This is a genomic window from Tistrella arctica (genome assembly GCF_039630945.1).
Lineage (GTDB): Bacteria > Pseudomonadota > Alphaproteobacteria > Tistrellales > Tistrellaceae > Tistrella > Tistrella bauzanensis.
In genome coordinates this window covers 56,547-171,889 of record NZ_JBBKTV010000005.1, presented here as the reverse complement: position 1 = coordinate 171,889, position 115,343 = coordinate 56,547, and the positions used below count along the sequence as shown (strand labels likewise).

General features: G+C 69.5%; 61 protein-coding genes and 1 pseudogene (2 of these 62 cut by a window edge). 27 read left to right on the top strand and 35 right to left on the bottom strand.

Going from position 1 to position 115,343, the window contains the following annotated elements; genetic code table 11:
* The 3 genes from WG924_RS12460 to tyrS all read right to left on the bottom strand — a co-directional run.
* Positions 1-388, bottom strand: the 5' portion of a protein-coding gene (locus WG924_RS12460) for an efflux MFS transporter permease (RefSeq protein WP_345933366.1). It extends 1,256 nt beyond the left edge of the window; only the first 388 of its 1,644 coding nucleotides appear in the window; the start codon lies at positions 386-388; its stop codon lies beyond the left edge, outside the window.
* An 11-nt stretch (positions 389-399) separates the two neighbouring features.
* Complete coding sequence (locus WG924_RS12455) at positions 400-858, bottom strand: MarR family transcriptional regulator (protein WP_345933365.1); 459 nt, start codon at positions 856-858, stop codon at positions 400-402.
* A gap of 225 nt (positions 859-1,083) precedes the next feature.
* A complete protein-coding gene (gene tyrS / locus WG924_RS12450) occupies positions 1,084-2,340 on the bottom strand; it encodes a tyrosine--tRNA ligase (protein ID WP_345933364.1) in 1,257 nt (418 codons plus the stop codon).
* A gap of 176 nt (positions 2,341-2,516) precedes the next feature.
* On the opposite strand from tyrS, the pseudogene WG924_RS28245 reads away from it, so the two are divergent.
* Both WG924_RS28245 and WG924_RS28240 read left to right on the top strand, forming a co-directional pair.
* A pseudogene (locus WG924_RS28245) lies at positions 2,517-3,038 on the top strand (NAD-dependent epimerase/dehydratase family protein); the annotation flags it as partial.
* A gap of 501 nt (positions 3,039-3,539) precedes the next feature.
* On the top strand, positions 3,540-4,643 hold the full coding sequence (locus WG924_RS28240; RefSeq protein ID WP_372045155.1) for an anhydro-N-acetylmuramic acid kinase: 1,104 nt from the start codon (positions 3,540-3,542) through the stop codon (positions 4,641-4,643).
* Between the two features lie 50 nt (positions 4,644-4,693).
* Here the strand turns inward: WG924_RS28240 and WG924_RS12440 are convergent, their stop codons facing one another.
* Together WG924_RS12440 and WG924_RS12435 are read right to left on the bottom strand one after the other, a co-directional pair.
* Positions 4,694-5,314 (bottom strand): class I SAM-dependent methyltransferase, encoded by a 621-nt coding sequence (locus WG924_RS12440; protein ID WP_345933362.1) that lies wholly within the window; start codon positions 5,312-5,314, stop codon positions 4,694-4,696.
* Between the two features lie 270 nt (positions 5,315-5,584).
* Complete coding sequence (locus WG924_RS12435) at positions 5,585-6,079, bottom strand: MerR family transcriptional regulator (protein WP_345933361.1); 495 nt, start codon at positions 6,077-6,079, stop codon at positions 5,585-5,587.
* A 163-nt stretch (positions 6,080-6,242) separates the two neighbouring features.
* Here WG924_RS12435 and WG924_RS12430 point away from each other — a divergent pair, with 163 nt between their 5' ends.
* Positions 6,243-8,465: a heavy metal translocating P-type ATPase gene (locus WG924_RS12430; protein ID WP_372045154.1), complete on the top strand. Its 2,223-nt coding sequence runs from the start codon at positions 6,243-6,245 to the stop codon at positions 8,463-8,465.
* Between the two features lie 19 nt (positions 8,466-8,484).
* Here WG924_RS12430 and WG924_RS12425 read toward each other — a convergent pair whose 3' ends face one another.
* Positions 8,485-9,603, bottom strand: a complete 1,119-nt coding sequence (locus tag WG924_RS12425) for an MFS transporter (protein ID WP_345933358.1) — start codon at positions 9,601-9,603, stop codon at positions 8,485-8,487.
* Between the two features lie 306 nt (positions 9,604-9,909).
* Here WG924_RS12425 and WG924_RS12420 point away from each other — a divergent pair, with 306 nt between their 5' ends.
* The 5 genes from WG924_RS12420 to WG924_RS12400 all read left to right on the top strand — a co-directional run bounded on the left by WG924_RS12420 (position 9,910) and on the right by WG924_RS12400 (position 16,377).
* The gene (locus WG924_RS12420; protein WP_345933357.1) at positions 9,910-11,157 is read left to right on the top strand and encodes a M24 family metallopeptidase; all 1,248 of its coding nucleotides are present in this window, start codon (positions 9,910-9,912) and stop codon (positions 11,155-11,157) included.
* A gap of 40 nt (positions 11,158-11,197) precedes the next feature.
* The gene (locus tag WG924_RS12415; RefSeq protein ID WP_345933356.1) at positions 11,198-11,995 is read left to right on the top strand and encodes an IclR family transcriptional regulator; all 798 of its coding nucleotides are present in this window, start codon (positions 11,198-11,200) and stop codon (positions 11,993-11,995) included.
* Positions 11,996-12,056: 61 nt separating this feature from the next.
* Entirely contained in the window at positions 12,057-13,022 is a 966-nt protein-coding gene (locus WG924_RS12410; protein ID WP_345933355.1) for a TAXI family TRAP transporter solute-binding subunit, read from the top strand.
* 94 nt (positions 13,023-13,116) lie between these two features.
* Positions 13,117-15,060, top strand: coding sequence for a TRAP transporter permease (locus tag WG924_RS12405; RefSeq protein ID WP_345933354.1), 1,944 nt, complete (start codon positions 13,117-13,119; stop codon positions 15,058-15,060).
* Positions 15,061-15,093: 33 nt separating this feature from the next.
* Positions 15,094-16,377, top strand: coding sequence for a pyridoxal-phosphate dependent enzyme (locus tag WG924_RS12400; protein WP_345933353.1), 1,284 nt, complete (start codon positions 15,094-15,096; stop codon positions 16,375-16,377).
* A 31-nt stretch (positions 16,378-16,408) separates the two neighbouring features.
* Here WG924_RS12400 and WG924_RS12395 read toward each other — a convergent pair whose 3' ends face one another.
* Positions 16,409-17,008, bottom strand: coding sequence for a TetR/AcrR family transcriptional regulator (locus WG924_RS12395; protein ID WP_345933352.1), 600 nt, complete (start codon positions 17,006-17,008; stop codon positions 16,409-16,411).
* 8 nt (positions 17,009-17,016) lie between these two features.
* Complete coding sequence (locus WG924_RS12390; protein ID WP_188576660.1) at positions 17,017-17,655, bottom strand: alpha/beta hydrolase; 639 nt, start codon at positions 17,653-17,655, stop codon at positions 17,017-17,019.
* Positions 17,656-17,875: 220 nt separating this feature from the next.
* On the opposite strand from WG924_RS12390, the gene cysE reads away from it, so the two are divergent.
* The 4 genes from cysE (at position 17,876) to WG924_RS12370 (ending at position 21,639) form a co-directional block, all read left to right on the top strand.
* On the top strand, positions 17,876-18,616 hold the full coding sequence (gene cysE / locus WG924_RS12385) for a serine O-acetyltransferase (protein ID WP_345933351.1): 741 nt from the start codon (positions 17,876-17,878) through the stop codon (positions 18,614-18,616).
* A 23-nt stretch (positions 18,617-18,639) separates the two neighbouring features.
* On the top strand, positions 18,640-19,221 hold the full coding sequence (locus WG924_RS12380; protein ID WP_345933350.1) for an RrF2 family transcriptional regulator: 582 nt from the start codon (positions 18,640-18,642) through the stop codon (positions 19,219-19,221).
* On the top strand, positions 19,218-20,354 hold the full coding sequence (locus WG924_RS12375) for a cysteine desulfurase family protein (protein ID WP_345933349.1): 1,137 nt from the start codon (positions 19,218-19,220) through the stop codon (positions 20,352-20,354). Before WG924_RS12380 ends, WG924_RS12375 begins: the two co-directional genes overlap by 4 nt.
* A gap of 61 nt (positions 20,355-20,415) precedes the next feature.
* Positions 20,416-21,639, top strand: a complete 1,224-nt coding sequence (locus WG924_RS12370) for a cysteine desulfurase family protein (RefSeq protein ID WP_345933348.1) — start codon at positions 20,416-20,418, stop codon at positions 21,637-21,639.
* A gap of 176 nt (positions 21,640-21,815) precedes the next feature.
* Here the strand turns inward: WG924_RS12370 and maiA are convergent, their stop codons facing one another.
* From maiA to WG924_RS12340, 6 genes are read right to left on the bottom strand one after another with little or no spacing between them, the layout of a single operon-like run.
* Entirely contained in the window at positions 21,816-22,505 is a 690-nt protein-coding gene (gene maiA, locus WG924_RS12365) for a maleylacetoacetate isomerase (protein ID WP_345933347.1), read from the bottom strand.
* 43 nt (positions 22,506-22,548) lie between these two features.
* Entirely contained in the window at positions 22,549-23,856 is a 1,308-nt protein-coding gene (locus WG924_RS12360) for a TRAP transporter large permease (RefSeq protein WP_345933346.1), read from the bottom strand.
* A gap of 6 nt (positions 23,857-23,862) precedes the next feature.
* Entirely contained in the window at positions 23,863-24,453 is a 591-nt protein-coding gene (locus tag WG924_RS12355) for a TRAP transporter small permease (protein WP_345933345.1), read from the bottom strand.
* Positions 24,450-25,508: a TRAP transporter substrate-binding protein gene (locus tag WG924_RS12350; RefSeq protein WP_345933344.1), complete on the bottom strand. Its 1,059-nt coding sequence runs from the start codon at positions 25,506-25,508 to the stop codon at positions 24,450-24,452. The genes WG924_RS12355 and WG924_RS12350 overlap by 4 nt, the downstream gene beginning before the upstream one ends.
* A 41-nt stretch (positions 25,509-25,549) precedes the next feature.
* The gene (locus WG924_RS12345; protein WP_345933343.1) at positions 25,550-26,260 is read right to left on the bottom strand and encodes a fumarylacetoacetate hydrolase family protein; all 711 of its coding nucleotides are present in this window, start codon (positions 26,258-26,260) and stop codon (positions 25,550-25,552) included.
* Positions 26,257-27,348: a cupin domain-containing protein gene (locus WG924_RS12340; RefSeq protein WP_345933342.1), complete on the bottom strand. Its 1,092-nt coding sequence runs from the start codon at positions 27,346-27,348 to the stop codon at positions 26,257-26,259. Before WG924_RS12340 ends, WG924_RS12345 begins: the two co-directional genes overlap by 4 nt.
* Positions 27,349-27,746: 398 nt before the next feature.
* Between WG924_RS12340 and WG924_RS12335 the strand changes: the two genes are divergently transcribed.
* Both WG924_RS12335 and WG924_RS12330 read left to right on the top strand, forming a co-directional pair.
* Positions 27,747-28,556, top strand: coding sequence for an IclR family transcriptional regulator (locus tag WG924_RS12335; RefSeq protein ID WP_345933341.1), 810 nt, complete (start codon positions 27,747-27,749; stop codon positions 28,554-28,556).
* A 100-nt stretch (positions 28,557-28,656) separates the two neighbouring features.
* Complete coding sequence (locus WG924_RS12330; protein ID WP_345933340.1) at positions 28,657-29,451, top strand: SDR family NAD(P)-dependent oxidoreductase; 795 nt, start codon at positions 28,657-28,659, stop codon at positions 29,449-29,451.
* An 18-nt stretch (positions 29,452-29,469) separates the two neighbouring features.
* On the opposite strand, the gene WG924_RS12325 is transcribed toward WG924_RS12330, so the two are convergent.
* The 4 genes from WG924_RS12325 to WG924_RS12310 all read right to left on the bottom strand — a co-directional run bounded on the left by WG924_RS12325 (position 29,470) and on the right by WG924_RS12310 (position 34,149).
* Positions 29,470-30,753, bottom strand: a complete 1,284-nt coding sequence (locus tag WG924_RS12325; protein WP_188576685.1) for a TRAP transporter large permease — start codon at positions 30,751-30,753, stop codon at positions 29,470-29,472.
* Positions 30,750-31,256 carry a TRAP transporter small permease gene (locus tag WG924_RS12320; protein ID WP_345933339.1) on the bottom strand — a complete coding sequence of 169 codons (507 nt, stop codon included), beginning with the start codon at positions 31,254-31,256 and terminating at the stop codon, positions 30,750-30,752. Before WG924_RS12320 ends, WG924_RS12325 begins: the two co-directional genes overlap by 4 nt.
* 162 nt (positions 31,257-31,418) lie before the next feature.
* Entirely contained in the window at positions 31,419-32,450 is a 1,032-nt protein-coding gene (locus tag WG924_RS12315; protein WP_345933338.1) for a TRAP transporter substrate-binding protein, read from the bottom strand.
* A 52-nt stretch (positions 32,451-32,502) separates the two neighbouring features.
* Positions 32,503-34,149, bottom strand: a complete 1,647-nt coding sequence (locus WG924_RS12310; RefSeq protein WP_345933337.1) for an amidohydrolase family protein — start codon at positions 34,147-34,149, stop codon at positions 32,503-32,505.
* Between the two features lie 228 nt (positions 34,150-34,377).
* On the opposite strand from WG924_RS12310, the gene WG924_RS12305 reads away from it, so the two are divergent.
* Positions 34,378-35,808: an FAD-binding oxidoreductase gene (locus tag WG924_RS12305; protein WP_345933336.1), complete on the top strand. Its 1,431-nt coding sequence runs from the start codon at positions 34,378-34,380 to the stop codon at positions 35,806-35,808.
* Here WG924_RS12305 and WG924_RS12300 read toward each other — a convergent pair.
* Positions 35,774-36,835 carry an AraC family transcriptional regulator gene (locus tag WG924_RS12300; RefSeq protein WP_345933335.1) on the bottom strand — a complete coding sequence of 354 codons (1,062 nt, stop codon included), beginning with the start codon at positions 36,833-36,835 and terminating at the stop codon, positions 35,774-35,776. The two genes, WG924_RS12305 and WG924_RS12300, sit on opposite strands and share 35 nt — an antisense overlap.
* Before the next feature lie 171 nt (positions 36,836-37,006).
* Here WG924_RS12300 and WG924_RS12295 point away from each other — a divergent pair, with 171 nt between their 5' ends.
* Together WG924_RS12295 and WG924_RS12290 are read left to right on the top strand one after the other, a co-directional pair.
* Positions 37,007-37,798 (top strand): crotonase/enoyl-CoA hydratase family protein, encoded by a 792-nt coding sequence (locus WG924_RS12295; RefSeq protein WP_345933334.1) that lies wholly within the window; start codon positions 37,007-37,009, stop codon positions 37,796-37,798.
* Between the two features lie 124 nt (positions 37,799-37,922).
* On the top strand, positions 37,923-38,366 hold the full coding sequence (locus WG924_RS12290) for a hypothetical protein (RefSeq protein ID WP_345933333.1): 444 nt from the start codon (positions 37,923-37,925) through the stop codon (positions 38,364-38,366).
* Here the strand turns inward: WG924_RS12290 and WG924_RS12285 are convergent.
* From WG924_RS12285 to WG924_RS12255, 7 genes are all read right to left on the bottom strand, one after another.
* Positions 38,323-39,972: a N,N-dimethylformamidase beta subunit family domain-containing protein gene (locus WG924_RS12285; RefSeq protein WP_345933332.1), complete on the bottom strand. Its 1,650-nt coding sequence runs from the start codon at positions 39,970-39,972 to the stop codon at positions 38,323-38,325. The two genes, WG924_RS12290 and WG924_RS12285, sit on opposite strands and share 44 nt — an antisense overlap.
* A complete protein-coding gene (locus tag WG924_RS12280; protein ID WP_345933330.1) occupies positions 39,969-40,904 on the bottom strand; it encodes an aminotransferase class IV in 936 nt (311 codons plus the stop codon). The genes WG924_RS12285 and WG924_RS12280 overlap by 4 nt, the downstream gene beginning before the upstream one ends.
* Entirely contained in the window at positions 40,901-41,548 is a 648-nt protein-coding gene (locus WG924_RS12275; RefSeq protein ID WP_345933329.1) for a TetR/AcrR family transcriptional regulator, read from the bottom strand. Before WG924_RS12275 ends, WG924_RS12280 begins: the two co-directional genes overlap by 4 nt.
* Positions 41,549-41,685: 137 nt before the next feature.
* Entirely contained in the window at positions 41,686-42,438 is a 753-nt protein-coding gene (locus WG924_RS12270; RefSeq protein WP_345933328.1) for a pyridoxine 5'-phosphate synthase, read from the bottom strand.
* Between the two features lie 145 nt (positions 42,439-42,583).
* Positions 42,584-44,116, bottom strand: coding sequence for a glucosylglycerol-phosphate synthase (gene ggpS, locus WG924_RS12265; protein WP_345933326.1), 1,533 nt, complete (start codon positions 44,114-44,116; stop codon positions 42,584-42,586).
* 75 nt (positions 44,117-44,191) lie between these two features.
* Positions 44,192-44,914, bottom strand: coding sequence for an HAD family hydrolase (locus WG924_RS12260; protein WP_345933325.1), 723 nt, complete (start codon positions 44,912-44,914; stop codon positions 44,192-44,194).
* A complete protein-coding gene (locus WG924_RS12255) occupies positions 44,914-46,227 on the bottom strand; it encodes an NAD(P)H-dependent glycerol-3-phosphate dehydrogenase (protein WP_345933324.1) in 1,314 nt (437 codons plus the stop codon). Before WG924_RS12255 ends, WG924_RS12260 begins: the two co-directional genes overlap by 1 nt.
* Positions 46,228-46,635: 408 nt before the next feature.
* Between WG924_RS12255 and WG924_RS12250 the strand changes: the two genes are divergently transcribed.
* The 5 genes from WG924_RS12250 to WG924_RS12230 all read left to right on the top strand — a co-directional run bounded on the left by WG924_RS12250 (position 46,636) and on the right by WG924_RS12230 (position 51,937).
* A complete protein-coding gene (locus WG924_RS12250; RefSeq protein ID WP_345933323.1) occupies positions 46,636-48,279 on the top strand; it encodes an alpha-amylase family glycosyl hydrolase in 1,644 nt (547 codons plus the stop codon).
* Positions 48,280-48,317: 38 nt separating this feature from the next.
* Positions 48,318-48,770: a GFA family protein gene (locus WG924_RS12245; RefSeq protein WP_345933322.1), complete on the top strand. Its 453-nt coding sequence runs from the start codon at positions 48,318-48,320 to the stop codon at positions 48,768-48,770.
* Positions 48,771-48,887: 117 nt separating this feature from the next.
* The gene (locus tag WG924_RS12240; protein WP_345933321.1) at positions 48,888-49,658 is read left to right on the top strand and encodes a FadR/GntR family transcriptional regulator; all 771 of its coding nucleotides are present in this window, start codon (positions 48,888-48,890) and stop codon (positions 49,656-49,658) included.
* A gap of 80 nt (positions 49,659-49,738) precedes the next feature.
* Positions 49,739-50,887, top strand: coding sequence for a CynX/NimT family MFS transporter (locus WG924_RS12235; RefSeq protein ID WP_345933320.1), 1,149 nt, complete (start codon positions 49,739-49,741; stop codon positions 50,885-50,887).
* A gap of 123 nt (positions 50,888-51,010) precedes the next feature.
* The gene (locus WG924_RS12230; RefSeq protein WP_345933319.1) at positions 51,011-51,937 is read left to right on the top strand and encodes a CPBP family intramembrane glutamic endopeptidase; all 927 of its coding nucleotides are present in this window, start codon (positions 51,011-51,013) and stop codon (positions 51,935-51,937) included.
* 66 nt (positions 51,938-52,003) lie between these two features.
* Here the strand turns inward: WG924_RS12230 and WG924_RS12225 are convergent, their stop codons facing one another.
* The 9 genes from WG924_RS12225 to WG924_RS12185 form a co-directional block, all read right to left on the bottom strand.
* A complete protein-coding gene (locus WG924_RS12225) occupies positions 52,004-52,234 on the bottom strand; it encodes an MbtH family protein (RefSeq protein WP_345933318.1) in 231 nt (76 codons plus the stop codon).
* A 54-nt stretch (positions 52,235-52,288) separates the two neighbouring features.
* Positions 52,289-58,945 carry a non-ribosomal peptide synthetase gene (locus WG924_RS12220; protein ID WP_345933317.1) on the bottom strand — a complete coding sequence of 2,219 codons (6,657 nt, stop codon included), beginning with the start codon at positions 58,943-58,945 and terminating at the stop codon, positions 52,289-52,291.
* A complete protein-coding gene (locus tag WG924_RS12215; RefSeq protein WP_345933316.1) occupies positions 58,942-65,532 on the bottom strand; it encodes a non-ribosomal peptide synthetase in 6,591 nt (2,196 codons plus the stop codon). The genes WG924_RS12220 and WG924_RS12215 overlap by 4 nt, the downstream gene beginning before the upstream one ends.
* Complete coding sequence (locus tag WG924_RS12210) at positions 65,529-69,974, bottom strand: beta-ketoacyl synthase N-terminal-like domain-containing protein (protein ID WP_345933315.1); 4,446 nt, start codon at positions 69,972-69,974, stop codon at positions 65,529-65,531. The genes WG924_RS12215 and WG924_RS12210 overlap by 4 nt, the downstream gene beginning before the upstream one ends.
* 59 nt (positions 69,975-70,033) lie before the next feature.
* A complete protein-coding gene (locus WG924_RS12205) occupies positions 70,034-75,142 on the bottom strand; it encodes an SDR family NAD(P)-dependent oxidoreductase (RefSeq protein WP_345933314.1) in 5,109 nt (1,702 codons plus the stop codon).
* Between the two features lie 61 nt (positions 75,143-75,203).
* Entirely contained in the window at positions 75,204-80,417 is a 5,214-nt protein-coding gene (locus tag WG924_RS12200) for a condensation domain-containing protein (RefSeq protein WP_345933313.1), read from the bottom strand.
* Positions 80,418-80,496: 79 nt separating this feature from the next.
* A complete protein-coding gene (locus WG924_RS12195; protein ID WP_345933312.1) occupies positions 80,497-96,387 on the bottom strand; it encodes a non-ribosomal peptide synthetase in 15,891 nt (5,296 codons plus the stop codon).
* Positions 96,384-102,536 (bottom strand): SDR family NAD(P)-dependent oxidoreductase, encoded by a 6,153-nt coding sequence (locus tag WG924_RS12190; RefSeq protein WP_345933311.1) that lies wholly within the window; start codon positions 102,534-102,536, stop codon positions 96,384-96,386. Before WG924_RS12190 ends, WG924_RS12195 begins: the two co-directional genes overlap by 4 nt.
* Positions 102,533-108,976: a non-ribosomal peptide synthetase gene (locus WG924_RS12185; protein ID WP_345933310.1), complete on the bottom strand. Its 6,444-nt coding sequence runs from the start codon at positions 108,974-108,976 to the stop codon at positions 102,533-102,535. Before WG924_RS12185 ends, WG924_RS12190 begins: the two co-directional genes overlap by 4 nt.
* A gap of 583 nt (positions 108,977-109,559) precedes the next feature.
* On the opposite strand from WG924_RS12185, the gene WG924_RS12180 reads away from it, so the two are divergent.
* The 5 genes from WG924_RS12180 to WG924_RS12160 form a co-directional block, all read left to right on the top strand.
* Complete coding sequence (locus tag WG924_RS12180; protein ID WP_345933309.1) at positions 109,560-110,603, top strand: efflux RND transporter periplasmic adaptor subunit; 1,044 nt, start codon at positions 109,560-109,562, stop codon at positions 110,601-110,603.
* The gene (locus WG924_RS12175) at positions 110,603-113,695 is read left to right on the top strand and encodes an efflux RND transporter permease subunit (protein WP_345933308.1); all 3,093 of its coding nucleotides are present in this window, start codon (positions 110,603-110,605) and stop codon (positions 113,693-113,695) included. The genes WG924_RS12180 and WG924_RS12175 overlap by 1 nt, the downstream gene beginning before the upstream one ends.
* A 213-nt stretch (positions 113,696-113,908) precedes the next feature.
* Positions 113,909-114,535, top strand: a complete 627-nt coding sequence (locus WG924_RS12170) for a YcjF family protein (RefSeq protein WP_345933307.1) — start codon at positions 113,909-113,911, stop codon at positions 114,533-114,535.
* A gap of 130 nt (positions 114,536-114,665) precedes the next feature.
* The gene (locus WG924_RS12165) at positions 114,666-114,878 is read left to right on the top strand and encodes a hypothetical protein (protein WP_188576737.1); all 213 of its coding nucleotides are present in this window, start codon (positions 114,666-114,668) and stop codon (positions 114,876-114,878) included.
* A gap of 124 nt (positions 114,879-115,002) precedes the next feature.
* Positions 115,003-115,343: the beginning of a cyclic peptide export ABC transporter gene (locus WG924_RS12160; protein WP_345933654.1), read on the top strand. Its footprint extends 1,315 nt past the window's final position; 341 of the gene's 1,656 nt are visible here — the first part of the coding sequence; it begins with the start codon at positions 115,003-115,005; its stop codon lies beyond the right edge, outside the window.

The window sequence follows — 115,343 nt, the reverse complement described above, 5'->3', positions numbered from 1 at the left end:
GAAACCGCACCACCACGGCGGCATGCAGATCCTGAACGAACAGGTGCAGGCCCGCCACGGTGACGAAGACCCCGAGGCTGATCTCGGCAAACCGCCTGAGCCCGAACTGGGTTCGGATCTTGGTGAGGATGATGGTCAGGCTGACATTCGGCGCCATATAGGCCGCCACCAGCCACATCGCCTCGTTGGTGCTGGCGCCGAGCGCGCCCTGGATCTGCACTGTGTTGGCGGCGATCAGGTTCATGCCCAGTCCCTGGGTGACCCAGAGCAGCAGCGACGCGGCAATGCAGGCGATGGTCCGATGCCAGCGCGGTGCCTGAGCCGGTGCCGGTGCCTCAGCCGGCTCCGATGCCTGACCTCGAGCCTGATCCTGAGCGGGCGTCGTCATGGCCCGGCCTCTCAGAATGCCGTGTCGAGATTATGGATGACCCGGCTGAGCACCCGCATGGCGGCATCCAGTTCAGCATCCTCGATATCGTTCAGCATGGCGGCCCGGACTGTTTCGACGATGGCTTCGACCTCGGCGACCTGTGCCCTGGCGGCATCCGTCAGCTTGATCTGCTTCACGCGCCGGTCGTGGCCCGAGGTGCTGCGCGTGATCAGCCCTTGTTTTTCCAGCCCGTCGAGCAGGCGGACCACGGTCGGTCCCTCGATCTCCAGCAGGCCGGCGAGTTCGGTCTGGTTCATGGCCCGCTGGTTCTGCAGCAGCAGCAGCGCCCGCGCGCGCGACAAAGTCAGCCCGCGCTTGCGCACCAGCCCGTCGAACACCGTCCGCATCCGGCGGCCCGCGGTAGACAATTCCGTGGCGAAATCGGCCCGCAGCATTTCGGGCGGTCGTGCGGTCGAAGGGGTATCCATAGCGCTCACATAGATAGCATACTAATTAATGGTGGGCTATATGTGATCCTTTCCCCGTCGGAGCGCAAGACCGGATGGCGGGTGACAGGCGCATGGCAGCCATCCACAGATGGCGCAAGCCTGATGCGCGACAAACCGCCCGCGCATCCAGGCTGATCGTTGGGCCAGGACGCGCGGGCGGTTGTGATGGGATTGATTGTCGGGTGTCGGGGCGCGGCGCTGCCGTCAGATCGGCTTCACCAGCGCATGGCGCTTGCGTCCGGCCGACAGCTTGATCTGGCCGCCATCGAGGTCGGCCGAGGTGATCGGGCGCTGTTCGTCGTCGATCTTGACGCCGTTCAGCCGTGCGCCGCCGCCCTGGATGGCGCGGCGGGCCTCTTTGCGGCTGGGAGCGAGGCCGGCGCGGACCAGCAGTTCATAGGCGGCGATGCCGGCAGCGAGCTCGGCTGCGGGGACCGTGATCACCGGCAGGTCTTCACCGGCAGTGCCTTCCTCGAAGGTGCGGCGCGCGGTTTCGGCCGCCGACAATGCCGCATCCTCGCCATGGGCCATGCGGGTGGCCTCATGGGCCAGGATCTTCTTGGCCTCGTTGATTTCGGCGCCGCCCAGCGCCTCCAGCCGGGCGATCTCGTCCAGCGGCAGTTCGGTGAACAGCTTCAGGAAGCGGCCGACATCGGCATCGGCGGTGTTGCGCCAGAACTGCCAATAGTCATAGGGCGACAGCATGTCGGCATTCAGCCACATGGCGCCGCCGGCGGTCTTGCCCATCTTCTGGCCCGAGGCGAGCGTGATCAGCGGCGAGGTCAGGCCGAACAGCCCGCGTTCATCCACCCGCCGGCCCAGTTCCACACCATTGATGATGTTGCCCCACTGGTCGGATCCGCCCATCTGCAACAGGCAGTTCCGCCGCCGCGACAGTTCCAGAAAGTCATAGGCCTGGAGGATCATGTAGTTGAATTCCAGGAACGACATCGGCTGTTCGCGTTCCAGCCGCAGCTTGACCGAATCGAAGGTCAGCATCCGGTTGACCGAGAAATGCCGGCCGTAATCGCGCAGGAACGCGATATAACCCAGACCGTCCAGCCAGTCGGCATTGTTGACCAGCCCGGCATCGGTGGCACCGTCGCCGAAGGTGATAAATTTGTCGAACACCTGCCGGATACCGGCCATGTTGTCGGCGATCGCGGCATCGTCCAGCATCTTGCGGGCTTCGTCGCGACCGGTGGGGTCGCCGATCCGGGTGGTGCCGCCGCCCAGCAGCACGATCGGCTTGTGGCCGGTCTTCTGCAACCAGCGCAGCATCATGATCTGCACCAGACTGCCGACATGCAGGCTGCGGGCGGTGCAGTCGAAGCCGATATAGCCGGCGACCGTGCCCTGGCTCAAGCGCTGGTCCAGCCCCTCCAGGTCGGTCGCCTGGTGGAGATAGCCGCGCTCGACCATTACGCGCACGAAGTCGGACACGTAGCGGCGATCGGTCATCGGTGGGGTTCCTCTTGCGGGACGGCGGCCGGCCGTGGATCGTGTCGGGGCCGGCCGGACATGGTGTACTGGATGGGCTACCGCGCGGGATGTAGCACGAAAGCGGCCGATGCGCCAAGCCGGCGCCGGCCTGACGGACCGGCGGATACCAAAGCCAGATCGAGAAGGACAGGCGGATGCGGATCATCGTGACCGGGGCGACCGGCTTCATTGGCGCGGCGCTGGTGGCGCGGCTTCAGGCGGCGGGTACGATCATGATCGACGGCGCGGCAATGCCCGTTTCCCGGATCGACATCGCTGGCCGCAGCGGCACACCGCCTGTCGACATCACCGATGCCACGGCTGTGCGTGCGCTGGTGGGTGCCGGGGCGGACATCGTCTTTCATCTGGCGGCCGGCAATACGCCCGCGGGCGAGGCTGATCCGGCGGCAGCGGCGGCGATCAACCTGGACGCCACCCGTCATCTGATCGACGCGGTGGCGGCAAGCGGTCATCCGGCCCGCTTCGTCTTTGCCTCGACGGTCTCGGTCCATGGCGGCGCGGTCGCCCGGTCGCTGGCGACCGAGGCGGATGCACCGCGCCCGGCCACCACCTATGGCGCCACCAAGGCCGCGGCCGAACTGCTGGTGGCCGATGCCGGCCGGCGCGGGGTGATCGATGCCCGGATCGCGCGGCTGGTCAGCATCATCGACCGGCCGGCGCCCGCGGCTGGCCGGGATGCGCCGGTCAGCACCGTGGCACGGCTGGCCGAGGTGCTGACCGGGCCACCGGCAGGGCGGGCGGCGGTTCTGCCGGTGCGGGTGGATCTGCGTTTTGCCATTGCCGATCTGGCATCGACGGTTGATGCGCTGATCTATCTGGCGGGGTTGCCCGCGGCGGCACTCGGCGGCGATCCGGTGCTGGCACTGCCCTCGACCCCGATCCGGGCGGGCCAACTGGTCGATGCGCTGCGCCGGGCTGCGGGCGACGAGGCGGCTGGTCTGGTGCGGATCGCGCCCGATCCGGCGGTCGAGGCGGTGATCGGCGGCTGGCCGGCGGCGCAGGACTGGTCCCGGGCGGCGGCGCTGGGCTTTCCGGCTCCTGCCTCGCTCGATGATATCGCGGCACGGCTGGCGGGGCGCGATCTGCCGCCGGCCATGCGCCCCGATGCACCGTTGATCGCGGCCTCGGCCGAGCAGGGCATCGCCCGGCGCCGGCCGGTGTGGGCGGTCGGGCTGATGAGCGGCACGTCGCTGGACGGTATCGATGCCGCTCTGGTCGAAACCGATGGCGTCGACATCATCGGCTTTGGCCCGACGCTGTTTCAGCCTTATCCCGAGGCGCTGCGTGCCGATCTGGCGGCACTGCTGGGCGGCACTGCGCCGGTGATCGCCGCCGCGCGTGCCGAAGCGGCGTTGACCGAGGCGCAGGCGGCCACCGTTACGGCGCTGCTGGCGGCGGCGCCGGAGATTGCGCCCCATGTCCGGCTGATCGGCTTTCACGGCCAGACCGTGCTGCATCTGCCGGATGAAGGCATCACCGTGCAGCTTGGCGACGGCGCCCGTCTGGCCGCGCGCGCCGGCATCGACACGGTGTCGGATTTCCGGCGGGGCGACATGGCGCGCGGCGGCGAGGGCGCGCCGCTGGTGCCGGTGGTGCATCGGGCGATGATCGCCTGGGCGGGCATTCCGGCACCGGTGGCGGTGCTGAACATCGGCGGCGTCGCCAATCTCACCTTCATCGGCAGCGATGGCGGGCTGCTTGCCTTCGATTGCGGGCCGGGCGGCGCGCTGCTGGATGATCTGATGCGCCGGCGCACAGGTCTGGCCTTCGATGCCGATGGCGGCACGGCGGCGTCGGGGCGTGTCGATGATGGGGTTCTGGCGCGGCTGATGGCCGACCCGTTTTTCGATCGTCTGCCGCCCAAATCGCTGGACCGCGACCGCTTCGCCGGCGCGCTGGATCTGGTGGCGGGGCTGTCGCTGGCCGATGCGGCGGCGACGCTCGCCGCTTTCACCGCAGCGGGCGTCGCCCGTGGTCTCAGCCTGGCGATGGCCGTCGGTGCCGAGCGTCCGTCGCGGGTGCTGCTGGCCGGCGGCGGCCGGCGCAACCGCGCCATCGCTGCCGCCATCGCGGCACGCTCGAACCTGCCGGTGGCCCCCGTGGATGATGCGGGGCTCGATGGTGATGCTCTGGAAGCCCAGGCCTTCGCGGTTCTGGCGGTGCGGGCGGCAGACGGCCTGCCGCTCAGCTATCCCTCAACCACCGCCGCCGCCATGCCGGCGCCGGGTGGGGCGTTGCACAGAGCGGCGCTGGCCAGATGACCGAGCGGCGCTGGCCAGATGACCGGGTGGCGCTGGCAGACGGCCCGGCCTCAGGCTGGCAGGGGCATAAGCCGCGATGAAGGCCGGCGGGTGATGCGATAGACCGTGGCCGGCGGCATATTGCGCCGGGTGGACCCCAGCTTGACCGCCTTCAGGCCCAACCGGTCGAGGATCGCACGGCTGATCGGGCAGCGCAGGCCATAGGTGAATTGATAGAACGCCCCGCCCGGTCGCAGATAGCTGAAGGCGCCGGCCAGGATCGACATCACCTTGCGGGCCGGCATCGACAAGACGGGCAGGCCGCTGACCACCGCGCCGACGCGGGGCGTGTCATAAAGATGATGCTGCCGCAGCCGGGCGGCATCTGCCTGCACGACCCGGGCCTCGGGGAAGCGATTGCTCAACAGGCCGGCGAAGTCGGCGCCGAACTCGATCAGGGTCAGGTCGCGCTGATGCACGCCCCGGTCGATCAGCGCGCGGGTGAACACGCCGGTGCCGGGGCCCAGTTCCAGAACCGGGCCGGTCTGGGCCGAAACCTCGCTGGTGATCAGCGCGGCCAGGCCCGCTCCCGACGGCATCACCGATGCAACCCGCAACGGATCCGCGATCCAGGCCCGGAAGAAGGGCAGGAAATCTCCGCCGATCCGGCGCGCCCTCGCGACCGCCGCCATATCGTCGCCCAAACGCGTTGCAGACCGGCTGCCGCCGGAGCACGTGACCGATTTCATTGAAACGCCGCCATTCGGATCATCAACAGATGCGGACGCGGCTGTATCGCCTCCGCTGCACCGGGCCGCGAACCTGGGCCCACCAAAGCGCCTATTCGATACCACATCGGCGCGTGGCAGGCTTGGGCTTCGTTGCGGCCCGCCATGAATTTTGCACGGCGACGACGGCCATCGCAATCACCCGTCCCGGGTGCTGCCGGCACAGGCGCCGGATCAGTACGCGTCCTGGCCACGCGCGGTCCCGGCCAGCGGCTGTTCCGCGGCCTGCTCGTGATGGGTGACGCAATGGCCGTGGCTGTGGTCGGCCAGAACCTCGATCACCCGGCAATCGGCGATGGTGCCGGTGCGGGCGTGGTCGCAGAGCATACGTTCCAGCTCGGTGCGCAGGGCGTCCAGGCGGGTGATCCGGGCTTCCACGGCGGCGAGCTGGTCGCGGGCGATGCGGTCGGCGGTGGCGCAGGGGTGATCGGGATGATCCGCCACTTTCAACAATTCGCGGATCGCATCCAAGGGAAAGCCCAGTTCCCGGGCATGGCGGATGAAGGCCAGCCGGTCCAGATGGGCGCGGCCGTAGATGCGCTGATTGCCGGCACTGCGGGCGGCTTCGGGCAGAAGACCGATCTGCTCGTAATAACGGATCGTCTGCACCTTGGCACCGGTGGCGCGAGCGAGCGCGCCGATGCTGTGGCCAATGGTCTGCACTGTCATCCGGTTCCGCCTTCGCTGTCTCTGACCTTGCCGGCCATACCTGTCTCTGACGCCATATGGGTTGCGAGGCCGTCGCAAGAAAGGGCTTGAAGCTACAATCGCTGTAGGTCTTAGGCTGCAGGCCATGAACCGAAGCCGCCGGAGACCGACTATCATGCGCCAGATGGCCCCCCATGATCATCACATCGCAAGCCCGGGTGGCGCGCAGCCGCCGCTGCGCCTTGCCGTCGGCGGCATGGACTGCGCGTCCTGTGCGATGAAGATCGAGCGCGCCGTCGGCCGGGTGGCGCCAGGTGCCGAGGTCAGCGTCAACGTGCCGCAGGGCATCGTGCGGGTGGAGGCAGTTAACGCCACCCGGCCGCTGGATCGCGCGGCCGTGACCGCGGCGATCACGGCGCTGGGTTATAGCGTCGCGCCGGCCGGCGGCGGCGATGCCGTGGCGGGTGCATCCCGCCATGGCCATGACCATGATGCCGCCGCCCCGGCCGATGCTCATGATCATGGCGCGGCGGCCGATGCCGGGCCATGGTGGCAGACGGCCAAGGCGCGGATGGTCGGGCTGGCGGGTGGCGCGCTGGCCCTGGCCACGATATTGGATCTGCTGTGGCCGGCCGCCGGGTCCTGGCCGTTTGTGGCGGCGGCCCTGATCGGTCTGGTGCCGGTTGCGCGCGCGGCGATCAGGGCCGCCCGTGCCGGATCGGTGTTGACCATCGAGATGCTGATGACCATCGCGGCCGTGGGCGCGCTGGCGATCGATGCGGCCGGCGAGGCGGCGACGGTGGTGTTTCTGTTCGCGGTGGGCGAGATGCTGGAAGGGGTCGCGGCCAGCCGCGCCCGGCGCGGCATCCGCGCCTTGGCGGATCTGGTGCCGCGCACCGCGCGACGCATCGGCACCGATGGCCGGGTTGCCGAGGTTCCGGCCGCGGGGCTCGGCATCGGTGATCGGGTGCTGGTGCGGCCCGGCGACCGGATGCCCGCCGACGGCCGGATCGTCGAGGGTGCGGCCCTTATCGACGAAAGCCCGGTGAACGGCGAATCCGTGGCGCGTGAAAAGGGCGAGGGCGACGATGTCTTCGCCGGCACCGTGGTGCAGGATCGTGCGCTGACGGTTGAGGTGACCGCCGCTGCCGCCGACAACACCATCGCCCGGATCATCCGGCTGGTCGAGGAGGCGCAGGAGTCGAAGGCGCCGGTCGCCCGCTTCATCGACCGTTTCGCCCGCGTCTATATGCCGGTGGCGGTGGGGCTGGCGCTGGCGACGGCGGTTCTGCCGCCGCTGGTGGCGGGGGCCGACTGGACGACCTGGATCTATCGCGGGCTGACTCTGCTGCTGATTGCCTGCCCCTGCGCGCTGGTGATCTCCACCCCGGCCGCGATCGCCGCAGGGCTTGCCGCAGGGGCCCGGCGCGGGCTGTTGATCAAGGGGGGTGCGGTGCTGGAAGGTCTGGCCGGCATCCGCATGGTGGCCTTCGACAAGACCGGCACCCTGACCGAAGGCCGGCCACGGGTGGTGGCGGTGACCGGCTTCGGCATCGACGAGGGCGAGGTCGTGCGGCTGGCGGCGGCGCTTGAAACCGGCGCCTCCCATCCGATTGCCCGCGCCATTCTGGACCGGGCCGCTCTGGATGGGGCCGCTCTGGATGGGGGCCTGGATCTGCCGCAGGCGCGCGCTGTGACCGCCATTGCCGGCCGCGGCCTGTCGGGCGAGGTCGAGGGCCGGTCACTGCTGCTGGGTGCCGCCCATGGCCTGAATGATCCGGCGCTCGACGCCGCCGTGTCGGCGGCGGGGGAAAACGGCTGGAGCATCGCTGTGTTGAGCGAGGCCGGCCGGCCGCTGGGCCTGATCGCGATGGAGGATGCGCCGCGCGCCGATGCCCGGGCGGGGTTGGATGCACTGGCAGCACACGGGGTTCAGGTGGTCATGCTGACCGGCGACACGCCGGCGGCGGCGGCGGCGGCCGGCCGCGCGCTGGGGATCACCGCCCATGGCGGGCTGCTGCCCGAAGACAAGGCGCGGATCGTGCGCGAGATGCAGGCGGCGGGACAGGGGCCGGTCGCGAAGCTTGGTGACGGCATCAATGATGCGCCGGCGCTGGCGGCGGCAACGGTGGGCATCGCCATGGGCGGCGGCACCGATGTGGCACTGGAAACCGCCGATGCGGCCCTGCTGGAAAACCGTGTGGGCGGTGTGGCCGATCTGATCGGGCTGGCGCGCCGGGTGATGGCGGTGATCCGCCAGAACGTCGCCATCGCCATCGGCCTGAAGCTGGTGTTTCTGGCCACGACCATCATCGGGCTGACCGGCATGTGGCCGGCGATCCTGGCCGATACCGGCGCCACCGTGCTGGTCACCGCCAACGCGCTGCGCCTGTTGCGCCGCCGCTGAGCCTCACTCCCCCAGGCCCTCACGCCTGCTGACCCGGGTGCCGGCGACCCAGGCGGGCGATGCCGATCGCGCCCGCCACCGCGCCGCCGGTCATCGCGGCGACAAAGCCGTGATCCGGCCAGACCGACATCGCAGCGCCGGCCACCGCGGGCCCGATCATGGCGCCGGCCTGATACATGATCAGGAAGGCGGCATTGGCCACCGCCAGATCCTGCGGCCGGACCTGATCGCCGATCACGGTAAGCGACAGGGTATAGAAGCCGACCAGCAACCCGCCGGCCAGGAACACCACCGGTCCGAGCAGAGCCGGATGGGCCGTGGCGGCGGGCAGGGTGGCGATAACGGCCGCCACCACCAGGGCCAGCGCCACCAGCAGACGCCGCCGGTCCAGCCGGTCGGCCAGCCAGCCGATGGCGAATTGCAGCATGATCCCGCCCAGGATCAGGGTGGAGAGCAGGCGCAGCGCCTGGTTCTCGCCGATGCCGGCCTGGATGAGCTGGTTGGGCAGCAGGGAGAAATGGCTCATCTCCAGCAGCCCGCCCAGCATCGCCCCGGCCATGGCCGCGGGTGCGAGGCGGATGGCGCCGAAGACGCTGGTCTCAGGGTGTTGCGGCAGCGCCGGGGCAAGCCGCGCCGCGGCCAGGATCGGCACCACCGACAGCACCGCACCGCCGATGCCGAGCAGAAATGGCGTCCAGCCGGTGACGCCCACCGCTTCCAGCAGGATCGGCCCCGTGGCGAAGCCGCCGAACACCGCCATCGAATAGAGCGCGATCATCCGGCCGCGGCGCGCGTCGGTGGTGACGGTGTTGATCCAGGTCTCGCCCACCAGCCAGGGCAGGGCGATGCCGGCGCCCATCAGGAAGCGCAGCACCAGCCAGGGCACCACGCCCGGCAGCAATGCCATGGCGATGAAGCACAGGATCTCCACCGTGCAGCCGATCACGATCGCGCGCACGGCACCCAGCCTGCCGGCAAGGCGCGGGAACACCGGCAGCAGCAGGAAGATCGCCAGCGCCGGCACGCTGCCGGCGAGGCCGGTGAGCCAGGGGGCCGCCCCCCAGACCTCGAAATTCAGCGACACCAGCGGATAGCCGATGCCGTAGGACAGTCCGACCCCGAAGGAGGACAGGATCACGGCCGATATGCTGAGCATCGGACGCCGGACGGGGGACTGGCGGACGGGGGGCTGCCTGACGGGGGACTGGCGGACGGGGGACTGCCGGATAGGCCCGGCATCGCAGGGGAGCATTGAAGAGCACTTTCACAGACCAACGGTCTGTGTATGATCTTCGCAGACCATTGGTCTGTCAATGACGCCCAAGCATCGTCGACCTATCCACCCGCACATCCGTATGCCGAGGAGAGGCTCTTGACTCCCTCGGAGCAAGACGGCTAGGCTGACTCAATAATGAAACACAAGATCAAATATAGGAACATATGGATGCTGGATGGCGGCGAGGACATCGGGATGAAGGCGGCAACACCGGCGCATCGCTCGGAACGCGCGGCACAGGTCGCAGGCAGCATGGCGCTGGCCGGCCAGGTGCGGGAGAGATGCTTTGCCGAGGTCGGGGATGCCGTCGACGTGGTGGTCTCGTGCCATGCGGCGCATAAGGGCTATCTGAGCGGCTATTTCAGCATCGTCCACGACCTCAACCCGCGTTACCTCAGCGCGGTGATCGCCACCCGCGATACCGTGGCCCTGGTCGTGAGCGCGTCGGATGCCGGCCCGGCCCTGGAAGACTTCGGCAACCCCGACCGGATTTTCCGCTATGGCTTCTTCTGTTTCGAACAGGTCGAAGGGGCGGGCGCCGGGGGCTATGACCTGCCGGGCTTTCCGTCGTTCGACGCGGCGCTGCTCGCCGCACTGCGCGACATCGCGGGCGACGCCCGGACCATCGGGATCGACCGTTCCGGCGATGACAGAGCCTGGGCCGTGATCGCCGGAGGCATGACCGCGCATGTGCTGACCGACATCACCGCCGCGATTGCCCGGAGCCGGCGCCACAAGCTGCCGGGTGAGGTCGAGCGGATCCGCCAGGCGACCAGGCTGGTCGAGACCGGGCTTCTCAAGGTGGCCGATCAGTTCGCCCCGGGCATGACCGAACTGGACATGGCCGCCATCATCACCGCCGGGATGGTCGCCGGCGGCGCCGTTCCCCGCTTCGTCAGCGTGACCTCGGGTCCGCGCTCCGCCCTGGCGGACGCCTATGCGACCGCGCGTCGCGTGATTCCCGGAGACCTGATCCGGATCGATGCCGGGTGCATCTATCAGGGATACGCGTCCGACATGGCGCGCACCTTCGTCTTCGGCGCACCGGATGCCGGGCAGGCGCGCTGCTACGCCGCGATTCGTGCGGGCATCGAGTATGAGCTGGCGGTCATCCGCGACGGCCTGGATGTCGCGGATCTGTTCAACGAGACGGTGCGGGTCGTCCGCGAGAACGGCATCCCGTCCTATCGGCGGCAGCATGTCGGCCACGGCATCGGCCTTGGCGGCGGCTATGACATGCCGGTTCTGAGCCCGCACACGGTGGACAGTATCGAGGCCGGCATGTGCCTCTGCGTCGAGACGCCGTATTACCGGATCGGTTGGGGCGGAATGATGATCGAGGACACCATCCTGGTCACCCGCGAGGGTTACGAGCCCATCACCACCATCCCCCGCGACCTGATCTGTGTCGGCTGATCCGGCCGGCATACGGCGACATGAGCAAGGACACACGCCTTTGAGCAATGGCAATCAATCCCTGCAGCGCGGTCTGGCGATCCTGTCTGAACTGGAGCGCGCCGCCGAAAGCCTGGGCGTTCGTGAGATCGGTCGCCGTCTGGACCTGAACCCCGCGACGACGCAGCGACTGGTGAACACGCTTCTGGACGAAGGTTTCCTCGCCCGCGACACGGAACGGAACCGCTATTCGCTGGGCTACAAGGCCCTGTCGCTGGGCACATCGCTGCTGAACGACAACCGTCTGGTGTCGTCGTCGATGGAAGTTCTGCAGGGGCTGACCCAGGCGCTGGAGGTCAACACCTTCCTCGGCTCGCTGCTGGGCGATCAGGTCGTGTACCTGCTGTCCCTGCAGAGCCAGGGGCCGATTTCGATCAATTCCCGGACGGGGCAGCCGCTTGCCCTGCATTCCACGGCGCTGGCCAAGGTCATTCTTGCGGACCTGCCGGACAGCCGGGCGCTGGCGCTGATCCGCGCGCGGCCCCTCGCCCGGTTCACCGGGCGCACCATCACCGGTGAAGATGCGCTGCTCGAACACCTGCACGAGATCCGGCGTCAGGGCTATGCCACGGCGATCGGCGAGAACCTGACCGGCATCGACTCGGTCGGTGCCGTGGTCCGCGGCTCGAACGGTCAGGTGGCCGGCGCGATCAGTGCCGCTTATGCCCCGACGCTTCAGCCGGGGATCCGGTTCGACGAGCTGACATCGAGGATCGTCGAGGCGGCCCGGGAAATTTCCCTCCGGCTCGGCTGCCCGGCATCGGCCCTGCCGGGAGAGAGGCGCGCAGCGGCCGGCTGATGAACGGCATCGGCCGACCAAGTCAAAATCAGGCGATAAGCCAAAGGCCAGGGAGACTGACATGGACCGCAACCGACTTCTTGCGACGTGCCGCATCGCGGCACTCGCGGTCACGGCGTGCTTTGCGATGACGGCGGTGCTGCATGCCGAAGACAAGCCCCGCAGCCTCACGATCTTCACCTCGGTATCCGGCAGCAGTTGGTATGGCATCGGGGCCGGCATGGCCGAGATTTTCGCGAAGAACGGTGTTCCCGCCAATCCGGAGCTTGGGGCGGGCCTCTCCAATGTCGCCAATGTCGGTTATCACAAGGGCGAACTCGGCTTCACGGTCGCGCCGGCGTTGACCGTCGCCGCCCGCGGTCAGGCGCCGTTCCCTGAGCCGATCAGGAATGTGCAGGTCGTCGCCGGCCTCTCCAGTTCCCTGATGCATGTCTTCGTCAACCGGGATGCGGGCATCGCCTCGTTCGGCGATCTGGCCGGCCGGCCGTTCATGACCCAGCGTCCGGGCACGATCTCGGCGATCGTGTTCGCCGAAGCGCTGAAAGCGGCGGGCCTGGACGAGTCCGACCTGAAGCTCTCGGCCGGCGATCTCAACGAACAGACCGACGCGATGAAGGATCGCCGCGTCGAGGGCATGATCTCGGTCGCGTCCTATCCCTCAAGCTGGGGCAACGAGCTGGCGAACACGGTGCCGCTGACGCTTCTGCCGGTGACCGACGAGGCTTACGCGACGCTCAAGAGCGACATGCCGACGCTTGGCCGCGCGGTGATCAGGGCCGGCGTCTACGCGGGCCAGGATGTCGATGTCCCGACCGTCAGCGCGCAGATGGTGGTGGTCGCGGCAGCGGACATGGCCGAGGGCGAAGCCTATTGGATCGCCAGGACTCTGACCGAAAATCTCGACACCCTGAAGACGGTGCACGGCTCGTTTCATGATCTGACGGTGCAGGATCTGGCCAATGTCGCGGGCGGGCATCTGCATCCCGGGGCCGAGAAATACTACCGCGAGATCGGCGCCCTCAAATAGGTGCGGCAAACACGTGCGAGCCCGCTCAAGGCGGCCTGCTCAATACAGATCGAGCGGGCCGGCCGCTCCACGCCCCGCCGTCAGGTCAGATCACATGCAACGCAATGACACCACTTCGCACACCATCCCGCCGGCAACTGCCGTCCCGACCCTGAACGGGGGCTGGTGGCATGTCGCGGTGCAGATGCGGCGGCTGGCCGCCTGTCTGGCCCTGTCGCTGTCCGCCTATCATCTGGTCGTGGCGGTGGTGGGGCCGCCGATCACCGAGGCCCATCGTGCCACGCATGTCATGCTGGGGCTTGCGGTCCTGTTCTGCCTTGGCACGATCTCCACCACCGAAACCCGTCGGCCGCGCCAGATCGTGATCGATCTCGCCTTCCTCGGCGCGATCCTGATCCCCGCCGGCTATATCGTCGTCAACGCCTATGGCGTGGCCTCGCGGATGCTCTATGTCACGCCGGTCACGCCCGCGCAGGAAATCCTGGGCTGGGTGGTCGTGGTGGCGACCCTGGAGGCGACGCGGCGGCTGCTGGGCTGGCCGATGGTGATCCTCAGCCTGATCTTCCTGATCTACACCCAGGCAGGCCCCCATCTGCCATACCCATTCTGGCATCGCGGCTATCCGATCGACCAGGTGATCGAACAGATCTATCTCAGCGTCGACGGGTTGTGGGGCATCCCGATCGGGGCCTCGGCCAGCTATATCTTCCTGTTCGTCCTGTTCGGCGCGCTTCTGGTCTCGTCGGGGGCGGGAACCTTCTTCAGCCGCTTCGCCAATGCGCTGACCGGCAATGTCACCGGCGGGCCGGCCAAGACCGCGGTCCTGTCCAGCGCGATGATGAGCATGCTGTCCGGCAGTTCGACCGCCAATGTCGTCACCACCGGCTCCTTCACCATCCCGGCGATGAGAACCTATGGCTACAACCGCGAATTCGCGGCCGGCGTGGAGGCGGTCGCCTCGACCGGCGGGCTGATCACGCCGCCGGTCATGGGCGCTGCCGCCTTCATCATGGCGGATTTCCTGGGCCTGTCATATTCGGACATCATGAAAGCGGCCGTGATTCCGGCCTTCCTCTATTTCGTGGCGATCTTCATCGCCGTCGACGTCGAGGCCCGGCGCAACCGGCTGACGCCGCCCGAAGGGGCCGGGGTCGAGAGCATCCGGCAGATCCTGAAGGACGGGCTGTTCATGCTGCTGCCGTTGGGGGTGATGATCGCCACGCTGCTTCAGGGGCTGACACCGTCCCTGGCCGGCCTCTATGGCATCGCGGCCTTTCTGCTCTCTCTGGCCGTCCGCTATTGGCGGGAACCACGCCGGATCGTCTCGATCTTCCTGGATGCCGCGATCGAGGCGCCGAAGATGATGGCGCCGGTCATTGCCGCCTGTGCCGTCGGCGGCATCATCGCCGGCATCATCTCGCTGACCGGTCTGGGGGTGCGGTTCACCAGCATCATCGCCTATGTGGCGGGCGACAGCGCCATCCTGTTTCTGGCCCTGACCATGATCGTGGCGGTGGTTCTCGGCATGGGCATGCCGACCTCGGCGGTCTATATCATCCTGGCGTCGATCCTGGCGCCCGGCATGGTGGCACTCGGCTTCCAGCCGCTGGCGGCGCATATGTTCATCTTCTTCGGCGCGGTGATGTCGAACATCACGCCGCCCCTCGCCATCGCCTCGTTCGCCGCCGCCGCCGTCGCCGGGGGCGATCCGTGGCGGACCAGCGTATACGCGGTCAAGATGGGGGTCGGTGTCTTCCTGCTGCCCTTCATCTTCGTCTATGAACCGGCGCTGCTGGGGCAGGGAAGCCTGCTGGAGGTCGCTCACGCCATGCTGACCGCCATGGCTGGCATCGCCATCCTGTCGGTCGCCGCCACCGGGTGGTTTCTGCGGCCGCTGCACCCGGTGATGCGGCTGATCCTGGCGGCCGGTTCGATCGGCATGATCTTTCCCGGCATCTTGAGCGACGTGCTGGGCCTCGCCGCCGTCGCCTCGGTCACGCTCATGCTGTGGGTACAGCGCCGGCGCGCGGCGACCTGACCGCCCCCGCCGTCACAGAACAGGATATCGGCCATGCCGGAACGACACCCGAACGCCAAGGTGGCCGGGTATGAATGCCTGCGCTGCGGCGCAGGCTATCCCGCCGATCATCGGATCGATTCCACCGGCTGCGGCATCTGCCGGGCCGACGCCCCCTCGAACCTGGAGGTGGTCTATACCGCCGAGAGCCTCGCACGACGGACCATGCCGACGCTGTCGGTGGATGGCGGCCTTGCCGCCTTCGCCGATTACCTGCCGGTCGAGGCCTGCGAGATGGTGAGCCTCGGCGAAGGACACACGCCCCTGATCCGGGCGAATGGGCTTGGCGCGCGGCTGGGCATCGACGATCTGCAGATCAAGGATGAGAGCCGCAATCCGACATGGTCGCACAAGGACAGGTTCTCGGCCGTTGCCGTGTCCTTCGCGAAGCGGCAGGGCCACCGCTTCATCGCGACCGCCTCGTCCGGGAATGCCGGAGCCTCGCTCGCCGCCTATGCCGCCAGGGCCGGGCTCAACTGTCTGGTGGTCACCTTCGAAGGCGCGCCGGGGCCGGTGGTCGATCAGATCAGACGTTATGGCGCCGTGGTGGTGGAACTTGCCGACAAGACCAGGCGCTGGCCGATTCTGGCCGAGGGGGCCGCACGGTTCGGCTGGTTCGTGACCTCGCCCTTCCAGGCGCCGGTGGTCGGCAGTCATCCTTACGGGATCGAAGGCTATAAGACGATCGCCTATGAGATCGTCGCCCGCCAGCAGGGGCGGGTGCCCGACTGGGTCGTCGTGCCCGCCGCCTATGGCGACAATCTCCGCGGCATCTGGCGGGGCTTCTGCGATCTTCAGGCAGCCGGGCTGACCGATCGCCTGCCGAAGATGGCTGCGGCCGAGATCCATGGATCGGTCAGGGACAGCCTTGCCCGGCCGGGCGATGCGCTGGTAACGAGCCGGCCCCGGTCCCCGACCCAGGCCCTGTCGATCGGCACGGTGCAGGGAACCTTCCAGTCGCTGCTCTCGGTGCGCCGGTCAGGCGGGGTTGCCGAGGTGGTCGCCGATGCGGCACTCTGGCAGGCGCAGGCCGATCTTGCCCGCCACGAGGGCATCTTCGGGGAATTGTCGAGCATGGCATCGATCGCCGCCGCCGGTCAGTTGCGGCAGCGCGGGGTCATCGGCCCGGAGGAGAGCGTGGTCTGTATCATGACCGCGAGCGGCCTGAAGGATATCGATCAGCGGCCGCCGCGGCCGACGACCCGCCACACGCTGGCAGGCGGTCTCGACGAGGTTCTGCGCCGTCTGGCCGCCGAATTCGGCACCGGCTTCTCCTGATACCGGCGCCCATTCCGGGCTCACCCCCTTGTCAGGCGGGCGCGCAGTAAAGCTCGATCATCTCCCGCATCGCGGCACGGGCGGCGTCCAGCGCCTGGAGGCGCACGCCGTTCTCGCCCAGGATATCGTCGGCCAGATAATCCGAGGCCGCCATCAGCATGGTGCCGAGCAGATCGGGATGGCGGCTGCGCAGCCGGCCGGCCGCCGCCAGCGCGCGGATCGCGCTTTCCGAGGTCTCCAGACAATGGCTGCGGCTGACGGCGATCCAGTCGCTCCAGCCCAGCACCATCAGCCCGTCGCGATAGATCAGGCGGTGCAGGCCGGGTTCAGCGCAGATGATGTCGAAAAAGCCGTCGAAGGCGAGGATCAGTGCCAGGCGGGGGTCGGTTGCACCCGCGGCGCGGGCCGAAAGGCGGCATTCGATGTCAGCGCTCACCGCGACGAAGGCGGCGCGAAACACCGCCTTCTTGTCGGTGAAGTGATGATAGAACCCACCCTTGGTGACGCCGGCGGCGGCCAGGATGTCGGCCAGCGTCACCGCCTCGAAGCCGCGTTCGGTGAACAGGCGGCAGGCCTCGGACAGGATCCGCGCGCGGGTCCGCTCCTTCTGTGCCTGCCGTTGCCCGGTCACCGCGCCGCTCAGAGCCCGGCGCGGGTCAGGTAGTCGTCGGAAAGGGCTGCGACCGTGTCGAGATTCTGGCCGAAGAAATGGTCGGCTCCCGGCACCACGCGATGTTCGATGGTGATGCCCTTCTGCGCGTTCAGCTTGGTCGACAGCTTGTTGACCGACTCGGTCGAGACGATATCGTCGCGGTCGCCATGGATGATCAGGCCGGAAGACGGGCAGGGCGCCAGGAAGGTGAAGTCATACATGTTGGCCGGCGGTGCCACGGCGATGAAGCCGTCGATTTCCGGCCGGCGCATCAGCAGCTGCATGGCGATCCATGCCCCGAACGAGAAGCCGGCGATCCAGCAGCCGGTGGCGTTCGGATTATAGTTCTGCATCCAGTCGAGCGCCGAGGCGGCATCGCTGAGTTCGCCCTGGCCGTTGTCGAAGCTGCCCTGAGAGCGGCCGACGCCACGGAAGTTGAACCGCAGGACCGAAAAACCGCGCGATTTGAACGACTGGAACAAAGTGTATGCCACTTTGTTGTTCATCGTGCCCCCATGCTGCGGATGGGGGTGCAGGATCAGCGCGACCGGCGCATTCTTCGCTGTGCCGTGGTGATACCGGCCTTCAAGGCGTCCTTCGGGTCCGTTGATGATCACTTCGGGCATTGCTGCTCCTAGATAAACGCTATCGACCGGCGGCAATCACGACTGCAATCTTGACTGTTTCGGTCGGATTTCCGTAGAGTCCGACGAAACGACGTCGGGTCGCGCAGCTGCGGTCGGGGCGCCATAACAAATCCGTCGCCGACCGCACGAGGGGCGCCATCTGATATCAGGTGGCGCCGCCAAACGCGGGGTGGCGGATGATATCACACGGTGCGAGGCCATGTTCAAGAGCCTGAAACGCGAGATCGACGTCGTCTTCGATCGCGACCCGGCGGTGCGGAGCCGCCTGGAGGTGATTCTGTGCTATCCCGGCTTCCATGCGATCCTGATCTACAGGGCGGCAAACTGGCTCTGGCGCAGGGATGTGAAGCTTCTGGGACGCTGGGTATCGCATCTGGGCCGGTTCCTGACCGGCATCGAGATCCATCCGGGCGCGACAATCGGGCGCGGATTCTTTATTGACCACGGCATGGGCGTGGTGATCGGCGAGACCACCGAGATCGCCGACAACGTCACGCTGTATCAGGGCGTGACCCTTGGCGGGACCAGTTGGGAGAAGGGCAAGCGCCATCCCACGGTCGAGACCGGCACCATCGTCGGCGCCGGCGCCAAGGTGCTGGGGCCGATCACGGTGGGCCGCGACGCCCGGATCGGATCGAACGCCGTGGTGGTGAAGGATGTCCCTTCAGGCGCCACCGTGGTTGGTATTCCCGCCCGCATCGTCAAGGCGCGTGGTGGCAAGGACGAGGAACTGCCGCGTTTCGACGCCTATGCCATGGCGGCGTCGGACCTGCCCGATCCGATGACCCGGATCATGGAGGGGCTGTTGAGCGAGGTTCAACGCCTGTCCGGCCGGATCAACGATCTGGAGGCGAGCCTCGACCCGGAGCGTGCCGCGCGTGCCGCCGATGACGGGGACGCACGCATCCACCGCCTGCCCGCCGCCGGCGACCGGCGTTGACCGCTCAGGAGCCGACCCATACGATGCCAAACTCCGACACTGTGACTGCCGAGGCCTCTCTCGATCCTGACTGTCGCCGCGAGGTCACGCCGGCTCGCGTCACGGCGCCCGGACAGGCGACGTCGGTATCCTCCGGTGCCGCCGTCGGCGGTTCCGGGCTGGTGCGGGTGGGGGCGCGCGCGCATTACGCCGTGGTGGCGATGGTCGATCTGGCGCGGCGCTGCTGTGCGACGCCGACCTGCATTTCCGACATCGCCACCTGTGCCGGGATTCCACCCGCCTATCTTGAACAGTTGTTCCGCAAGCTTCGGCGGCGCGGGCTGGTGCGCAGCGCCCGCGGCGCCGCCGGCGGCTACTGCCTGGCCCGCCCGCCCGAGGCGATCAGCGTTGCCGATGTGGTGGTCGCGGTCGAAGGCGGCGATGGCCGCCTGCGCGGGGTGGAAGGCCGCTATGGCTGCGGCGTCGCCGCGCTATGGGGCATGATCGATGCCGGGGTCACGGCACAGTTGCAGGCGGTCAGCATCGCCGAACTGGCCGGGCTGGTGCCGGCCGCGGCCGCCCCTCTGGCCGATGCCGTGAAGCCCCTGGCCGGTGCGGCGGAATGACCCGTATCCGCCATTTCCTGGACCACAATGCCGGCGCGCCGCTGCTGGATGCGGCACGCGCGCGGATGATCGAGGCGATGGATCTGGCCGGCAATCCGTCCTCGGTGCATGCCGAGGGGCGGGCCGCGCGGGCGGTTGTGGAACAGGCCCGCGCCGAGGTGGCGGCTTTGTGTGGAACCGCCACCGACCGGGTGCTGTTCACCTCTGGCGGCACCGAGGCGAACGTCTGGATGCTGCATCAGGCGCGCCCGGGCCGGCTGCTGGTCTCGGGCGTGGAACATGACAGCATCGCCCGCGCGCGGCCCGATGCGGTGGTGTTGCCGGTGGATGGCGGCGGGGTGGTCGATCCCGATGCGGTCGCCCGCGCCCTCGACGCCCTGCCGGGTGGCGCCGCGGGTGTCATGGTGGTGGTGATGGCGGTGAACAATGAAACCGGCGTGATCCAGCCGATTGCCGAGATCGCCGGCGTCGCCCGTGCCCGTGGTGCCCGGATCGCCTGCGATGGCGTGCAGGCCGCCGGCCGGATCGATCTGGCGCCGCTGGCCGGTCTGGTCGATTTTCTGTCGCTGTCGGCCCATAAGATCGGTGGGCCGAAAGGTGTGGGCGCGCTGATCGCGGGGGCCGGCGTCGAACCCGGCGCGATGATTGCCGGCGGTCAGGAATTCCGCCGTCGGGGGGGCACCGAGAACCTGCCCGGTATCGCCGGCTTCGGCGCGGCGGCAGCGGTTGCGTCTGCGCGTGACCGCGCGGCTGACAACCGCCGGATCGGCGCATTGCGCGACCGGATTGAGGTGTCACTTGCGGCGGTCGCGGATGATGTGATCTTTGCGGGCAGCAATGCCTGGACCGGACGGGTCGCCAACACGACATCGGTGGTGCTGCCGGGCCTCGCGGGCGAGATGCAGGTGATGCGGATGGATCTGGCAGGCATCGCCGTCTCGGCGGGTTCGGCCTGTTCATCGGGCAAGGTGACGGCGAGCCCGGTGCTTCTGGCGATGGGGTTCGAGGATCTGGCGGGACAGGCGATCCGGGTCAGCCTTGGCGCCTCGACCACCGAAGACGATGTCGATGCTTTTGTGCGGGCCTGGACGGCGATGGCCGCCCGTCGCCTGCGGACCACAGTTTCGGCCTGATATCGATCGGGCCGCACAGAAAGAACCAGCGCCGATGACCGCGATGGAGAGATCCGCCCGCATGTCCGACCCCGCCCGCATGCCCGCTTCCGCCCCCATCGACAGCCCGGCGGGCGACCCCATCTATCTGGACAATCAGGCCACCACCCCCATGGACCCGCGGGTTCTTGAGGCGATGATGCCCTATCTGACCAACCAGTTCGGCAACCCCCATTCGGCCACCCATCGCTGGGGCTGGGATGCCGAGGCGGCGGTGGTCAAGGCACGCCGTCAGGTCGCGACGCTGATCGGCGCCGATGCCGACGAGATCGTCTTCACATCGGGCGCCACCGAGGCGAATAATCTGGCGATCAAGGGTGCCGCCCTGGCGGCGGTGGCGGCGGGCGATCCGCGCCGGCATCTGGTGGTGAGCGCCATCGAGCACCGCTGTGTGCTGGCGGCCGCCGAGCGGATGGTGGCGTCACATGGCTTCGCGCTGACCGTGGTACCACCGGGGCCGGATGGCATCGTGCCTGTCGATGCGGTGGTGGCGGCGTTGCGCGATGACACCCTTCTGGTGTCGGTGATGGCGGTGAACAACGAAATCGGCACGGTGCAGCCGGTGGCCGAGATCGCCGCCCGTGCCCATGAGCGTGGCGCCCTGGTCCATACCGATGCGGCCCAGGCGGCCGGCCGCATTCCGCTGGATCTGCGACGGGTGCCGGTCGACATGCTCAGCCTGTCGGGCCACAAGATCTATGGCCCCAAGGGTGTGGGCGCATTGTTCGTGCGCCGGGGGATCGAGGCCCGGATCGAACCCTTGTTCGATGGCGGGCGTCAGGAACGCGGTCTGCGCGCCGGCACCCTGCCGACACCGCTGGTGGTGGGCCTGGGCGAGGCGGCGCGGCTGGCGCGCCAGGAGGGGCCCGACGAAACCATCCGCATCGGCCACCTGCATCTCAGGCTGCTCGACCGTCTGCGCGCGGCGGGTCTGGCGCCCGAGATCAATGGCGCGCCGTTCACCGGCATGGAGGCGCCGGGACGTGCTGCACGGGTGCCGCACAATATCAACCTGTCGCTGCCGGGCACCGAGGCCGACCGCATCATCCGCAGCCTGCCCGATCTGGCGATGTCGGCAGGCTCGGCCTGTTCATCGGCGGCGGTGGAGCCGTCTTACGTGCTGCGGGCGCTGATGCTGTCGGAGGCCCGGGTCAATGCCGCCCTGCGCCTGGGGCTCGGCCGGTTCACCACCGAGGACGAGATCGACCGCGCGGCGGCGATGCTGGCGCGGGTGGTGGGGCGCTGATCCGGCAGGCAGCATGTGCTGCGCCATGAAACGCCCTGAAACGCCGTGAAGCGGCGGTTGCGCCGTCTGTAATCATCAGGCCATCGTATGAATGCCGTCGTCCCGCGACAGCGGCGGACGAGCCCTGGCACCGGATATTCCTCACATGAGCCCTGTATCTGCCGAGGCTGGCGGTATTACCCCTCGGCATCCGGCTGACGTTCCGGCAGGGCATCGGCGAAGGCCGGCAGCGCATTGCAGGCGGCCTCCACCGCCACCAGCCGTGGATAGGCGCCCATCGGGCAGTTGAAGCGGCGGGCATTGTAGATCTGCGGCACGAGGCACAGGTCGGCGAGGCCCGGACGGTCGCCATAGAGGAAGGTGCCACCAGTCCCCGCGTCCAGCGCCTGCTGTGCCAGAGCTTCGGCGGCCGTCAAACCCTCGTCGATCCAGTGGCGATACCATGTGTCGGCCGTGGTCTGATCATGGCCGAGCGGACCCTTCAGATAGGCCAGAATCCGCAGATTGTTCACCGGATGGATGTCGCAGGCGATGGTGAGCGCGAAGGCGCGGACCTGCGCGCGCATCCAGGGATCGGCCGGCAGCAGAGCCGGTTCCGGGCGGATCTCGTTCAGCCATTCGATGATCGCCAGCGACTGGGTCAGCACGGTGGCGCCGTCACCGCCCGACAGGTCGAGCGCCGGCACCAGCCCCGCCGGCGCGATCGCCTTGAAGGCCGGGCTCTGCTGTTCCGCCTTGCGCAGATGCACGAACCGTTGTTCCGGCGCCACGCCCTTCAGGTTGAAGGCGATGCGGCAGCGATAGGCGGCTGACGAGCGGAAATAGCCGTGAAACACGGCACGGTTCAGCTCAGCGGTCGACGTCATTGCGTGGTCTCCGGCCAGGTGTGGGATCAGACGGGGGGCGGGATCAGAAGCCCAGAAGATGGGGCAGAAACAACACGATCTGGGGCAGGGCGATCAGGGTCGCGACCCGGAGGCCATCGGCCGCGATGAAGGGCAGCACACCCCGGATCACCACCGCCAGATCGAGCTTGGGATCGATGCCCTTCAACACGAACAGGTTCATGCCGATCGGCGGCGTGATCAGGCCCAGTTCCACGACAGTGACCAGCAGGATGCCGAACCAGATCGGATCGATGCCATTGGCCTCGATCAGCGGAAACACCGCCGGCACGGTCAACAGCACCATCGACATGCTGTCCATGAAACAGCCGAGCACCAGATAGAACACCACCAGCAGGATGATGACCTCGATCTGCCCCAGCCCCGCACCGGCGATGGCGCCGACCAGGGCCGCCGGCAGGCCCGATGTCTCGACGAAATAGTTGAACAGCGCCGCGCCGATCAGGATCAGGAAGATCATCGCCGAGGTCAGCGCGGTTTCGGCCATGGCGGCGCGCAGGCTGCCGCCCTTCAACCCGCCGCGCAGCCAGGCCAGCAGCACGGCGCCGCCGGCACCGATCGCGGCCGCTTCGGTGGGCGAGAACAGCCCGGTATAGATGCCGCCGATCACCAGCCCGAACAGCACCGCGATATCCGCCACCGCCAGCAGCCGCGCCGCGCCGGAGCGGGGGGCGCCATCGGCTGCGGCGCGACGGGCACCGCGCGGCGGCAGATTGCGGGCCGACACGCGCGCGGCGATCATGTAATAAAGCGTTGCCAGCACACCCGGCACCAGGGCGGCCGCGAACAGCGCGCCGATGGACTGTTCGGTGATCAGCGCATACAGCACGATGATCACGCTGGGCGGGATCAGCACGCCCAGCGTGCCGCCGGCGGCCACAGCACCGGCGGCGAGCGCGTCGGGATAGCCATGACGGCGCATTTCCGGCAGCGCCACCTTGCCGATGGTGGCGCAGGTGGCGAGGCTGGACCCGCAGATGGCGCCGAAACCGGCACTGGCGCCGATGGTGGCCATGGCAAGCCCGCCCTTGAAGCGGCCGACCGCCAGATCGGCCACGTCATACAGCGCCCGCGACAGCCCGGCACGACCGGCGAACACGCCCATCATCACGAACAGCGGCACCACCGACAGCCCGTAAGGCGACACGGCATCGAAGGGCAGAGTGCCTGAGAGATAGAGAATGCTGTCGAGCCCGCCCAGCGCCAGCCCGCCGGCCATGCCGACCAGGGCCATGGCGACGGCGACCGGTACGCGCAGGACACCCAGCAGCAGCACGGCCGCGAAGCCTGCCACACCGATCATCAGATCCATCGGAAATCAGCCCTTGGTGGCGGAAACGGAAACGGTTGCCCCGGCGCCGGCCCTGTCGGGGCCATGCGCTGGCGTGCGTCCGGGCAGCAGGCCCAATGCCTCGCCCATATTCATCAGGCAGGCGAGGGCACCCAGGCTGCCGCCGGCCACGACCAGCGACCGGTGGATCCACAGCGGCAGCCCCAGATCCTGTGACAGCGAGCCGTAATCGAGCGCCAGAAACAATTCATCCAGCCCGCGCCAGGCGATGACGCCCATCACCACCAGGCCCAGCAGGCCGGCGAACAGATCCAATGCCCTCAACACCAGTGGCGAGGCGCGGTCGTCGAGGATCTCCACCGCGACATGGGCACCGCGCCGGAAGCCGAAGGGCAGGGACAGGAAGGCGCAGGTCACCACGGCCAACTGGGTGAGGTCGACCGTGCCGGTGACCTGGAAGCCCAGGCCCCGGCGGCCGATGACGTCGGCGGTGGTGGCGATGATGGCGAGGCCGAGGCAGGCGACGCCGGCCAGCGCCGCCCCCTCGATCACATGATCGAGCAGCCGGACCACCCGGCCGGACGTGGTCCGTGGTCGGGATGTCCGGCCGCTGGTCATTTCGCGGCCTCGTAGGACTTGGTCAATTCCGTCGCCTGCTCATAAAGCGCGCGGGCATCGGTGACGCCGGTCTTCTCAAGCCGGCTCAGGTAAGCATCGATCATCGGGGTCAACTCGGTCCGCCAGCGATCGCGCGTGGGCTCGTCGACGGTGATGATCTCATGGCCACGGGCAACCGCGTCGTCGCGGCCGGCCTTGTCCCACGTCGCCCACCAGTCGCCGAATTTGGCGACCAGCGTGTCGCCCGACATGTCGTCGATGATCGCCTGCACGTCGGGCGGCAGCTTGTCGAAGCTGCGCTGGTTCATGATCACATAGAAGCCGGCGGTATAGACCCGGCCATCGGTGTGGTATTTCACCACCTCGTTCAGCCGGGTGGCGCCGACCAGATCCCAGGTGGTGACCAGACCGTCGAGCGTGCCCTTCTGAAGATTTTCATAGATCTCGCTCGGCGGCAGACCGACGGCGCTGGCGCCCAGCGACTGCAACATCACCGACACCGCCTCGCTGGGGGTGCGCAGACGCAAGCCGTTCAGGTCCGACAACTCACGAACCGGCGTATTGGTGGTGTGGAACAGTCCGCCATTGTGCACGAACAGCGCCAGAACCTTGTAATCCTTGTAGTCGTCGGCCAAGGCGCCCGATTTGTACATCTCCCACATCGCCCGGGTGCCGGCGCCGGCATCGCTGACGACGAAGGGCAGCTCGAATACCGAACTGCGTTCGAACCGGCCGCGCGGAATGCCGCGCAGGCCAAGCGCGATGTCGATCACGCCGGCGCGCACCTGATCGGCCTGCCGGGCGGCATTGCCGAAGCTGCTGGTGCCGGGAAAGATCTCGGCCTTCACCCGGCCATTGGTGCGCTGTTCAAGCTCGGCCGCCCAGGGGCCCAGAAAGTCGGTCTGGAAACCATGGCCTGCTGGCAGGTAGTGGCTGATCTTGAGTGTGGTGGTTTCCTGCGCGGCGGCCGGGGCGACACCGCCCCCCAGCCCGGCCAACGTCAGCCCGGTCAGTGTTAATGCCGCGCCAAAGGCGGCAGCCAGAAATCTGCGCATGCGTGGTCTCCTCCCCAGGGTTCCGGCGGTATCGGTCGTGATCAGCCGATCGTCTCTGCCGCGCCGACTGTCACCCGCAAAGGCGGCAGCCCGTCAATTTCCGCATAGATTTCGGCACCGGGCGTCACCGGGCCGACACCGGCCGGTGTCCCGGTGAAGATCAGGTCGCCGGGCTGAAGTGTCCAGCTTTCCGACAGGATCGACACCACCTCGGGCACGCTCCAGATCAGATCGGCCAGATCGGCATCCTGGCGCATGGCGCCGTCGACCGTCAGGTGAATCCGACCCGACGAGGGATGGCCGATCGTCGATGCCGGCACCAGCGCCGCCATCGGGCAGCTCTGCTCGACATTCTTGCCCTCGTCCCACGGACGGCCCAGGTCGCGGGCGGCGAGCTGAAGATCGCGGCGGGTCATGTCCAGGCCGACGGCATAGCTGTGGACATGGCCCAGCGCGTCATCGATGGCGATACGGGCGCCGCCGGTGCCGATGGCCACCACCAGTTCCACCTCGTGATGGTAATTGGCGGTGCGCGGGGGATAGGCGATGGTGCCGTCACCCGCCACCACGGTCTCGGCCCATTTGGTGAAGAAGAACGGCGGCTCGCGGTCGGGATCGCGGCCCATTTCGCGGGCATGGGCGGCATAATTGCGCCCGACGCAGAACACCCGGCGCACGGCGAAGCCGCCGCCGCCCACCACGGGCACGACGACGCCGGGGGCGGTGCCGCCGGCGGTGACGTCAGAAGTCATGAACGGTCCTCACGATAAAGTCCGAGCGCTGCTTGCGCGGCCCGGTCGGACAGGCTGAACAGCACCAGATCGGTGCCGCCATCGGCATGGATCTGAAGCGGCGCCCAGGACGGGACCACCGCCACGTCGCGGGGGCCGATGGTGATGGTGACCGTCGCGCCTGCGGCGGTGCCGACCACCAGCCGGCCCTGTCCCTCGACGCCGACCACGATCGCACTTTCCGTGCGCCGGATCGACCGGGTCGTGGTGCCGGCCGCGATCAACTGCGCGAAGGCCGAGAGCGTTGGCAGTACCGGGCCGCCGCTGGCCGGATCGGTGAATTCCAGCCGCACGCCCTCATGTGGGTCGCTGCCGCCGGCACGGGCGGCATCCAGCGCCGGACGCCAGGTCGCGAAGGGATAGTGCATCAGGCCGAAGCCGGCGGCCGGAGTGCCGGTTGCCGGTTTCAGCCCGGCCGCATGCATCGCGGGCGAGATATCGGCGCGGCGCGCGGGGGCTTCGTTGTCGCCGATGCGTTCGGCGAAACCGCTCTGGAACAGGCTGATCATTGGAATGTCGAGGCCGTCGAGCCAGACGCCCGGCTGTTGGCCGTCATGGCCATGGGCATGCCAGCGCCAGCGCGGTGTCAGCACCAGATCGAACGGCGCCATGTCGATCCGCGCGCCTTCCACCGAGGTATAGGCGCCGTCGCTTTCGATCACGAAACGCAGCGCCGACTGCGTATGACGGTGTTCCGGCGCCCGCTCGCCCGGCAGGATCAGTTGCAACCCGGCATAGATCGACGCCGTGGCACGGTGCTCGCCGCGATGGCCGGGATTTTCCAGCACCAGCACCCGGCGCTCGGCCTTCTCGGCGGAAATCAACCGGCCCGATTCCAGCAGGGCCTCGCGCACCATCGCATAGGGCCAGACATGCGGCACGGCCTTAGGCGTCGGATGCTCGGGCACCAGATTGGACAGCACCGTCCACAGCGGCGCCATGTCCAGCCGGTCGATCTCGCGGGCATAGTCGGCGGGCAGGCCGTCGGTCGCGGGCGGGCCGTCGGTCGCGGGCGGGCGGGCCGGCGATACGGGGGTGGTCGTGCTCATCGGGTCGGTCCTCCTCAGGCTGCGCGCAACCAGACGGGGCAACCCCCCGCATGCCAATGAACGGCATGCGCAGACAGACCCGGCCCAGTGGCTCAGCGCGGCTTCCGGCGGCGGTCCATCAGGGCCGCCTGCGGTGACGCGTCTTGATTTGATCCCGCGTGGCGGGCTCTGTATTCTCTATTAGCAAAACGATTGCTCAGAAGCAAATGCCAATGCGGCAGCATGCCGCAGGCTGGCGCATCCCTCCGGATGGTGATCGACCGGGGACCAGGCGGGCAGATGGCTTGCGCCGGCGCCGATGGCGCTGCACTCTGCGGCCGCCGACAGGCCGGTGAACGGCCGGAGGACAGGGCATGCGCCGCCGGTCGGGCGGCGGTCAGGGAGGATGCTGGAACGCGATGACCATGGTTGAAACGGACGAAGGTGGCGGCGAGGCCGGTATCGCGGCGATCGCCGGCGGATCGCGTGGCATTCAGTCGGTGGAGATCGGCAACCGGGTTCTGACCGCGATGATGCGGGCCGGGCGCCCCTTGCCGTTGAAGGCGATCGCGCAGGCCGCCGGCATCTCGGCCAGCAATACCCACCGCTATCTGGCGAGCTATGTCCGCGACGGGCTGGTGATCCAGGACGGCGATGGCGGGCGCTATGATCTGGGGCCGGTTGCCCTGCAACTGGGGCTGGCGGCGATGGCGCGGCTGGACCCTGTCGCGCGGGCGGCGGCCGAACTGGCACCGCTGGCCGAGGCGACCGGCTTCACCGCCCATCTGGCGGTGTGGAGCCTGCATGGCGCGGTTGTGGTGCGCCTGCACCGCAGCCGGGTGCCGTTCGTTGGGGCGTTGAGCCTGGGATCGGTGATGCCGCTGCTGCGCTCGGCCACCGGCCGGACCTTCCTGGCCTGGCTGCCGGCCAGTGTGACGGCGCCGGTGCTGGCGACAGAAATCGAGGCGGCGGGGCAAAGTCCGTCGGAGAGTGAGATCGCGGTGCTGATCGACGGTATCCGCCGACGCCGGGTCGCCACCGTCGACGGATCGGTGGTGCCGGGGCTGGCCGCCGCATCCAGCCCGGTGCTGGACTGGCAGAACGAGGCGCAATGCGTGCTGACCCTGATCGGCACCGACCGGGCGTTGTCCGATCCCGACCATCCGGCGGCGCGGCGTCTGGCCGAACGCTGCCGCATGGTGTCGGAGGAACTGGGCGCCAGCGCCTGATCCGGTTGCGATGCATCCTTCGCCGGTGCTGCCGGTTGGGGTGGTGAGGCAGGCGGCTCAACCGGGCCGCCTTGCGCACACCACCCGATGGAGGACCATCATGAAGATCGACCTCAGCAACCGCACCGCCGTCGTCTCGGGCTCGACCAAGGGGATCGGCTATGCCATCGCACGTGGTCTGGCGGGCGCCGGTGCCGCGGTGGTGATCAGCGGACGCAAGCCGGACGAGGTGGAGGCCGCCATGGCCAAAATGACCGGCGAGGTCGGGGGCGCCGATGTCCGTGGCGTGGTCGCGGATCTCGGCACCGCCGACGGCTGTGCCAAACTGGTCGACGCCGAACCCGCGCCCGACATTCTGGTCAACAATGTCGGCTTCTTCGGACCGTCCGACGTGCTGGAGACCACAGATGACGAGTGGCGCACGATTCTGGACGTCAATTTCATGTCGGGCGTGCGGCTGTCGCGGGCACTGGTGCCGGGCATGGTCGACCGCGGCTGGGGCCGGGTCATCTTCCTGTCATCGGAATCCGCCCACAACATTCCGGGCGAGATGGTCAATTATGGCGTCACCAAGACCGCCTATCTGGCGCTGTCACGCGGGCTGGCCAAACGGGTCGCCGGCAGCGGCGTGACAATCAACGCCATTCTGCCGGGACCGACGCTGTCGGATGCGTTGCGCGACCAGTTGGCCGAAGACCCCGCCAATGCCGGCAAGTCGCCGGAACAGGCGGGGGTGGATTTCGTCAGGGCCAACCGCCCGACATCGATCATCCACCGCGCCGCTGCCGTGGAAGAGGTTGCCAATATGGCGGTCTATGTCGCGTCGCCCCAGGCATCGGCGACCACGGGCGCTGCCCTGCGTGTGGATGGCGGGGTGATCGAGGACATCATCTGAGCCCGCTGGTCGTGCGGCTTACCCCAGCAGCCGGGGCAGGGCCAGCACCACCCAGGGCACATAGGTGATCAGCGCCAGCACGGCGATCTTGACCAGCAGCATCGGCCACAGTGCTTTCGATACCTCTTCGACCGACAGCTTGCTGACCGCGGCGCCCACGAACAGCGAATAGCCGAAGGGGGGCGTGGCCATGCCGATCGCGAAATTGATGACCACGATGGCCCCCAGATGGATCGGATCCAGCCCCAGGCTCGCGCCGATGCTGGTCAGCACGCCACCCAGGATGATCATCGCCGCCACATTGTCCATGATCGCGCCGATGAACAGCAGCAGCACGTTCAGCATCATCAGGATGATGATCGGGTTCGACGACACCGACAGGATGGCTTCGGCGATGGTGGTCGGCAGTTGCTCGATGGCGACCAGCCAGCCGAAGGCCGAGGCGACCGCGATGATGCTGCACACGATGGTGGTGGTGCGCATCGATTGCAGCAGGATCGCCGGCAGATCGCGGAATTTCAGTTCGCGATAGACGAACAGGCCGATGACCAGGGCATAGGCCACACCCACGGCCGATGCCTCGGTGGGGGTGAAGATGCCGCCATAGATGCCGCCAAGGATGACCAGCGGTGCCGCCAGCGCCCATTTGCCGTCGGCCAGCGCCGTCCACAATTCGGCGCGGGTGGCGCGGCGGGTGGCGGCGCCGATGCCCTGGCGGCGGGCGGCGACATAGCATACGCCCATCAGCCCGGCGGCGATCAGCAGCCCGGGCACGATGCCCGACAGAAACAGCTTGGTGATCGACTGTTCGGCGACCACGCCCCAGATCACCATCGGAATCGATGGCGGGATCATCTGACCGATCGGGCCCGATGCGGTGGCAAGGGCGGCGGCGAAGCGGCGGCTCCAGCCGTGACGCTCCATTTCCGGCACCATGATGCCGCCGATCGCGGCGGTGGTGGCGGGGGCCGATCCTGAAATCGCGGCAAAGAACGTGGCCGACAGCACCGTCACCATGCCAAGCCCGCCGGTGACATGCTGAACCAGCACCTGACACATCCGGACCAGCCGGCGCGACAGGCCGCCATGCATCATCAGATCGCCCGCGATCACGAAACCGGGGATCGCCAGCAGGGTGAAGACCTGGGTGCCGGAAATGACCCGCTGCGCCAGAACGATCAGGTCGAAATCGGCGGCGAGCAGGCCGGCGATGGCCGCAAGCCCCAGAGAGAAGACGATCGGCACCCCGCCGAACAGGCAGACGGCGAAGGCGATCAGCAGAACGGCTGCGGCGGTGCTCATACCATGCCTCCGGTCTGCGGCTGGCCGTCGATGACCGATTGCGGCGCCAGAAGGCGTGCCAGGGCATGGATGGCACCGAGGATGCCGGTCACCGGTGCCGCCAGATGCAGCGCCTCGATCGGATACTGCACCGCCGCTGAAACCTGGCCCATGGTCTGGGTGACATAGTCGGCGCCGGATGATGCGAAGACCACGCAGAAGGCCAGCACCGCCAGGGTCAGTGCCCGCATCCACAACCGGCGCAGGGCCGCCGGCAGCAGGTCGACGACCAGTTGCAGCCGGACATGGCCGTCATCGCGGATGGCGGTGGTGGCGGCCAGCAGAACCACCCAGGTGAACAGGAACAGGGCCAGTTCCTCGGTCCAGGTGAAGCCCTGGCCGATCACATAGCGCGAGAAGACCTGGAGGATCAGGCTCGCCATCATGACCGTGGTCATGGCGATGATCACCCAGCCGGTCACACGGGCGAGGCCGCGGGACATGGTTTGAAGCAATGCCTGCATCGGGTGCGTCTGCCGTCTGGGGCGGCGCCGGACGTGGCGCGGGGGGGGGATTTTCCGGGGGCGCGACCGGCGGCCTGCCCATGGATGTGGCCAGACCCGGCGGGCGGCGGCATGCGCGCCCGCCGGGTCTGGTTCAGTGCACCGGTCTGATGCGCGACCCGATCAGTCGACCTGGGCCAGCGCCTTGTCGAACAGGGCGGCGCCGATCCGTGGCTTGAAGCGGTCATAGACGCCGGCAACCTTGGCGCGGAACGCGGCCGGGTTCTCGACCTCGTTGACCGTCATGCCGGCGGCCTTCAACTCGTCGATGATCTTGGTGGTGTTCTCAGCCACGGCGGCGCGCTGGGCGGCGATCGCCTTTGGGGCCGCGCGCAGCACCGCCTGCTGCTGGTCGGCGGTCATCTTGTCGAAGCTCTTCTTCGACAGCATCACGCCCAGCGCGGAATAAGTGTGGCGGGTCAGCGACAGATACTTGGTCACCTCGGCGAACTTGTTGGCCTGGATCACCGCCACCGGGATCTCCAGCCCGTCGATGGTGCCCTGCTGAACCGCTGTGTATGTCTCGCCCCAGGCCATCGGCACGGGGTTGCCACCCAGCGAGCCGAACATCTCCAGGAACACCGGGTTCTGCATCACCCGATACTTCACGCCGCCGACGTCATCCGGCGTGGCCACCGGGCGGGTGTTGTTGATCATGTGGCGGAAGCCGCCTTCCGCGAAGCCAAGGCCGATGATGCCCCGGCTCTTCAGCTTGCCCATCAGTTCCTGCCCGACCTCGCCGTCCAGAACCTTGTGGGCCTGTTCCTCGTTGCCGAACAGGAACGGCATGTCGAGCAACTGAAACGAGGGTTCGACATTGGCGATCACCGCATTGGTGATGATGCCGCCGTCGATGGTGCCGAAGGACATGCCCTCGATCATTTCCTTCTCGTCGCCAAGCTGGCGGTTCGGGAAGTACTTCACCTCGAAGACGCCGGGCATTTCAGCATCCAGCGCCGCCGCGAACTCACGCGCGGCGATGGCATAGGGGTCGGTGGCGCCGTCCGAGGTGGTCCAGCCGAGCTTCAGCGTGACATCGGCCGCCTGTGCCGGGGCGGCGATGGTGCCGGTGGCGATCAGGGCGCCGAGGCCTGCGACCGTGCCGAGCAGGGCACGGCGCGACAGGTGGGACAGGGTGTGCCGGGAAAAGGCCATGGGTGCGTTCCTCGAAGAAGCGGTGCGGGGACAGGCTTGTTGGGGGGCGCGATCAGTCGTCGAAGCCGTAGAGCTGCGCCGGATTGGTGGCGAGGATCCGATCGCGGGTCGCGGCATCGGGTGACCAGATGTCGAGCATGTCGAGCAGGTCGCCGTCATTGGGCATCGGGATGTTCACGTAAGGGTGCGGCCAGTCGCTGGCCCAGACCACCCGTTCGGGGTTGGCCTGAATGATCGCGCGGGCATAGGGGGCCACGTCGTCATAGGGCGTGCGCGTGCCGGAGGTGATGCGATAGGCGCCCGACAACTTGGCCCAGGCGCGGCCATCGGCCAGCATCGACAGCATTTCCTGGAAGCCCGGATGGTCGGTGCCGATCGAGGTGGGCATATGACCCAGATGGTCGAACACCACATCGACCGGCAGCCGGCCCAGGGTCGCCTTGATGTCGGCGAATTCCGACACGTCGATCAGCATCTGGAGATGCCAGCCGAAAGGCGCGATCCGCTCGGCCAGCCGGCGGACATCCGAGACCTCGATGCCGCTCTTGAACAGCAGATTGATGCGCACACCGCGCACGCCGGCCTCGTGCATCCGTTCCATCTCGGCCGCGTCGATGGTCTCGTCGACCACCACGACGCCGCGAAAATCCGGGCCGCCGGCGCGGATCGCATCCAGCGTCGCCCGGTTGTCGGTGCCATAGACGCTGGGCTGCACGATCACCGCGCGCTGGATGCCCAGTGTCGCCAGCATGTGCTTATAGGCCGGCAGCAGCGCATCCGGCGGGGTATAGGTGCGATGCCGGGTATAGGGATAGCGGGTCTCGGGGCCGAAGATATGCGCATGGCAGTCGCAGGCGCCGGGGGGCGGTGTGAAGCGCGGCGCCCGGGGGGCGGCATCGGCTGGCGCGCAGGCCGGTATCAGGTTCTCTCCGATCAAGGTCATCCTGCTTTCTTCCCAACCCTGCAGGCCGCGCAGGCCCAGGCGGTCGGCGGATCTGAGCAGATGGAACCACGAGGCGCGGCGCGCCTTGTCGGGATCGCCCAGGCGCACGGCCTCAAGGATTGCCTCGAATTCACGCAGCATCTTGCGGGCCGTGTCGCGCGCGCCGGTGGCGCGTTCGGTTTCGACCGACAGCGCCACCCGGATGCGAGAGGCCAGGAACTGCATGAAATCGCGGAAATGCGGGTTGTTGCTGGCAATGGCGATCGCGCGGTGAAAGGCATGCTGTTCGTCGACAGCCGCTTCGCCGCGTTCCAGCCGGGATTTGAGGGCCGTGAACGCCGCCTCGATCCGGCCAAGCTGCGCATGGGTCCGCCTGCGGGCCGCCATGGCGGCACCGCTGACCTCCAGCTCCATGCGAAGCTCCATCACGTGACGGAAATCCTCGATGGTGCGCAGCGTATCGGTATCGATGTGAAACGAGGCGGCACCCGGATCCTCGGACACGAAGGCGCCGACACCCTGACGGGTTTCGACCAGACCTTCCTGTCTGAGCTTCGCGATCGCCTCGCGGATCGCGCTGCGGCCCACCGCGAACTCTTCGGCAAGCTCGGCTTCGGTCGGCATGCGCTCCCCCGGCGCGAAGATGCCCGTCGCGATGCGCTCGGAAATCTGCCGGGCGATCTCGTCGGACAATCGCTTGGGGCGATTGAGGGCCTGGAACTGTCGTTCCGGGGCTTTTCCGCTGCGGTCGGTCACGTGGTCTCTTCCCCCTTGGTCGCGCCTTGTATCCGGCTCCGGCACTGTCGTGCCGGGGCGGTCTGGTCTTCAATGCCAGCAGCGCGTTCGGTTGTCACGACTAGCATGACGTCAGTTGTCTGACAACTGAAAACTGATGTATGAAGGGAGCCAGCCGGGCCGTTCGAAGCCCGGCATCTGCCCATGGCCATCAGCGATGGCCGGCCCCGTTACCCGGAGGAGTCCCGTATGCCCGCCGCCGCCGCTGCACTGTCACCCTCGGCCTTCATCGACCGGTTGGTCGCCATCACCGGCCCGCGCGGGGTGATCACCGCCGAAGGCGATATGGCGCCGTATCTGGAAGACTGGCGGAAGCTGTATCGCGGCCATGCGCTGGCCGTGGTGCGCCCCGCATCCACCGACGAGGTCGCGGCGATCGTGCGGCTCTGTGCCGGCGCCGGTGTGTCGGTGGTGCCGCAGGGGGGCAATACCGGGCTGGTCGGCGGCGCCGTGCCCGATGGTGACGGCCGGTCGATCCTGCTCCAACTGGGCCGGATGAACCGGGTGCGCGGCATCGACCCGATCGATTATTCGATGGTGGTCGAGGCAGGCTGCGTGCTGGAGGCGGTCCAGGGCGCGGCGCGTGATGCCGGCCGGAAATTCCCGCTCAGCCTGGGGGCCGAGGGCACCGCCCAGATCGGCGGGTTGATCGCGACCAATGCCGGCGGCATCCATGTGATGCGCTATGGCATGATGCGCGATCTGGTGCTGGGGCTGGAAGTGGTGCTGCCCGATGGCTCGGTGCTGTCGGAACTGACCACGCTGCGCAAGAACAATGTGGGCTACGACCTGAAGCAGTTGTTCATCGGCGCCGAGGGTACGCTCGGCATCGTGACCGCGGCGTCGTTGAAGCTGTTCCCACCCTTGCGCGCCACCCGCACCATCTTCTTTGCGCTGCCGTCACTGGCTGATGGGCCGCGCCTGTTGTCGCTGTGCCGGGAATTCACCGGTGACGCGGTGGAGAGCTTCGAACTGATCCCGCGTCAGGGCATCGATTTCGCCACCGCCCATGTTCCCGGCACGGTCGACCCGTTGGAGGGGCGGCCCGAATGGACGGTGCTGACCGAGATCTCCGGCCGGTCCGACGAACGGCTGCAGGAGGATCTGGATCATCTGGTCGAAGCAGCATTCCAGGCCGGTCTGGTCACCGATGGCACCATCGCCCAGTCGGAGGCCCAGTCCAAAGCCCTGTGGCTGCTGCGGGAGGCGATCGTCGAAGGTCAGCGCCTGGCGCCGGGCATCCAGATCAAGCATGATGTCAGCGTTCAGGTCAGCGACATGCCCGGCTTCGTGCACGCAGCCTCGGAAGCAGTGTGGCGCATCCATCCCGATGCCCTGATCAATCCGTTCGGCCATCTGGGCGACGGCAACATCCATTTCAACGTCACCTTGAAGGCGGGTAGCCCGCCCGATGCGGTCAAGGGCGTGTCGGAGATCGTCTATCGGATCATCGATGATTTCGGCGGCTCGATCAGCGCCGAGCATGGCATCGGCCGGCTGAAGGCGGCGGCCTATGCCGCGCGCTGCCCGAAACCGCGCGCCGATCTGGCGGCCCGGCTGCGCAAGGCCGTGGACCCGAAGGGGATCATGAACCCGTCGGTATTCCGCCCCGCGCGCTGACCGGTACCGGCGGCATGCCCGGCCGGCGATAGGCGCCGGGCGTGCTGCCGGTCCAGGCCTTGAACGCGCGATGGAACACGGCGGCCGAATCGAAACCCAGATCGGCGGCGATGGCGGCGACCGGCCGGTCGGTGCGGGTGAGGTCGCGGATTGCGATGTCGCGGCGCAGCGCATCCTTCACCGCCCGGAAACTGGTGCCCTCGTCGGCAAGCCGGCGGGTGAGCGTGCGGGTGGACTGGCCGAGCGCCGCCGCGATCGCGGGCAGGTCATGGGCGGCGTCCAGCCGGCGGGCGATTTCGTCGCGCACCCGGTCGGCGATGCGCTGTTCGCGCAGCGTGGTGAACAGCCATTGCCGCGGGGCCGCATGCAGGAAGGGCAGCATGTCCTGCCGGCTGCGCCGGAACCGTTCGCGGCCGATCGCGGCCGGCATGCGCAGCGCCGTCATGGGCGCATCGAAGCTGACCGGGCAGGGGAAGAGCAGGGCGTGGTCGTCCAGATGCGGCGGCGGCGGAAAGGCGAAGTCGATGCCGGTCACCGGCGTTTCGCGCCCCGCCAGCCATGAGGTGACGCCATGATGCAGCTTCATCATCAGGACATGGCCGAAGGGGCGGACACGGGCATCCGGCGATGCCGGCTCCAGCGTCACCTCGATGATCTCGCCGTCGCGCCGGCAATCGAGCCGCCAGTCGTCGAGCAGCAGGTTCCACACCCGCGTGAACCGATAAAGCGCGGTCAGGATCGATGGCGCATCCAGAATGGCGGTGCACAGCAGCTTGAGCGAGCCGGTGCGGATGCGCCGCGACCATAATCCCATCATCTCGTCGCCGGTGCCGATGGCGACCCGCTGATACAGCGCCACCATCTGATCGCGTGTCACGCGGGCCGAGGGTGTGTCGAGCAGATCGGGCGCGATCCCCGCCGCCACCACGAAACCGCGCAGCCGGTCGGCCGGCGCGATGGTGGCCGCGGCATCCAGCAGCCCGTGCACGAAATCCGTCGACAGGGTGTCGCCGATCCTGTCCTGCATCCGCCGCTGCTTTCCCCATCGCTGGCCATCAGTTTGGCGGATTATGCATATCAGACGGCGCATCGCGGGATTTTTTATGCGGCGATTTCAGCGTATGGCTTGGCCCCATGGTCCGGGACGTCGCCATGGCGTCCGGCGTAATCTGCCAGTCCTTACCGGAGAGCCAGTCCCATGACAGCCACGCCCGCATCAGCCGACGACGTGCTGAACATCGACATCGACGGCAATGTCGCCATCGTCACCATCAATCGCCCGCAGATGCGCAACGCGCTTGATGAGGCGGCGGTGGCGAAGATCGACGCCTTCTTCTCGAACATCCCGCCCGAGGTGGGGGCTGTCGTGCTGCAGACCGAAGGTCCGCATTTCTGCGCCGGCCTGGACCTGAAGGAACATCACGCCAAGCGGCGCTCGCCCACCGAATTCATGCGGGTCTGCCAGGGCTGGCACCGTGCCTTCGACAAGATGCAGCATGGCGGCATTCCGGTGATCGCGGCGATGCAGGGTGCCGTGGTCGGCGGCGGGCTGGAACTCGCGGCGGCGGCGCATGTCCGGGTCGCCGACCGCACCGCCTATTTCGCCCTGCCCGAAGGCCAGCGCGGCATCTTCACCGGTGGCGGTGCCACGGTGCGCGTTGCCCGCATCATCACGCCGGGCCGGATGATCGAACTGATGCTGACCGGCCGGGTGATCGATGTCGAGGAAGGCCAGCGCCTGGGCCTTGCCCATTACATCGCCGACGACGCCCGCGCCACCGCGCTGGAGCTGGCGCGCAAGATCGCCGGCAATGCCCGGCTGTCGAATTACGCCATCGTCACCGCGATCAACAAGATCTCGGACATGTCGGCCACCGACGGGCTTTATACCGAGGGGCTGATCATGTGCATGGTCCAGACCGCGATCGACGACGTTCAGGGCCGGCTCGGTGATTTCGTGGAAAAGCGGACGGAGAAGGTCCAGCTCTGATCGCCGCTGGGGCCTGTCCCGCGCGCCGGCCTGTCGTGAAATCGAGACGCAGGCGCGTAGGAAACACCGCCGCGCGGCGTGGGATGCACGAGCCGTCTTGCAACCCTCGCCACCAGAGGTCCAGGTGCCTGTCCGCCATATCCGCGCCGCCATCGTCGGCTTCGCCCTTGCCGTCGCCGTGACCGGCCCCGCGAGCGCGGTTGACCGGTTCGATATCGTCACGCAGCCTCCGGGCGATGCCCGGGCGTCACTGTATACGACCGTCACCCGGCAGGCCGGGGGCGCGATCGATGCATCGGCGGGCGGCGTACTCCGGATGCCTTATAACCTGTCTGTCGTTGGTCGGGTGATCGAGCATCTGGGTGTGGATGGTGCGCGCGACTGGATGCGGACCGTGGCGGCCAGCCATGCCGTCGGCGTGCCTGCTGCCGCGACCGGCCGGACGATATGCGCCGGGGCCGACGCCATCGTGGCCGGGGCGGGTGTGTCGGAACGGGCGCCGTCGCCGGTGCCCGCCGGCCTGATCAAATGCGGGGCGCGCAGAACCGGGCAAGCACGTTGCGGGTGACCGCCACGGTATACGGGTCGCCGGTGATCAGCCCGTTGACCCATTCGCAGGTGCCGGCGGTGAACACCTCGCCGGCGCCCTTTGTGAAGCTGACGACCATGCCGCTGCCGCGACTGTGCTTGCGGACACTGTCTTCCGAGTCGTCATCGGTCAGCAGAGATGTCCGGAAGCGGGCATCGGCATCGCCCAGCATCAGGGAATAGGCGTCCTCGGGCCGGCCGCCTTCGCCCAGGGTCGCCCAGCCCATCGCCAGGATCTGCAGCCCTTGCGGCGCGCCATCGGTGCCGGTGGGCTCGGGCAGGCCGTCGGTGAAGGTATAGTCCAGCCCGTCCATCTCGAAGCCGAAGATATTCGCTTCGTCGCCGAACATGTCGGCATAGCAGAGCCCGGTGCCGGCGAAGGCCCAGTGTTCGGGCCTGAACACCGTGAACCCGCGCGGCGCCCGCCGCGCCATGCCGCCGAAGGCCGCATAGATGCCGCGCAGCGCATTGACCCCGAAGGTGGCAGCCCCGGGCCAGCCGACCATCGGGTCTTCCCAGGCGCTGGTCAGCCGGCTGGTGTCGCCGCTGGCCATGACGGGATCGCGGGCGCGGGCATCGTATTTATAGGCGACCTGCCGGCGCATGTCGTCTTCCAGGCGGATCTGCCACAGGAAATTGCCGGCGAAGCGCGCCACCCGGCCGCCCTGTTCGACATAGCGGTCGACCACCGCGCGCATCTCACGCGACCAGTATTCGTCATGGCCGACGAACACCACGCAGTCATAGCCATCAAGCGCCGCCGGATCGGCGTGAAGCTCGTCCTGGGTCAGAATCTCGACGCCATGGCCCTCGCGTTCGGCCCAATGCAGAAACGGCCGTTCATAGGACGCCCAGCCGGCGAGCGCGTAATATTTGGTGAAGCCGTTGAGGAAGGCCCATTCCACGCAGTCATAGCGCGCCGGGCCGGGCGCCCGTGGCCGCAGCGCATTGACCGAGCGGGGGGCATCGGATGGCAGCCAGACCTGGCCCCGCGCCCAGGGCCGCATGGCCGAGAGCAGCGGCGATCGCCCGCGCGGCGTGCCGGGGTTGAGGCCGAAATAATGGTTGGCACCACCCCAGTCATTATAGGCCGCCCAGGTCGAGGTGGCCGCAACCAGGGCGATCGATCCTGCCCGCGCGGCACCGTGCACGATGATCAGATGATGGCCCAGCGGCCGGCCGGCCGGTGCCGATGCATCCAGGATCTCGATCAGATAGCCGCCCGAGGGCAGATCCGCCGGAATGGTCCAGCTTTGAAACAGCGGCCAGTCGCAGCCGGTTTCATAGGCACGCTCCGGCACCGGGTGGAAAGCGGCGGCGCGAGGCTCGGTTTCGGCCACGACCATCGGGGTGGCACTGTCGTGCAGGATGCGCAGCCGGACCGAGGCGACGGTGGCCGACAGGAACAGCTCGACCCGGTCGCCTGCATGATAGCTGCGCCGGTCGGAATAACACCAGGCCGCTGGCGTGCCGGCCGGATCGGGTCGCTCCACCCATAATTCGCGCGCGGCATGCCGTGCGCCCGAGATGGTGGCCGGGCGCAGATCGCCACCCGGCCGGTCGCCACGTGCCGAGCCCGAACTCATGGCTGCACCGCAAGCGGGCGCACCGGGGTGCGGTAGCGGTCGTCGTCATGGGCCTGCCAGTAGGCATCATGCAATTGCATGGTGATCGGCCCCGGCCGGTCATTGCCCAGAATGCGGTTGCCGACCCGGGCCGCCGGCATCACGCCGCCGGCGGTGGTGGTGGTGAACACCTCGTCGGCATCGTCGAGCAGGGCGCGCGGGATCGGGGCTATCGCGGCCTCGATGCCCCGGTCGGCGCAGATATCGAGCACGGTGCGCCGGGTGATCCCCTCAAGGCTGCCGCGATCCGGCGTCAGCACCCGGCCATCCTTGACGATGAACACGTTGAAGCCCGGGCCTTCGGTGACGAAGCCGTCATGGTCGCACAGGATGGCAGTGTCATAGCCATGGTCATGGGCTTCCAGCAGGCCGGATGTCAGGTCGCTCCACTGATAATTCTTCACGGTCGGGTCGACCGAGGCATCGGGCACCCGCGGCGTGCCGGCAACCCACAGATGCGCGCCGCGCGCCTGAACATCCTTGGGGATGACGTCGATCCACGGGATCGCATAGGCGATCAGGTGGTTCTCGCAATCTTCAGGGCGGCGCGATCCGGCGACGCGCGGGCGCCCGCGCAGGCAGGCCATGGCGACATAGGCGTCGGTCAGCTCCGACAAGGCCACACAGCGATGCAGCACATCCTCGATCGCCGCCCGGTCCTCGGCCGGTGCCAGCCGGCGCCGCGCCATGGCGCGCTCAAAGCGGTCGAGATGATCGGCCAGCCGGAAGAATGCGCCCCGATGGACATGCACCACATCGTAGACGACATCCGAGCGGGTGAAGCCCCAGTCGGTGACCGGGATCACGGCGTCGTCCATCGGCACGAAGCGGCCGCGGATATAGGCGGCACCGCCGGCGAAGGGGGTGGTTTCAGGCTCGGTGCGATCGGTCATGGCAGCATCCCCAATGGATGGTCGCGCCGGGGCGCGTGTTCGGCGATGTGGAGGCGAAGATAAGCCACGCGGGCGTTGAGCGATTCCGCGGCCATCTCGTCGGTGACGTCGCCGTCGCGGGCGAAAGACAATGCCCAGATCGCGTCGCCGATGGTCATCGACACCGGCAGCGCCCGTTCCAGCGGCGCGCTGCCCGCCACCACGAAATGGCGCAGCAGCCGCTGATACTGGATGCGGCCGATCTGCCGGTTGGCATCCAGATCCGCCGAGCGGATCTGCCATCCGCCCTCGGCCCCCAGCAGCAGCCGCATGGCGACCGGATGGGCACGATAGAAGCCGAGCGCGCGGCTGCAATGGATGCGGAACAGATCCGGCCAGGCGGTCAACTGGCCATGATCGACCTCTTCGGCAGCCAGCGCCTGGAATCGGGCCATATAGCGCCGGGCCAGCTCGAACAGCAGCACCTGAGCGTTCGGGACATAATGATAGAGCGAGGCGGGGGGAAGCCCGGCCGCGGCCGCGACATCGGGCAGGCTGATCGCGATCGTGCCGCGCGCCGCGATCAGCGCCTCGGCGGCATCCAGGCTCTGTTCGAAACGCTCGCGGCTGCGGCGTTGCTTCGGCGGATCGACAAGTGCCGTCATCGGCGGATGCCCCCGGTCTGTCACAGGCCGATGCACAGCCTGAAAGCCGAAATTATTCGACTTACGACCGAGGGTATCGCGAAATTACGGCATCATCAATCGTCAAAAACCGATTCAATTCGGCTTTGTCGTGGCGATTAAGCTGCGTTGAGGATGTCCAGATACCGGCGCACGGTCTCGTCCCAGCCGAGGTCGAGGGCTTCGGCGGTGATGGCATGACCGATCGAGACTTCCAGGCAATTGGGCGCGCGGTGGAGGAAATCGCCCAGATTGACCAGATTGAGGTCGTGGCCGGCATTCATGCCGATGCCGGCGGCTTCGGCCGCAGCGGCGGTGGCGGCCAGATGGGGGGCCGCCGTGGTGTCGAAAGCGGGCGTGCCCCAGGCCATGGCATAGAGGCCGGTATAGACCTCCACCCGGTCCAGCCCCAGGCGCCGGGCCTTGGACGGGGCGGCGGGGTCAGGATTGATGAAGGCGGCGATGCGGGCGCCGGATGGGCGGACCAGCGCCAGACCATGAGCCAGTTCCTCGCCACGGCTGTCGAAATCCCAGCCTTCTTCCGAGGTGCGGGCGCCGGGCGCATCGGGAACCAGGGTCACCTGATGCGGGCGGACGCGGTTGACCAGGGCCGCGAAATCCTCGCTGGGATAGCCTTCGATGTTGAATTCGGCACCGATGATTTCGGGCAGGTCGCTGGCAAACAGGGCGGCCAGCTCGTCGACGTCGCCAAGCCGGATATGGCGCTGATCGGGGCGGGGATGAACGGTGATGCCATGGGCGCCGGCGCGCAGCACCCGCCGCGCGGTCGTGACCACGCAAGGATAGCCATTGTCCCGCTGGTTGCGCAGCAGCGCCACCTTGTTGAGATTGACGCTGAGCTTGGTGGTCATGGTGGCGGTCCCCTGAAGATCAACCGCCCCGCCGGTTCCACTGACCGGCGGGGCGGAGCACAGCATATATCTTCAGGCGGCCTGCGGGCGACGGAATGTTGCGGCAATCGCGTGCGCCGCCGCCCGGGCCCTGAGGGCGGACCGATCAGCCGACCTTCAGCGTCGCCGGATCGGTGGTCTGGTCGAACTGGCCGATTTCGGCGAAGCGCTCGAAGGTGTGTTCGGCCCAGCGCGCGACGTCATAGCGGCGCACGGTCTCGTACATCGCCGCCATCCGGGCGCGCGCCTCATCCGGTGCCATGTCCAGCGCCTGATCCATTGCCGCATCCATCGCCCGTTCCGAATACGGATTGGCCAGGATCGCCTGCGGGAATTCGATGGCGCAGCCGGTGAATTCCGACAGCACCAGCGCGCCTTCCTGGCCGCGCTTGGCTGCGACATATTCCTTGGCGACCAGGTTCAGGCCGTCACGCAAGGGCGTGATGACGCAGACATCGGCGCGGCGGTAATAGGCGATCAGCTTCTCGAACGGGATGGCGTTCGAGAACAGCAGGATCGGCGTCCAGTTCAGTTTCGAGAACCGGCCATTGATCCGCCCGACCAGGGCCTCCACCTCGCGCTGGGTGTCGCGATAGATCCGCATGCCGGTGGCGGCCTGCACCGACACCACCATCAGCTTCACCTTGGCATGCAGTTCGGGGCGCCGTTCCAGCAGCCGTTCATAGCTCTGCAGGGTTTCGCGGATGCCCTTGGTGTAATCGGTACGCCCCACAGCCACGATCAGCCGGCGGCCGGCCAATTCTTCGGTGATCTCGTCCTGAAGCGTCTGGTTGGCTTCGGTGTCGAGCACCTTGGCCACGAATTGCGGGTTGGTGCCAACGGGGAAGGCATCGATCCCCACCCGGCGGCCGTTATGGCGCACAGCGGTCGGCACCTCGGGTTCCGACAGGGCAAGGCCGGCTGGCGACATGCCATCTTCCACCCGCACGCTCTTGTCGACATGCACGTCGCGCAGCGCGCGCGCGACATCGGCGAAGTTCTTGGCATAGCGCGGGATATGGAATCCGACCAGATCGCAGGCCAGCAGGCTGTCGACGATCTCTTCGCGCCAGGGCAGGATGTTGAAGATATCCGGCGCCGGGAACGGCGTGTGGTGGAAGAAGGCGACCCGCAGATTGGGCTTGATCTTGCGCAGATAACCCGGCACCAGCCACAGATTGTAGTCGTGCACCCAGACCAGGGCGTCGTCTTCGGCCTGCGCCGCGGCCGCTTCGGCAAACAGCCAGTTCACCTCGCGGAAGGTGTTCCAGTCGGTGGTGTCATAGCGGAACAGCCAGGGGAAGGAATGCAGGATCGGCCACAGCGCCTCCTTCGAGGTGACGTGGTAGAACATCTTGACCTGATCGGCCGTCAGCGGCAGGCGTGAGACCGCATATTTTCCATAGCTGTCTTCGATCTGGATGACGCGTTCGAACTTGTCCTGACGTTTGGGGCTGACCTGTTTCCAGGCCACCCAGGCGCCTTTCCCTTCAGGAACACGGCCGAAAAAGCTCTTCAGGGTCGGAACGATTCCATTGGGGCTCTTGTTTTCCCGATAGACAATCTTGTCGCCGACCAGTTCCTCTTCGTAAGGCTGGCGGTGATAGACGATCACGAGTGACGATTTCTTGGCGGTCATCCCTGTCCCTTTCGATCTCGATGCGGTCTCGACCCGGCAGCGGTGCGCCCTGACGGTGCAGGGTGCCACCGCATTTCAGGTGAGGCCGAAATGACGGATCGCCTCGGCGATACCGGCGGCACCGTGGCCGGTGCTGCGGTAGACCCAGGGCTTGTCGGTGAGCCGTTCGACCAGTGGTGGTTCGGAATTGCCGACGGCAACCCCTTTCAGCCCGGTCTCGAACAGCGAAAGGTCGTTGAGCGTGTCGCCGGCGACCAGCACCCGGTCGGCCGGCAGATCCAGTGTGTCGATCAGCTTCAGCAGGGTCGGCCCCTTGGCCACGCCCTTGGGCAGAACGTCCAGAAAGGTACTGGCCGACAGCAGCCAGTCGAAGCCGGCATCCTCGATCTTGGCGAGGGTGCGCGGATCGAGCGTGTCGGGGTCGTACCAATAGCTGACCCGGCGCTCGAACGGCGTCGGCTGAAGCCGGATGCCGGGTTCGGCGGCCAGCATGTCCTTCACGCGCGGGCCGGCATTGTCCCATAGCGCGCCGATCGGCCCCTGGACCTCGTGCACGACCTGAAAGTCGCGCCCGGCCACCACCGTGGTGCCGACATCGCCGATCACGTAATCCGGGTGCGGCATGCCGGGCTCGGCGACCAGTTCGCGAATGAAGCCGATATCGCGGCCGCTGACGAAGATCAGCAGCGCGTCGTCGCGCGCCGACAGCGTCTGATACAGATCGCGCCGCTCCTGATCCGAACCGCCAAGGAAGGTGCCGTCGAGATCGGTTGCGAGTATGAGATTGTAACGGGTCATCATGCTTCCGTAATCGCGGTCAGAAGGTCGCCGGTATCGCTGTCACCGGTTCGGGCACCGGTTCGATCATCGGCACGGTTGCCGGCATGGGCGGGATTGCTGAGCGCGACCACCGGCTCCAGGGCGCGGCTCTCGGCGCGGATCGGCCGGGTGAGCAGGGCGGTCATCGCGGCGTCGATGTCGAGCCGGCCCTTGATGATGGCGTGCACCGCCTCGCAGATCGGCATCTCGACCCCCAGCCGCCGGGCAAGCGCCGTGACCGTCTCGGCGTTGACGGCGCCTTCGACCACCGCCGATTTGCCGGCCAGCGCTTCATCGGGCGTGGCACCGCGGCCCAGCGCCAGACCGAAGGTGAAGTTACGCGACTGCTCGCTGGAGCAGGTGAGGGTCAGGTCGCCGATACCGGCCAGGCCGGTGACGGTTTCGCGCCGGCCGCCCAGCGCCTGGGCCAGACGTTTCAGTTCGGCCAGGCCGCGGGTGATGATGGCGGCGCGCGGGTTGGAGCCAAGCCCCCGCCCGGCGGCGATGCCGCAGGCGATCGCCAGCACGTTCTTGACGGCGCCCCCGACCTCGACCCCGGTCAGGTCGTCGGAGAGATACGGCCGAAAGTCGCGCGTGCTGAGGGTGACGGCGATCCGTGCCGCCAGCGATGATGCCAGCGCGGCCCCTGCCTCGTCGGCATCGATCAACTCGTCGTCGTCGGCATCGTCGGTGCGCTGGACGTCGGCCGAGGCGATGGTGACCGCGGTCGGCTGACCTTGCGCCACTTCGGCCGCGAAGCTCGGTCCCGACAGCACGGCCTGCGGCCGGTCGGGCATCGCCTCGGCGATCACCTGGGTCATCATCAGCCCGGTGTCGCGTTCGATCCCTTTGCTGCAGATCACGACCGGCACGCCGGGCGCCAGATGGCGCTCCACATCCGATGCCACCGCGCGCAGAAACTGCGACGGCACCACCAGCAGCACCAGATCGGTGCCGTTCAGCGTTTCGGCCAGGTCATTGCCAACCCGGATCGCGGCCGGCATGTCGTGGTCTGGAAGAAAGGGATTGCGACCCCCGCCATTGATCGCGGCCACGGCATCCGCTTCGCGGATCCACAACCGGGTGGCACAGCCGGCACGGTCGGCGACCATGGCCAACGCGCTGCCCCAGGCACCGCCGCCAACCACCGTGACCGTGCGGAAAGGCTTCAGCCGTGCGGTCGGGGTCTGCTGATCGGCGGGGAGGGGTGACGGGGATGGTGCGGGATCTGCGCCGGGGCGCGGAGCGGTGGTGCTGCTGTTGGAACTGGCGGCCATGCCGTCGGTCGTCACGTGTGCGGTGCTCCCTTGCCGGTGAAGCCACGGGCTGCCGGAAGCCGGCCCGAGGCGGGACGCCGGATCACGACTGATCCGAGGCGGGACGCCGGATCACGACTGATCCGAGGCGGGACGCCGGATCTTGACTGATCCGTGGCGGAACGCCGGATCATGACAGGCTGTCAGATCACGACGAAATGCCAGGACGTGCCTGGACATCATATGTGTTGCAATGCAGCGAAAACCAAGACCGACAGGTCGTCAAAAGCCCGGTTCCGCCATTGCCGCGCAGGTCGTGCGCAGAGCGGCTGGCCATGGGAAGGAATGATCCACGGCGTTCATGAATGTTCGACGACACCCGATCCGCGCTATATGAACATAGCACAGGGCGCGATTTTGCGCGACAGCGAAGGGGCAGGCAGAATGCAGTGGTGGCGCGGCGCGATTATCTATCAGATTTATCCGCGCAGCTTTCAGGATACGAATGGCGACGGCATCGGCGATCTGCCCGGGGTGACCCGACGGCTGAGCCATCTGGCCTCGCTGGGCGTGGACGCGCTGTGGATCTCGCCGTTCTTCAAGTCGCCCATGGTCGATTTCGGATATGACATCGAGGATTACCGCGAGGTCGACCCGCTGTTCGGCACCATCGAGGATTTCGACGCCCTGCTGGCCGAAGCCCACCGTCTGGGGCTGAAGGTGGTGATCGATATGGTGCTGAGCCATACCTCTCAGCGGCACCGCTGGTTCCAGGAAAGCCGGCGCAGCCGCGAGAATGCCCGGGCGGACTGGTATGTCTGGGCGGACCCGCGCCCCGACGGTACGCCGCCCAACAACTGGCTGTCGATGTTCGGCGGAAGCGCCTGGACCTGGGAGCCGCGGCGCCGACAGTACTATCTGCATAATTTTCTGCCCGAACAGCCCGATCTGAACCTGCATCTGACGGCGGTGCAGGATGCCCTGCTCGATGAATGCCGATTCTGGCTGAACCGGGGTGTCGACGGTTTCCGGCTGGATGCCTGCAACTGTCTGACCCATGACCTGGATCTGCGCGACAATCCGGTCAGGCCCACGGGCATGGCGCCGACCGAGGCGGTCAGGCCGTCCAACCCGTATAATTATCAGATGCATGTCTATAACAAATCGCGCCCCGAGACGCTGGACTTCCTGAGCCGCCTGCGTGCGTTGACCGACGAGTATGGCGACATCCTGCTGATCGCCGAAATCGCCGCCGATGACAGCCTGTCGGTGATGCGCGACTATGCCGGCCCGGCGGCACCGCTGCACACCGCCTATTCCTTCGCGCTGCTGGGCCCCGAATTCGATCCGCGCACGGTGACCGGCGCGGTCGCCGCCTTTCATGCCGAAGGTGTCGGCAACCGGCCGGGCCGGGACGGCTGGCCAAGCTGGGCGTTCAGCAATCATGACGTCGAGCGGGTGGTGTCGCGCTGGGGCGGGCGTGACGCGCCGGCGGATTTCGCCAAGGCCCTGATCGCGCTGCTGTGTTCCCTGCGCGGCACGGTGTTTCTGTATCAGGGCGAGGAATTGGGGCTGCCCGAGGCGGATGTTCCCTATGAGCAGTTGAAAGATCCTTACGGGCTGAATTTCTTTCCGGATTTCGCCGGCCGCGATGGCTGCCGCACGCCGATGCCCTGGGATGACAGCGACCGCCATGCCGGATTCTCCACCGTCGACGGTTGGCTGCCGATCCCCAACGACCATCTGCGTCGCGCCGTGGGCGCACAGGCCGCCGATCCGGCATCGGTGCTGTCGTTTACCCGCCATTTCCTGCGCTGGCGCGCGGCGCGCCCGGCGCTGGTCAGTGGCGATATCGACATTGTGGCGGCCACCGAGGACGTGATCTGCGTGATCCGGACCCTCGACCGTCGCCGCCTGCTGGTCGCCATCGAGCTTGCCGGGCGCGGCGGATCGGTCGATCTTCCCGAGACCGTCGTTCAGGTCGAGGAAGATCACCATCTGGCGCTTGGCTGGGTGGAAGGCGACCGCATCATCCTGCCGCCCTATGGCGCCGTCTTCGCCTGGCTTGAAGACCAGCTTGTGGCCTGATCCTGATGACCATGGCCCAGACCGAAGGAGATCCCCCGATGAGTGACGCCACCGCCGCCAGCGTCAGCGGCACCTGCCGATGCGGTTCCGTGACGATCGCGGCTGCCGGCCCGCCGCTGATCACCATGGCCTGCCATTGCCGGGAATGCCAGCGTATGACCGGCAGCGCCTTTTCGCTGAGCAGCCTGTATCCCACCGACCACTTCCAGGTGACGGCAGGTGAGCCGGTGCCCTGCAAGGTGGGGGCACAGACCACCCATTATTTCTGCCCGCAATGCCATAGCTGGCTTTACAGCCAGCCGGTGGGCATGGAGCAACTGGTCAATATTCGCGCCACCCTTCTCGACGACGCGGCCGGCTTCCGTCCGTTCATGGAGGTGTACACCAGCGAGAAGCTGCCCTGGGTCAATCTGCCGGCCAGCCACAGCTTCGAGAAATTCCCACCGATGGACGCCTATCCGGCGCTGCTTGCCGCGTTTGCGGCAGCCTGATCGCACCGGCCCGGCCCTGCATGGATCGCAGGGCTGGGCTCCTCCCGGTAATCTGGTATCGTGAACCGAAACATCGGATGATTGGATCAATCGTCGATACCACCGGAGCACCCCCTGATGTCCATGCCCGCCGCCATCAACCGCCGCAGTCTTGTCGACGCCGCGATCGAGGGGTTGCGCGCGCAGATCACCGAAGGCACCTGGGCGGTTGGTGGCCGGATTCCGCCGGAACCCGAACTGGCCCAGGCACTGGGGGTGGGGCGCGGCACGGTTCGTGAAGCCGTGCGGGCACTGGCCTATCTGGGCATGCTGGAGGTCCGCCAGGGCGACGGCACTTATGTGCGGGCAATGGCCGAACCTGGCCAGACGCTGCGCCGGGTGGCCCATGCCGGCCATCGCGACCATCTTGAACTGCGCGCGGCGCTGGAGATCGAGGCCGCGCGGTTGGCGGCACTGCGCTGCACGCCCGCGGCGCTGGCGCGGATCGATGCGGCGCTGGCTCTGCGCGGCTCGATCGAGCCGGCGCCATCGGATCCCGTCGCCTTCGACATCTATATCGACCACGACATCGCCTTTCATGTGGCGGTGGCCGAGGCCGGCGGCAATGCGGCGCTGGCTGAACTCTATTGCTGGTTCACCGAACAGTTGCGGCGCTATCTGCGCCTGTCTCTGGCCGATCGCAGCCTGCCCGAGCCCAGCCTTGCGGCGCATGTGGCGGTGCGCGATGCCATTGCCGCCCGCGACCCCGATGCCGCCGCACAGGCGGCCCGCGATCTGCTGGCGCCGGTGGTGACCACGGTTGAACAGCGTCTGGCGGCAACGATGCCGCCTGCCCACACCTCTTCCCCCCCGTCCCGAACCCGTTCCGTCGAGGAGCCGCAGCCGTGAATGCGCCATCCCCCCATCGGCATGCAGGTCGTCCGGTTCAGGACGCGCCATCAGCCACCACACCGCGCCCGGCAGCGCCCATGACCGCCGTGCTTCTGGTCGTGGCCATTGTGCTGGTGGCCCTGAACCTGCGGCCGGCCCTGACCAGCATCGGGCCGCTGCTCGGCACGGTCTCGGCGGCGCTGGGCATCAGTTCCGTCACCGCCAGTCTGGTCATGACGTTGCCGGTGCTGTGTCTGGGCGCGTTCGGACCGGTGGCACCGCTTCTGGCGCGCCGGATGGGGCTGCCGGCGGCGGCTGTGGTCGGGTTGGTGATGATCGCGATAGGTGTGGTTCTGCGCGGCTTTCTGGGCGCCCCCGGCCTGTTTGCCGGATCGCTGATGGCGGGTGCCGGCATCGGCATCACCGGCGTGCTGCTACCCGGTGTGGTGAAGCAGGCCTTTCCCGAACGGGCCGGCCTGCTGACCGGCATCTACACCATGGCGCTGTGCGGAGGCGCTGCCGTCGCGGCAGGGCTGACCGCGCCGATCGCCGAAGCGTCGGGCAGTTGGACGCTGGCGCTGGGGGTCTGGGCGGTGCCGGCGATTGTGGCGGCACTGGTGTGGTGGCCATCGGCCCGCCATCTCGACACGCGCTCGGGCCATCGTCCCGCCGCCGGAACGCGGCTGCTGGCCTCGCCGCTGGCCTGGTCGATCACCTTGTATATGGGCCTGCAAAGCTCGCTCGCCTATTCGGTGTTCGGCTGGCTGCCCAGCATTCTTCAGGATCGCGGCGTCAGCGTCGTGACCTCGGGGCTGGTGGTGTCGATGTCGTTGCTGGTGCAGACGGCGAGCGCGCTGGTGGTGCCGATGATCGCCGCCCGGCGGCGCAACCAGCAGCTCTGGGTGCTCGTCATCATGAGCGCCACGCTGGCCGGTATCCTGGGCATGATGTGGGGGCCGATCGCCACCATGTGGCCCTGGGCGGTGGTGCTGGGCATCGGCCAGGGCGGCAGCTTTTCGCTGGCGCTGGTCATGATCGTGCTGCGCGCCGGCGATGCGATGACCGCGGCCCGGATGTCGGGCATGGCGCAGAGCGTCGGCTATACGCTGGCGGCGCTGGGGCCGCTCGCCATCGGCATGATGCACGAGATCACCGGCGGCTGGGACAGCGTCGGCTGGTTGCTGACAGCGATTGGTCTGGTGGCGCTGGTCGCGGGCCTTTATGCCGCACGCGACCGCACACTCTGAACTGTTGCGCGAAGGTAAACCGCCATTTATCACCGGGGATAGGTGTTGCCAACTTCATGACCCGTCGCGCAAGATTGGCGCGGCGACGGTATGGCCGGGCGCGGCACTCTGGCGGATGAGGCGATGATGCGCGAGGCGGACGGCACAGGCCGGGGTGGCGAGAACGCCTATCTTGCCCAGGGGTTGATCGGGCGCAGCGGCGCGCTGGTCTATATCGTCGGGATCCTGGCGATCCTGCTGGCGGTTCCACTGCTGGCCGCACAGGTCATCGGCCCGATCCAGATGAAGCTGATCAGCACCTTCGGGCCGCCGGACGCCACCGTCAACCTGTTCGCCACCAAGGCCAATATCGCCGGCTTCCTGATCTGGATGGCGATGTTCCCGATCTGGGTTCTGGGCGTGTTTCTGGTGGTGCGGCTGCTGAACGCCCGGCCCTTCCTGACCCTGATTTCACCTGAACGCCAATACAATCTGCGGCTGATCGCCGTGGCGTTCATCATCTATCTGCCGATCGTCCAGGCGTCATCGCTGGCCGGCATGTGGTTGCAGGGATCACCGATCGATCTGGAACTGGCATTCGAGCCTGCCGGCTGGGTGGCCGGGCTGGTGCTGGGCGGTTTCCTGTATCTGATTCAGGCGACATCGGATGAACTGGTGTTCCGTGCCTATCCGCTTCAGGGGCTCTATGCCAGCATCGGCCGCCCGATCGTGGCGGCCGTCGGCGCGTCGGTGATTTTCGCGGCCTATCACTACAGTCCGAACAACACGCCGATGGATTATGTCAGCCTGTTCGTGGCCGGTCTGTTCGCGGCGGCGCTGACCGTGAAGGCCCAGCGGCTGGAGCCGGCGATCGGCGTGCATCTGGCCAACAACATGGCGTTGTTCTCGATCATCCAGAACCCTGAAGTCACGCCGGCCGAGCCGATCTGGCGACTGATGACGCCGGCCGGGATGTCGTGGTGGATGGTCGCAACCGGGATCGCCGCGGCCCTGATCTTCTGGGTGGTGTTCTTCCGGCTGGCCGGCGGTGTGAAGGCTGCCAGAGCCTGAAGAGTATCAGAGCCTGAGAGCGCCGGCGCCGGTTGACCGGCGCCGGCCGTTCCGGCCAAGGGCCGGTCAGTCCGTCTGCCGGGCCTGTTCGGCCTCCATGGCCTTGCGCAGGCTCAGTGGCCGCATATCGGTCCACACCTCGTCGATATAGGCCAGACATTCGGCCTTTGGTCCCGACTTGCCGACCTTGTTCCAGCCAAGCGGCACGTCGCGATCGGCCGGCCAGATCGAATACTGCTCTTCGTGATTGACCACGACCTCATAGATCGTCGTGTCTTCGGTATCATCCCAGCTCATCGGATCATCTCCCGGATCTTGGGGGCGGTTGACAAGGTCATGCGGTTGACACGGTCATGCGGTCGGGGCCGCCGTGACAGGATGTGCCAGCAGGCGGTCGATCACCGCCGCCAGCCGGTCGACATGGGGCGGGAACACCATGGTGTCGTGCCGTCCTGGCACGGTCTCGACCGCCGGCATGCGGCCCAGCCGTGCAGCCCAACCACAGGATGGATCGGCACCGGCCAGAGATGCAAGCTCCGGTGTCAGCGCCTCGGCCGCGCGCAGGAAGGTGAGCGGGCCATCGTAATGGCCAAGCTCGGCCTCGCGCGCCAGCCGGCCCGAAATCCGGCACAGGGCCAGCAGCCGGTCGACCGTGCCTTCGGCGTCATGGGCGGGCAGGGCGCCGGCCGCGACCGCACGGGCGGCGACCAGGGCCACCCGCCGGGCATGATCCAGCGGTTCCAGCTCGGCCTCGGTCACGGCGAGGCCGGCCAGACCGGCCAGATAGGCGAGAAAGGCCTCGTCGCGGCGATAGCGGTCTTCCACCCGGGGCACGTGTTCGGGCGGGAAGGTATCGAGCAGCGCCAGCACCGCCACCACCTCGCCATCGGCCTGAAGCGTCGCCGCGATCTCATGGGCGACATGCCCGCCGAACGACCAGCCGATCAGATGATACGGCCCGTGCGGCTGCACCCGGCGGATGGCGGCGATATAGGCCCGCGCCATCTGGGCCAGCGTTTCATGCGGCGCCTCGCCCGGTTCGACACCGGCCGCCTGAAGCCCGTAAACCGGGCGGCCGGGCGCCAGGCGCTGCACCAGCGGCGCATAACAGAACACGGTCCCGCCGCCGGGTGGCAGGCAGAACACCGGCAGGCCCCGGCCGGCGCGGCGCAAGGGCACCAGCCCGGCGCCCGGCGCATCATGACCGCCGCCATCCGGCTGCCCATGGCGGCGAAGATGGTCGGCCATGTCGCGAACGGTGCCGGCGCGCATCAGCAGATCCAGCGGCACCGCGCGCCCGAAGCGCGCCTTGACCTCGGCCACCAGCCGCACCCCCAGCAGCGAATGGCCGCCCAGGGCAAAGAAATCCTCGTCGACACCGATCGGCGCGGTGCCGAGCATGGCTTCCCAGATCTCGACCAGCGTTGCTTCCAGACGGTCGGCCGGCAGGCTGCGGGGCCGATCCTGTCGAGCGGTGCCGGCGGCATCCGGCACGGGCAGGGCCTTTCGGTCGATCTTGCCCGAGGCGGTGAGCGGCATCCGCTCGATCACCATCACCGATGCCGGCACCATCGGCCCCGGCAGCACGGCGCGTGTCCTGGCGCGCAGCCGGTCGGCCAGGGCGGCATCGCGGCGCCGGGCCAGCGGGTCGTTGGTCAATGACGGCCGGCTGGCGCGATCGCGCGGGCGCGGCTGGCGGATCCAGGCGCGCAGATGCGGGCCCTGGGCGGCGCCCATGTGGTCGAACAGGGCATCCATCGCCGCCGGGTCGCCCGATGCGGCCGGCGCCAACCGCAGCGACCGGCCCAGCCGGTCGGCGACCTGCCACAGCGTCTCGGGGTCCATCGCCACCAGACCGGTGTTGCCGCGTGTGTCGATCAGGCCCAGCCCCTGAGCCAGCGCGCAATCATCGACCAGCCGGGCATTGGGAATGTCGGTGATCTCGATCGCGCCGGTGGTCTCGGCAAGCCGTCGCTCAAGCGCGCCGATAGCCGCCAGACTGTCCCAGCGATAGCGGCTGTCGATGGCAATGGCATCTGGTGTGCTGCCGAAAACCAGGGCGACGTCATAGCGGAAGCGCACCAGCTCGTTGTCGTCCGCCCCCCGCTTCACTGCGATCTCGACATGGGCGAGGCCGGGCAGCCGGCCGGTCAGGCCATGGAACCATGCCGGATCGAGCATCAGTTCCTCGTCGGCCAGAACCGCCTGCGTCACCGCCCGGGCACGGGCGGCATCGGCCGGGCCGGGCTGGCTGTGGGCCAGCACCGAGGCGTGGAAGGCCGCCGCCAGCCCATGATCGCGGATGTCGCCGACAAAGGCGGCACCCCGGCCTGCCAGCGCCTCGCCGATCCGCGTCAGCACCTGCAGCAGATGGTCGGGACCGGGGAAATACTGCGCCACCGAATTCATCACCACCAGATCGGCTGCAACGCCACCCAGCGGCAAGGGATCGGCCGCTTCCTGCCGCAGCAGACGGATCGGTGCGGCGGTTGTGCCGGATGCCGCGCGACCCGCTAGCCGCGCCTCCAGCCCGGCCAGGGTCGCGGCCGAAAAATCGGTGCCGAGACACGAGGCCACCTGCCCGGCCAGCGGTTCCAGCAGCAGCCCGGCGCCGCAGCCGATTTCCACCAGATGCGGCGGGTGTGCCGTCGGGAACAGCCGGCGGATGGCGGCAACCGTCTGGTCGCGCCAGCGGCGCATCTCGGCCGCCGGTATCGCGCGGCCGGTATAGCTGCTGTTCCAGCCGGCGAACAGGGCGTCGTCATCGGCCATGGCGTCGTGGTCGGGCAGGGTGTCGGCCGGGTCACCGATGCGGCTGTCGGCGCCGGCGGTATCCGCCGGCCCGGCGGTTTCATAAAGCGCCCGCCATTCGGCCACGCGGTCGCGGGCAAGGACGGCATCGCCTTGCGGATCGGCGCCCGGCCGCCGGGTCACCCAGGCGACCAGCCGCCGGTCGGCGATCCCGTCCATATCCCGGCCGGCAGGGCTGATCGCGGGGAAGAGCCGCCGATAGAACGGCGTCGCTTGGAAATCGGCGGCACCTTCGGGGGCCGGATGATTGGGACTGGTGACATCGAAGCGCTCCACTTCGCCATCCGGGGTCTCGATCCGGCCGGTGAGATGGAAATCGGGATTGATACCATTGGCATGCAGCCGCCGGTCGATGGTCAGATATACCCGGGTGCCGGCCGTGACCTTGCGGCCATCGCCGAACGCCGGCAGGAACACCGGCAGCCAGCAGCAGATCTCGCCCAGCGTGTCCATCACCATATCAGGCCGGGCATGCAGGTTCAGCCAGACCAGCAGGCCCGAGAGATGGCCATCGCGGGTGGCCGTCAGCACCAGATCGTGGCGGCTTTCGGTCGCGACCGGCCCGGCATGGTCCAGATCCTCGAACACGCCCGCATCGGTCAGCAGGTCGTCATGGCTCAGGCCCTTGATGCACAGCCTGAGGTCGAAGGCGCAGCCGCGATCCTGGAAGATCCGGCGGACATAGCCGGCGGTGAGGCTGGTGAAGCCCGGCTGGTCGCGGAACCCCTGCGGCAGTTCGACGCCCGCGACCATCGACCGGGTGCGGGCCGGAATCATGGTGGCCTCGGGCTTCAGCAGCCGCCAGGCATCGTTCAGGATCACGGCCGAGCCCTCGCAGCCGCCGATCGGGCCGATGATTTCCGACACGCACAGATCGGCGGGTTCGGGCAGGGTGACCTGCCGGGCATCGCCATGAATGACCGTGATCCGGTCGGCGAGACCCAGCCGGCGGATGGTTTCGGTGGCGGCCCTGGCCGATGATTCGAGAAGCTCGATCGCATAGACATGGGCGGCGCCGGCCTCGGCGCAGAACCGCGCCAGGATGGCATCGGCGCCGGTGCCGATCTCGACCACGATGCGGCCCGGCACGGCGGCGCGGATCGCCGCCCGGTAATGGGCGTTGCGGGCCTCGTCATGGGTCATCGCGTGATACAGCGTCTCGTCATAGACGAAATGCTCGGCGATCGACGGCCAGAGTTCCAGCCGGCGGCCATCGGCCAGTGCCGCGGCCGGGCGGATGGCGATCGGCGGCCCGTCACGGGCCGTGTCGGCATCAGGTACGGTGCCGGTATCGGGCGCCTTTGCCGATGCCAGCTCGACCACGTCCACCACAGCATCGGCCACAGCGGGATCCTGGCGCAGCACGGCTTCGATCTCGCCCGGCTCGATCCGGTTGCCGCCCAGCTTCACCTGGGCATCGATCCGGCCCAGATAGTCGAGCCTTCCATCGATGCGGCGGCGGACCAGATCGCCCGACCTGTACAGCCGCGCGCCCGGCCGGTCGGCCGAGGGATGGGGCACGAACCGGTCGGCGGTCAGGCCGGGGCGGCCGGCATAGCCACGCCCGACGCCCCGGCCGCCGATGCACAATTCGCCGGCGACGCCATCGGGCACGATCCGGCCATGGCGATCCAGGACCAGGATCTCGGCACCGTCGATGGCGGTGCCGATCGAGGGCGGCAGCCCGGCCGCATCATCGGCGTCGATGTCGACATCCATGGTGGCGCAGACCGATATCTCGGTCGGACCATAGGCATTGACCATCCGGCGGCCGGGGGCATGGCGCCGGACCAGGGCGGCGGGGCAGGCTTCGCCCGCGACCAGCAGCACCCGTATCTGTGGCAGATCGTGATCGATCGCCGCCAGCATCGAGGGGGTGAGGGTCGCGACCGTGATCGCCCGATCGGTCAGGAAACATGCCAGCGCCGCCGGGTCGCGCGCGACATCGGCCGGTACCGGCACCAGGGTGGCGCCGGCCAGCAGCGCCATCATCATTTCCGACAACGCCGCGTCGAAGCCGGGTGAGGCGATCTGTGCGACCCGGTCATCCGGGCCGATGCCGCATTGGCGGATCTGGGCGAGGGCCGTGTTCAGCAACCCGCCATGGCTGAGCATGGCACCCTTGGGCGTGCCGGTGGAGCCGGAGGTGAAGATGATATAGGCGAGGCGTGCCGCGTCGATCGCGGCGGTATCAGGCGGCGGCGCGTCATCCGCCATACCGATGGTGGCGATATCGGCCACGGCCGGTGCCTCGAACTCGTCAGATATGGCGGCAAGTGACGTCAGCCGGACGAGGCCGGCGTCATCGCTGAGCACAAGGCGCGGGCGGCCGGTTGCCAGCATCAGGGCCAGACGGGCATCGGGCTGGGCCGGATCGACCGGCAGATGGCAGGCGCCGGCCAGCCAGATGCCCAGGGTGGCGGCGATCTGGTCCGGGCCGCGATCGGCCAGCACCAGAACCACATCCTCGGCGCCGATGCCGCGCTGGCGGAGGCCGGCGGCGATGGCGGTCGCACGGGCGGCCAGTTGGCGATAGGTGCAGACGGCGCCATCGGCGCCGATCAGCGCCGGCCGGTCGCCGGCCTGTGCCGCGACCGCGAGCATGCTCCGCCCCAGATCGCCTGCGGGCGATGGCGGCGATGCAGCGCCCCGGCCACGGGCGATGGCGCGGGCAAGCCCGGCGTCATCCAGCAGCGGCAGCGCCGACAGGGTCATGTCGGGATGGTCGAGCCCGGCATCGAGCAGCACGATCCAGGCATCGATCATCGCGGCGACGCTGTCATGGTCGTAGAGCGCGGTCGCATAGGCGACGACCAGTTCGAACCCGGCCGGCGCGCCATCGGTGTCGGCGCGTTCGAAGACATGCCATTCCATGTCCATGCGGGTCTGGGTGATCGGCGCCTCGAACGGGCTGAGCCGCAGGCCGGGAAGGCTGATGCTGCCGGTGGCGGCGTTCTGGACCGCGAAGGCGATGCGGAACAGAGGCGGGCGGGCGGCGTCGCGTTCGGGCTGAAGCTCGGCCACCAGCCGTTCGAAAGGCAGATCCTGATGGTCATAGGCGGTCATCGCCGCCTGGCGGGTGCGCTGGATGATCTCCGCCATCGCCGGGTCGCCGGTCAACGGCACCCGCACCACCAGGGCGTTGACGAAAAAGCCGATCAACGCTTCGACATCCGGATGGGTGCGGTTGGCGACCGGAATGCCGACCGAGACATCGGTTTCACTGCTGAACCGGGCCATGAAGGCATTGAACGCCGCCAGCAGGATGATGAACGGCGTTGCCTTGGCGGCGCGGGCCGCGGCCGTCACCCGCCGCGCCAACGCGGCCGGCAGGCTGCGGGTGATGGTGGCGCCGTCGAACCGCTGAACCGGCGGGCGCGGCCGGTCCATCGGCAATTCGCCGGGCACGAAGCCATCGAGGGTTCGGCGCCAGTGATCGAGTTCCCGCGCCATCACCGGCCCTGACAGCCGGGCCCGCTGCCAGGCGGCGACATCGCCATACTGGCAGGCAAGCGGCGGCAGCGGATCGGGGCGGCCATCCAGGGCGGCCGCGTATTGGGCACCGATCTCGGCGGTCAGCACGCCGATCGACCAGCCATCGGACGCCACATGGTGCAGGGTCAGCAGCAGCAGATGCTCGTCCGTGGCCAGCCGGATCAGGCGGGTGCGCAGCTTCAGGGGCGAGGCGAGGTCGAAGGGGGCTGCCGCTTCGGCGGCGACCCGTGCCTGAATGTCTTCAGGGTCGGCACCACTCATATCCTCGACCGTCAGCGGCCAGTCGGATGGCGGCGGCGCGATCGCCTGTACCGGCCGGCCATCATGAGCGATCAGGCTGGTGCGCAGGGCTTCGTGGCGGGCCACGATGCGGGCAAAACAGGTGGCCAGCGCCGCCACATCCAGTTGCCCCGCCAGCCTGAGGGCGGCCGGCATGTTATAGGCCGCCGTGCCGGGCGCCAACTGGTCGATGAACCACAACCGCTCCTGCGCGAACGAGGCCGGCAGCGGCTGATCGCGCGGCACATGCGGGATCGGGGCGGCACCGGCCGTTCCGGTCTGGCGAGGGCCGCGGGGGGCATCCGCGTCGGCGGGGGCAGCGCGCTTCGCGGCCGCAAGCCTGCGCTCCAGGGCCGCGCGTTGCTCTGGCGTGAGCGCGCGCAGCCGGTCACGCAACTCGGCGGCAGAGGATCGGTCGCTCATCGCGGCAACTCCGTGGTGTCTTGATCCGTGCCGTCATCGTCGAACAGCGCGAGCAGATCGGCATCGGTCAGGTCGGCGAGTTCCGAGGCCAGGGCATCGGTGCGGGCATCGTCGATCACCGCCGCCAGATCGGCCAGAACCGGCGCCTCGAAGATGCGGGCGACGGCGAGGTCGACGGCGAGATCGCGGGCGATGCGGGCGACGAGCTGGGTGGCGCGCAGCGAATGGCCGCCGAGCGCGAAGAAATCATCGCCGGCATGGATACTGCCGCCATCGATCCCCAGCACCTCGGCCCAGAGGGCGGCGAGCGCGATTTCGGTGTCGGTGGCGGGCGGGGCCGATGCGGTGTCGCCGGCGAGCGTCAGGCCGTCGGTATCGGGCAAGGCGCGACGGTCGAGCTTGCCATTGGCCGATCTGGGCAGCGCCGGCGCGATCACCCAGCGCGCCGGGATCATCGGATCGGGCAGGCGGGCGCGGAGATGGCCGCGCAGGGCATCGGCGAGGGCGGCATCATCGCCGGGCATCACCCTGGGCTCGATATGGGCGACCAGGGTCGCGGCGCCGGCGATGGCGCGGACCACGACCAGCGCCTGGGCGACATCAGGATGGCTGCCCAGCGCGGCCTCGATCTCGCCCGGCTCGACCCGGACGCCGCGGATCTTCACCTGATCGTCGGCGCGGCCCAGATAGATCAGCCGGCCATCGGGCAGGCGGCGGACCCGGTCGCCGGTGCGATAGACCCGGCCGCCATCGGGGCCGGTGACGAAGCGCTCGGCGGTGCGGTCGGGGTCGCGATGATAGCCGATGGCCGGGGCCGTGCCGCCGACGCGCAGTTCCCCGGCCACGCCATCGGGCAATACCCGGCCCTGCGCATCGGTGACATAGAGCACGGCACCATCGACCGGCCGGCCGATCGCCGGGCGGTCCGGCCAAGGGTCGGAGACGTGGTCGACATCGCCCGGCTCCAGCAACTCGGCCGCGACGACATGGGTTTCGGTGGGGCCATACTGGTTATCGAGCCGGAAGGGGCTGCGGCGGCACCAGGCCCGGACGGCGGGGGTGATGCGCAATTGCTCGCCGGCGGTGATGACGGTGGTGACGCTGTCCGGGATGTGGTCGGGATGCTCGGCCAGATGATCGGCCAGCGCATGCAGCATCACCACCGGCAGGAACAGGCGGGTGATGGCGTGGTCGCCGATGAAGCGGGCGAGGGCGGCGGGATCGCGGCGGGTGGCATCGCAGGCCACGATCCAGCAGCCGCCCTCGGCCCAGGCGATGGCGGCTTCCTGAAGGCTGACATCGAAGCCGGTGGGGGCGAAGCCAAGGGTGCGAGCCGGTTCGGGATGGCGGGCGCGGTGCCAGCCGGCCAGTTGATCCAGCGTCCGCCATGCCACCGCCACCGCCTTGGGCGTGCCGGTGGAGCCCGAGGTGAACAGAAGATAGGCGAGGCTGTCGGGGCTGGTGGTGGCCGCAACGGCCTTGGGGTTGATGGTCGGGCGCGGATGGTGCGACCCATCCTCAACCACATGACCATCGGCATCGATCGCGATCACCGGGCAGGTCGGTGCCAGGCCGCGCAGGCGGGCTGCCAGATCCGGGCTGGCGATCAGCGCGGCCGGACCGGCGATATCGAGCATCGCTGCCAGCCGGGCATCCGGAAGGTCGCCATCCAGCGGCATCGCTCCGGCACCCGCCAGCCACAGGCCCAGCAGGCCGATGCCATGGGCGCGGCCACGCCCTGCCATGACCCCGACCGGCCGGCCGGAAACATTGCCGAGGCATGCCGCCAGCACGGCTGCGCGATCATGCAGGGTGGCGCGGCTGAGCATACCACCGGCATCGCCCAGCGCCGGGGCATCCGGCGCGTCGGTCAGACGGGCCAGGATCTCGTCGGGGATATGCGGGTGCCGGATGTCGGCGCCGCGCGATGCCCTGTCGATCCGCGCGGCTTCGGCCGCGTCCATCACCGGCAGCGCGTGCCATGCCGTGTCGGGCTGGTCGGCCATCGCGGTCAGCACCAGCGACAGCCGGCGGAGCAGGCCGTCCGCGCCATCATGGGTCATCCGGGCGGGATTGAAGGTGACGCTGAGCCCCCAATGTCCGGCTGATGCCGTGCCGTGGATTTCCACATCCAGCCGGGTGCCGATCAGCGGTGCCGGGCGGGGCGTGATGCCAAGCCCCGGCAGGGCGAGATCGGGGATGTCGTTGGTCTGCATCGCCACCAGCGTCCGGAACAGCGGGTTGTCGGTGCCGCTGCGCGGGATGGCAAGGGCGTCGACCAGCCGGTCGAAGGGCAGGGATTGATGGCTGAGTGCCGCCAATGTATCGGTGCGGATCGAGCCCAGAAGCTGGCGCAGGGTGGTGTGGTCATCAGCGGCGCCAAGGCTGCTGCGCAGCACCAGGGTGTTGACCATGAACCCGATCACCGCCTCGGCTTCGGTGCCGTTGCGGTTGGCGACCGGCGTGCCCAGCGCGAAATCCCGCTGGCCCGACAGCCGCGCCAGCATGATCTGCACAGCGGCCGATAACAGCATGAACGGCGTGGTGCCGGTGGCGCGCGCCAGATCATGCAGCCGGGCGGCGGTATCGGAAGGCAGGCTGAGGCTGGCGACCGGGTCGCGGTCGCGCGCGTCTTCCGTTGCCGTGGCCTCAGACGGCAACAGGTCTGTGGCGGCGGGCAGGCCATCGAGCCGCTGGCGCCACCAGGCAAGGTCACGTGGATGCAGCCGGGCCGCGTCGCGTGCCAGATCGGCATAGCGGGCCGGCAGGGGTGGCAAGCTGGCGCCGCCATAGAGGGCGGCCAATTCACGCACCAGCACCCCCAGCGACCAGCCATCGGCCGCCATATGATGCAGCACCACCACCAGATCATGGCGGGCGGGGCCGCGCCGGATCAGCACTGTGCGCAGGAACGGGCCACGGGCGAGGTCGAAGGCGGCTGCGGCGACATCGCGGGCGGCGATTGCCGCCGCCTGATCGGATGGCGCATCGATCACCGGCAGCGGCCAGGGCGCCGGCGCCGGCATCACCACCGCGCGTGGCGCGCCGTCATGTTCCACCACCACGGTGCGCAAGGGCGTGTGGCGGTCGACGATCCGCCGGAAGCTATCCGCCAGTCGATCGACATCGAGATCGCCGTCGAGGGTGAGGGCGGCGCTGATCACCGCGCCGCGCGGATCGGCGCCCAGCCGGTCGAGGAACCACCAGCGCGCCTGACCGGGGCTGAGCGGGCATTCGTCGGGCAGAACCGCGACGAAGGGGGGCAGGGGATCGGCGTCATCGCCATCATCATTCCCGGCGCCCGCCATCGCCAGCCGGTCGAGCTCCGCCGCCAGATCACCGAGCGTGGTGGCCTGGAACAACTGTGCCAGCGCCACGGGCCGGCCGGCTGCCGCCAACCGGGCCGCGACCCGGGCGGCAGCAAGGGAATGACCGCCCAGGGCGAAGAAATCATCGTCGGCCGCGATGCCGGTCCGGCCCAGAACCTCGCTCCAGACCCGTGCCACAAGCTGTTCGGTGGCGGTGCGGGGCATACGTTCGCCGGCCCGCGCTGCCGCCATCGGCGCCGGCAGCGCGCGGCGGTCGAGCTTGCCGCTGGTGGTCAGCGGCAGGGCATCCAGCACCATCCAGTCGACCGGCACCATATAGGCGGGCAGGCGCTGTTGCAGCAGCATGCGCAGGCGCGCGGTATCGACGGCGCTGCCTGTCGCCGCGACGACATAGGCCGCGAGCCGAGGGTCGGGGCCATCCTGGCGCAACAGCACCGCCGCATCTTCAACGCCGTCCAGGGCCTCGATCATGGCCGCGATCTCGACCGGCTCGATACGGTGACCGCGCAGCTTGACCTGATCATCGGCGCGGCCCAGGAAATCGAGCCGGCCATCATCGCGCAGCATCGCCAGATCGCCACTGGCATAGAGCCTGCCGCCATCATGGGCGGGTCGGAAGGCTTGTGCCGTGCGCGCGGGCGCGCCCAGATAGCCGCGGGCCAGGCCACGACCACCGATATGCAGCAGGCCGGGCATGCCGATGCCGACCGGATGACCGCCCCGGTTCAGGATATGAAGGCTGCCGCCGGTAATGGCGCCGCCGATATCGGGCAGCGGTGCCGCCGGATCCTCGCTGGGAAAGACGGTGCCTGACGTGGCTACAACCGCGGTTTCTGTGGGGCCGTAATTGTTGACCAGCCGGAAGGGCAGGGTGGCGGGCGGCCGCCGGGTCAGACGCTCGCCACCGGCCAGCATCACCCGCAGGGCGGCATCGGCCGGCCAGTCGGCATCCAGCAGACCATCGACCAGCGGTGTCGGCACGAAGGCATGGGTGATGCCAGAGGCGACCAGCCGGCGGCACAAGGCAGCACCAACGCCCAGGATCGCCGGCGGGATCGCCACCACCGTGCCGCCGGCCGCCAATGTCGGCCAGATCTCCCAGACCGCGGCATCGAAGGCCGGCCCGGCGATCAGGCTGGCGCGGCTCTCTGCGGTGACGCCGAAGGCTGTGACATGCCAATCGACCAGCCCGGCCAGCGCGGCATGAGACACGACAACGCCCTTGGGCGCGCCGGTCGAGCCGGAGGTATAGATGACATAGGCGGCATCGGTATCGGTCAGCAGCGCCGCGGCCATGGCCGTGGCACTGGTCGCGGTTGCCATGCCCGGCGCCACGCCGTCGGCCGTGACCGGCAGGGACGGCACGCCATCGGCGCGCAGCAGATCCATAAGCCCGGTATCGGCGGGTGGCGGGGCCATGATCACCGCCCGCGCGCCGCTGCCGCGCACCAGATCCACCAGCCGCGCCGGCGGGTGGCGCGGGTCCAGCGGCAGATAGGCGGCGCCGCGCGCCCAGGCGCCAAGGGCGGCAATGCCCGCAGCCCGGCCCGGCGGCAGGATCACCGCCACGATATCGCCGCGCCCGACGCCGCAACCGGCCAATGCCTCTGCCAGCGCACCGGCTGCGGCATCGAGACCCGCATGGCTGAGGCTGCCGCCGTCATCGACGATCGCCGGCGCATCCGGTGCGGCGGCGGCGGCAGCGGCCAGCCGCCGGGGCACCAGCGGTGCCGGCCCGGCTGCAGGGGGTGCCGCACGGGCGATGGCGTCGCGATCGTCGTCGAGCAGCGGCACCAGGGCCGAGACCCGACGGCCCGGATCGGCGGCAATCATTTCCAGCAGCACCACGAAGCGCCGGACAAGCCGTGTCATCCATACCGGATCGAACAGGGCGCTGTCCCACATCGCCATGCCGTCGAGCCGGCCATCGGCGCCGCGCGTGACATGCAGTTCCAGATCGAAGCGGGCAATCGCCTGATCGGTGTCGAGCCCGGTGACGGTCAGAGCGCCACCGCCGGCCGATGCCGTTCCGGCCAGCGTCTTTCCGGCCAGCGTCGTTCCGGCCAGGGCATTGCCCGAGGGCGTGTTCTGAAAGGCGAACACCGCCTGCACCACCGGATTGCGGCTGGGATCGCGCGGGGCCCCCAGCGCGTCGACCACCTGTTCGAACGGCAGATCCTGATGCGCCAGAATCTGGCGGGCCTCGTCGCGCAGCCGGGTCAGATGGGCGGTGAACGACAGGTCGCGGCTGAAATCGGCGCGGAAGGCCAGGGTGTTGACGAAAAAGCCGATCAGCGCCTCATGCTCGCGCCGCGTGCGGTTGGCGACCGGGGCTCCCAGGGCGAAATCGGTCTGGCCGGTGTGGTGATGGATCAGAAGCTGTACCGCGGCCATCAGGGTCTGGAACAGCGACGCGCCGTGGGCGCGGCCGATCGCTTCGACCGCTGTGGCGGTGGCGGCCGGGATCACGAACCGTCGCGACGCGCCGGCGAAGCGCTGAACCGGGGGGCGCGGGCGTGCCGCCGGCCAGTCGAGCGGCGGCACATCGGCCAGCCGCGCCCGCCACCAGGCGGCAAGCGCCGCATCCCGCCCGCCCGACAACCGCGCCCGCTGATCGGCGGCAACCGCCGCATAGCTGGTGGCAAGCGGTGCCAGATCCGGCGGTGTGCCATCCAGACGGCCGCGATAGATGGCCATCACCTCGTCGAACAGAATGGTCAGCGACCAGGCGTCGGCTGCGATGTGATGGACGGTCACCGACAGCACATGATCATCGGCCGCGAACCGGATCAGCACCGGCCGGATCACCGGTCCTGCGGCCAGATCGAAGGCGCCGCGGGCATCGGCCGTGGCCTCGGCACGCGCAGCCTCAAGATTGGCGGCCAACCGCCGGATCAGCACCCCGCCCGTCGGTGCCGCGCGGATGATCTGGCGTGGGCCGGCGGGGGTGTCGGCAAAAACCGTGCGCAGAACCGCATGCCGCTCGATCACCATCGCGAAGGCGCGGTCGAGCGCGTCGGTGTCGAGCGGCCCGGTCAGCCGCATGGCCGAGGCGACGTTATAGGCGGGGGTGCCGGGCTGAAGCCGGTCGAGAAACCACAGCCGCGCCTGGGCGAAGGACAGCGGCGCGCTATCATCATCATCGGTCGGCGACGGCGCGGGCGTGACGGCCTTTGTCTGCTGTGCGCGCATCCGTTCGAACAACGCACGCTGAGCCGGGCTCAGATTGTCGAGGCGCTTTGCCAGATCCCCGGTCATTCGGCCACCGTCTGTCCGTCGAGCCGGGCGAGCGCCTGGGCGATCTCGTCATCCGACATGGTTTCGATATCGGCGAGCAGGGCCGCCATCAGCGCGGCATCGTCGCTGCCGGCCGGTAGATCGGGTGCGGGCGTGAGGTCGGGAGCCGTGGCCCGGGCTTCGCGAATGACCGCCGCCATCTCGCCGGCGGTGACGGCCGCGAACAACCGGTCGGCGGGCAGATCGATGCCATGACGCTCCGCCATGAGGCTGAGGATGCGGGTGGCGATCAGGCTGTCGCCGCCGACGGCATAGAAATCGGCCTCGGGGCCGTCGGGAGTGACGCCCAGCAGGTCGTGCCAGAGCGACGCCACCATGGCCAGGGCGCCGTCGGCCTCTCCCCCTGACACGGCCTGTGTGTCCACGTCGGCCGGCGCCGGCGGTTGCGCGGCCAATGCCGATGCGGCGGTGGTGGCGAGGGCTCGCAAAGCCATGTCATCGGGCGGTGTGGCACCGCTCCAGGCAGCCGCATCGGCGCCGGTCGCGGCCTCGATGGCCCGGGCTTTGGCTGCGGCACAAGCCAGAGACAACGCGTCCGACTGCCCGGCCAGGGCGGGGTCGATCACGATATGGCGGCGCGCGGGCGGCAGGGCCGATGGATCGGAGGGCATGCCGGCCGCATGGACGATCAGGTCCAGCACTGCCGGCGGTGCCGCATGGCCGCGTTGTGCGATGAACAGCCGGGTGTCGGCATCGCCTGCATCGGGTAGCGGGGCAGTGGCCGTGAAACCGGCGGCGGCCAGCCGGTCCAGCCATGCGGGCATGTCGATGAGCGGCGAAGTCGTCCGGCCATCGGTCATCAGCCACCAGCCGGTGGCGAGGCCCCAGATGGCGTTGATCCAGCGGCGGCGCGCCACCAGTTCGGCCAGCAGCAGCAGCCCGCCGGGCCTGAGCAGATCGGCGGCATGGCTCAGCGCCGCGCCGATATCGGGGGTGGCATGAATGACGTCGAGCGCCAGCACGATATCGGCGCGTCCGGTCTCGATGCCCTGTGCCGCCGGGCTGCGGGCGATATCCAGCCGGGCGACGCTGACCTGATGCAGGCCGCGCGCCGCCAGTATGCCCCGGGCGCGGGCCAGGAATTCCTGGCTGATATCGGTGAACAGATACGAGACCGGCCGGTCGCCCAGCCGCGCCAGAACCGGTTCGGTGAAGCTGCCGGTGCCGCCGCCGATCTCGACGATCCGCGCGGTGCGGCCCTGGGAGGCCGCGTCATCCACGGCCCGCAGCACCGCATCCGCCGCCGCTGACAACACCCGGTCGCGGCTGGAATGGCGGGCGATCACCGGCCCTGCGGCATTGAACAGCCGCCCGGCATCGCGCCCGGCAATGACCGTGGCCGCAGGCCGGCGCCCGGCGAAGACATCGCCCGCAGCGGTCATGCAATGATCGATCAGCGCCACCAGCGGCCCATGTGCCGGGTCGATCGCCCGCACGGCCTCGGCGGCCATAGCGGGTGTCGGATGCTCAAGGATGCCGGCCTGCCAGATCAGGCGCGCGTCGCCCGGCGGTCCGTCGCCACAATCCTGCACCAGCCCGTCGGCTTCCAGATCGGCCAGGGCGGCATCGACCATCCGCCGGAAACCGGGGATGATGCTCAGCCGATCGGCCAGCGCCGCGCGGGCGATGCCGGCACCCGGCGTCAGGGGAATACCCGCCCGATGCAGCAGGGCCAGCGTATGGGCGGTGCACAGACGGTCCAGCGCCCGATCGAGCGCGGCCGCGCGGGGTGCTTCTGCAACCATGGCGTCGAGCCGGGCGCTGGCGGCGGCACGCACCGCCTGTGCCAGCCGATCGTCGTCGGCGCGCGGGTCCGGCTTGTGGGCGGCATCAATCGAGGCATCCGCAGCGGTATCGACCGCCACCGCGCCCAGCCGGTGCAGGGCCTGTACCATGGCGGTTCCGGCGGGCGTTCCGGCACCCAGAACCAGATGCCGGCCACCGGCGATGCCGTCTCCGTCACCACCATTGTCACCTGCATTGTCGTCGGGACGGTCGGCGTCATCGGGACGGTCGGTGGCGGCGGCAACCAGACGCCGCGCGCCATCCCATGCCACGGCGGGATCGCCGGCGGCGACCTCGGCCGCCAGCCGGGCCTGAAGTCGGGCTGCCAGGGCGGGGCTGATCTCGGATGCCCGTGGCAGATCGATCACGGTCAGATGAATGCCGGCCCGAGCCCGCAAGCCGGCCAGGGCGGCGAGGGCCGCAACCGGTGCCGGCTGCCGGCCCGGCAGACCAAGCCCGCCGGGCAGCAGCACGACCACCCGGCCCGCCAGATCATCCGACAGATCGCTCAGCTCGATGCGCCGCGACGGGGATGGCTCAGGGGCAAGCCCTGGCGCATCGTGGCCGCAGACCAGAATCCATGGGCTGGTGGTGTCGGGCTGGACGGTTGAAACCGGCAGCGCCGCTTCGATGAATTCCGGCCGCAAGAGACCGGTGGCGGCGGCAGCGACTGCCGGTGCCGCCGCCACCGGCGCCACATCCAGCCAGCAGCGCGTGGGGCGATAGGGCATCACCGGCAGCGGCACGCGGCGTGGCGTGGGCTCACCCGCGAACACGGCCTGCCAGTTCACCGCCACGCCCGACTGCCACAGCATCGCGAGCGCGGCGGCCTCGTCGCGCACATCGATGACCAGCGCGCCATCGACCGCCAGCGCGCCATCGACCGGCTGGGCGGCCTGATCGCCGAGCACCAGCCAGGCCGCGGGCAACCCGTCGATCTGGCCGCAGATCCCCCCCGGCGCCGGACGGGCTGCCGGATCGAGCGCCGGAAGCAGAGCCTGCCAACGGTGCATGTCGATACCGGATGTGGCCGCCATCGCCACCGGCCGGTCGCGCAGCAGTGGCAGGGAGGGCGTGGTCGGAGCTTGCGCCAGCAGACGCGCGGCCTGGGCCAGATCATCGGCGACCACCGCCCGGCGCGCGGCCAGGGCCGGCCGGCCGGTGGCGAGGCTGAAGGCCACGTCGCGGGCATCGGGTGCATGGGCTGCGGTGAAGGCCGTGGCCATCCGCCGGCTCAGGGCGTCCAGCATCGGCTGATCGGCGGCCGACAGCGCGAAGATCATAGGGTGCGCCGCTGTGGCCGCCGGGCGTGGTGCCGGTATCGGCGCCTGTTCGATGATACCATGCAGATTGGTGCCGCCCATGCCATAGCAGTTGATCCCGGCCCGGCGCGGGCCGCCATCGGTCGGCCAGCGGTCCAGCCGGCCGGCGATCCGGAACGGGGTCGCGTCCAGGCCGAGTTCCGGGCTGGGGCTGGTGACATTGGCGGTGGGGTAGATCTCGCCCTCGCGCACGCTGAGGATGGTCTTGATCAGCGACAGCATGCCGGCGGCGATGTCGAGATGGCCGATATTGCCCTTCACCGAGCCCAGCGCGCAGAAACCCCGGTCATCGGTGCCGGCATCGCGGAAGCCGCGGGCCAGGGCCGCCACCTCGATCGGGTCGCCGAGCGCCGTTGCCGTGCCATGGGCCTCGACATAGCCGATGCTGCGCGGATCAATCCCGGCCAGCCGGATCGCCCGGGCGATGGCTGCGGCCTGCCCGTCTTCGGCCGGGGCGGTGAACCCGATCTTGGCGCCGCCGTCATTGGTGATCGCGATCGCGCGGATCACCGCATGGATGTGGTCGCCATCGGCCAGCGCGTCATCCAGCCGGCGCAGGGCCACCACCGCGCCACCGCTGCCACCGACAGTGCCGTCGGCCGTGACGTCGAACGGCCGGCAACGGCCGGTGGGGCTTTCGATCGCGCCGGGCTGATGGATGTAGCCCGACGGATCGAGCCGGGTCAGGCAGGTGGCACCGGCCAGCGCCATGTCGCAATCACCGGCGGCAAGGCTGGCGACGGCGGCCTGGACCACGCTCAACCCGGTCGAGCAGCCGGTCTGGATGTTGACCGCCGGCCCGCGCAGATCCAGACGATGTGCCACCCGCAATGGCAGGAAATCGGATTTGGCGGCGAAACTGAGCGCGGTTGCCCCGAAGGTCGCCAGGGCCTCGCCGCCGGCCGCCAGCCGCTGCAACAGATACAGGCTGCTGCCACAGCCCCCGAAGACACCCACCCGGTTGCCGGCGGCCGGCGCCAGCCAGGCGGCATCTTCCAGCGCCTCGCGGCACAGTTCCAGAAACAGGCGGTGCTGGGGGTCGAGCAGTTCGGCTTCGCGCAGACCCAGACCGAACAGGGCATGATCGAAGCGGTCGATATCGGGCAGCATCGCGCCGGTGCCGACATAGCGCGGATGCCGGGCGACAGATGATGGCAGGCCGCGGGCCTCGGCCTCGGCTGCATCATGGCGGGGCAGCACGTCCCGGCCGTCGGCCAGAATCCGCCGGAAGGCCGCCGGGTCGGCGGCACCGATGGTGCGGCAGGACAGGCCGACGATGGCGATCGGACTTGTCACGGGTCGGGTATCGTCGGTCACGGGCCGGCTGGTCGCCTGATCTGTGCGCATCTGAACGGTCATGCCTCTGCCGGTTCGATTGCGACCAGCCGTGCCAGATCGCGGATGGTGGGGTGGCGGAACAATTCGACCATGCCGACCTCGCGGCCGGCGATGGGGGTCAGCCGGGCACGCATCCGGGCCAGTAGCAGCGAATGCCCGCCGATTTCGAAGAAATTCTCGTGCCGGCCGATCGCCGTCCGGTCGAGCAGGTCGCACCACAGCGCCGCGATCCGGGCTTCCACCGGCCCGCGTGGCGGGTCGGAAGATGCCGGGCCGGCATGGGCCGGGCCGCGGCCGCCCTGTCCGATGTTGTCGCCTGCGCCCTCGGTACCGGACATGCGCACCGCGACCGCGATGGCCCGGCCGAAACGGTCGTGACCGGTGATGGCGCTGGCAGGTGCTGCGGCGTCGATCGCCGGATACAGCCGCATCTGTGGTGCCTGTGGTCGCGGACAGCGCGTGACGGCATGTGCCGCGGGATCATGGGGGCCGGCTTCCACGCCGGCCACGACATGCGGCCGGCCAAGGGCGAGGGCGGCAAGCAGGGCGCGCAGGCCCTGGTTGCGTCCGATCAGCCGATAGCCCAGCGCGCGGGTGCGCAGCCGGGCGGGTTCGGGCGCGCCTTCGGCAAGGCCCAGCCCATCCCACATCGACCAGTCGATGCAGATGGCATGGCTGTGGCCGCGCAGCCGCGCGCCCGCGATCAGCGCCGCCATGCCGGCATTGGCGGCGGCATAGCCGGCCAGTGTCGGCGCGCCGAACAGGCCGTTGACCGAGCCGAAGCCCAGCACCAGCGCCTCGCGATTGCCGGCGACCAGATCGATCAGATTGCGGGTGCCTGTGAGTTTGGCGTCGAGCCAGGGTTTCAGCCCCGCCTGGACATCGCCATCGGCCAGCGCGCCCCGATCGGCCATGCCGTCCCATTGGGCATCCAGCGCGCCGTCGCTGGCCATCTGGATCACGCCGGCAAGCGTGAAGCCCTGCTCATGATCGCCGCCCCAGCGCTCACGCGCGGCGGCGACGGCCCGGCTCAGCGCGGCCTTGTCGGCCACATCCGCCATGGCGGTCATCACCTCGATCCCCGCCGCGCGCAGCCGTGCCAGCCGCGCGGCCTTCACCGGGCAGCCCGCGACATCGCGCCTGGAGACCAGCAGCAGCCGGGCACCGAAGCGCCGGCCCAGCAGCTCGGCGACCTCGACACCGACGCCACCCAGGCCACCGGCGATGAGATAGACACCGCCCGGCCGGATCGGCAGCGGTCGGGGGGTATCCGCGGTCAGATCCAGCGGGTCGAGCCGGCGGGCCAGCCGGCGGCTGCCGCGATGGGCGATGACGGCTTCGGGGTCGTCGGCGACGGCTTCGGCGGCAAGGGCCGCCTCGGTCGTGGCGGCGTCGGCTTGAGGATCCAGGTCGACGATCCGCAGATCGAGCCAGCCGGTTTCCTGTGTGGCCGACAGCGCCCAGGCCGCCAGGGCTGCGGTGTCGGCATCGGGCGCCGGATCACCCTGATCGATGGCGGCAAGTCCGCGCACGGCCAGAACCAGCCGCAGGCGGGTGCCGGCGCATGCCGCCAGCCGGTCGCGCAGACGGGCGATCATCATTGCCGCATCGCCATGGCCGGCGTGGTGGACAAGGGCTGCCGCCCCGTCGACCGGGCGCCGCGCCGCGCGCCGCAGCGCCACCGGCCGCCAGACCGGGCGGTGCAGCGGCAGCGTGACGGCGCCACGGGTGGGGTCGGTGTCGGCCATGGCAGGGCCGGCGACCAGATTGCCCAGCCGCCCGGCTTCGACCTCGGCGCGGATGCGGGCGCGCTGGATCTTGCCGATGGCGGTTTTGGGCACATCCTCGCGCCGCACCGCGATCACCGCCGCCGGCGCCACGCCCAGCCGGCGGGCGATGCGGGCGCGGATGGCGGGGGCCGGGTCGTCGCCGCCGGACGCCGCCGGCACATAGGTCACGATCAGATGATCGGTGTCGGCGCCGGGCGGGCGATGGGCGAAGGCCGCGGTCCATGACACCGCCACGCCCGGCACCTCTTCGGCCACTGCTTCCACCTCATGGGCATGCAGATTGCGGCCATTGACGATGATGCTGTCCTTCGACCGGCCGGTGATGCGCAGGCCGCCATTGCCGCTTGTGCCGTCATCGGCCACGAAGCCCAGATCGCCGGTGTCGAACCAGCCATCGGGGGTGAAGGCCTCGGCATTGGCATGCGGGTTGGCCAGATAGCCCGGCGTCACCGTCGGTCCCTTGATCTGCAGGCGCCCGATCATCAGGGGCGCCGATGCCGGGCCGGCGCCGGGCTGGGGCCGGGCCTCGAAGATCCGCATGGCGGTGCCGGGTACGGGGCCGCCCAGATCGGCCGCGACATCGTCGTCGCTGGTATCGTCCAGGCCGAAGCCGTCGGCGCAGATCACGGCTGAACAGGTTTCGGACATGCCCCATTCGGGCTTCATCACCTGTGGCCCCAGGCCGTGGGGTTCAAGCAGGCTGATGAAACGGCGTGCGGTGCGCGGCACGATCGCCTCGCCGGCATTGATCAACACGCGCAGGCGGTGCAGGTCGATATCGGCGGGCGGCGCATCGGCGCGGTCGAGCGCCGCGACCACCAGCCCGAAGGCGAAATTCGGCGCCCAACTGACCGTGACGCCAAGCCGGCTCATCCAGCGCGGCCAGCGCAGCGGATCGGCCAGAACCAGATCGATCGGGGCATGATACTGGCTGGCGCCGGCGGCCAGATCGCGCAGATGGAACATGACCACCGCGCCGACATGGTCGAGCGGCATCCAGTTGAGCGAGACATCGGCCGGGCCATAGCCGCGATGCAGGATGGTGGCGGTGGTCCGCGCGATCAATGTGCGATGGGTCTGGACAACCGCCTTGGGTGCACCGGTCGAGCCCGAGGTCAGCAACAGGATCGCCGGCGCATCCGGGCTGGCTGCATGGGCCTCCACGACCGGCCTGCCATTGGCGACCGCGCCGATGTCGATCACGGTCCCTGCGGGGTCGGCACCGTCGGGGTCGGCCTCGTGACCGCGCAGGAAACCGGCGATCGCCGGCGCCTGACCCTGGTCGACCAGCACCGCCGGCCGGCCCAGCAACTGCCGCACCTGCACCAGCTTCATGGCGTTGCCGTCATCCGCCGACCAGTCGGCGGCGACCGACACCGGCACCGGCACGGCGCCCAGGATCTGAGCCGCCCAGAAGCCGGTGAGATAATCGGCGATATCGGCGACCACCAGCAGCAGCCGGTCGCCGGCCGAAACCCCCGCCAGGGCGAGGCCGCCGGCCATGGCCTGTGCGCGCTGGCGGAACGCCGCCTGACTGACGGCATCGACCGTGCCGTCACCGTCGCGGATCACACCCACCATGCCAGCGGGTACCGTGCCGGCGGCGTGGTCCAGAATGTCGACCAGACGGGTGAAGATCGGCGCGGGCAGCGGCGCGCCGCTGCGGATGATCGTGACCGGCGCCAGATCGGCGGGGGGCGGTGCCGCCGGCGGTGGCGGCGGCAGCAGAGCCAGGGTTTCGATCGCCACGCCTTCGGGGGTGGCAATATCGTCCGGCACGGCATTAAGGCCGGCGGAGAGGACGGCAACCCCGGTCGCGGCCAGTCGTGCGGCCGCCATGTCGAGCAAGGCCGTGTCGACGGCGGGCAGGGCATCGAGGGCGATGATGTCGATCTCGCCGGATGCGGTGAGCGGCAGGTGGTCGACCAGTTGAACGATGTGAGGCCGCTGATGGCGCGGCAGATGGGTGATGATGGCGGCCCAGGCGCGATCCGGGGCGCCCGACGCGACCACTGCCGCCGCAAGCACCGGACCGGCCGGCGATGAACGCCACCGCAGATGCGCATCGGCGATGCCGGTCAACCGGGCGATGTGTGTCTCGACAGCCAGCGGCATGATCAGCCGGCCGGCATGGTAATGGCCGCCATCGGGGCGCTGTGTCACCTCAAGCAACCCGTCGCGGGTGCGGCGCCCGGCATCGCCGGTGGCGGCCCAGGGCAGGTCGTCGGCGGGCGCATCCGGTGCCGCATCGTCGCCGGCCGGGGCGCGATACTCGATCCGCCCGACGATGCCGGCGGGCACCGGCCGGCCGGCGCCATCGACCAGCCGCAGCCGGCCTTTGGCCAGCGGCCGGCCGGCCGCGGCCGTGCCGGCGGCAGCGGTGATCTGCGCCGGATCGATCGTCCAGGCCGCGAGGGGTGCGCCGGCCATGACGGCGTAATGGCAGAGCATCCGCACGCCCGGCAGCCGATCGGCCAGACGCCGGATCAGGGCTGCCGGCACCGGCGTTCCGCCGAAATCGATCACCGCCAGCCGGTCGAGAGGGCCGGATGCCCCGCCCGCGGCATCCAGCAGCCGTCCCACGGCCTGCGGGGCGGCCGCCAGAATTCGGGCGCCGGCGCAGGCGGCAAGCGCGGCTGCCGGTGCCTGTTCCGGATCGCCGGCATCGATCGTCGTCGTGCCGGTCGCGGCCGCCCAGAGCAGCGCCGACAGGCTGTCGGGGGCATCGCTGCCGGCATCGACCGCCAGGGCGGCATCATCCGTCAGCCCGACGGCGGTGACCGCCTGATCCAGCAGCGCGATCCGGCCTGTCACCGCCACGGTGACGAGGCGGCAGCCATCGGCGATCAGCAGCCGGCCGGGAATGACGGGCGCCGTTGGGGGCGCATCGGCCGTGCTGCTGAGCGGCCAGGGCAGATGTCCGGCGTCAGATGCCGTATCGGAACCGACCCGCCATTGCCCGCCGGCCATGTCGAGCGCGGCGGTGACATGGCCGGCCGGGTCGTCGGCCGCAAACACCAGTGCGTCGGCGCCCAGGCTGAGGATGGACGCGATCGCACCTGCCCGCATCTGCGGCGGTCCGCCGGCCACCCCGAGCACGTGCCCGGGCCCGACACCCCGCGCGGCCAGCGCGGAGCGGGCCGCCGCGGCATCGGGAAGGGCCGTCAGAATGGCGGCGACCAGACCAGCCATGTCGGTGGGCACCGGTCTGCCCCGCATGGCCTGAGGGGCGGGTGCACGCGCGGCGAGGCTGCGTTCCAGCAAGGCGCGGCGAGCCGGGTCGAGGGCCGCCAGACGGGCCGCCAACGCCGCGCGATCGGCCGTGTCTCCGCTCATCTCATTCCTCCCTCGAACCGTCTCGGTCTGTCGTGACGCGGCATGCCGCCGTCCTGCTCGTTCACCAGCCGTCATCGACGGCGGTATCGACATCGGCATCCAACGGAATGGACGACATCGGCGCATCAACTTCAACCGAAAGTCGCATGACGAGGTCGGCGAACCGCTCTCCCATCATCGCGATCGTGGCCGTGTCGAACAGGTCGGTGGCATATTCGAACAACGCCCGTTGTCCGGTCTGCGGATCGCAGCCGCTGTCGGCGGCCACGGCCGGGTCGGGCACGACCGACAGGGTCAGATCGAATTTCGCGGTGGCGGTGTCGGCCGCCAGCGGTGCCAAAGTGAGGCCGGGCAGCGCCGGGCCTGTCGGCCGTGCCGCCGCGCGCCCGGCGTTCTGCACCACGAACAACACCTGAAACAGCGCATTCCGTGCCGGGTCGCGGGGCACGCCCAGTTCCTCCACCAGCCGCTCGAACGGCAGATCCTGGCGGGCGAAGGCCTGATTGGCGTCGTCGCGCACGATCCTGACCGCGTCGCGCAGCGATGTGTCGGCGCCGATATCGCTGCGGATCGCCAGGGTGTTGGCGAAGAAGCCGATCATCGGCTCAAGCTCGGGGCGGGTGCGGTTGGCGATCGGCGTGCCGATGCAGAAATCGCTCTGGCCGGCATAGCGGCCCAGCAGATGGCGGAAGATCGCCAGCAGCACCATGAACAGGCTGGCGCGTTCGGCACGCCCGAGCGTGAGCAGGCGGTCGATGGCCGCCGGGTCGAGGGGCAGATCGATCAATCCGCCCTGGCCGCTTGGCGCCGGTGGCCGCGGCCGGTCGGTCGGCAGCATCAGGTCGGGCACGCCGGCCAGCCGGTCGCGCCACCAGCCGATCAGCGTGTCCAGCCGGTCGCCGTCGAACCGCCGGCGCTGCCAGACCGCGACATCGGGCATCTGAACCGGCAGCGGCAGCGGCGTCGGTGTCAGGCCCTGGGCAAAGGCTGTGTAGAACCGGCCCAACTCGTCCATCAGCACGCCCATCGACCAGCCGTCGGAGGCGATGTGGTGCTTGGTGATCAGCAGCAGATGGCTGTCGGGGGCGATACGGACCAGCCCGGCGCGGAACGGGATGTCGCGCGCGAGGTCGAAGGGTGTGCGGGCCTCGGCCTCGGCCATATGCCGCGCCTGCACCTGGGCCTCGGCCGTGTCGGGGCCCTGTGCCGCAAGATCGGTCACCGGCAGCAGGATGGCGGCGGATGGCGCCGGACGCACGATCTGGCGTGGTTCGCCGCCAACGGCCTGGAAGACGGTGCGCAAGGCTTCGTGGCGGCTGACGATCAGATGGATGGCGCGGGCGAGGGCATCGGTATCGAGCGGCCCTCGCAGCATCAGCGCCATCGGCATGTTGTAGCTGGCGCTGCCGGGATCCAGTTGATCCAGGAACCAGACCCGTGCCTGCGCGAAGGACAGCGGCAACCCGCTTTCAGGACGTCCCGCCCATGGGATGGGGCCGGCATCGTCGTCGCCGGCAGCCCCCTGTGCGGCGGCATCGGTGGCCATGCGCGCGGTTTCCGCGGCCTCGACCAGTGCCGCCAGGTGGGCGACGGTCGGATCGTCGAGGAAGCTGTCGAGCGGGACATCGACCTTCAGGCGCTCGGCGATCCGCGACACCACCTGGGTCGCCAGCAGCGAATGCCCGCCCAGATCGTAGAAATCATCCTGTGCGCCGATCCGGTCGATGCCGAGCAGGCGTTGCCAGATCTGCGCCACCGCCCGTTCGGCATCGGTGCGCGGCGCCACATAGGCGGTGCCCAGCGCCGGGCGGGCATGGGCTCGGTCGGTTTCGGCCAGGAAAGCCCGGGCGCGCAGCGGATCCTGCGCCACCAGCCGGGTCAGGTCATGCTGCGACACGGCGATGCGCGGCGCCGACTGGCCGGCGGCGCGGCGCATGGCCAGCCGGCCCTCGGCGTCGGTCAGCCCGTCCGAGATATAGTCGCTGGTGGCAATGCCGGTGCGGTCGGCCCAGCGCGCCAGCGCCGCCACCGACATGCCGCTGTCGCGCCAGTCGGACCAGTTGATCGCCACCGTGGCACCGGGACGGGCCGGATCGGCCGCGCGGGCCCGGGCGAAGATATCGATGAACTCATTCGCCGCCGCATAGCCCACCTGCCCGAATTTGACATGATAGAGCGATGTGCCCAGCGACGAGCAGATCAGGAACAGCGACAGCGGGTCAGTGGCGGTCAGGGCGTCGAGCACCAGCGTGCCGTGCAGCTTGGCGGCCATCACCGCATCGGTCCGTGCCCGTGCCCGGCCGTGAATGACACCCTCGTAATCGGCAAGCCCGGCCGCGTGCAGCACGGCGGTGACCGGCCCGAAGCGGTCGCGCGCCACGCGCAGCACCCGGTCCATCGCCGGCTGATCGGCCACATCGGCTGTGGCCACCATCACCGCCGTGCCCTGGGCGGTGATCGCCTTCAGCCGGATGATCGCCCGCGCCACCGCGCCGTCATCGCCGTTTTCCGCCAGCCAGTCATCCCAATCCGCCGGGTCGGGGAATACCGACCGTCCGATCAGGACCAGCGCGCCATCGGGCGCCTCGGCCGCGACCTCTTCGGCGAAGGCGAGCCCCATGCCGCCAAGCCCGCCGGTGATCACGGTCACGCCGCCGGTCGGGAAGCGCGGGCGACCATTGCCGGCCAGCCGCCGTGGTGCATGATCGGGCACGAACCGCCGGCCACCGCGCCAGGTGGTGACACGCGGTGCCTCGACGCTGTCGGTCGCGGCCAGTTCCTGCAACAACCGGTCGGCGATGCCGGCGGCGGCACCAGTGCCGGGATCGGTGACGCGCGCGACGATCCGGTCATATTCCTGCGACACGATCCTGGCGGCACCCAGCAACGGCGCATGATCGGGCCGGATCTCGCTGTCATCGGTCACCGCCAGCAGCCGGTCGGCCGCGACCAGCAGCCGCCGGTGCATGCCGCCACCGGGGCTGGCCAGGGCCTGCAACAGATGCAGCAGCGCGTGCAGGCCAAGGGTCTGCACGGTATCGATCTGCCCGGCATCCGCGGACCGGGCGCCGCGCCCTTCCAGCGCCCAGCCATGCAGGATGGTGGCGGGATCGCGGCCCCCGGCCGCCAGATCGGCGGCCAGCCGCCGGAACTGCGCCGGATCGGCCGGATCGAGGGTGATATGGTCGGGGGCCACCTCGCCATAATCCGCGCCCGGCGTGACCAGCGTCACCTGCCGTCCACCGGCCCGCAACCGTTCAGCGATCAGCGCGGACACGCCCAGCCCGTCGGCCAGGATCAGTACCGGGCCGGGGATGGCTGCGGCGGCATCCGTGGTGTCGATATCCGGGCCGGCGATCTCGCGCCAGCCGGGCAGCCAGAACCAGTCGGCCGGATCGGCAAGCCGGGGTGGCAGGGCCAGCGGATCATCGGCGCCGGCGGTCATGTCGCGTGGCTGCGGGCGCGGGATCTCGAAATGGGTATGCTCGAACGGATAACCGGGCAGGGGCACCCGACGCCGGCCGGCACCATACAGACGGGCCGGATCGACACCGGCACCCTGCGTCCAGGCGGTGGCGATCAACCGCAGAAGGGCCGTCTGATCGTCACCATCCGATGCCAGCCGCACCACCGGTCCGGCGGCGGATCGGGCGGGATCCGCCACCTCCAGGCCAAGGGCCGTCAGCCGCTGGCGCAGGGCTGCGTCGTCCGTCGTCAGCGCCACGGTCACCGGCGTGTCGGCGGCGATGCCGTCGATCGCCTGGAAAGCTCCCGCGCCATCGGGTAGCAGCACCCGGCGGTGGGCAAAGCTGGCGCGGCCGGCCAGCAGGGTGAAACCGGCATCGGCACAGGGCGCGACGCCGGCCATGGCCGCGGTCAGACGGTCGAGAGCGGCGGCGCTGCGGGCCGACAGGAACAGCGGCACCGGCATTGCCGCCGGCGGCTGCACGGGGCCGGGCGCCTGTTCGATCACCAGATGAGCATTGCTGCCGCCCATGCCGAAGGAACTGACACCCGCCCGGCGCGGGCCGGCAATGGCTGGCCAGGGCTGGGTTTCGGTGACCAGACGGAAGGGCGTGGCATCAAGGTCGAGCGCCGGGTTCGGCCGGTCGGCATGAAGCGTTGCCGGCACGATGCCGGTTTCCACCGCGCGCACCGCCTTGATCAGCCCGACCACACCGGCCGCGGCATTCAGATGGCCCAGATTGCCTTTGATCGAGCCCAGCAGGCAGCGGCCGCGCGGGGCGTCGCGTCCGAAGGCGCGGGTCAGGGCCTGAACCTCGATCGGGTCGCCGATCGGCGTGGCGGTGCCATGGGCTTCGATCATGCCGATATCGGCGGGGTCGATCCCGGCCAGGGCCAACGCCTCGGCGATCACCTCGGCCTGACCGTCGACGCCCGGGGCGGTGAAACCGATCCGCGCCGCGCCGTCATTGTTGGTGGCCGAACCACGGATCACCGCATGGACATGATCGCGATCGGTAAGCGCGTCTTCCAACCGCTTCAGCACCACCACGCCGCCGCCCGATCCGGGCACCGTGCCGGCGGCTTCGGCCGAAAACGGCCGGCAGCGGCCATCGGGGCTGAGGATCATGCCCGGCTGATACCAATAGCCGGTGGGGCTGGGCAGGTCGATCGACACGCCGCCGGCCAGCGCCATGCGGCATTCGCCGGCGATCAGCGCCTGCACGGCCATATGGACCGCGACCAGTGAGGTGGAACAGGCGGTCTGCACATCCACCGCCGGGCCGCGCAGATCCAGGTCATAGGCGACGCGCGCCACCAGGCTGTCGCCGGAATTGGCCAGAACCGCTTCGAAGGGTGTCGCCAGATCGGCGAGGGCCGGATTGTTGAGCAGATGGGTCAGCAGATAGGTGCTGATGCCGGCGCCGGCATAGATGCCGACACGGCCGACCGGAAGCGGCAGGCCGGCCATGTCCCGGCGGCGGGGGCCATGGCCGGCATGGTCGAGCGCCGCCCAGGCCAGTTCCAGCAGCAGCCGCGCCTGTGGGTCGATCAGCGCGGCTTCGCGCGGCGCATAGCCGAACAGGCCGGCATCGAAGCCGAACGGGTCGTCGAGCAGGCCCTTGCGGCGGACATAGCGCGGATCGGTGATGCCGTCATCGGCGCCAACCTCGCTGATGCCCTCGCGGGCCTCGACCAGCAGCCGGTCCAGCGCTGCCAGATCCCCGGCGCCGGGCACCCGGCAGGCCATGCCGATGACCGCGATATCGGTTTCGGCGGCAATCTCGGTGATATCGTTGGCGGGGATCATCAGCGGAGGCCTTTACGTCCAGGGCAGAGATTGTTCAGGGGTGGCAGTGTCATGCGACGGGGCCGGTTGGGGCCGTCGGTCAGGTGGTGAGCCGCCGTCGCCGGGCGGCCGCAGCCGCCTGACGGCCGCGACCTTCGATCCGGCCGTCGCCCGCGGCCGGGGCGGGAGGGGCTGGCCCGGGCTCCACACCCGTCGCCGTGCGGCCCAGGCGACGGGCGATCAGAGACGCCTGCGACTGGATCGTGGGGCAGGCGAAGAAATCGGTCATGGCCAGGGTGATTCCGAAGGCCATATCCAGCCGGGCACGCAGATCGACCAGCAGCAGCGAATGGCCGCCGACATCGAAGAAGTTGTCGTCCGTCGCGATCTCGCCATGCCCGAGCAGTTCCGTCCAGACCTGAAGCACCCGGGAAGCCGTGTCGTCGGCACTGACGGTGGCCATCGCCGGGGCCGCTGATGTCGACGGCACGGGCGCCGGCAGGCGGCTGCCGTCGATCTTGCCATTGGCGGTGAGTGGCAGGGCGTCGAGCACCATGGCGGCCGACGGCACCATCCAGCGCGGCAACTGCCGGCGCAGATCGGCCAGCACATCGGGCGCGGATACGGTGCCGGTCAGATACAGCACCAGCCGGGCGTCGGCGGTGTCGTCGTCGCGCAGCAGCCGGAGATGGGCCTGCCGGACCCCTGCCAGGGCCAGCGCCGCCGCCTCGATCTCGCCCGGCTCGATCCGATGGCCGCGCAGCTTCATCTGGCTGTCGCCGCGCCGCATGAAGTGCAGGGCGCCGTCGTGGTCGCGGCGCACGATGTCACCGGTGCGATAGAGCCGCCCGCCGGGCCGTGACGCAAACGGATCGGGGCTGAAGCCGTCGGCCGTCCGCCGCGGATCGGTGAGATAGCCGGCGGTGAGGCCGGCGCCGCCCAGATACAGCATCCCCGGCACCCCTGGCGGCACCGGGCGAAGCCCGCTGTCCAGAACATGAGCCGTGGTCCCGGCGATCGGCCGACCAATCGGCACCGCGCCGGCCGCGAGGTCGGCGGCGGTCAGATGGTGGACGGTGGCGAATATCGTGGTCTCGGTGGGGCCATAGATATTGCTGATCCGGGTCTCGGGACAGGACCGGGCCACGGCCCGCACCCAGCGGATCTGGGCGGCTTCGCCGCCGAACAGCAGATGGCGCAAGCCGCCGAAGGCTTCGGGCGCCTGTTCGGCGACCCGGTTGAACAGGGCGGTGGTGATGAACATCAGATCGACGCCGCCTTGCCTCAGCGCCGGCCCCAGCAGCGCCGGATCGGCCAGCACCGGCTGGTCGATGATATGCAGCCGCCCGCCATTCAGCAGCGCGCCCCAGATCTCGAAACTGGCGGCATCGAAGGATGGATTGGCCAGATGGGCGATGATGCTGCCGGCGGTGATGTCGGTATAGCCGCCACCACCGGCAACGCGCACCAGGACCGCCGACCACGGCACGCCGATCGCCTTCGGCCGGCCGGTCGAGCCGGAGGTGAACAGGATCTGGGCCAGAGCGCCGCCGGTGGCCGGGCGCGCCGCCGCCGTTTCCACCGGCCCGCTCGGGCGGCCATCGGCCCCGATGCGGATCATGGGCAGCGCCGAGGCGGCCCAGCCCGGCATGTCGGCGCCATCCGCCAGGATCAGGGCATCGAGCTGCGCATCCCCGGCGATGATCGCCTGCCGCCCGGCCGGATAGGCCGGGTCGATCGGCACCGAGGTGGCGCCGGCCAGCATCACCGCCACCGTCGCGACCACGCCCGCGATCGACCGTTCGGCATAGAGGCCGACCCGGGCGCCGGGCGCAATGCCGGACCCGGCCAGCGCCGCCGCCAGCGCCTCGCCGCGCCCGACCAGTTCGGCATAGTCGACTGTTTGTGTGCCATGGCTGATCGCGATCTGCCGTGGCGCCGCCATGGCATGACGGCGCAGGATCGCGGCGATGTCGCTGGCGCCATCACCGGCCATGGATGCCGGGCCGCTGACCCAGGCCGTCTCGTCGGGCAGCACCAGAGGCAGACCCGCGACCGGCCGCGCCGGATCGGCCAGCAGGGCGGCCAGCACCTGCGTATAGCGCGCGGCGGTTCGTGTGGCGGTGTCGGCATCGAACAGGTCGGTCGCATATTCGATCAGACCGTCGAGCCCGCCATCGGCGCTGTCGGCCAGCATCAGCGACAGATCGGTACGCGCGCCGGTGGTGCGCGCGGCATCGAGGCGGCCGGTCAGGCCCTGGCCCAGATCGAGCCGGTGATCGCCGGCGCGGTCATGCGAGAACATGGTCTGGAACAGCGGCGTGCGCCCGGCGTCGCGCGGCAGGGCCAGACGCTCGACCAGCATGTCGACCGGCAGCGGCCGGGCGGCCAGCACGGCGCGCATCTCGGTGGCCATGCGCCGGATCAGCCCGGTGCCGCTGATCCCCGCCAGATCGGCCCGCACCACCAGGGTCTCGACCAGCAGGGCGACGATATCGGCGGTTTCAGGTCGCAGCCGCTCGGCGGCGGGCAGGCCGATGGCGAAATCGGTGCCGCCGGACAACCCGCCGATCAGGGCGGCATGGGCCGACAGCAGCACCACGGCGGGCGTGGTGTCGAGCCGTGCTGCCAGATGCCGGGCGGCATTGGCCGTGGCCGCATCGATCCCGAACCGGGTGGTGGCGCCCTCGCCCGACCAGCGGGGCGGGCGCGGGCGATCGTGAACCAGATCGAGCGCCGGCACCGCGGCGAGGCTTGCGGCGCGGGCATCGAGCGCCGCCGTCATGCGTGTGGCCATTGCGGGCAGCGCCTCGGCGGTGCCCAGATCGGCGGCCGAGAGGTTGAGTGCGGGCAGATCGGCGGCTGCGCCGGTGCAGGCGGCGCGATACAGCGCCCCCAGATCGCGGGCCAGAACCCCCACCGACCAGCCGTCGCCGGCAACATGATGCAGGCTGGCGACCAGCAGATGATCGTCATCGGCCAGCCGCAGCAACTGGGTCCGGAACACCGGCCCCCGGCCCAGATCGAAGGGCTGGGACAGGGCCTCGTCGACGATCTGACGGCGCACATCATCGCGCTCGGATGGCGCGAGCGCTGCGAGATCGATCAGGGGCAGCGGCCGGAAACCCGGCGGGTCGATGGTCTGGACCGGTTGGCCGCCCGCCAGCGGGAAGCGGGTGCGCAGGGCCTCGTGGCGATGAACCAGCGCTTCCAGCGCCCGGCGCAGGGCGGCGGTGTCGAGCGTGCCGCAGAGGCGCAGCAACAGCGGAATGGTGTGCGCCGGGCCGGGCTCTGCATCGTTCAGGAACAGCATCCGGCGCTGGGCGCGGGTCAGCGGCAGCGGCCGTCCGTCGCGCGGCACGGCAACCGGCGCCGGCAAGGCCGGGACGCCATCGTCCGCCGCCGCATCGATCGTGCGGGCGAGGGCATCCAGCGTCGGCGCATTGAACAGCGCCGGCCAGTCGAGCGTGACACCGAGGCTTGCGGCGACGCGATGGGCAACGCGGGCGACCAGCAGCGAATGGCCGCCGAGCGCGAAGAAATCGTCGCCGCGACCGATGCCGCTGATGCCCAGCACATCGGACCAGATCCGGGCAAGCGCGATTTCGGTGGCGGTTTCCGGCGCGCCGCCACGGCCGGTGGCCTGGGCGAGGTCGGGATCGGGCAGGGCTTTCAGGTTCAGCTTGCCATTGGCGGTCAGCGGCAGCGACGGCACCGGCACGACGGCCTGCGGCAGCATCCAGTCGGGCAGCCGGCTCTTCAGATGAGCGCGCAAGGCGCTGTCATCCGGCACCGACCCGCTTTCGCCGTCGACGACGATCCAGGCGACGAGGACCGGGCTGCCGGTCCCGGCCGGGCTGCGGATCGCCACCGCCGCGTCGGTGATGGCGGGGTGGCTGATGAGGGCGGCCCGGATTTCGGCGGACTCGATCCGGAAACCGCGGATCTTCATCTGGGCATCGATGCGGCCCAGATGGTCCAGCCGGCCATCGCTGCGCCAGCGCCCCAGATCGCCGCTGCGATACAGCCGCATGCCATCGGTGGTGGTGACGAACCGTTCGGCCGTGAGGTCCGGCCGGCCCAGATAGCCCTGGGCGAGCCCGGCGCCGCCGACATGGATTTCACCAGCGGCCCCGACCGGCACCGGCCGGCCGGCGCTGTTTAGCAGATGCAGGCTGAGATCGGGGATCGGCACGCCGATCGGCGCGGTGCCGGTTTCGGCGGCGTGGCCCGCGCGGATGCGGGCGGCGGTGACGTGGACGGTGGTTTCGGTGATGCCATACATGTTGACCAGCACCGGCCGCGCGTCGCCATGGCGGACGAACCAGGGGCCGAGCGTGGCGGCATCCAGCGCCTCGCCGCCGAAGATCACCAGGCGCAGGGCGTCGAGCGCATCGTCGCCGGCCGTCATGGCCGCGGCATCGGCGGCATCGAGCATACCGAAGGCGCTGGGGGTCTGGTTCAGCACGGTCACGCGCTCGGCCGCCAGAAGGCGCCGGAAGCCCGCCGGATCGCGGGCCAGATCATGGTCGACGATCACCAGACGGCCGCCGGTCGCGAGCGGCCCCCAGATCTCCCAGACCGAGAAGTCGAAGGCGGGCGAATGGAACAGCGACCAGACATCGCCGGCACCGAAACCGAACCAGCCTTGCGTGGCATCGATCAGCCGGGCGAGATTGCCCTGGGTGACCACCACGCCCTTGGGCGTGCCGGTGGAGCCGGAGGTGTAGATGACATAGGCAGGCCAGTCGCGCCAGCCGGGTTCCGGCGATGCCGGTGGGTCGATCGCATCGCCCGATGCCGTGGCGGCGGCGGCGTTGATCCGCAGCAATGGCGCGGCGTCCATCGCATTCAGACGGTCGAGCGACGGCGCATCGCCGATCACCGCGCGTGGTGTCGCATGGGCCAGCACCATGTCGATCCGGGCATCGGGATAGACCGGATCGAGTGGCAGATAGGCGGCACCGGCATGATGGACACCCAGCATGGCGGCGACCAGTTCAGGACCGCGCGCCATCAGCAGGGCCACCCGGTCGCCGGCGCCGATACCGGCATCGGCCAGACGGCGCGCGATCCGCCGCGCGGCCAGATCCAGCGCCGCGCGATCGACCGTCCGTGCGCCGTGGCGGATGACGACATCGTCAGGCGCATGGGTGGCCATGCGCAGATGCAGCGGCAGATCGGGGCTGGCGCCCGCAGCGGCGGATGGTGTGTCGAGCCCGGCCGCATCCGCCGCTGCCCCCTGGCCCCGGCTCCAGGCTGCAATCAACTCATGTTCGGCGGCATCGATCACATCGACGGTCGCCAGCCGCGCCTGCGGATCGCGGACCAGCCCGCTCACCGCCCGCACCATCTGGCAGAGCAGCCGGTCGGCGCCGGCGGCATCGATCTGGCCCGGGTCATAGGCGATGTCGATCGCGAACCCGTCGGCGGGCAGGATGGTGACGGTCAGCGGATACTGGGTGCGGCCGTCATAGCGGCTGTCGGTGACGGTGAGGGCGGCTCCGCGATCGTCTGCAGCACCGCCCCGGCCGCGCAGGGCCTCGGCGATGGGATAATTCTCGAAGGCCATGATGCTGTCGAACAGCGGCTGGGTGGCGGCATCGCGGCCGGCCCAGCGCTGGATATGGGCCAGCGGCGCGGCTTCGAAGGGATGGGCGGCGATGCGTGCCGCCTGAAGCCCCGCCAGCCAGTCGCCGATGCGCGCGCGCGGGTCGATCGCCACCCGGATGGCGGTGGTGTTGATGAACAGGCCGACCATGCGCTCCACATCGGCGACCGCATCCGGGCGGCCCGACACGGTGGCGCCGAAGATCACGTCGTTGCGATCGCCATGGCGAGCCAGCACCAGCGCCCAGGCGGCCTGCGCGATGGTGGCCGGCGTTACCCGCAGCAATTGTGCCGTATCGCGCAGCTTTGCCGCATCGGCGGCAGCCAGCCGGGTGGTGACATGGGCGCGGTCGGCTGTTTCGCGGCCATCGGGGCGGGCTGCGGGCAGCGGCTGGGGCGGCGGCAGGCCGTCGAGCGCCGCCCGCCAGAAGGTTTCGTCGCCCAGCGGATCGCGCCCGGCCTGCCAGGCGGCAAACAGCCGCAGGGGTGGCGCCGGCGGCAGATCAGGCATCCGGCCGGCGACCTTGGCGTCATAGGTGGCCAGCACCTCTTCCAGCAGACGGAAGGTCGACCAGCCGTCGAGCAGGGCGTGATGGAAGGTCCAGACCAGGACCGCGTCGCCGCCGGGCAGTTGGTGCAGCGCCAGCCGCCAGGGCGGCATGCGATCCGCCGCGAAGCCGTGCCGACGGTCGGCGGCGCAGGCATCATCGACCGCCGCCTCGGCGGCATCCGGGGCAAGCGGGTGATGGTCGATGATGTCCAGCGCCGTGACACCGCGCTTCAGCACCACGATCAGCGGCCGGTCCAGGCCGCGATGGGCGATCAGGCTGCGCAGCGCTTCATGACGATCGGCGGCCATTGCCCAGGCATCGGCCAGGGCGGCGGCATCGACCGGCGGTTTGATGCGGAAGCGGAACTGTTCGATATACAGGCCGTCGCCGCCCAGGCCCCCGCCACTCAGGCGCTTCAGCAGCAGCCCGTGCTGAAGCGGCGTGGCGGGATAGACGGTGTCGATTGCCGCCGCAGCCACCGGCAGTGCCGCCAGCAGGCCGTCGATCGCCGCCTGATCCAGCCCGGCAAGCGGCAGGTCCGATGGCGTCAGTCCGCCGCTGGCATCGGCCATGCAGGCATCGATGATCGCCCGCAACTGTGCCAGAAGGTCGTCGGCGAAGGCCTCCATGCGTGCGGTCGCCATGCGGGCGCCGGGCCAGGTGACCTCGATGCGGAGCGCGCCATCCATCACCGCGGCACCGATGGTCAGCGCATGGGTGCGCCGGCTGGTCGGGGCCTGAAGGTCGCCGATGGCCTCGGGCGCCGCGCCGAACGCGCTGTCGGTGGCAAGCGCCGCATCGACCTGCCCCAGATAGTTGAAGGCGATCTCTGGCGTGGGCGGCAGGGCCGCCGCCGGCAGCCGGCCGGCACGCACCAGCGGCCCGAAGCCTGCCCCCCGGCGCGGTATGGCGCGCAGATCATCTTTCACCCGGCGCAGGGTCGCGATCGGCGGCTCGTCCGGGTCGGCCGTCAGTCGCACCGGGTGAATGGCGGTGAACCAGCCGATGATCCGCGACGGATCGAATCCCGGAACCAGATCCTCGCGGCCATGGCCTTCGCGGTCGATCAACACCCCCACCGGACCATCGCCGCCCACCGGACCATCGCCGGCCGTGCGGCCCATCAGCCGGGCCAGCGCGCGTGCCACCGCCGCCGCCAGCAGATCGGCGGTATCGGTGCGCCATGCCCGGTTGGCGGCCCGCAATGCCGATGCGGTGCGGGCTTCATCCAGCACCCGCAAGGTCGCGCGCGCGTCCATCACCCGATCGGGGGCGGTCGCATCATCGACCGGCAGTGCCGTGTGGTCGGCCCTGGCGGCCAAAGCGAGGGCGCGCCAATGACCCGCTTCGTCGTCGAAGCCTCCATCGGCCGCGCGGGCGGCAAGGGCGCCGGCCCAGCGGGTGAAGGCGGGGGCCGCATCGCCGTGGGCCGCGTCGCCGTCGCTGGCGTCCGGACGGTCGAGGTCATCGCGCATATCGTCGAGCAGCAGCCGCCACGACACGGCATCGATCACCAGATGATGGGCGACGATCAGCAGCCGGTCGGCCTGTAAGGGATGGGCGCCATCCGCCTGCCGGCCATGCGGCGCCATGACATAGCGTACCACCCGCAGCAGCGGCCCGGTCGCCAGATCCAGCCGCGCCTGGGTGGCGGCGGCATGGACGGTGAGGGCGGCATCGCGGCGGGCGGCGGTGTCGTGGCTGCCAAGATCGACGGTCTCGAAACCGATGGCGCCGTCGACGGTGCCGACCCGCATGGTCATGCAGCCGGTGGCATCCGTGGTGAAGCGCAGGCGCAGCGCGTCGTGACGGCCGGCCAGCCGCTCCAGCGCCCGGGCGATGCGCGCATCCGCCATCGCCGGTGGCAGGGTCAGCAGGATCGCCTGATTGAAATGATGCGGATCGCCGGTCGCGCGGTCGAAGAACCACGACTGAATCGCGGTCAGCGGCACCGGGCCATCAACCGGCTGGGAGGCGGCATGGCCGGTATCGGCGGGCAGGCGCGCGTCCAGCGCCGCGGCCAGCCGGGCGATGGTCTGGTGTTCGAACAGATCGCGGACCGCCAGCACCAGCCCGGCCTTGCGGGCCCGGGCGGCGACCTGGATCGACAGGATCGAATCGCCGCCGCTTTCAAAGAAATTGTCGTCGCGGCCGATCTGGTCCAGCGCCAGAACCTCGCACCAGATCCGCGCCAGCAGGTGTTCGGTGGCACCGTCGATCGTTTTGCTCGCGGGGCTGGCGGCTGCACCGGGCTGCCGTTTCAGCCGTGCGATCAGGGCTTTGCGGTCGACCTTGCCATTGGGGGTCAGCGGCAGGGCGGGCAGGGTGATGATCTCGGCCGGCACCATCGCATCGGGCAGGCGGCGGCGCAGCCGGTCGCGCAGTCGCGCGGCCAGCCGGCGGCCGGCGCCGGCGCGCAGCGGATCGGTGATCAGCGGCCGGTCGGCCATCAGGTCGGTGGGTATCGGGTCGGCGGGTTGCCAGATCGGCCCCGCATTGTCGGCATCACGGCCCGCATCGGGGCGGGTGATCAGCACATGCATATGGGCGGGGTCGGCTGCCCAGGTTGCATGCAGGGTCAGCCCGGCGGCTTCGGCCCCGGCCCATAGTGCTTCGGGATCGACGGCGTCGGCGGCATCGGCGGCGGCACCGGCGGCGATCGCGGCGGCGCTGGCCGCGGCACCGGCCGACAGCCGGGCGGCGGCGGCCATGTCGGCGGCCACACGGGCATTGGGCAGGTCGCGGATCTCGATCGCCCGGGCCTCACCGCCGGCTATGGCGGTGCAGGCGGCGGCGAAGCCCGCCATACCGGTGCGGCCCCAATCCAGTGTCCGGTCGGCGGTCAACGGCGCGGGCGCCGGGCCGGCTGCCTGCGCGTGAATGACCACGTCATAGCGGAAGCGGGTCATCTCGGTGCGGTCGCGGCCGCGCTTCAGCCGGATCTCGACCGCGGCGATGCCGGCCAGCCGGTCCGGCAGGCTGCGGAACCACAATGGATCGACCAGCAATTCCTTCTCGGCCGCCAGCGCATCGGCCACCCGCGCCGCCAGTGCGTCGGCGTCGGTGGCGGCCGGCGCCTGATGCAGCGCGATCGAGGTCTGGAACCCGGCCTCGACATGGGCGGCGCGGATGTCGCCGATGAACAGGTGCCCGCCGGGCTCCAGGGCGTCCAGCGCGCCGCGGATCACCCGCAGCAGATAGTCTTCGCCCGGAAAATACTGGATGACCGAGTTGATCACGATCGCCGGCCAGCGGCCATCGGCGCCGGGACCGGCCGGCCGGCCGGCCATGTCGTCGGCGGCGCGGCGTTCCACGCTGACATGATCCAGGCCACGGGCCGCGGTTTCCACCGCCAGCCGCTCCACCGCCTCACCTGAGAAATCGGTGGCGTGATAGCGGCGCATGCCGCCCGCGAGCTTCCACAGCAGCAGGCCGCTGCCGCAGCCGATCTCCCACAGCGCATCGGCGCCGAGTGCCGTGATCCGCGCGACGGTGGCATCGCGCCACGCCGCCATCCAGGCGGCCGGGATCGGCTGGCGGTCATAGCTGCTGGTCCAGCCGCCGATGCGGAACAGCGGGTCGTCGTCATCGGGGGCGCCATAGGTGTCGGCATAGAGGCTGCGCCATTCCTCGGCGCGTTCCGCCTCACGCGCGGCGCGGTCGGTTTCGGCCTGTGCGGCGGCATCGTCATCGGCGACCACGAACGCCACCAGCCGGTCCGCCGCCTGGCCGGTCTGGCCTGCCTGGGCCAGCATCACGACCGCGGCCTGCACGGCCGGGTCGTCGCGCAGCGCGGTTTCGACTTCGCCCGGTTCGATCCGGTGGCCGCGCAGCTTGACCTGGGCATCGGCGCGGCCGATGAAATCCAGCCGGCCATCCATGCGCCGCACCACCATGTCGCCGGTGCGATAGAGCCGGGCGCCGGGGGTGTCGGACAGGGGATCGGGCACGAAGGCCGCGGCCGTCAGATCGGGCCGGCCCAGATAACCACGGGCCAGCCCGGCGCCACCAAGACAGAGTTCGCCGGCCACGCCAAAGCCCACCGGCCGCATCTGACGGTCCAGGACATGGGCGATGAAGCCGTCGATCGGCTGGCCGATACCGGGCGCGCGGCCGGCCAGAATATCGGCCGGGTCGATATCGCCGGCGGTCGCGACCACGGCGGCTTCGGTGGGGCCGTAGTGATTGACCAGCCGCACGCCCGCCATCCGGGGGGCTGCCGCCAGCCGCTCGCCGCCGGTCAGCAGCAGGTCGAGCGTCAGCCCCGCCGGGCGCGGCGCGGCCAGCAGCGGCCCGGCCAGCGGCGTCGGCACGAAGGCCTGGGTGACGCCATGGCGGATGAACGCGGCCAGCAGCAGATCGGGGTCGCGGGTGGCGCCGGGCGCCGGCAGAACCAGGCTGGCACCGGCGGCCAGGGCCGGCCAGATCTCCCACACCGCCGCATCGAAGGCGAGCCCGGCGACCTGGGCCATGCGGGTGGCGGCATCGGGCGCATAGGCCCGTCGGTGCCAGGCGATCAGATTGGCGAGCCCGCCATGACTGACCGCAACCCCCTTGGGCGTGCCGGTCGAGCCCGAGGTATAGACGACATAGGCGAGGTGATCGGGATGGGGTGCTGCTGCCGGCAGCGCCTGGGCGGCGGTATCGCCGGGTGCGTCGTCGTCGTGGCCGGGATCGGTCACGGTCAGCACCCGGGCCGCGGCGGCGGCGCGGGCGGCCTGATCGGGTGCGGCCAGGATCAGCGCCATGCCGGCATCGGCGGCCTGCCAGATGATCCGGTCATCGGGATAGCGGGTGTCCATCGGCACATAGGCGCCGCCGGCCTTCATCACCGCGAGCGCCGCGACCACCATGGCGGGGGAGCGGTCGAACAGCAGGCCGACCCGGTCTTCGGGCACAAGGCCGGCAGCGCGCAACCGGGCGGCCAGACGGTCCGAAGCGGCGGCGAGTGCCGCACGGCTGATCGCCGGGCCGTCGCCATGCAGGATCGCCGCCGCATCCGGATCGGCCGCCGCGGCGGCGGCGATCAGGGTCACCACATCCAGGGCCGGCAGCGGGGCCGGCCCATGCGACAGGCGGGCGATGGCGGCGGCCTCGTCGTCCGTTGTGGCCGGCAGGGCGGACAGGCGCGTGTGGGGCGCGTTCAAGGCCGCGTCGAGCAGGGCTTCATAGCGGGCGAGCAGGCGGTCGATGCCGGCCTGATCGAACAGATCGGTGGCGTAATAGGCGACGAGGTCATAGCCATGGGGCGCCGGCCAGACGTGAAGTTCCAGATCGAAGCGGGTGCGGGTCACCTCGCGGTCGACGGTGCGGATCTCCAGGCCATCGAGGGCGAGCGGCGGCATATCGGCGTTCTGGACCGCGAAGGCGATCTGGAACAACGGGTTGCGATCCAGCGCGCGATCGGGTTCCAGGGCCTCGACCAGCACCTCGAAAGGCAGATCCTGATGGGCCTGGGCATCCAGAACCGTTGCCCGCACCCGGTCGGTCAGGGTGGCGAAATCCGGATCGTCGGCAAAGCGGCTGCGCAGCACCAATGCGTTGACGAAGAAGCCGATCAGCCCTTCGGTGTCGGGATGGGTGCGATTGGCGATCGGCGCGCCCACCGCCACGTCAGTGGTGCCGGCCATGCGGCCGATCAGCGCCTGAAACGCCGCCAGCAGCACCACGAAGGGGGTTGCGCGGTGGCGGCGTGCAGCGGTATCGACCGCGTCCGAGACCGTCTGCGGCAGCGGCCGGCGGGTCAGCGCGCCCTGATAGCTCTGCACGGCCGGGCGCGGCCGGTCGGTTGCGAGCGCCGGGCTGCTCAGGTCGTCAAGCTGGCGGCGCCAATAGTCCAGATGGCCGGCCAGCACCGCGCCGGTCAGCCGCTGGCGCTGCCAGACCGCGACATCGGCATAGGCGACGGGCAAGGGCGGCAGAGGATCGGGCCGGCCGGCGCTGAAGGCCGCATAGAGCGCTGCCAATTCGCGCACCAGCACGCCGATCGACCAGCCGTCGGAGGCGATGTGATGCAGGGTGGCGAGCAGGACATGGGCATCCGGCGCCAGCCGGATCAGCCGGGTGCGCAGCTTCAGCGGCTGCGAGAGGTCGAAGGGGGTTTCGGCATCCTCGACCGCGCGGCGCGACACCGCGTCATGCTGCGTGTCGGGCGCCAGATGCGACAGATCTTCCACCGGCAGCACCCAATCCGCGGCGGCCGGCATGATCTGCTGCACGGGATGGCCGTCATGATCGAGGATCGCGCTGCGCAGCACCGCATGGCGGCGGGTGATGGCGGCGAAGCTGCGGGCCAGCGCCGCCACATCCAGCCGCCCGGTCAGGCGGATGGCGGCCGGCATGTTATAGGCGCCGCGCGCCGGGCTGAGCTGATCGATGAACCACAGCCGTTCCTGCGCGAAGGACAGGGGCCATGTACCGCCGTCGGGATCGTCGCCCAGGCTGCGCGGGATGGGCTGCTGAACGGCGCGAGCCACACCGCCCGCCCGATCGATCACCGCCGCCAGATCGGCCAGCACCGGCGCCTCGAAGATCCGCGCGACGGCGAGGTCGACGGCGAGATCGCGGGCGATGCGGGCGACGAGCTGGGTGGCCCGCAGCGAATGGCCGCCGAGCGCGAAGAAATCGTCGCCGGCATGGATACTGCCGCCATCGATCCCCAGCACCTCGGCCCAGAGGGCGGCGAGCGCGATTTCGGTGTCGGTGGCGGGCGGGGCCGATGCGGTGTCGCCGGCGAGCGTCAGGCCGTCGGTATCGGGCAAGGCGCGACGGTCGAGCTTGCCATTGGCCGATCTGGGCAGCGCCGGCGCGATCACCCAGCGCGCCGGGATCATCGGATCGGGCAGGCGGGCGCGGAGATGGCCGCGCAGGGCATCGGCGAGGGCGGCATCATCGCCGGGCATCACCCTGGGCTCGATATGGGCGACCAGGGTCGCGGCGCCGGCGATGGCGCGGACCACGACCAGCGCCTGGGCGACATCAGGATGGCTGCCCAGCGCGGCTTCGATCTCGCCCGGCTCGACCCGGACGCCGCGGATCTTCACCTGATCGTCGGCGCGGCCCAGATAGATCAGCCGGCCATCGGGCAGGCGGCGGACCCGGTCGCCGGTGCGATAGACCCGGCCGCCATCGGGGCCGGTGACGAAGCGCTCGGCGGTGCGGTCGGGGTCGCGATGATAGCCGATGGCCGGGGCCGTGCCGCCGACGCGCAGTTCCCCGGCCACGCCATCGGGCAATACCCGGCCCTGCGCATCGGTGACATAGAGCACGGCACCATCGACCGGCCGGCCGATCGCCGGGCGGTCCGGCCAAGGGTCGGAGACGTGGTCGACATCGCCCGGCTCCAGCAACTCGGCCGCGACGACATGGGTTTCGGTGGGGCCATATTGATTGTCGAGGCGGAAGGGGCTGCGGCGGCACCAGGCCCGGACGGCGGGGGTGATGCGCAATTGCTCGCCGGCGGTGATGACGGTGGTGACGCTGTCCGGGATGTGGTCGGGATGCTCGGCCAGATGATCGGCCAGCGCATGCAGCATCACCACCGGCAGGAACAGGCGGGTGATGGCGTGGTCGCCGATGAAGCGGGCGAGGGCGGCGGGGTCGCGGCGGGTGGCATCGCAGGCCACGATCCAGCAGCCGCCCTCGGCCCAGGCGATGGCGGCTTCCTGAAGGCTGACATCGAAGCCGGTGGGGGCGAAGCCAAGGGTGCGGGCCGGTTCGGGGTGGCGGGCACGGTGCCAGCCGGCCAGTTGATCCAGCGTCCGCCATGCCACTGCCACCGCCTTGGGCGTGCCGGTGGAGCCCGAGGTGAACAGAAGATAGGCGAGGCTGTCGGGGGTGGTGGTAACGCCGCCGCCGGTATCGGCCGGCATGGCTGCCGCCTTGGCATCCGGCACCAGCACCGGCACCAGCACTGGCACCGGGCCGGCAATGGCCGTCAGGCGTGGTTGCAGCGCCGCGGTGGTGATCAGGGCCGCGGGTTCCGCGATGTCCAGCATGATCTGAAGCCGGCTATCCGGCAGATCATCATCCAGCGGCATCACGCCGGCGCCGGCAAGCCAGATCGCCAGCAGCCCGACGCCGTGGTCGATCCCGCGCCCCGCCATCAACCCGACCGGCCGGCCACGGGCATCGTCGCCAAGCTGTGCCGCCAGATGACGCGCCCGCGACAGCAGGTCGGCGCGGGACAGCGTGCCGGTCCGATCGGCGAGCGCCGGGGCGTCCGGCGCGTCGGTCAGACGGGCCAGGATCTCGTCGGGGACATGCGGGTGTCGGATCGGGGCGCCGCGCGATGTTGCATCGATCCGCGCGGCCTCGGCCGTGGTCAGCAGGGAGATTGCTGTCCAGGGTTGATCGGGATCGGCGGCGATCGCCTCCAGCACCAGCGCAAGCCGGTCGATCAGCATCCGCGCGGCATCTCGGCTGATGACCGCCGGGTTGTGGGTGAGCGTCAGCCCGAAGCGGCCGGGGCTGGCATCGCCATAGATTTCAAGATCGAGCCGGGTGGCCGAGAGCGGCGCGGGTCGCGGGATCACGGTCAACCCGTCCAGCACCAGATCTGGAATCGCCGTGTTCTGCACCGCGACCAGCACCCGGAACAGCGGGTTGTCGGTGCCGCTGCGCGGGATGGCGAGGGCATCGACCAGACGGTCGAAGGGCAGGGATTGATGGGCGAGTGCCGCCAGCGTGTCGCTGCGGACCGCGGCCAGAAGCTGGCGCAGCGCGGCCTGATCGCCGGCGGCCGTCAAGCTGCTGCGCAGCACCACCGTGTTGACCAGAAAGCCGACCAGCGGCTCCAGCGCCGGCCGGTCGCGGCCGGCAACCGGGGTGCCGATGGCGAAATCGACCTGCCCCGACAGCCGGGCCAGCAGGATCTGCGCCGCCGCCGACAGGATCATGAAGGCGGTGACGCCTTGCGCGCGGCCCAGGGCCTCCAGGCGGGCGATGGTGGCGGCCGGCAGGTCGTGGCGCACCACCGGATCGCCGTCGAGCCGGGGTTCGGCGTCAGGGCCGGCTGCAAAGGACAGGGGTTCGGGCGGTGGCAGCCCGTCGAGATGGTGGCGCCAATATGCCAGATCCCGGGCGCTGATCCGCGCCTGATCGCGCGCGGCATCGGCATAGCGGAGCGGCAGGGGAGGCAGGATTTCGCCGCCATACAGGGCCGCCAGTTCGCGCACCAGAACGCCCAGCGACCAGCCATCGGCGGCGGCATGATGCAGCACCACGACCAGACGATGCCGCCCCGGATCATTGGCGATGCGGATCAGCACCGTGCGCAGCAGCGGCCCGGTCGCAAGCGCGAAACGACGGCCGGCCTCGGCACGGGCGATGATGTCGGCGGCTGCGTCATCGGCGGCATCGATGACCGGCAGGGGCCAATGGGCAGGCGCCGGGTGCAGCACCGCGCGGGGCGCGCCGTCATGCCCGACCAGCGCGGTGCGCAGCGGTTCATGGCGGGTGACGATGGCGGCAAAGGCGGCCTTGAGCCGGTCGATGTCCAGCGGCCCGACCAGATCGAGCGCGGCCGCGATCGCGGCCGCTTCCGCCGGCGCGCCCAATTGATCCAGAAACCACCAGCGCGCCTGACCGGGCGCGATCGGAATTTCGCCCGGCAGCACGGCCGTGAATGGCAATGGCGGCTCGCGGTCGTCACCGGTCATCGCCGCCGCGTCGGTCAGCAACTGGATCAACTCGTCGCGGCGCGCGGCAAGCTCGGCGCGCAGGTCTTCGGTCAGCGCACCCTTGGGCGCGCGGAAGCGCAGGGCGCCATCTTCGACCCGAAGCGTGATGCCGGCACTGGCAACACGGGTCAGCAGATCTGTGGCGGTCACAGCGCGCCCTCCTCGAAATCGTCATCCGCATCGGCATCGTTCCGGGCGTCGATGTCCGTCAGATCATGTGCCGCGCGCAGGGCATCGATCCGTGCGGCCAGCGCACGAATGGTCGGTGCATCGAAGATCACCGCCGGGGCCAGTGTCAGGGGTGCCCTCTGCCCGTCTGCGCCCGGCTGATCGGCCATGGCCTCGGTGATCCGGGCCACAATCCGTGCCGCCAGCAGCGAATGACCGCCCTGGGCGAAGAAATCGGCATCGATGCTGGCAACCGGTGCTGGCAGCAGTGCCGACCAGATCCGGGCCAGCAGATGTTCGGTGGCGGTGCGTGGTGCGACCGCCGCCGCGATCTGACGGTTCCGCGCCAGATCGGCGGCGGCTGCAGGATCGATCCGGCCATCGGCACCGCGCGGCAGGCGGGCGACGCGCACCACCCGTGGCCGCAGCCTTGTGCCGAACCGGTCGGTGGCCTGAACCAGGGGCGCCGGTGCTATGGCGTCATCCGCCACCAGCAGTACGGCCTCTGTCCGCGCATGACCGGCCGCCGGATCGATCACCCGCGGCCGGATGAAGGGATGGCTGCGATCGACGCCGATAACCGCGCGTGTCATGCCGGCGGCGATCGCTACCTCCAGCGCCATCATCCCGTCTTCAGGCATCACCGGCAGCAGGCCGCGGGCGCGGGCAAGGCCGGCGGCGCCGGTGACCGATTGCCCCATGCCCGGTCCGTCCCACTGGCTCCAGGCGATGGTCAGAATGCGCGGGCCATGACCGTTATTCGCGGTGCGCAGGCGGCTGGCGAGCGCTTCCATCCCGGCATTGGCGGCGGCATAGGCGGCGGTGGATGCCGCCGGCAGATGGGCGACCACCGACGAGAACCCGATCAGAATCGTGTCGGGCAGAGTACCGGTGCGCCGTGCCGTCAGCAGATCATGAAGTTGCTGGAAACCGGCCAGCTTGACGGCGGCCAGACCGGCCACCGATGCGGCGGTCTCATCCACGGCCGGGGCTTCGCGATAGCGGCCGGCCAGATGAAAGATCCCGTCCAGCGGCCGGCCGGCGGCGGCTTCGGCGTCATGCAGGGCGGCGGTCAGCGCCGGCATCGCCGATGGGGCGCCAAGCTCGGCCGCCGCATAGCGGATGGCCGCACCCGCCCGACCAAGGTCCGCACAGGCGGCGGCAACCGCCGGGTCGGCCGGATCGCGCCGGCCGACGATCAGCAGCGCGCCGGCCCCCCGGTCGATCAGATGCCGGGCAAGCGCCTGTCCGATGCCACCCAGCCCGCCGGTGATCAGATAGTGGCCGCCGGGGCGGAGGACCGGACCGTCTGCCGACAGATCCGGGGTGGAGCGTTCAGGCGCCGGCCGCAGCGCCGGCATCAGCCGGTCGCCGGTGGCGGTGATCGTGACATCGCCGATGCCATGGTCGATCTCGGCGCGGATCAGCGCCTCGGGCGTGGCCGGATCGACGCCGATCCGCCGCAGCCGCCATGCGCGGCCATCGGCACCCTGATGCTCGGCCAGGGCCGCGGCGGTGAAGGTGTCGACCGCGGCGGCGGTGACGTCGCCGGCGATGGTGACGCTGACCAGTTCGCCATCCGCGCCGGCGGCAGCCAGCCCTGTCAGAACCGACTGACGCCGGTGGATGGCGGCGGCAAGCTCCATGCCCGCCGGCAGCCGGTCTTCGATGATCGGCCGCGCGGATACGGCCAGGGCAGATGGACCGGCACGTGGTGCTGCCGGCACCATCACCGGTTCCAGCATCACATCGGGCAGGCTGCGCGCGATGCCGAGCGTCTCGCTGATACGCTTGAGCCGGGCATCGAAGGCACCGGATTCCAACTGCCGGCGCAGGGCCGTGCGCTGAATCTTGCCACTGGTGGTCTTGGGGAAGGCGGCGCGATCCAGCGGCACCACCGCCGCCGGGGTCAGCCCCAGGCTGCGCGCCAGCCGGGTGGTGAGCGCGCGGATTTCGGCCGCGCGTGCCGGAGCGTCGTCGGCATCACCGTCCGCATCGGCCTCCGGGACATAGAAGATCGCCACGCCCTCGGTGCCGAGCTCCGGCCGGTCGACGGCGGTGGCGGCAACGAAGGTGGCGGCGATGCCGGGCGCCGTGCCGGCGATATCCTCGATCTCGTGGGCGTGATGATTGGTGCCCCGGACGACGATCACCTCTTTCTCGCGCCCGGTCAGCACCAGCCGGCCCCGGGCGATGAAGCCCAGATCGCCGGTGTCGAACCAGCCGGCATCGGCGAAGGCTGTGGCATTGGCGGCGGGGTTGTCGATATAGCCGGGGGTGGTGACGGCGCCTCGCGCCTGGAACCGGCCGATAACCCCTTCCGGGCAGGTGCCGCCATCGGCATCGGCGATCCGGATCGCGACGCCGGGGATCGGCCAGCCGGCATCGACGAAGGCGGTGGCGCCGGGGCCGGAGCCGTCTGCGCGCCGCAACCGGCCTGACAGCGAGGATTTCGCCACCAGATGCACGGCATCGGGATCGGTGGCATCGACACCGCCGGTCATCACCGTGCACAGCTCGGCCATGCCGAATTCGTTGCGCACCGCGCCGGGCCGCAGCCCATGCGGGGCCAGCGCCCGCAGGAAACCGTCCACCACCGGCGCCGTCACCTGTTCGCCGGCATTGATGAACCAGCGGATCGACGACAGGTCGCGCTGCCGGTCGATCCCGGCCCGGCGGTCGATCTCGGTACTGACCAGCTTGAAGGCGAAATTCGGCGCCCAGGCCAGGGTGACGCGATGGCGTTCGATCAGGTCCAGCCACAGCAGCGGATCGGCCAGAACCGCCGCGGTCGGTGCCTGGATCTGAAGCCGGCCCAGCACGGTATCCTTCAGGTGACAGGTCAGCATCGGCACGACATGGTCGAGCGGCAGCCAGTTCATCGACACATCGTCGGGCTGATGCCCGAAGGCCGCCACCTGACCCCAGATATGGGCGATCACGCCCCTGTGGGTGATGGGGATGCATTTCGGCGTGCCGGTCGACCCGGAGGAGAGCTGGATGACCGCGACGTCATCGGGGGCCGGGACATGAGGCCGGCCGTCGCCGGTGGCGGCCAGCCGGTCGATCGCAAGCAGGGGCAGGGCGGCCATGCCGGCCTCGGCGGTCAGCGACGCCAGACGGGTGGCGACATCGGCTGAGGTTAGAACCGCCGGCCGGCGATCACCGGTCGACAGATGGGTGTGGGTGTTGACGAGCTTGGCCAGAACCGCATCGTCCGCCGCCTGCGGCACGGCCACTGTCACCGGCTGAATGCCGCCCAGAATGCAGGCCCACAGCGTTTCCAGATGCAGGGCCAGATCGGCGAAGACCAGAACCGCCCGATCGCCGGCACCAAGCCCTGTGGCCTGAAGCGCGCCCAGCCGCCCGCGTGCGGCGGCAAGCAGCGCGTCATAGCGCTGAAGCTGTGGTTCCCCCGCGCCGTCATCATGAAGAATGCCGCGGGCGGGATAGCGGGCGGCGGTGGCGACCAGTGCTGAATCCAGCGTGGTCGGTGCATCTTCGGGCAGCACCAGCGGCCCGCCATCGGCGAATGCCGGTGGGGGCGGATTGCCGGGCACCAGCCAGTCGCTGCCATCGGCGGGCGCGTCCGTTACGGATGCTTCCTCATCGGCATGACGCATCGGCCGGTGACCTGGCAGATCCGACAGATGGCGACGGCCGGGGCCGGCGGCGGGGATGTCGACGAACAACACTGCCGCCTCGCCATCGATGGCGGGGGCTGCGGGCAGAGCGATGCGATGCAACGGCCGCAGATCGGGGCGGCCCGTGCTGTCGCGGGGGATGGCCGCGACCGGCACCACCAGATCGGGGCGCAGGCCGGCGGGCAGGGCCGCGCGGATGTCTTCGGCAACATGCAGCGGATCGATCGCGGCGATCGTGGTCGCCACCCATGCCAGCATCAGCGGCTGACCGGCCCGATCGGTGCGGATGGCCACCGCCAGATCGGCGATGTCGGGCCGGCGACGGATCGCGGCGGCGACGTCGTCGGGTCCGATGCGGAGACCATGGCGCGGCAGGCGGCCGGCCATATCGGGCAGAGGCCGGATGCGGCCGCAGGCAAGGCGCCGGCCACGGCTGCCGGCCGGACGCAGGCGCCCCGCCGCCTCGACCACCGCCAACTGGCCCGGCGCGCCCACGGGCAGGGCGGTCAGGCGGCCATCGGGGCCGCCGGCCACCGGTATCAGCCGGGCGGGCGTGTCCAGAACGCGCAGCCCCTGATCATCCAGCAGCCAGGCATGGCCGGGCAGGCCATCATCGGTCAGCAGCAGCCCCAGCAGACGGACGACGCCATCCGGGCGCCGGTCGACGGGTGCCGCATCGGCGGCGATGACGACGGTTGCCGTACCGGCTTCTGTACCGGTGGTCTCGCTGCCGTCTTCGGCGATGGCACCAGCGGCAAGGGCATGGGCCAGGGCAGCGGCATGGCCGGCAAGCTCCGGTGCCAGATCGATCCGCAGCCGGTCACCGGCCGCCAGTGGCAGCACCCGGGCGAGCCAGTCTCGCCAGACCGCAGCGGCATCGGTGGCGGATGATGGCTGGGCGAGATCCGCCATGAACGGGACGGGGGCGAGCGGCAGCGCCGACAGCATGACATCGCCATCGGCGGCAAGGGCGGCGGCGATGCGGGGAATGCTGGCGGCGATCGCGTCGGCCAGCGCCGCCGGCACCCGGTCGGGTGCATGGCTGAGCGACCCGCCAAGCCCGCCGCCGGGCAGGTCATACACGGTCAGATAGAGCGCGAAATCCAGCCGGCTGCCCGCCACCGGCAGTGACCGGAAGGTCAACCCGTCGCGGGCGGCGGCGGGCACCGGCACGTTGAGGAAGCTGAAGGCGGCATCGATCGCCGGCCGTGCATCGGCGCCATGGGCCTGATCGATCGCATCCATGATCTCGGCCAGCGTGATGCCGTCATGGGCCTGGGCGTCGATCGCCGCGTCACGCGCCGCGGTCAGCAGCCGATCGGCGGGGCTGTCGTCGTTGAGCGCCGCGCGCAGCACCACGACATCGGCGAATTCACCGATGGTACGGTCCAGCGCCGGGTCGTTGCGGTTGGCGACAGCCACCGCCACCGTCAGGTCATCCATGCCGGTGAAGCGGGCGAGCGCGGCCTGGAAGGCCGCGAGCAGGCCGGTGAACAGGGTGGCACCGGGCACACGGCGGCTGAGACCTGTGAGCGCGGCTGCCAGCGCCGGCGGGATGTCGAGCGGTATATGGCGTGCCGGCAGTGCCCCGTCTGCGCTGTCCTCGGCACCGGTCGTGCCGCCGTCCAGCGCCAGCCGCGACGGCGCGCCGGCCAGCATCTCGACCCAATAGGATAGCCGATGGTGATGAGCCGCTGCCCCGGCGGCGCCATCGGCGCGCGCGGCCACCAGCCGTTCGGCCTCTTCAAAGGCCTGGCGGGCCGGGGGCGGTGCCGGCGGCAGGCCGGCCCCGCGCCGGGCATAGGCGTCCTGGATTTCGGCCAGACACAGGCCGATCGACCAGCCATCGGCGATGACGTGATGCAGCACCACCACCAGTCCATGCAGATCCGGCCGATGCGGGCCGGGGCGGCATCGGATCAGCCGCAGCCGCGACAGCGGGCCGGTGGCGGCATCGAAGGGGCTGCATCTGGCCTCTGTCGCCGCAGCCGACAGCGCGGCATCGATCATGTCGTCATCGGCATCGGCCGGCAGATCCAGTGTGACCCGTTCGAGCGCCGCCGCCGGTACCGGCAGCACCTCTTGAACCGGGCCTGCGGGGGTGTCGATGATGCGGGTGCGCAGGCTGGCCTGGGCGGCGACCACGTCGCCGGCCGCCAGCGCCAGCCGCTCGGCATCCAGCGGGCCGTCGATCCGCAGCACCGCCGCCATGGCATAGGCATCGCCCGCCTGCCCGCCATCCATCAGAAACCGGAAGCGCGACTGTGCCGGCGACAGCGGCGCCCGGCGTCCCGCCATTGGCAGAGCGCCGCCGGCCACCGCGGTCGCGGCGGTTCCGCCGGTCGTTCCGGCGGTGCCGTCGCGCCCGGCCAGCCGCTGTTTCAGGGCGGCGCGTTGCGCCGGGGTCAGTGACGACAGCCGATCGAGCAGGCTGGCAGTCTGTTCGCGGGCGGTCTGCGGGGCCTGGGCTGCGGGATCTCGGGTCATTGGGCGGCGGTATCCGGAAGCGATTCGATGCTGGCGAGCAGGGCCGCAAGGTCGTCATCGGTCCCGGCCAGTTCCGCGGCCAGGGCGTCGGCGAGCGCTTCCAGCGCGGGGGCGAGGGTGGCGATGGTCGGGTTTTCGAACACGGTGCGCAGTGGCACATCGACCGGCAGTGCCTCGTTCAGCCGCCCGACCATGCGCACGGCCTTGAGCGAATGGCCGCCGAGGGCGAAGAAATCGTCATCGATGCCGATCGCCGGGCGGCCGAGGATATCGGACCAGATGCCCGCGATCAGCTGCTCGGTGGGCGTTGCCGGCAGGCGCTGTGCGGTGGCGGTGCCGGCCGGCACCGCACGGGCTGCAAGCGCGCGCCGGTCCAGCTTGCCGGATGTTGTCAATGGCAGGTCGGCGGTGTGGATGAACCGCGCCGGGATCATGTGGATCGGCAGGTGGCGCGCCAGATGCCGGCGCAGGGCCTCAGGGGCCGGCAATGATGCGGTGCCACGCAGCAGAATCCAGGCGATCAGCGCCTCGGTGCCGTCGACCTCGGCCCTGACCACCACGCCCGCCTGTGCGATGCCGGGGTGACGGATCAGCGCCGCCTCGATTTCCGCCGGTTCGATCCGCTGGCCGCGCAGCTTGACCTGGGCATCGATCCGGCCCTGATAGCAAAGCCGGCCGGCCGCATCCACCCGCGCCCGGTCGCCGGTGAGGTAGCGGCGCGCACCCGGCGAGGTCGCGGCCGGATCGGGGCGGAAGGCCAGCGCCGTGCGTGCCGGATCGCCCAGATAGCCCCGGCCGACGGCATCGCCGCCGATCGCCAGTTCGCCCGGCAGCCCCGGTGGAAGACTGCGGCCGGTGGCATCGATCACCGCCAGATGGCTGCCGTCGATGGCAGACCCCAGCGGTGCGGTGCCGCTGACCGGCACGGCATCGGCCACCCAGGCGGTGGCGTCGATGCAGCATTCGGTGGGGCCGTAGAGATTGATGATCGCGCAGCCGGCGGGCAGGGTCGCGCGGGCGGTGGCGATGGTTTCAGCACCCAGCGCCTCGCCCCCTGAAAACAGCCGGCGCAGATGACGGGCACGGGCGAGCGGCGCCGGGCCTGTCGTGGCATCGGCCAGCGCATCGATCAGGGTGGGCGTGGCCTGAAGCACGGTGACCGCCTGCGCCTGCAGCAGATCGCCCAGCACTGCCGGATCGCGGTGACTGCCGGCGGGCGCCAGAACCAGCCGTGCACCCGCCATCAGCGGCGCCCAGAATTCCCAGACCGAGGCATCGAAGCCGACCGGGGTTTTCTGAAGCACGGCATCGCCGGCGGTCAGCGGAAAATGCCGGGCCATCCAGTCCATATGCCGGGCCAGCGCCCGATGCGGGATCATCACGCCCTTGGGCGTGCCGGTCGATCCGGAGGTGAACAGGATATAGGCCAGTTGGTCGGGATGTATCGGCCGCGGCGCCGGCATCATCTCGCCATCGGCACCCGCATCGAGCGCGCGGACGCTGTCATCATCCAGGATCAGCGCTGGTGCCGCCTGATCGCGGATCAGCCGCAACCGGGCTTCGGGTTCATCGGGGTCGAGCGCCAGCCACGCGGCACCCGTCATCACCACCGCCAGCATCGAGACCACAAGCTCGATGCCGCGTGGATGGGCAAGGGCGATGATTGCCTCGGGGCCGACGCCGGCCCGGACCAGAGCCGCAGCGCGCCGGCCGGCACGGGCGACCAGCCCGGCATAGCGCAGCGTCTCGCCGCTGGCGGCATCGACGATCGCTGCGGCATCCGGATCGCGACCGGCTGCGTCGAGCACGGCGGCGGCGATGCCGGCGGGCTCCGCGGCCGGATCCGGGGTGGTAACCCATGCCGGCCGCGCGGGGGCGCCATTGCCATCGGCCAGACCGGCGACCAGCGCCGACAGCCGCGCATCGGGCGTGCCAGCGGCATGGCGGAGAAGAGCATCCAGCTGATCGGCGATCAAGGCGATGGTGGCGGCATCGAACAACTGGGTGCGATAATCGAACCGCCAGATCATGCTGGAGCCCAGATCTTCGACCGACAGCATCAGATCGAATTTGGCGGCGGTGAAGACGGGGGCCATGCGGGTGAGTTGCACGCCGGCAAGATCGAGCCGCGACGCGCCCGCCATCTGCCAGGCCAGCATCACCTGGAACAAGGGCGTGTGACTGAGCCGGCGTTCGGGGGCGAAGGCATCGACCAGACGTTCGAACGGCACATCCGGATGATCGAAGGCGGCGAGGCTGGCCCGCCGCGCCCGGGTCAGCAGCTCGACCATCGCCGGGTCGCCGTCCAGCCGCAGCCGGATCGGCAGCGTGTTGGTGAAGAAGCCGACCAGCGGCTCGATGTCGGGATCGGGACGATTGGTGACCGGTGTGCCGATCACAATGTCGGATTGCCCGGCCATGCGGCCCAGCAGCGCCGCGAACAGCGCCAGGATGACCATGAACGGCGTGCAGCCGGCATGCACCGCCAACCGCCGTAACTGGTCGGCGGTGGCCGGCGCCACCAGGTGAACATGGCTGTCGCCATCCGACGACACCACCGGCGGGCGCGGCCGGTCGGTCGGCAGATCGAGCACCGGCACCGCCGTCAGGACGTCGTGCCAGAAGCCGAGCTGGCGGTCGATTTCGGCGTCGGTCAGGCGCAGACGCTGCCAGACGGCGACATCGGCATAGGTGAGCGATGGCGGCGGCGGCAGTGTTCCGCCGTCATAGAGCGCGGCCAGGTCTTCCAGGATGATCTGGCCGGACCAGCCATCGCCGGCGATGTGGTGCAGATTGATCAGCAGGATATGGGCATCCGTGCCAAGCCGGAGCAGGGTAAGGCGGATCAGCGGCGCGGTCGTCAGATCGAAGGCCGCTGCCGCATCGTGCGCCGAGCGGCCGGCGATCGCCTGCGCCTGCGCGGTGGCGGGCAGGGCCGACAGATCCTCGACCGGCACCGCCATCGGCAGGCTGGCCGCCGCCTCGACGATCTGGACGGGATCGCCGTCGATGGTCACGATCCGGCTGCGCAGCATCGGATGGCGGGCGATCACACTGGCCACGGCGTGGTTGAGGGCATCGAGCCGCAACGGCCCGTCGACCCGCACGGCCATGGCCATGTTATAGGCCACGGCGCCGTCGGGCCACTGTGCCAGGAACCAGATCCGCTCCTGCGCAAAAGACAGCGGCCGGGGCGTGCCGTCGGGCAGCATGGCCCTGATCAGGGGGGGAGGCGGCAGGGCGGTGCCCTGGCGGCGCAGGGCGGTCACCCGCGCCGCCAACTGGGCGAGGCGGGGGTGATCGAACAGATCCTCCATCCCGATCTCGACCTCGAACACCGCCCGCAGACGGGTTGCCACCTGCATCGCCTTCAGGGAATGGCCGCCAAGGGCGAAGAAATCATCCTGCGGGCCGGGGCGGACATCATGGGATGCGGGCCGGGTATCATGAGGCGCGGAGCTTGTATCGCGGGGCGCGGAGCGGGCCCCGGCCAGCACCTCGGCCCAGATCGCGGCGATACCCTGCATGATCGGGTCGACGATGCCGGCGCCGGCGGCATCCTCGGCTGCCGGCATCATGCCGGCATCGGCGGCAAGCGCCCGGCGGTCGAGCTTGCCGGATGCCGTCAGTGGCAGGTCGGCGGCGGTGCTGATATGGGTCGGGTGCATGTTCACCGGCAGGATTGCCTGCAGATGCCGGCGCAGCCCGGCCATATCCGGCAGAACCTCACCCGGGGCCGGCACCAGGTGTGCGGCCAGCCGGACGCTGCCATCGGCCAGCCGGGCCAGGGCGACACCGGCCCGCAGGATCGCCGGGTGGCTGGTGAGAGCGGCCTCGATTTCGGCGGGCTCGATGCGTTGGCCGTGAAGCTTGATCTGATCATCCAGACGGCCGAGCGGCAACAGACGGCCCGTCGCGTCCAGCCGCACCCGGTCGCCGGTCAGATAGCGGCGCGCGCCGGGGCGGGCGGCATTGGGGTCGGGGCGGAAGGCATTGGCGGTGCGGGCCGGATCGCCCGGATAGCCACGCCCGACACAGGCGCCGCCGATCGCCAGTTCACCGACGACGCCGACGGCGACCGGCTGGCCGGTGTCGTCGAGCACGACCAGGCTGGCGCCGTCGACCGGCTGGCCAAGCGGCGCCACCGTCGGGGCCGATGGCGGCGGCGCAGGCAGGGGCGGGTCTGCCGTCCATGATGCGGCGTCGATGCAGCATTCGGTGGGGCCATACAGATTGATGATCGCGCAGGCATCCGGCAGCATCGCCCGCGCGGCGGCGATCGTGGTCATGGCCAGTGCCTCGCCGCCGACGAACAGCCGGGTGAGATGGTGGCCGCCGTCGAGCCCGCCACTACGGATCAGGGCATCGAGCAAGGTGGGCGTCACCTGAAGCGTGGTGACGGCGTGGGAGGTGAGCGCGCGGCCGAGCGCATCGGGGTCGCGATGGCTGCCCGCAGGCGCCAGCACCAGCCGCGCGCCTGCCATCAGCGGCGCCCAGACCTCCCAGATCGAGGCATCGAATCCGGATGGGGTCTTGTGGAGGACGACATCATCCGGCCCCAGCGGGAAGGCCCGCTGCATCCAGGCCATATGGGCGGCAAGTGCCTGATGCGGGATCGCGACCGGCTTCGGCTGGCCGGTCGAGCCCGAGGTGTGCAGCAGATAGGCCAGTTGCTGGGGATGCAGGAGATGCTGGACGAGATGGTGCTGGACGAGATGGGCCCCGGCATCGGCCCCGACGGTGTTGTCGAGCGCCCGGGCCGTGGTGTCGTTCAGGATCAGCGCCGGCCTGGCGCTGGCGAGCACTGCCGCCTGTCGTGCCGACGGCTGGTCGGGATCGAGCGGCATCCAGGCGCCGCCGGCCAGCACGACGGCCAGCATCGAGACCACCAGTTCGATGCCACGCGGATGGGCGAGGCCGACCAGGGCTTCCGGACCGATGCCGGCCGTTGCCAGGGCGGTGGCGCGGCGGCGGGCGCGGCTGGCCAGATCGCGATAGCTGAGGCTCCGGCCGGTTTCGATCTCGACGACCGCGGTGGCGTCGGGTGCGCGCCCGGCAGCGGCAAGGACCGCATCGGCGAGCGGCGGGGCGGCCGCATCGTCTGGCAGCGCGCCGGCGATGGCCGCCGGCATTGTGGACCCATCGGCGGCATCGGGGCGGTCGATCTGGTCGAGTGTCGCATCCGGCGTGGCGATCAGCCGGGCAACGAGTAGCTGGAACCGGCGGGCACATTCGACGATGTCAGCCGCCGAATGGGCATCGCTGCGCCAGTCGATATCGATCACCACCGCGGCGTCATCGTGATAATCCCGCACGAACACCGCCAGCGGATGCGGCTCGCGCCCCGTCGACAAGGTGACTGCGCGCGAGGCGGCGGTGCCGAAGCGGGCATCATAGTCGTGACGCTCGAACGACAGGGTCAGGTCGAAGGCCGGAGCATGGCGACCGCGGGAGCGGGCGAGCACCGCGGCCTGTGCCGCCAGCGGCAGCCGCCGATGCCGATAGCCGGCCCGCAACTGCCGGCTGAAGGCGCTGGCGGTGGCAAGCGGCCGGTCGGCGCCGGCGATCGACAGGATCGCCGGCTGAAGGGTGGCGAACAGCCCGATGGCCGCCTTGTGGGCGGGGCTCGGGCGGTTGGCGACCGGCAGGCCGGCAACCAGCGCCCCGGTGCCGGTCACCCGCAACAGGGCAGCCGCGAAGACTGTGGTGATCAGCGGCGCCGGGCCGATGCCGGCGATGCGGGCGATCCCGTCCAGCGCGTTGAACCGGTCACGGGCAAGGGTGATCGTCAGCCGGCGGCCGGGGGCCGGGTCTGCCGGATCGGGCAGCGGCGGCGGCACCACCAATGCGGCCGGGGCCGGATCGAGCGCGTCTGTCCAGTAGCGCTCGGCCGCCGCCTCGTCTCCGGTCAGCGGATCGGGCAGGGCGCCGGCGTCGCTACCGGTCGAGTGCGGCTCGCGGCCTTCGATGATGGCGGTATAGGCGCGGGCGGCGTCCTGGACGATCAGCGAGATCGCGGCACCGTCGACCAGCAGATGATGATAGGCCTTGAACCAGAGATGGCGATCGGGTGCCAGCCGGATCAGCGCCCAGCGAAACAGCGGCGCGTCATCCGGAAACGGCTCCCTGAACCATGCCTGCATATGCTCATGGGCCGTGAGATCAGGATTTGATGTACCGGAAAAGTCACGCCAGCCGAGTGACCATGAGACATCTGTTGATATATAAAACTGTGGCAATTTGCGCGTGAAAATATGTGACGTGCGCAACTGAAGACTGCTATGGCGATCGAGCAGCCCATTCAGTGCCGACTTGAAGGCATCGTGGTCAATAGGCCCGGCGATTTCAACATGACCACCGATATGATACGAGCCACGACCGGTATTCAGTCGTTCATCCAGCCAAATATTTTGATGAGCAATCAGAGTTCGAAAAGACATGACAAAATCGTTACCCGTTGACTGACTGCTGGATCATAGGCGTTGTCGGGTGCGATCTGCAACCGGACTACGAGGGATCGTATTGACGGGCGTTTATGTGACAGATGTTGATGTGATGCGGTTCAGGGGGCGATGTTGTAGACAGGGTGGGGAGGGAGCGGTGACCATGCTCGTACTGACTTGTGTCCCTAATGGAAGTGCCGGGAAAAATCCACTGCGTATTGTCGTTAGGGTTGCTAAACGGTGACTGTTGCGGTGGACAGCCTTTGCACGCCATGTCACCTTCCCATGGGCCGCGACCAGCATTGGTAACCTGACGCGGTATCATGCACCGGCAGCCGAAGGGCATGCCTAGAGGGGGATCGGGATGAGGCTTTGGCGTTGGCTTGCGGTGCTGGTGATCATGGGCATCGTGGCCGCGGGGATCTGGGGTTGGCAGTCGGGTGTGTTGCCGCAAATGCTGGCGGGAAACATGTCGCCGACGGCTGCGTCGTCTCCATCCATGCCAGGTCGGACGTCGACGGCGGCGCAGGAGGGCTCCGGCCCTGCCAGCGCCAGTTCCAGTGCCACGGATGCACCGGCGGTGACGGTGTCGGTGACCAGGGCGGTGCGCGGTATGGCGATCGACAGCCTGAGCACCTTCGGCACCATCGAACCCCGCGCGATGATTGTGCTGTCACCGCAAGCCGGTGGTCATGTGACCGAGGTGCTGTTCCAGGAAGGCGGACGCGTCGCCGCCGGCCAGCCGCTGGTGCGGCTGGACGACCGGGTGGCCCGGTCGGAGCTGGCCAGTGCCCAGGCGGCGGCGCGCCTGGATCGCGAGACTCTGGAGCGTGATTCCGAACTTGGGCGCCGGGGTACGAAATCGCGTGCCGATATCGATCGGTCACGGGCGGCGCTGGCCGCCTCGCAGGCGTCGCTGGCTGTGAAGCAGACCCAGCTCGACCTGCTGACCCTGCGGGCACCGATCGACGGCGTCACCATGACCCGCAAGGTCGAGGTCGGCAGCTTCCTCTCCCCCGGCGAGGAAGCGGTGACGGTTGCCGATCATTCGCAATTGCGGGTGACCTTTCGCCTTTCGGAACGGCTGCTGCCCCGGTTGTCGGTGGGCCAGCCGGTGACGATCACCGCCGAAAGCCTGGGCACCCGGCCGATCGAGGGCAAGGTGACCCTGGTCGACCCATCGGTGGAGGCCGACAGCCGCAGTGTGTTGCTGCGTGCCGGGTTGACGCCCGCCGACATCGCGGGACGGGCGGTCTATCCGGGCCTGTTCGTCAATGTGTCGCTGGAACTCGGGCGCAGGACCGGCGCCATACTGGTGCCGCGGCCGGCGGTGCAGTCGTCGCTGTCGGGTGATTACGTCTTTGTGGTCGAGCCGGATGCGTCCGGCCATGACACCGGCCGCGTGGTCAGGCGCGCGGTGACGATCGGCGCCGACGGCACCGATGACAGGGTCGAGGTGGTCTCGGGGCTCGACGAGGGCACGGCGGTGGTCAGCACCGGGCAGTTCAAGGTCGAGGACGGCATGCGGGTGGCCATCGCCCCGGCATCCACGCCTGCCCCGACGTCTACGCCCGCCCCGGCATCCACGCCCACAGCGGCACCGGCAAGCGGTGGGGCCGGCTGATGCTGATCTCGGACCTGTGTATCCAGCGGCCGGTTTTTGCCATCGTCATCAATCTGATCCTGGCACTGCTCGGGATCTATGCGCTCGATCATCTGTCGATCCGGCAGTTGCCGGCGATGGACTTCCCCTATGTCACGATCACCACGGTCTATCCCGGTGCGGCCGCCGAACAGGTGGAGCGCCAGTTGACCACGCCGATCGAGCAGGCGGTGTCGGGCGTGCCCGGGGTGCAGCAGATCACCTCGCAGAGCCGCGCCGGCATGTCGCTGGTTCAGATCCAGTTCCGCCTGGGCCTCGACGGGCTGTTGCTGGCCAATGAGGTCCGCAACAAGGTGGCGCCGCTCACCGACAGCCTGCCGCCGGCGGCGCGGGCACCGGTGGTGGCTCAGCAGAGCCTTGACGCCCAGCCGATCATGTTCGTGACGGTGGCCAGCCAGACGCATGACGCGCTGGAGATCAGCGACACCGCCAACCGGCTGTTGCTGCCACGGATTTCGGCGCTGGAGGGGGTGGCCCAGGCACTGTTGCTCGGCGAGCGGCGCTATGCCATCCGGCTGGTGCTCGATCCGATCCGGCTTGCCTCCTATGGCCTCACGATCGGCGATGTGCGGGCGGCGGTGGTGGCGCAGAACGCCGACGTGCCCGGTGGCGAGATCCGCACCCGCACCGACCGTACCGATGTGGTGGTCGAGGGTGCACTGGCAACGGCGGCTGAATTCGAGCGGCTGGTGGTGCGGCCGGAGCCGGGTTATCTGGTGCGGGTGTCGGATGTGGGGCGGGTCGAGGTCGGGCCGGAATCGCTCGACAATGCCATCCGTTTCGACGGCCAGGACGTGGTCGCCATCGGCATCGTGCCGCAGAGCACCGCCAATCCGCTCGACATCGCCAAGCTGGTCAAGGCAGAGCTTCCGGCCCTGGAATCCGGCCTGCCCGGCGGGTTCCACCTGACCATCGCCTTCGACAGCACCGTCTATATCGAGGCATCGGTCCATGAGGTGTTCGAGACGATCATCATTGCCGTAGGGCTGGTGCTGGGCGTGGTGGTGCTGTTCCTGGGCTCGCTGCGGTCCAGCGCCATCGCGCTGGTGACCATTCCGCTGTCGCTGCTTGGCACGCTGGGCATGATGGCGGCGCTGGATTTCAGCATCAACACCCTGACCCTGATGGCGGTGGTGCTGGCGATCGGCCTGGTGGTCGACGATGCCATCGTCGAGATCGAGAATGTTCAGCGCCATGTCGATGACGGGCTGGACCCGTTCACGGCATCCTTCCTTGGCAGCCGCGAGATCGGCTTCGCCGTGATCGCGACCACCCTGACGCTGGCGGCGGTGTTCGCGCCGATCGGGCTCGTCGGCGGCCAGATCGGCATGCTGTTCCGGGAATTCGCCTTCACGCTGGCGGGCGCGGTGCTGGTGTCGGGCTTCATCGCCCGGACATTGTCGCCGATGATGTGCGCGCGCCTGATCGGCACCCGATCGGAGCGCGGCTATGCCCGGCGGGTGGAACGGTTGAGCGAGCGGGTGGCCGCGGCCTATGGCCGGCTGCTGGGCTGGCTGCTGCATCATCGCTGGATCATCGTTCTGGCGGTCGTCGGCGCGCTGGCCTTCGGCTATGGTCAGGCCGGCCGGCTGGGGTTCGCCTTCGCGCCGACCGAGGATCAGGGCTATATCCTGTTCGACATCGAGGCGCGCGGCACATCGACCCTGTCCCATCTTGAAGATCAGGTGGCCGGGCTGGAGTCCATCCTGCGCGGCGTGCCCGAAGCGACCGGCGCGCTGACATTGCTCGGCAGCCCCAGCCCGTCGAAGGCCAATGCCTATCTGCTGCTGAAGCCATGGGACCAGCGCCAGCGCAGCGCATTGGAAATCGGCGACGCACTGAAACCACAGTTGGCGGCGCTGCCCGGTCTGCGGGTCAATGTGTTGCAGGTGAGCCCGCTTGGCGGCGGCGGCAGTTCGCGGCCGATCCAGTTGATGATCACCACCACCGGCGACTATCAGGATCTGGCGGCGGCGATGGACCGGCTGGTGGAACGAGCGCGCGCCGTGCCGTCGATCGCCGACCCGGCATCCAGCCTGCAGCTTGAACGGCCCGAACTGCGGGTGACGCTGGATCGCGACGGCGCCGGAGAACAGGGTGTGACCGCGACGGCCCTGGGCGACACCCTGCAGGCGGCGCTGGGCGGCAATCCGGTCTCGACCTTCTCGAACCGCGGCGAGCTGTACAAGGTGATCATCGACCTGCCGCCGGAATGGCGCGGATCGATCGACACGATCAACACCCTGGAAGTCCGCGGCAAAAGTGCCGACCCGCTGCCGCTGCGCGACTTCGTGCAGGTGACGCGCGGCGTCGGCGCCGACATGCTGGAGCATACCGACGGGCTGCGGTCCGCCACCTTCACGGCCGGCGTCGCGCCTGGTCATACGGCGGCCGAGGCCTTCGCGGCGCTGCTGCCCCTGACCACACAGGCGCTGGATCCGGGCATGAAGCCGGTGCTGGGCGGTGATGCCGCCAAAGCCGGGGCCGAGAGCGGATCGGCGGGCACGGTGCTGCTGCTGGCGCTGGTGTTCATCTATTTTATGCTGAGCGCGCAGTTCGAAAGCTTTCGCGACCCGGCGATCGTGCTGGCGGTGGCGCCGCTGGCGGTGGCGGGCGCCATCGTCACGCTGGCCGAAACCGGCGGCGGGTTGAACATCTACAGCTTCATCGGCTTCGTCACACTGATCGGACTGATCGCCAAACACGGCATCCTGATCACCGAATTCGCCAACCAGTTGCGCGATGCCGGCCGTGACCGGACCGAGGCGGTGGTGGAGGCGGCCACCACGCGCCTGCGTCCGATCATCATGACCACGATCGCCACGGTGCTGGGCGCTGTGCCGCTGGCGATCGCCAGCGGCGCCGGTGCCGGCGGCCGCACGCAGTTGGGCTGGGTGATCGTCGGCGGTATGACATTCGGCACCATCGTGTCACTGTTCGTCATTCCGGCCGTCTATACACTCTTATCGCGGAAGGTGAGGCGGCCGCTGGTCGAGCCGCCACCACCCGACGCCCTGCTTCATCAGCGGCTGAAGGATGCGCCACAGCCATGATGCTTCGCCAGCGGACCCGCCCGTCACCACCGGGAAATCCATTGGCGTTTCTCCGGAAGGATGGCACGCTCTGCATGGGCTTTCGGTGCACTGGTTGCCGGCAATCCGGCAGCGGTGGCGGCGCCCACCCATGACGGGTCACCTGACGGTTTTTCCTTCCGACCCCATGACCGCTCCCGGCAGAGTCCGGGCCCCAGAATGAGGACAAGATCGATGACCACTGCTGCCGAAATGACGGCCGAACCCGTCGACACCATTGATCCGGCCACCGATCCGGCCGTGCGGGCCGATGACGCCCGCGCGCTGGTCAAGCGCTTCTCGCTGTGGTCGGCCGGCGCCGGCCTGCTGCCGTTCCCGGTTCTCGACATGGCGTTGATGACCGGCGTTCAGGTGAAGATGATCTATCATCTGTCGAAGTTGTATGACATTCCGTTCAGCGAGAACCGCGCCAAAGCGGTCGTGGGCTCGCTGGTCAGCACTGTCGTCCCCGGCGGCGCCGCGATGGGCGTGGTCGGCTCGGTCGGCAGCCTGGTCAAGTCGATCCCGGTGGTTGGCACCCTGGTGGGTCTGGTCGTCACCCCCGCCGTTGGCTATGCGGTCACCTATGCGGTCGGCCGGGTGTTCATGCAGCATTTCGAGACCGGCGGCACCCTGCTGAACTTCAAGCCCGAAGAAATGCGCGAGCATTTCAAGGCCGAGTTCGAGGCTGCCAAGGCCAATGCGCCGGCGAGCACCGAGGCTGCGAAGGCCGAGGCGGCAGGCACCGGGGCCCCGACGACCGAGACCACGAAGACCGGCGACACCACCACGACCACCAAGACCTCGACCAAGACCGCCTGAACAGGCGTTCCGGTTACGGAGACGATGAAGCCATCCGACGCGACCTCAGGGGCGCGCCGGATGGCGTTCGTCCATGTTCCGCCGCCATCCTGATCCACTGACACCTGATGCCCCGGGAGGGCACCGCTTCATGTCGTCTGCCATCGGTCTGGTCCTGCCGACCATTTATGTCGTCATGTCGATCATGGTCGGGCTGTGCTCCATCGGCCGGAAGCCCGGTTTCGTGGTCTCGTTCCTGCTGTCGTTGCTGATCACGCCGTTCGTGATGCTGCTGATATTGTACGTCACACGTCCGCGTGAGCCCGCACTGCCGCCGCGGCCGGCGAAGACCAAGCGCCGCTGATGGTGATGTCTGCCTGTCTGGCGAATCTTGCCCGTGCCGTTCCATACGGTGGCCCCGTCGTCGGCCATTCGTCGGCATGCGGTTCCCGTTTTATCGACCAGAAGACCGAGACCGCCCGGTGACGATGCCCCTGATCGATCTCATCCGTCGCGAGATGACGACCAAGCCGATGACCATGCTGGTCATCGCGGCCCTCGCCGGTGTGAGCAACGCCCTGGTGATGGCGATCATCAACACCTCATCCAGTCTTGCCGACGAGAAGGTCGACCTGCGGACGGTGGCGTTGTTCGGCATCGTGGTGGCGATCTATATCCTCAGCCAGCGTCGGATGATGCAGATCACGGCGATCGAGGTCGAGGAGATCATTCACCGTCTGCGTCGCGGCCTGATCGAGACCGTCGCCCGGTCGGATCTGCTGCCACTGGAACAGATCGGCCGCAGCAATATTCTGGCCGGCCTGATCCG

Bases quoted from the DNA above. Each gene is read 5' to 3' on its own strand.
- WG924_RS12375 (WP_345933349.1), top strand. From the start codon at position 19,218: ATGACCCGTATCCGCCATTTCCTGGACCACAATGCCGGCGCGCCGCTG.
- cysE (WP_345933351.1), top strand. From the start codon at position 17,876: ATGTTCAAGAGCCTGAAACGCGAGATCGACGTCGTCTTCGATCGCGAC.
- WG924_RS12355 (WP_345933345.1), bottom strand. From the start codon at position 24,453: ATGACCAGCGGCCGGACATCCCGACCACGGACCACGTCCGGCCGGGTG.
- ggpS (WP_345933326.1), bottom strand. From the start codon at position 44,116: ATGACCGCCAAGAAATCGTCACTCGTGATCGTCTATCACCGCCAGCCT.
- WG924_RS12295 (WP_345933334.1), top strand. From the start codon at position 37,007: ATGACAGCCACGCCCGCATCAGCCGACGACGTGCTGAACATCGACATC.
- WG924_RS12305 (WP_345933336.1), top strand. From the start codon at position 34,378: ATGCCCGCCGCCGCCGCTGCACTGTCACCCTCGGCCTTCATCGACCGG.
- WG924_RS12340 (WP_345933342.1), bottom strand. From the start codon at position 27,348: ATGAGCACGACCACCCCCGTATCGCCGGCCCGCCCGCCCGCGACCGAC.
- maiA (WP_345933347.1), bottom strand. From the start codon at position 22,505: ATGACGTCGACCGCTGAGCTGAACCGTGCCGTGTTTCACGGCTATTTC.
- WG924_RS12315 (WP_345933338.1), bottom strand. From the start codon at position 32,450: ATGGCCTTTTCCCGGCACACCCTGTCCCACCTGTCGCGCCGTGCCCTG.
- WG924_RS12410 (WP_345933355.1), top strand. From the start codon at position 12,057: ATGGACCGCAACCGACTTCTTGCGACGTGCCGCATCGCGGCACTCGCG.
- WG924_RS12380 (WP_345933350.1), top strand. From the start codon at position 18,640: ATGCCAAACTCCGACACTGTGACTGCCGAGGCCTCTCTCGATCCTGAC.
- WG924_RS12345 (WP_345933343.1), bottom strand. From the start codon at position 26,260: ATGACTTCTGACGTCACCGCCGGCGGCACCGCCCCCGGCGTCGTCGTG.
- WG924_RS12440 (WP_345933362.1), bottom strand. From the start codon at position 5,314: ATGGCGGCGGTCGCGAGGGCGCGCCGGATCGGCGGAGATTTCCTGCCC.
- WG924_RS12420 (WP_345933357.1), top strand. From the start codon at position 9,910: ATGCTGGATGGCGGCGAGGACATCGGGATGAAGGCGGCAACACCGGCG.
- WG924_RS12350 (WP_345933344.1), bottom strand. From the start codon at position 25,508: ATGCGCAGATTTCTGGCTGCCGCCTTTGGCGCGGCATTAACACTGACC.
- tyrS (WP_345933364.1), bottom strand. From the start codon at position 2,340: ATGACCGATCGCCGCTACGTGTCCGACTTCGTGCGCGTAATGGTCGAG.
- WG924_RS12400 (WP_345933353.1), top strand. From the start codon at position 15,094: ATGCCGGAACGACACCCGAACGCCAAGGTGGCCGGGTATGAATGCCTG.
- WG924_RS12260 (WP_345933325.1), bottom strand. From the start codon at position 44,914: ATGACCCGTTACAATCTCATACTCGCAACCGATCTCGACGGCACCTTC.
- WG924_RS12235 (WP_345933320.1), top strand. From the start codon at position 49,739: ATGACCGCCGTGCTTCTGGTCGTGGCCATTGTGCTGGTGGCCCTGAAC.
- WG924_RS12285 (WP_345933332.1), bottom strand. From the start codon at position 39,972: ATGAGTTCGGGCTCGGCACGTGGCGACCGGCCGGGTGGCGATCTGCGC.
- WG924_RS12275 (WP_345933329.1), bottom strand. From the start codon at position 41,548: ATGACGGCACTTGTCGATCCGCCGAAGCAACGCCGCAGCCGCGAGCGT.
- WG924_RS12430 (WP_372045154.1), top strand. From the start codon at position 6,243: ATGGCCCCCCATGATCATCACATCGCAAGCCCGGGTGGCGCGCAGCCG.
- WG924_RS12335 (WP_345933341.1), top strand. From the start codon at position 27,747: ATGACCATGGTTGAAACGGACGAAGGTGGCGGCGAGGCCGGTATCGCG.
- WG924_RS12300 (WP_345933335.1), bottom strand. From the start codon at position 36,835: ATGCAGGACAGGATCGGCGACACCCTGTCGACGGATTTCGTGCACGGG.
- WG924_RS12405 (WP_345933354.1), top strand. From the start codon at position 13,117: ATGCAACGCAATGACACCACTTCGCACACCATCCCGCCGGCAACTGCC.
- WG924_RS12240 (WP_345933321.1), top strand. From the start codon at position 48,888: ATGTCCATGCCCGCCGCCATCAACCGCCGCAGTCTTGTCGACGCCGCG.
- WG924_RS12370 (WP_345933348.1), top strand. From the start codon at position 20,416: ATGTCCGACCCCGCCCGCATGCCCGCTTCCGCCCCCATCGACAGCCCG.
- WG924_RS12215 (WP_345933316.1), bottom strand. From the start codon at position 65,532: ATGACCGGGGATCTGGCAAAGCGCCTCGACAATCTGAGCCCGGCTCAG.
- WG924_RS12220 (WP_345933317.1), bottom strand. From the start codon at position 58,945: ATGAGCGACCGATCCTCTGCCGCCGAGTTGCGTGACCGGCTGCGCGCG.
- WG924_RS12360 (WP_345933346.1), bottom strand. From the start codon at position 23,856: ATGGATCTGATGATCGGTGTGGCAGGCTTCGCGGCCGTGCTGCTGCTG.
- WG924_RS12190 (WP_345933311.1), bottom strand. From the start codon at position 102,536: ATGACCCGAGATCCCGCAGCCCAGGCCCCGCAGACCGCCCGCGAACAG.
- WG924_RS12330 (WP_345933340.1), top strand. From the start codon at position 28,657: ATGAAGATCGACCTCAGCAACCGCACCGCCGTCGTCTCGGGCTCGACC.
- WG924_RS12390 (WP_188576660.1), bottom strand. From the start codon at position 17,655: ATGCCCGAAGTGATCATCAACGGACCCGAAGGACGCCTTGAAGGCCGG.
- WG924_RS12455 (WP_345933365.1), bottom strand. From the start codon at position 858: ATGGATACCCCTTCGACCGCACGACCGCCCGAAATGCTGCGGGCCGAT.
- WG924_RS12325 (WP_188576685.1), bottom strand. From the start codon at position 30,753: ATGAGCACCGCCGCAGCCGTTCTGCTGATCGCCTTCGCCGTCTGCCTG.
- WG924_RS12200 (WP_345933313.1), bottom strand. From the start codon at position 80,417: ATGATCCCCGCCAACGATATCACCGAGATTGCCGCCGAAACCGATATC.
- WG924_RS12225 (WP_345933318.1), bottom strand. From the start codon at position 52,234: ATGAGCTGGGATGATACCGAAGACACGACGATCTATGAGGTCGTGGTC.
- WG924_RS12280 (WP_345933330.1), bottom strand. From the start codon at position 40,904: ATGACCGATCGCACCGAGCCTGAAACCACCCCCTTCGCCGGCGGTGCC.
- WG924_RS12270 (WP_345933328.1), bottom strand. From the start codon at position 42,438: ATGACCACCAAGCTCAGCGTCAATCTCAACAAGGTGGCGCTGCTGCGC.
- WG924_RS12230 (WP_345933319.1), top strand. From the start codon at position 51,011: ATGATGCGCGAGGCGGACGGCACAGGCCGGGGTGGCGAGAACGCCTAT.
- WG924_RS12435 (WP_345933361.1), bottom strand. From the start codon at position 6,079: ATGACAGTGCAGACCATTGGCCACAGCATCGGCGCGCTCGCTCGCGCC.
- WG924_RS12185 (WP_345933310.1), bottom strand. From the start codon at position 108,976: ATGTCTTTTCGAACTCTGATTGCTCATCAAAATATTTGGCTGGATGAA.
- WG924_RS12205 (WP_345933314.1), bottom strand. From the start codon at position 75,142: ATGAGCGGAGACACGGCCGATCGCGCGGCGTTGGCGGCCCGTCTGGCG.
- WG924_RS12320 (WP_345933339.1), bottom strand. From the start codon at position 31,256: ATGCAGGCATTGCTTCAAACCATGTCCCGCGGCCTCGCCCGTGTGACC.
- WG924_RS12165 (WP_188576737.1), top strand. From the start codon at position 114,666: ATGTCGTCTGCCATCGGTCTGGTCCTGCCGACCATTTATGTCGTCATG.
- WG924_RS12175 (WP_345933308.1), top strand. From the start codon at position 110,603: ATGCTGATCTCGGACCTGTGTATCCAGCGGCCGGTTTTTGCCATCGTC.
- WG924_RS12170 (WP_345933307.1), top strand. From the start codon at position 113,909: ATGACCACTGCTGCCGAAATGACGGCCGAACCCGTCGACACCATTGAT.
- WG924_RS12245 (WP_345933322.1), top strand. From the start codon at position 48,318: ATGAGTGACGCCACCGCCGCCAGCGTCAGCGGCACCTGCCGATGCGGT.
- WG924_RS12250 (WP_345933323.1), top strand. From the start codon at position 46,636: ATGCAGTGGTGGCGCGGCGCGATTATCTATCAGATTTATCCGCGCAGC.